At 69.3% G+C, this 110,967-nt stretch carries 105 protein-coding genes and 1 tRNA gene (2 of these 106 cut by a window edge); 57 read left to right on the top strand and 49 right to left on the bottom strand.

The window, feature by feature from the left end; genetic code table 11:
• Nucleotides 1-347 carry the start of a prolyl aminopeptidase gene (gene pip, locus BrevBR_RS02505; RefSeq protein ID WP_339999827.1) on the bottom strand. Its footprint begins 628 nt before the window's first position, so 347 of the gene's 975 nt are visible here — the first part of the coding sequence; it begins with the start codon at nt 345-347; its stop codon lies off the left edge, out of view.
• 29 nt (nt 348-376) lie between these two features.
• Nucleotides 377-748 carry a DUF423 domain-containing protein gene (locus BrevBR_RS02500; protein WP_332640896.1) on the bottom strand — a complete coding sequence of 124 codons (372 nt, stop codon included), beginning with the start codon at nt 746-748 and terminating at the stop codon, nt 377-379.
• A 37-nt stretch (nt 749-785) separates the two neighbouring features.
• On the opposite strand from BrevBR_RS02500, the gene BrevBR_RS02495 reads away from it, so the two are divergent.
• Complete coding sequence (locus tag BrevBR_RS02495; protein ID WP_332640894.1) at nt 786-1,976, top strand: MFS transporter; 1,191 nt, start codon at nt 786-788, stop codon at nt 1,974-1,976.
• On the opposite strand, the gene BrevBR_RS02490 is transcribed toward BrevBR_RS02495, so the two are convergent.
• From BrevBR_RS02490 to BrevBR_RS02480, 3 genes are all read right to left on the bottom strand, one after another.
• Nucleotides 1,940-2,539, bottom strand: coding sequence for a hypothetical protein (locus BrevBR_RS02490; RefSeq protein ID WP_332640893.1), 600 nt, complete (start codon nt 2,537-2,539; stop codon nt 1,940-1,942). The two genes, BrevBR_RS02495 and BrevBR_RS02490, sit on opposite strands and share 37 nt — an antisense overlap.
• A gap of 112 nt (nt 2,540-2,651) precedes the next feature.
• Nucleotides 2,652-5,021, bottom strand: a complete 2,370-nt coding sequence (locus BrevBR_RS02485; protein ID WP_339999826.1) for a tipN — start codon at nt 5,019-5,021, stop codon at nt 2,652-2,654.
• Nucleotides 5,022-5,270: 249 nt separating this feature from the next.
• Nucleotides 5,271-5,459 carry a hypothetical protein gene (locus tag BrevBR_RS02480; RefSeq protein ID WP_332640890.1) on the bottom strand — a complete coding sequence of 63 codons (189 nt, stop codon included), beginning with the start codon at nt 5,457-5,459 and terminating at the stop codon, nt 5,271-5,273.
• Nucleotides 5,460-5,644: 185 nt separating this feature from the next.
• Between BrevBR_RS02480 and BrevBR_RS02475 the strand changes: the two genes are divergently transcribed.
• On the top strand, nt 5,645-7,114 hold the full coding sequence (locus tag BrevBR_RS02475) for a phospholipase D-like domain-containing protein (protein WP_332640889.1): 1,470 nt from the start codon (nt 5,645-5,647) through the stop codon (nt 7,112-7,114).
• Here BrevBR_RS02475 and BrevBR_RS02470 read toward each other — a convergent pair.
• The 5 genes from BrevBR_RS02470 to BrevBR_RS02450 form a co-directional block, all read right to left on the bottom strand.
• On the bottom strand, nt 7,095-7,838 hold the full coding sequence (locus BrevBR_RS02470; RefSeq protein ID WP_332640888.1) for an endonuclease/exonuclease/phosphatase family protein: 744 nt from the start codon (nt 7,836-7,838) through the stop codon (nt 7,095-7,097). The two genes, BrevBR_RS02475 and BrevBR_RS02470, sit on opposite strands and share 20 nt — an antisense overlap.
• 85 nt (nt 7,839-7,923) lie before the next feature.
• Nucleotides 7,924-8,616 (bottom strand): TPM domain-containing protein, encoded by a 693-nt coding sequence (locus tag BrevBR_RS02465; RefSeq protein ID WP_339999825.1) that lies wholly within the window; start codon nt 8,614-8,616, stop codon nt 7,924-7,926.
• Complete coding sequence (locus BrevBR_RS02460) at nt 8,610-9,413, bottom strand: TPM domain-containing protein (RefSeq protein ID WP_445214752.1); 804 nt, start codon at nt 9,411-9,413, stop codon at nt 8,610-8,612. Before BrevBR_RS02460 ends, BrevBR_RS02465 begins: the two co-directional genes overlap by 7 nt.
• A 5-nt stretch (nt 9,414-9,418) precedes the next feature.
• Nucleotides 9,419-10,105, bottom strand: coding sequence for a LemA family protein (locus BrevBR_RS02455; protein ID WP_332640885.1), 687 nt, complete (start codon nt 10,103-10,105; stop codon nt 9,419-9,421).
• Nucleotides 10,106-10,157: 52 nt separating this feature from the next.
• On the bottom strand, nt 10,158-11,081 hold the full coding sequence (locus tag BrevBR_RS02450) for a bifunctional methylenetetrahydrofolate dehydrogenase/methenyltetrahydrofolate cyclohydrolase (RefSeq protein ID WP_339999824.1): 924 nt from the start codon (nt 11,079-11,081) through the stop codon (nt 10,158-10,160).
• A 100-nt stretch (nt 11,082-11,181) separates the two neighbouring features.
• On the opposite strand from BrevBR_RS02450, the gene BrevBR_RS02445 reads away from it, so the two are divergent.
• Nucleotides 11,182-13,008 (top strand): PPC domain-containing protein, encoded by a 1,827-nt coding sequence (locus BrevBR_RS02445; RefSeq protein WP_339999823.1) that lies wholly within the window; start codon nt 11,182-11,184, stop codon nt 13,006-13,008.
• A gap of 57 nt (nt 13,009-13,065) precedes the next feature.
• Nucleotides 13,066-14,085 carry a type 2 isopentenyl-diphosphate Delta-isomerase gene (gene fni, locus BrevBR_RS02440; protein ID WP_332640882.1) on the top strand — a complete coding sequence of 340 codons (1,020 nt, stop codon included), beginning with the start codon at nt 13,066-13,068 and terminating at the stop codon, nt 14,083-14,085.
• 55 nt (nt 14,086-14,140) lie between these two features.
• Here fni and hutH read toward each other — a convergent pair whose 3' ends face one another.
• The 3 genes from hutH to hutU form a co-directional block, all read right to left on the bottom strand.
• Nucleotides 14,141-15,670 carry a histidine ammonia-lyase gene (gene hutH / locus BrevBR_RS02435; protein WP_339999822.1) on the bottom strand — a complete coding sequence of 510 codons (1,530 nt, stop codon included), beginning with the start codon at nt 15,668-15,670 and terminating at the stop codon, nt 14,141-14,143.
• Nucleotides 15,667-16,092, bottom strand: a complete 426-nt coding sequence (locus tag BrevBR_RS02430; RefSeq protein ID WP_339999821.1) for an endonuclease domain-containing protein — start codon at nt 16,090-16,092, stop codon at nt 15,667-15,669. The genes hutH and BrevBR_RS02430 overlap by 4 nt, the downstream gene beginning before the upstream one ends.
• Nucleotides 16,093-16,157: 65 nt before the next feature.
• Nucleotides 16,158-17,828 (bottom strand): urocanate hydratase, encoded by a 1,671-nt coding sequence (gene hutU / locus BrevBR_RS02425; RefSeq protein WP_339999820.1) that lies wholly within the window; start codon nt 17,826-17,828, stop codon nt 16,158-16,160.
• Between the two features lie 153 nt (nt 17,829-17,981).
• Here hutU and BrevBR_RS02420 point away from each other — a divergent pair, with 153 nt between their 5' ends.
• The gene (locus BrevBR_RS02420; RefSeq protein WP_339999819.1) at nt 17,982-18,869 is read left to right on the top strand and encodes an agmatinase family protein; all 888 of its coding nucleotides are present in this window, start codon (nt 17,982-17,984) and stop codon (nt 18,867-18,869) included.
• A gap of 445 nt (nt 18,870-19,314) precedes the next feature.
• Entirely contained in the window at nt 19,315-20,526 is a 1,212-nt protein-coding gene (gene hutI, locus BrevBR_RS02415) for an imidazolonepropionase (RefSeq protein ID WP_339999818.1), read from the top strand.
• 130 nt (nt 20,527-20,656) lie between these two features.
• On the opposite strand, the gene BrevBR_RS02410 is transcribed toward hutI, so the two are convergent.
• Nucleotides 20,657-21,274 (bottom strand): nitroreductase family protein, encoded by a 618-nt coding sequence (locus BrevBR_RS02410; RefSeq protein ID WP_339999817.1) that lies wholly within the window; start codon nt 21,272-21,274, stop codon nt 20,657-20,659.
• A gap of 82 nt (nt 21,275-21,356) precedes the next feature.
• Here BrevBR_RS02410 and BrevBR_RS02405 point away from each other — a divergent pair, with 82 nt between their 5' ends.
• The 3 genes from BrevBR_RS02405 (at nt 21,357) to BrevBR_RS02395 (ending at nt 23,127) form a co-directional block, all read left to right on the top strand.
• Nucleotides 21,357-22,007, top strand: a complete 651-nt coding sequence (locus BrevBR_RS02405; protein WP_339999816.1) for an NUDIX hydrolase — start codon at nt 21,357-21,359, stop codon at nt 22,005-22,007.
• Nucleotides 22,008-22,027: 20 nt separating this feature from the next.
• Nucleotides 22,028-22,849 carry a serine O-acetyltransferase gene (gene cysE / locus BrevBR_RS02400; protein WP_339999815.1) on the top strand — a complete coding sequence of 274 codons (822 nt, stop codon included), beginning with the start codon at nt 22,028-22,030 and terminating at the stop codon, nt 22,847-22,849.
• Between the two features lie 65 nt (nt 22,850-22,914).
• Nucleotides 22,915-23,127 (top strand): DUF3126 family protein, encoded by a 213-nt coding sequence (locus BrevBR_RS02395; RefSeq protein WP_325743800.1) that lies wholly within the window; start codon nt 22,915-22,917, stop codon nt 23,125-23,127.
• Nucleotides 23,128-23,205: 78 nt separating this feature from the next.
• On the opposite strand, the gene BrevBR_RS02390 is transcribed toward BrevBR_RS02395, so the two are convergent.
• Nucleotides 23,206-23,601, bottom strand: coding sequence for a hypothetical protein (locus BrevBR_RS02390; RefSeq protein WP_339999814.1), 396 nt, complete (start codon nt 23,599-23,601; stop codon nt 23,206-23,208).
• Nucleotides 23,602-23,854: 253 nt separating this feature from the next.
• Here BrevBR_RS02390 and BrevBR_RS02385 point away from each other — a divergent pair, with 253 nt between their 5' ends.
• From BrevBR_RS02385 to BrevBR_RS02370, 4 genes are all read left to right on the top strand, one after another.
• Nucleotides 23,855-24,724: a 50S ribosomal protein L11 methyltransferase gene (locus BrevBR_RS02385; RefSeq protein ID WP_339999813.1), complete on the top strand. Its 870-nt coding sequence runs from the start codon at nt 23,855-23,857 to the stop codon at nt 24,722-24,724.
• Nucleotides 24,725-24,778: 54 nt separating this feature from the next.
• Nucleotides 24,779-25,282, top strand: coding sequence for a hypothetical protein (locus BrevBR_RS02380; RefSeq protein ID WP_339999812.1), 504 nt, complete (start codon nt 24,779-24,781; stop codon nt 25,280-25,282).
• A gap of 39 nt (nt 25,283-25,321) precedes the next feature.
• Nucleotides 25,322-27,136 carry an aminopeptidase P family protein gene (locus BrevBR_RS02375; RefSeq protein WP_339999811.1) on the top strand — a complete coding sequence of 605 codons (1,815 nt, stop codon included), beginning with the start codon at nt 25,322-25,324 and terminating at the stop codon, nt 27,134-27,136.
• Nucleotides 27,137-27,208: 72 nt separating this feature from the next.
• Nucleotides 27,209-28,198 (top strand): aldo/keto reductase, encoded by a 990-nt coding sequence (locus tag BrevBR_RS02370; RefSeq protein WP_339999810.1) that lies wholly within the window; start codon nt 27,209-27,211, stop codon nt 28,196-28,198.
• A 6-nt stretch (nt 28,199-28,204) separates the two neighbouring features.
• On the opposite strand, the gene BrevBR_RS02365 is transcribed toward BrevBR_RS02370, so the two are convergent.
• Both BrevBR_RS02365 and ligA read right to left on the bottom strand, forming a co-directional pair.
• Entirely contained in the window at nt 28,205-29,428 is a 1,224-nt protein-coding gene (locus tag BrevBR_RS02365) for a hypothetical protein (protein ID WP_339999809.1), read from the bottom strand.
• A gap of 83 nt (nt 29,429-29,511) precedes the next feature.
• The gene (gene ligA / locus BrevBR_RS02360) at nt 29,512-31,851 is read right to left on the bottom strand and encodes an NAD-dependent DNA ligase LigA (protein ID WP_339999808.1); all 2,340 of its coding nucleotides are present in this window, start codon (nt 31,849-31,851) and stop codon (nt 29,512-29,514) included.
• A gap of 150 nt (nt 31,852-32,001) precedes the next feature.
• Between ligA and BrevBR_RS02355 the strand changes: the two genes are divergently transcribed.
• Together BrevBR_RS02355 and BrevBR_RS02350 are read left to right on the top strand one after the other, a co-directional pair.
• Entirely contained in the window at nt 32,002-32,967 is a 966-nt protein-coding gene (locus BrevBR_RS02355) for a M28 family peptidase (protein ID WP_339999807.1), read from the top strand.
• A gap of 49 nt (nt 32,968-33,016) precedes the next feature.
• The gene (locus BrevBR_RS02350) at nt 33,017-33,583 is read left to right on the top strand and encodes a hypothetical protein (RefSeq protein ID WP_339999806.1); all 567 of its coding nucleotides are present in this window, start codon (nt 33,017-33,019) and stop codon (nt 33,581-33,583) included.
• 4 nt (nt 33,584-33,587) lie between these two features.
• On the opposite strand, the gene BrevBR_RS02345 is transcribed toward BrevBR_RS02350, so the two are convergent.
• The 4 genes from BrevBR_RS02345 to BrevBR_RS02330 form a co-directional block, all read right to left on the bottom strand.
• Nucleotides 33,588-35,096, bottom strand: coding sequence for a Ppx/GppA family phosphatase (locus BrevBR_RS02345; RefSeq protein WP_339999805.1), 1,509 nt, complete (start codon nt 35,094-35,096; stop codon nt 33,588-33,590).
• Nucleotides 35,096-37,318: an RNA degradosome polyphosphate kinase gene (locus BrevBR_RS02340; RefSeq protein ID WP_332640851.1), complete on the bottom strand. Its 2,223-nt coding sequence runs from the start codon at nt 37,316-37,318 to the stop codon at nt 35,096-35,098. Before BrevBR_RS02340 ends, BrevBR_RS02345 begins: the two co-directional genes overlap by 1 nt.
• 105 nt (nt 37,319-37,423) lie before the next feature.
• Entirely contained in the window at nt 37,424-38,383 is a 960-nt protein-coding gene (locus BrevBR_RS02335; RefSeq protein WP_332640850.1) for an RcnB family protein, read from the bottom strand.
• 164 nt (nt 38,384-38,547) lie between these two features.
• On the bottom strand, nt 38,548-39,147 hold the full coding sequence (locus BrevBR_RS02330) for an RcnB family protein (RefSeq protein WP_339999804.1): 600 nt from the start codon (nt 39,145-39,147) through the stop codon (nt 38,548-38,550).
• Between the two features lie 159 nt (nt 39,148-39,306).
• Here BrevBR_RS02330 and BrevBR_RS02325 point away from each other — a divergent pair, with 159 nt between their 5' ends.
• Both BrevBR_RS02325 and BrevBR_RS02320 read left to right on the top strand, forming a co-directional pair.
• Nucleotides 39,307-40,026, top strand: a complete 720-nt coding sequence (locus tag BrevBR_RS02325) for a glutathione S-transferase family protein (RefSeq protein WP_339999803.1) — start codon at nt 39,307-39,309, stop codon at nt 40,024-40,026.
• A gap of 194 nt (nt 40,027-40,220) precedes the next feature.
• Entirely contained in the window at nt 40,221-40,523 is a 303-nt protein-coding gene (locus tag BrevBR_RS02320; protein ID WP_332640847.1) for a sel1 repeat family protein, read from the top strand.
• 43 nt (nt 40,524-40,566) lie between these two features.
• On the opposite strand, the gene BrevBR_RS02315 is transcribed toward BrevBR_RS02320, so the two are convergent.
• Both BrevBR_RS02315 and BrevBR_RS02310 read right to left on the bottom strand, forming a co-directional pair.
• Nucleotides 40,567-40,950, bottom strand: coding sequence for a four helix bundle protein (locus BrevBR_RS02315; protein WP_332640846.1), 384 nt, complete (start codon nt 40,948-40,950; stop codon nt 40,567-40,569).
• Nucleotides 40,951-41,043: 93 nt separating this feature from the next.
• The gene (locus BrevBR_RS02310; protein ID WP_332640845.1) at nt 41,044-41,826 is read right to left on the bottom strand and encodes a polysaccharide biosynthesis/export family protein; all 783 of its coding nucleotides are present in this window, start codon (nt 41,824-41,826) and stop codon (nt 41,044-41,046) included.
• A gap of 121 nt (nt 41,827-41,947) precedes the next feature.
• Here BrevBR_RS02310 and BrevBR_RS02305 point away from each other — a divergent pair, with 121 nt between their 5' ends.
• Nucleotides 41,948-43,393 (top strand): GumC family protein, encoded by a 1,446-nt coding sequence (locus BrevBR_RS02305; protein WP_332640844.1) that lies wholly within the window; start codon nt 41,948-41,950, stop codon nt 43,391-43,393.
• Nucleotides 43,394-43,445: 52 nt separating this feature from the next.
• On the top strand, nt 43,446-44,147 hold the full coding sequence (locus BrevBR_RS02300; RefSeq protein ID WP_332640843.1) for a hfsB: 702 nt from the start codon (nt 43,446-43,448) through the stop codon (nt 44,145-44,147).
• Here the strand turns inward: BrevBR_RS02300 and BrevBR_RS02295 are convergent.
• The 4 genes from BrevBR_RS02295 to BrevBR_RS02280 are packed head-to-tail and all read right to left on the bottom strand — an operon-like array spanning nt 44,144 to nt 49,050.
• Nucleotides 44,144-45,079, bottom strand: coding sequence for a glycosyltransferase family 2 protein (locus BrevBR_RS02295; RefSeq protein WP_339999802.1), 936 nt, complete (start codon nt 45,077-45,079; stop codon nt 44,144-44,146). The two genes, BrevBR_RS02300 and BrevBR_RS02295, sit on opposite strands and share 4 nt — an antisense overlap.
• A complete protein-coding gene (locus tag BrevBR_RS02290; protein WP_339999801.1) occupies nt 45,079-46,017 on the bottom strand; it encodes a glycosyltransferase family 2 protein in 939 nt (312 codons plus the stop codon). Before BrevBR_RS02290 ends, BrevBR_RS02295 begins: the two co-directional genes overlap by 1 nt.
• Nucleotides 46,014-47,465, bottom strand: coding sequence for a lipopolysaccharide biosynthesis protein (locus BrevBR_RS02285; RefSeq protein ID WP_339999800.1), 1,452 nt, complete (start codon nt 47,463-47,465; stop codon nt 46,014-46,016). Before BrevBR_RS02285 ends, BrevBR_RS02290 begins: the two co-directional genes overlap by 4 nt.
• Nucleotides 47,466-47,478: 13 nt before the next feature.
• Nucleotides 47,479-49,050, bottom strand: a complete 1,572-nt coding sequence (locus BrevBR_RS02280) for an exopolysaccharide biosynthesis polyprenyl glycosylphosphotransferase (protein ID WP_339999799.1) — start codon at nt 49,048-49,050, stop codon at nt 47,479-47,481.
• Between the two features lie 121 nt (nt 49,051-49,171).
• Here BrevBR_RS02280 and BrevBR_RS02275 point away from each other — a divergent pair.
• Nucleotides 49,172-49,263: transfer RNA gene (locus BrevBR_RS02275), tRNA-Ser, on the top strand.
• A 19-nt stretch (nt 49,264-49,282) separates the two neighbouring features.
• Here the strand turns inward: BrevBR_RS02275 and BrevBR_RS02270 are convergent.
• Nucleotides 49,283-50,044 carry a prepilin peptidase gene (locus tag BrevBR_RS02270; protein ID WP_339999798.1) on the bottom strand — a complete coding sequence of 254 codons (762 nt, stop codon included), beginning with the start codon at nt 50,042-50,044 and terminating at the stop codon, nt 49,283-49,285.
• A 286-nt stretch (nt 50,045-50,330) separates the two neighbouring features.
• Here BrevBR_RS02270 and BrevBR_RS02265 point away from each other — a divergent pair, with 286 nt between their 5' ends.
• The 18 genes from BrevBR_RS02265 (at nt 50,331) to BrevBR_RS02180 (ending at nt 69,942) form a co-directional block, all read left to right on the top strand.
• A complete protein-coding gene (locus tag BrevBR_RS02265) occupies nt 50,331-51,842 on the top strand; it encodes a hypothetical protein (RefSeq protein ID WP_339999797.1) in 1,512 nt (503 codons plus the stop codon).
• Nucleotides 51,843-51,921: 79 nt separating this feature from the next.
• On the top strand, nt 51,922-54,603 hold the full coding sequence (locus BrevBR_RS02260; protein WP_339999796.1) for a TonB-dependent receptor domain-containing protein: 2,682 nt from the start codon (nt 51,922-51,924) through the stop codon (nt 54,601-54,603).
• Between the two features lie 232 nt (nt 54,604-54,835).
• Nucleotides 54,836-55,666 (top strand): type II secretion system protein N, encoded by an 831-nt coding sequence (locus tag BrevBR_RS02255; RefSeq protein ID WP_339999795.1) that lies wholly within the window; start codon nt 54,836-54,838, stop codon nt 55,664-55,666.
• The gene (gene gspD / locus BrevBR_RS02250) at nt 55,663-57,753 is read left to right on the top strand and encodes a type II secretion system secretin GspD (protein WP_339999794.1); all 2,091 of its coding nucleotides are present in this window, start codon (nt 55,663-55,665) and stop codon (nt 57,751-57,753) included. The genes BrevBR_RS02255 and gspD overlap by 4 nt, the downstream gene beginning before the upstream one ends.
• A gap of 7 nt (nt 57,754-57,760) precedes the next feature.
• A complete protein-coding gene (gene gspE, locus BrevBR_RS02245) occupies nt 57,761-59,281 on the top strand; it encodes a type II secretion system ATPase GspE (protein ID WP_339999793.1) in 1,521 nt (506 codons plus the stop codon).
• Nucleotides 59,281-60,498, top strand: a complete 1,218-nt coding sequence (gspF, locus tag BrevBR_RS02240; RefSeq protein WP_339999792.1) for a type II secretion system inner membrane protein GspF — start codon at nt 59,281-59,283, stop codon at nt 60,496-60,498. The genes gspE and gspF overlap by 1 nt, the downstream gene beginning before the upstream one ends.
• 11 nt (nt 60,499-60,509) lie before the next feature.
• Complete coding sequence (gspG, locus tag BrevBR_RS02235; protein ID WP_339999791.1) at nt 60,510-60,959, top strand: type II secretion system major pseudopilin GspG; 450 nt, start codon at nt 60,510-60,512, stop codon at nt 60,957-60,959.
• Complete coding sequence (locus tag BrevBR_RS02230) at nt 60,928-61,497, top strand: GspH/FimT family pseudopilin (RefSeq protein ID WP_445214737.1); 570 nt, start codon at nt 60,928-60,930, stop codon at nt 61,495-61,497. Before gspG ends, BrevBR_RS02230 begins: the two co-directional genes overlap by 32 nt.
• Nucleotides 61,490-61,846 carry a type II secretion system minor pseudopilin GspI gene (gene gspI, locus BrevBR_RS02225; protein WP_339999789.1) on the top strand — a complete coding sequence of 119 codons (357 nt, stop codon included), beginning with the start codon at nt 61,490-61,492 and terminating at the stop codon, nt 61,844-61,846. The genes BrevBR_RS02230 and gspI overlap by 8 nt, the downstream gene beginning before the upstream one ends.
• Nucleotides 61,843-62,433, top strand: a complete 591-nt coding sequence (gene gspJ / locus BrevBR_RS02220) for a type II secretion system minor pseudopilin GspJ (RefSeq protein WP_339999788.1) — start codon at nt 61,843-61,845, stop codon at nt 62,431-62,433. Before gspI ends, gspJ begins: the two co-directional genes overlap by 4 nt.
• A complete protein-coding gene (gene gspK / locus BrevBR_RS02215) occupies nt 62,430-63,416 on the top strand; it encodes a type II secretion system minor pseudopilin GspK (RefSeq protein WP_332640825.1) in 987 nt (328 codons plus the stop codon). Before gspJ ends, gspK begins: the two co-directional genes overlap by 4 nt.
• Nucleotides 63,413-64,516 carry a type II secretion system protein GspL gene (gene gspL / locus BrevBR_RS02210; protein WP_339999787.1) on the top strand — a complete coding sequence of 368 codons (1,104 nt, stop codon included), beginning with the start codon at nt 63,413-63,415 and terminating at the stop codon, nt 64,514-64,516. The genes gspK and gspL overlap by 4 nt, the downstream gene beginning before the upstream one ends.
• A complete protein-coding gene (gspM, locus tag BrevBR_RS02205) occupies nt 64,513-65,004 on the top strand; it encodes a type II secretion system protein GspM (RefSeq protein WP_332640823.1) in 492 nt (163 codons plus the stop codon). The genes gspL and gspM overlap by 4 nt, the downstream gene beginning before the upstream one ends.
• A gap of 138 nt (nt 65,005-65,142) precedes the next feature.
• A complete protein-coding gene (locus BrevBR_RS02200) occupies nt 65,143-65,460 on the top strand; it encodes a hypothetical protein (protein WP_332640822.1) in 318 nt (105 codons plus the stop codon).
• 245 nt (nt 65,461-65,705) lie between these two features.
• Nucleotides 65,706-66,239, top strand: a complete 534-nt coding sequence (locus tag BrevBR_RS02195) for a hypothetical protein (RefSeq protein WP_339999786.1) — start codon at nt 65,706-65,708, stop codon at nt 66,237-66,239.
• A 105-nt stretch (nt 66,240-66,344) separates the two neighbouring features.
• Complete coding sequence (locus BrevBR_RS02190) at nt 66,345-66,650, top strand: SCP2 sterol-binding domain-containing protein (RefSeq protein WP_332640820.1); 306 nt, start codon at nt 66,345-66,347, stop codon at nt 66,648-66,650.
• 75 nt (nt 66,651-66,725) lie between these two features.
• Nucleotides 66,726-67,934, top strand: coding sequence for an acyl-CoA dehydrogenase family protein (locus BrevBR_RS02185; protein ID WP_339999785.1), 1,209 nt, complete (start codon nt 66,726-66,728; stop codon nt 67,932-67,934).
• Between the two features lie 124 nt (nt 67,935-68,058).
• Complete coding sequence (locus BrevBR_RS02180; protein ID WP_340000750.1) at nt 68,059-69,942, top strand: ABCB family ABC transporter ATP-binding protein/permease; 1,884 nt, start codon at nt 68,059-68,061, stop codon at nt 69,940-69,942.
• On the opposite strand, the gene BrevBR_RS02175 is transcribed toward BrevBR_RS02180, so the two are convergent.
• The 4 genes from BrevBR_RS02175 to BrevBR_RS02160 all read right to left on the bottom strand — a co-directional run bounded on the left by BrevBR_RS02175 (nt 69,943) and on the right by BrevBR_RS02160 (nt 73,008).
• Nucleotides 69,943-70,416 carry a chemotaxis protein CheE gene (locus tag BrevBR_RS02175; RefSeq protein WP_339999784.1) on the bottom strand — a complete coding sequence of 158 codons (474 nt, stop codon included), beginning with the start codon at nt 70,414-70,416 and terminating at the stop codon, nt 69,943-69,945.
• Nucleotides 70,417-70,992 (bottom strand): response regulator, encoded by a 576-nt coding sequence (locus tag BrevBR_RS02170; protein WP_339999783.1) that lies wholly within the window; start codon nt 70,990-70,992, stop codon nt 70,417-70,419.
• Nucleotides 70,993-71,074: 82 nt separating this feature from the next.
• The gene (locus BrevBR_RS02165) at nt 71,075-72,025 is read right to left on the bottom strand and encodes an acetyl-CoA carboxylase carboxyltransferase subunit alpha (RefSeq protein ID WP_332640816.1); all 951 of its coding nucleotides are present in this window, start codon (nt 72,023-72,025) and stop codon (nt 71,075-71,077) included.
• 83 nt (nt 72,026-72,108) lie between these two features.
• Nucleotides 72,109-73,008 carry a site-specific tyrosine recombinase XerD gene (locus BrevBR_RS02160; protein WP_339999782.1) on the bottom strand — a complete coding sequence of 300 codons (900 nt, stop codon included), beginning with the start codon at nt 73,006-73,008 and terminating at the stop codon, nt 72,109-72,111.
• 56 nt (nt 73,009-73,064) lie between these two features.
• Here BrevBR_RS02160 and BrevBR_RS02155 point away from each other — a divergent pair, with 56 nt between their 5' ends.
• Both BrevBR_RS02155 and aroB read left to right on the top strand, forming a co-directional pair.
• Nucleotides 73,065-73,670, top strand: a complete 606-nt coding sequence (locus BrevBR_RS02155; protein ID WP_445214736.1) for a shikimate kinase — start codon at nt 73,065-73,067, stop codon at nt 73,668-73,670.
• Nucleotides 73,667-74,773, top strand: coding sequence for a 3-dehydroquinate synthase (aroB, locus tag BrevBR_RS02150; protein WP_339999780.1), 1,107 nt, complete (start codon nt 73,667-73,669; stop codon nt 74,771-74,773). The genes BrevBR_RS02155 and aroB overlap by 4 nt, the downstream gene beginning before the upstream one ends.
• A 39-nt stretch (nt 74,774-74,812) precedes the next feature.
• Here the strand turns inward: aroB and BrevBR_RS02145 are convergent, their stop codons facing one another.
• On the bottom strand, nt 74,813-75,217 hold the full coding sequence (locus BrevBR_RS02145) for an MliC family protein (protein ID WP_332640812.1): 405 nt from the start codon (nt 75,215-75,217) through the stop codon (nt 74,813-74,815).
• 39 nt (nt 75,218-75,256) lie between these two features.
• On the bottom strand, nt 75,257-75,742 hold the full coding sequence (tadA, locus tag BrevBR_RS02140; RefSeq protein ID WP_339999779.1) for a tRNA adenosine(34) deaminase TadA: 486 nt from the start codon (nt 75,740-75,742) through the stop codon (nt 75,257-75,259).
• Here tadA and BrevBR_RS02135 point away from each other — a divergent pair.
• Entirely contained in the window at nt 75,731-77,188 is a 1,458-nt protein-coding gene (locus BrevBR_RS02135) for a pseudouridine synthase (protein ID WP_339999778.1), read from the top strand. The genes tadA and BrevBR_RS02135 overlap by 12 nt on opposite strands.
• 3 nt (nt 77,189-77,191) lie before the next feature.
• Nucleotides 77,192-77,767 (top strand): 16S rRNA (guanine(966)-N(2))-methyltransferase RsmD, encoded by a 576-nt coding sequence (rsmD, locus tag BrevBR_RS02130; RefSeq protein WP_332640809.1) that lies wholly within the window; start codon nt 77,192-77,194, stop codon nt 77,765-77,767.
• On the opposite strand, the gene BrevBR_RS02125 is transcribed toward rsmD, so the two are convergent.
• A complete protein-coding gene (locus tag BrevBR_RS02125; protein WP_332640808.1) occupies nt 77,750-78,025 on the bottom strand; it encodes a YjhX family toxin in 276 nt (91 codons plus the stop codon). The genes rsmD and BrevBR_RS02125 overlap by 18 nt on opposite strands.
• 251 nt (nt 78,026-78,276) lie before the next feature.
• Between BrevBR_RS02125 and BrevBR_RS02120 the strand changes: the two genes are divergently transcribed.
• A complete protein-coding gene (locus tag BrevBR_RS02120) occupies nt 78,277-79,305 on the top strand; it encodes a Kelch repeat-containing protein (protein WP_339999777.1) in 1,029 nt (342 codons plus the stop codon).
• A 79-nt stretch (nt 79,306-79,384) separates the two neighbouring features.
• On the opposite strand, the gene BrevBR_RS02115 is transcribed toward BrevBR_RS02120, so the two are convergent.
• From BrevBR_RS02115 to BrevBR_RS02105, 3 genes are all read right to left on the bottom strand, one after another.
• Nucleotides 79,385-79,906 carry a cytochrome P460 family protein gene (locus tag BrevBR_RS02115; protein ID WP_332640806.1) on the bottom strand — a complete coding sequence of 174 codons (522 nt, stop codon included), beginning with the start codon at nt 79,904-79,906 and terminating at the stop codon, nt 79,385-79,387.
• A 134-nt stretch (nt 79,907-80,040) separates the two neighbouring features.
• Nucleotides 80,041-81,900 (bottom strand): DNA mismatch repair endonuclease MutL, encoded by a 1,860-nt coding sequence (mutL, locus tag BrevBR_RS02110; protein ID WP_332640805.1) that lies wholly within the window; start codon nt 81,898-81,900, stop codon nt 80,041-80,043.
• A gap of 743 nt (nt 81,901-82,643) precedes the next feature.
• Nucleotides 82,644-84,548, bottom strand: a complete 1,905-nt coding sequence (locus tag BrevBR_RS02105; RefSeq protein ID WP_339999776.1) for an ABC-F family ATP-binding cassette domain-containing protein — start codon at nt 84,546-84,548, stop codon at nt 82,644-82,646.
• A 157-nt stretch (nt 84,549-84,705) separates the two neighbouring features.
• Between BrevBR_RS02105 and ndk the strand changes: the two genes are divergently transcribed.
• Entirely contained in the window at nt 84,706-85,125 is a 420-nt protein-coding gene (gene ndk, locus BrevBR_RS02100; protein ID WP_332640783.1) for a nucleoside-diphosphate kinase, read from the top strand.
• A gap of 7 nt (nt 85,126-85,132) precedes the next feature.
• On the opposite strand, the gene BrevBR_RS02095 is transcribed toward ndk, so the two are convergent.
• Nucleotides 85,133-86,878: a SulP family inorganic anion transporter gene (locus BrevBR_RS02095; RefSeq protein WP_339999775.1), complete on the bottom strand. Its 1,746-nt coding sequence runs from the start codon at nt 86,876-86,878 to the stop codon at nt 85,133-85,135.
• 6 nt (nt 86,879-86,884) lie between these two features.
• Nucleotides 86,885-87,136 (bottom strand): helix-turn-helix domain-containing protein, encoded by a 252-nt coding sequence (locus BrevBR_RS02090; protein WP_332640781.1) that lies wholly within the window; start codon nt 87,134-87,136, stop codon nt 86,885-86,887.
• A gap of 150 nt (nt 87,137-87,286) precedes the next feature.
• On the opposite strand from BrevBR_RS02090, the gene BrevBR_RS02085 reads away from it, so the two are divergent.
• The gene (locus BrevBR_RS02085; RefSeq protein WP_332640780.1) at nt 87,287-87,499 is read left to right on the top strand and encodes a glycine zipper 2TM domain-containing protein; all 213 of its coding nucleotides are present in this window, start codon (nt 87,287-87,289) and stop codon (nt 87,497-87,499) included.
• A 70-nt stretch (nt 87,500-87,569) separates the two neighbouring features.
• Here the strand turns inward: BrevBR_RS02085 and BrevBR_RS02080 are convergent, their stop codons facing one another.
• From BrevBR_RS02080 to BrevBR_RS02070, 3 genes are all read right to left on the bottom strand, one after another.
• Nucleotides 87,570-89,633: a M13 family metallopeptidase gene (locus BrevBR_RS02080; RefSeq protein ID WP_339999774.1), complete on the bottom strand. Its 2,064-nt coding sequence runs from the start codon at nt 89,631-89,633 to the stop codon at nt 87,570-87,572.
• 71 nt (nt 89,634-89,704) lie between these two features.
• A complete protein-coding gene (purN, locus tag BrevBR_RS02075; protein WP_339999773.1) occupies nt 89,705-90,301 on the bottom strand; it encodes a phosphoribosylglycinamide formyltransferase in 597 nt (198 codons plus the stop codon).
• The gene (locus BrevBR_RS02070; RefSeq protein ID WP_339999772.1) at nt 90,301-91,680 is read right to left on the bottom strand and encodes a M28 family metallopeptidase; all 1,380 of its coding nucleotides are present in this window, start codon (nt 91,678-91,680) and stop codon (nt 90,301-90,303) included. Before BrevBR_RS02070 ends, purN begins: the two co-directional genes overlap by 1 nt.
• Nucleotides 91,681-91,804: 124 nt before the next feature.
• Between BrevBR_RS02070 and BrevBR_RS02065 the strand changes: the two genes are divergently transcribed.
• Entirely contained in the window at nt 91,805-92,266 is a 462-nt protein-coding gene (locus BrevBR_RS02065; protein WP_339999771.1) for a hypothetical protein, read from the top strand.
• Here the strand turns inward: BrevBR_RS02065 and purM are convergent.
• Nucleotides 92,263-93,312 (bottom strand): phosphoribosylformylglycinamidine cyclo-ligase, encoded by a 1,050-nt coding sequence (gene purM, locus BrevBR_RS02060; protein ID WP_332640775.1) that lies wholly within the window; start codon nt 93,310-93,312, stop codon nt 92,263-92,265. The genes BrevBR_RS02065 and purM overlap by 4 nt on opposite strands.
• A gap of 80 nt (nt 93,313-93,392) precedes the next feature.
• Between purM and rnd the strand changes: the two genes are divergently transcribed.
• Entirely contained in the window at nt 93,393-94,541 is a 1,149-nt protein-coding gene (gene rnd, locus BrevBR_RS02055; RefSeq protein WP_332640774.1) for a ribonuclease D, read from the top strand.
• A 198-nt stretch (nt 94,542-94,739) separates the two neighbouring features.
• Here rnd and BrevBR_RS02050 read toward each other — a convergent pair whose 3' ends face one another.
• A complete protein-coding gene (locus tag BrevBR_RS02050) occupies nt 94,740-95,204 on the bottom strand; it encodes a peptidylprolyl isomerase (RefSeq protein WP_339999770.1) in 465 nt (154 codons plus the stop codon).
• Nucleotides 95,205-95,307: 103 nt separating this feature from the next.
• Nucleotides 95,308-96,384 carry an alpha/beta hydrolase family protein gene (locus BrevBR_RS02045; protein ID WP_339999769.1) on the bottom strand — a complete coding sequence of 359 codons (1,077 nt, stop codon included), beginning with the start codon at nt 96,382-96,384 and terminating at the stop codon, nt 95,308-95,310.
• A gap of 73 nt (nt 96,385-96,457) precedes the next feature.
• Between BrevBR_RS02045 and BrevBR_RS02040 the strand changes: the two genes are divergently transcribed.
• On the top strand, nt 96,458-97,168 hold the full coding sequence (locus BrevBR_RS02040) for an RlmE family RNA methyltransferase (protein WP_339999768.1): 711 nt from the start codon (nt 96,458-96,460) through the stop codon (nt 97,166-97,168).
• A complete protein-coding gene (locus BrevBR_RS02035; protein WP_339999767.1) occupies nt 97,165-98,160 on the top strand; it encodes a hypothetical protein in 996 nt (331 codons plus the stop codon). The genes BrevBR_RS02040 and BrevBR_RS02035 overlap by 4 nt, the downstream gene beginning before the upstream one ends.
• On the opposite strand, the gene BrevBR_RS02030 is transcribed toward BrevBR_RS02035, so the two are convergent.
• The gene (locus BrevBR_RS02030; RefSeq protein ID WP_332640767.1) at nt 98,161-98,709 is read right to left on the bottom strand and encodes a DUF2061 domain-containing protein; all 549 of its coding nucleotides are present in this window, start codon (nt 98,707-98,709) and stop codon (nt 98,161-98,163) included.
• Nucleotides 98,710-98,839: 130 nt separating this feature from the next.
• Here BrevBR_RS02030 and guaB point away from each other — a divergent pair, with 130 nt between their 5' ends.
• The 5 genes from guaB to guaA are packed head-to-tail and all read left to right on the top strand — an operon-like array spanning nt 98,840 to nt 104,344.
• Nucleotides 98,840-100,300, top strand: a complete 1,461-nt coding sequence (guaB, locus tag BrevBR_RS02025; protein ID WP_332640766.1) for an IMP dehydrogenase — start codon at nt 98,840-98,842, stop codon at nt 100,298-100,300.
• A gap of 20 nt (nt 100,301-100,320) precedes the next feature.
• The gene (locus BrevBR_RS02020; protein WP_332640765.1) at nt 100,321-100,722 is read left to right on the top strand and encodes an MAPEG family protein; all 402 of its coding nucleotides are present in this window, start codon (nt 100,321-100,323) and stop codon (nt 100,720-100,722) included.
• Nucleotides 100,723-100,731: 9 nt separating this feature from the next.
• Complete coding sequence (locus BrevBR_RS02015) at nt 100,732-102,141, top strand: RsmB/NOP family class I SAM-dependent RNA methyltransferase (RefSeq protein ID WP_339999766.1); 1,410 nt, start codon at nt 100,732-100,734, stop codon at nt 102,139-102,141.
• A complete protein-coding gene (locus BrevBR_RS02010) occupies nt 102,138-102,785 on the top strand; it encodes a 5'-methylthioadenosine/S-adenosylhomocysteine nucleosidase (protein WP_339999765.1) in 648 nt (215 codons plus the stop codon). The genes BrevBR_RS02015 and BrevBR_RS02010 overlap by 4 nt, the downstream gene beginning before the upstream one ends.
• Nucleotides 102,782-104,344 (top strand): glutamine-hydrolyzing GMP synthase, encoded by a 1,563-nt coding sequence (gene guaA, locus BrevBR_RS02005; RefSeq protein ID WP_339999764.1) that lies wholly within the window; start codon nt 102,782-102,784, stop codon nt 104,342-104,344. The genes BrevBR_RS02010 and guaA overlap by 4 nt, the downstream gene beginning before the upstream one ends.
• Nucleotides 104,345-104,492: 148 nt before the next feature.
• Here the strand turns inward: guaA and BrevBR_RS02000 are convergent, their stop codons facing one another.
• On the bottom strand, nt 104,493-105,389 hold the full coding sequence (locus tag BrevBR_RS02000) for an NAD(P)/FAD-dependent oxidoreductase (RefSeq protein WP_339999763.1): 897 nt from the start codon (nt 105,387-105,389) through the stop codon (nt 104,493-104,495).
• 129 nt (nt 105,390-105,518) lie between these two features.
• Nucleotides 105,519-107,009: a TolC family protein gene (locus BrevBR_RS01995; RefSeq protein WP_339999762.1), complete on the bottom strand. Its 1,491-nt coding sequence runs from the start codon at nt 107,007-107,009 to the stop codon at nt 105,519-105,521.
• A gap of 47 nt (nt 107,010-107,056) precedes the next feature.
• On the opposite strand from BrevBR_RS01995, the gene BrevBR_RS01990 reads away from it, so the two are divergent.
• From BrevBR_RS01990 to BrevBR_RS01980, 3 genes are all read left to right on the top strand, one after another.
• Nucleotides 107,057-107,686, top strand: coding sequence for a TetR/AcrR family transcriptional regulator (locus tag BrevBR_RS01990; RefSeq protein ID WP_339999761.1), 630 nt, complete (start codon nt 107,057-107,059; stop codon nt 107,684-107,686).
• 135 nt (nt 107,687-107,821) lie between these two features.
• On the top strand, nt 107,822-108,862 hold the full coding sequence (locus BrevBR_RS01985; RefSeq protein WP_339999760.1) for an efflux RND transporter periplasmic adaptor subunit: 1,041 nt from the start codon (nt 107,822-107,824) through the stop codon (nt 108,860-108,862).
• Nucleotides 108,859-110,967, top strand: the 5' portion of a protein-coding gene (locus tag BrevBR_RS01980; protein WP_339999759.1) for an efflux RND transporter permease subunit. The gene runs 984 nt beyond the window's last position; only the first 2,109 of its 3,093 coding nucleotides appear in the window; it begins with the start codon at nt 108,859-108,861; the stop codon falls past the right edge of the window. Before BrevBR_RS01985 ends, BrevBR_RS01980 begins: the two co-directional genes overlap by 4 nt.

Raw genomic sequence — 110,967 nt, 5'->3', positions numbered from 1 at the left:
AACACCACCCATTTGTCGATGCCGAGTAGCTCACGCAGGCGCTCGATGTCCTCGATCAGGGTCCAGGTCGTGTTCTCTTCCAGCGACGCATTGGGCCGGCTGCGGCCGCAGCCGCGCTGGTCGAACAGGACGATGCGGTATTTGGCCGGGTCGAAATAGCGCCGCATGCCGGGATTGACCGCACCGCCCGGGCCGCCGTGCAGGACGACGACGGGCAGGCCCTGCGGATTGCCGCATTCCTCATAATAGATCTCGTGCACCCCGCCGGTCGGCATGAAGCCGGTGGCGTAGGGCTCGATTTCCGGGAAAAGCTCGCGGCGGGTCGTTTCGGGCGCGGGGAAGGCCATACTGTAATCGGGTCTCTTGTTCGCGCCGGTCAGGCGGTGACGGTTTGTGACCGCAATGCGGTAACGGCGAGTAAAAGCCAAGCCGAGATCATCAGAACGCCGCCTATGGGGGCGACCGCTCCCATGACCGGCAGGCTGAGCAGGGCGATGGCCGAGAGGGCGAGGCAGAACACCAGCCCGCCCGCCGCCGCCAGCCATCCGGCTATCGTGACGAGGCGCGAAGGGGTCGGCCAGACGGCGCAGACGAGGGCCAGAACCGCATGGACCATCTGATAATGGCCTCCGGTCGTCAGCAGGGACTTGACCTGCGGACCCGCGCCATGGGCGGCGAAGGCGCCGATGGCGACGGCCAGGGCGCCGTTCAGGGCGGCGAAGATCGCCAGACTACGCGTCACTCTCATGCCGGAACGCTAGCCGACAGAATCCCGCCCGTCTGCTATGGCCCGACATATGAACGCCCCCCAGCGCCTGGCTTTGCAGTATGTGTTGCTCTTCGGCGCCACCGGGGTCAGCCTTCCGTTTGCAGGCTTATGGCTAAGCTCGCGAGGGTTGAGCGGCGCCCAGATCGGAACCCTCCTGGCCATCCCCATGCTGGCCCGAATCATCACCGGTCCGCTGCTGGCGGTCTGGGCCGACGGATTCGGACTGAGGCGGACCCCCATCGCCCTGCTGGGCGTGGTGATGACGCTGGGATACGGGGCGGCCGGCCTGGTCGACGGCTATCTGGCCTGGGCCGTCTGCTGGTTCGTGGGGGCGACCGCCATGGGCGTACTGGTGCCCCTGACGGATGTGCTGAACCTGCGTCTGGCCGGACGGCTCGGCTACACCTTCGCCCTGCCGCGCGCGTTCGGCTCGGCGGCCTTCGTCGCGGCGAATATGATCATGGGCGCCCTGCTGCTGACCGCGCCGGCGGATGCGATCATCGTCTGGCTGGTCGTCGCCTCGCTCGGCCTGGCCGTGGTCGCCGTCCTCGCCCTGCCGCCCGAGCCGGTGGCCGAGGGGGAGCCGCTGCGGGGGCGGGAGCGGTTCCGCGGTATCGGCCGGCTGGTCAGGGATCCGACCTTCGTGACCGCCATCTTCGCCATCGGCGCGGTCCAGGCGGCCCATGCCTATCAGTACGGCTTCTCCGCCATCCTGTGGAAGGCCGAGGGGATCAGCGAGGCGGTCACGGGGCAGCTTTGGGCCTTCGGCGTGGTGGCCGAGATCGCCTTGATGTGGCTGTTCGAACCCTGGCGTCGCCGGGTCGGCATCGGTCCGTGGATCATGCTGGTGGTCGGGGCGGCGGCCGCCGTCCTGCGCTGGAGCGTCATGGCCCTGGCGCCGCCCCTGTGGCTGTTGTGGCCGCTGCAGGGGCTGCATGCCCTGACTTTCGCCGCCACGTTTCTGGCCGGCATCCAGATCGTCGAACGGCTGGCGCCGCGCGACAGCCAGACGGCCGGACAGATGCTCAGCTCCGTGCTGTCGGCCGGAGTGCTGATCGGACTGGCCACGGCGGCCTCGGGCACGCTGTACGATCTGTACGGGGCGGGCGGCTACTGGGCGATGGCGGCGATGGCGGCGGCGGGGCTGCTCGCGGCGCTTCCGCTCAGACGTCAGCTGGCGCGGGACCGCGGCAACGGCGACAGGTGACGGGCCATGGCTTCGGCCGCGACCTTCACCGCGCGCTGGATGTCGGCGTCGGATCCGTTTTCCGGCGCGCGCAACAGGCCCACGGCGGGCGTGTCCAGTCCTTCCGGGAGGCCGGACAGCACCCGGTACAGCAGATAACTGCCGGCATCGTCCTCGGCGTCCGAACTGGCGTCGACCTCCAGACCGGCCTCGTTCAGCGCACGGACGATGTCCGCCACCGGCGCGGTGGCCCGGGCAACGGCGGGTCCGACGCTGGTCAGACGATGCACGCCGTCCAGCGAACGGTTCTCGGCCCGGATCTGCAGTCTGAAGTTCGCGCTGCGGCGGGTGCGTCCGACCAGTAGCAGAGCCCGGCAGTGTTGATCCCCGAGGTGGGCGGCCAAGACCTCGGCCAGCTCATCCGGCTCACCCCCGGGGACGGCGATCGTCCGGGCGCCGGCGGGGCTCCAAGGCCGGCCTGACAAGTCTTCGACCGGATCCCAGGCGGCTTCATCGGAATCCCAGGCGCAGATCACGATCGCGGGGCGATGATCCGGCGACGTCTCGGCGGCTGTGTCGAGCATGAACCCTGCTTACGCGTGACGGATGCGTGACGGGGCGGACCGTGGTGTCATCCCGTGATCAAGGTCAAGTCGAAATCGATTCCAAAGTCCGTTCGGTCCGCTGAATCTCGCGTCAGGAGAGATCGCCGATCGCGGCGTCCAGCAGCATATAGGCCCGCCCCCCGTCCGACGTCAGCCGGCCCTGGATTCCCTGTGCGTCACCGGCGCCGGCGCGCGCCGTCAGGTCGCGGGCGACGGCCCGGACATAGGATTCGGCGTCCGCCCGCAGATCCGGATCTGTCAGGACGCGGCGGGACACGCTGCGCACGGCGGCCGGGGCCACGCGGCGGACGATCTGGCGCGCCCGATCCGGATCGCGACCGGCGACCGCCTGGGCGGCCTCCTCGATGCGGGATCGGGGCAGCAGGGCGTTGGGATCCACGCCCATGCGCCGGATCGCGGCGGTGACGCGCTGCTCCAGTCCCTCGATGTCGGCGCCGGGCATGACCGGCGTGTCCAGATCCAGCGGCGCCTCGCCCGGACCGTCGTCGACCAGATCGCTCCAGCCCAGACGGTCGGCGGGCGGTGCGGCGGGTGGCGTCGATCCCGGCATGGGTTCCAGCTTCAGCCGCCCGCGCAGGCCGAAACCGCGGGTTTCCTCCACCTTGGCGGGACGCTCGCGCGGCGCATCCGGCTCGGGCGTCGGCGTAGGTTCGCGGCGGCGTATGGCGGGCGTATCGCCGGACACCACCCCCATGAGCCGGACCGCCTCGGTCAGCATGTCGTAGTTGCGGCGCACCCGTTCCTGGAAGCCGGAGTCCAGAGCCTCGGTATCGGCTGCGGCCTTCTGCGAGGCGGCTGACAGGGCCGCCAATCCTTCCTCGACGGAGGTTCTGACCGCATCGACGCGTTTTTGCGCCTCTTCGGGCAGGCGGGCGGCGCGTTCGTCCAGATCGCCGATCGTCTCGTCGATCTGGGTGAGGGCGATGTTCATGCGTTCCAGGGTGGATTCCAGACGCTCCAGCGCGCGCTCGCCGGCCTCGTCGATCAGTCCGCCGGTCTCGATCACGATCTTGCGGGCGCTGTCGACGCGGGCGTCGGCGGCCTGATCGGCCTTCTGGGCCGCCTCGAACAGGGCCTCGCCCAGTCGGTCCGCCCGCATTCGGGCCTGTTCCGCGGCATCGGCTGCGGCGGCGCGGGATTCCTCGGCGGTGGCCTGCAGCGCCGACAACGCCAGCCGGGTTTCCTCGACCAGGGCGTCGCGAGCTTCGGCCGCGAGGGCCTCGAACCGGTCGAGCGCAAGTTTGGTGGCCGAGTCGAAGCCGTCCGCCTCGCGCTGGGACATCTCGACCAGGGCGCGGAACTGATCGGTCGCGGCCTCGACGAGGTCCCGGATCGTCTCGGCTGTGCGGGTCGAGGTGTCGCCCAGTTCACCGGCGGCCGAACGGCTGGCTGACAGCTGTTCCGTCAGCTGGGCCCGCTGGCTTTCCACCTGGGCGGAGAAGTCTTCCTGATCGGTCCGCAGGGCGTAGGCGGCCGTGACCAGGGCGGCCCGTTGCTGGCCCAGGCCTTCCTCGACCGACTGGATCTGTTCGGCGACGCCCGAGCCGGCGTTTTCCAGCCGCAGGGTCTGGCGGGCCAGATCGTCGGCGGCGACGCGGGCGGCGTCCTGGGCCTCGCCTGCGGCGGCGGCGAGATCGGCAGCGCGGGCGGCCAGGGCGGCCTCGGCCTCGCGAAGCTGGGTCTGGGCGAGGTCGGAGGCGTCGACCACCATCCGCGACTGACGTTCGACGGCGTCGAGCACGCCCGACGCCTGGGCGTCCAGCTGGGTCCCCAGGGCCGCCATCTGGGTGCGTTCGCCGCCCAGTTCCTCGACCAGCCTGCGCGCGGTGCGGCTGGCGATCTCCGCAGCCTCGTTCAGGCGGGTGGTTTCCTGCGACAAGGCCTCGCGCAGCAGCGCCATGTCGGTGCGGGCCCGTTCGGCGGCCAGCGAGGCCTGGTCGATGTCGTGACGCAGGGACTGCAGGACCTCTCCGGTCTGCTGGGCCGCCAAGGCGGTGGGCGCGATCAGCGCCTCGGACAGTTCCCGGGCGCGGCGCGTCTCGGCGGCCAGACCGGCGCCTTGACGGACGGCGTGGGCCAGCATGATCGCCATGCCGGCGGGGGCCAGGGCGATCAGGGCGTAAACCGCCAGACGCAGGGGCTCCAGCTCCACGGCGCCCGCGCCGAACTCGTACATGAACCAGGCCGCGACGCCGCCAATCCACAGGGCCGAGGCGACGCCGGCGACCAGATAGGCGTGGCGGCCGGACGGTGCGGCAACCCCGGACCGGCGCACCGGCGCGGGCACGGGCGGCGGGTCCCAGGCTACGGGAGGCGCATCCGCCGAGACGCCCGGTTCGGCGGCGGCGAGGGCGGACACGGCGCGCGCAGCTTCCGCGGCGGCGCGCTCCTCGGCGCGGCGCTGATCCTCGGCCATCCGCCGCCTGCGGCGTTCGGACATCGGGCGCTCCGCCGCGGGCTCGGCCGTTGGCTGAACCGTCTCGGGCGCGGAGTCGGCTGTTCCGACCTCCGGCTCCGGATCGGTCAGGTTCAGCGGGGGCCGTTGGCGGGGTGGTTTCATGGTGCGGCGATCTCGTCACGGAGCGGCGTCGGCGACCGACGCGCGAGAGGACGCTGCGACCCTAACGAGTCAATCGCGGCGCGCAAAGGCGGGGGCTGAGGATTCCGGCGGCAGCCTGTACGCGGCGGATCAGCAGTCCTGCTTACGCTCGGATGCAGTGGAGAACATTGCGGCCGAGCGACCGTTGTCGCAATCGCGCACCCGATGGATTTCGCGCTCGGATTTCTGCGGCGGGTCGAGGTCGAGCCCGAACTGCGACAGGGCCGCAGCGGCCAGAATGGCCACGAACCCCGCGATAAATTCGATCAGCGCCTGCATCGCCGATCTCCCTGTCCCGACTGCGACCGAACTTATGCGCCCAAAACCGCGTTCGGACAATCCAGGGCGGATGAACAAAGCGTCACCATTGACCAACTGCACGCAGGGTGGAACGGAAAGGGCCGGCGCGCCCTGTAAAGCTTGAGGCGTCCGGCGCCCGCCACGCGAATGGGCCAAACAACGCCATGACTGATCCCGCCGATCTTCATACCGACAGCCTCCTGAAACCGGGCGTCAACTGCTGGCGGGTGCAGACGGCTGATCGTTTCGCCGTGCTGATGGAGAACGCCGCCTATTTCGAGGCCTTGCGCTCGGCCCTGGCCAAGGCCCGGAGATCGATCGTCATCCTCGGCTGGCAGTTCGACCCGCGAACCCGGCTGGATCCCGAGAGCGCGCACAATGACCATCAGGCCCAGATCGGGCACCAGCTGAGAATGCTGGTGAAGTCGAACCCGGAGCTGGATGTCCGGCTGCTGATCTGGAAATCGCCCCTGCTGATCGCTGCGTCCCAAGGCTTCTACCCTCACAGGGCGCAGGGCTGGTTCCGCAAGCGGATGGTCGAATTCCGCCTTGATAAGCCGGGCCCCATCGGCGCCTGCCATCACCAGAAGGCGGTCATCATCGACGACGCCGTGGCTTTCTGCGGCGGCGGGGACATCTCGACCGACCGCTGGGACTCGGAAGAGCATCTGGACGGCGACCCGCGGCGCTGCCAGCCGTCGGGGGAAATCCCGTCGCCGCGCCATGAGGTCATGACGGTCATGGACGGCGCCGCCGCCCGGGCTCTCGGGGACCTGGCCCGCGAGCGCTGGTTCCGCTCGACCTGGGAACGGACGGTGCCGGACGAGGTGGACAGCGACCCATGGCCCGACGGCGTCGAGCCCGACATGCGCGATGTGCCAGTCGCCATCGCGCGCACCGAGCCGGCGACAGGCGGGCGGGCCGAGGTGCGCGAGAACGAGGCGCTGCATCTCGACGCCATCCGCCGCGCGAAGAAGCTGATCTATTTTGAGAACCAGTATTTCACCTCGCCGGTCATCGCGACGGCGCTGGCCGAGCGGCTGGCCGAGGAGGACGGACCCGAGATTGTCCTGGTCTCGACCGGCAGCAGCCCCAGCTGGTTCGACCGGATCACCATGGACACCGCCCGGTCGGAAATCCTGTTCCGGCTCGAGCAGGCGGACCGGCACAACCGCTTCTTCGCCTTCACGCCCTACACGAAGGGCGGCGAGCGGATCATCGTCCACGCCAAGGTCTCGATCTATGACGACGCGGTGTTGCGGGTCGGTTCGACCAATCTGAACAACCGCTCCTTCGGCTTCGACACGGAATGCGACGTGGCGGCGGAGCCTCACGATCAGATCGGGCGTGACGCGATCCGGGCCGTCCGTCACCGGACCATCGGCCACTGGATCGGCATTGCAGGGTCGGAGTTCGCGGCGGCCGAGGCGACGGCCGGATCGGTCGGCGAGGCCATCCAGCGGTTTGACACGGGCCGGATGCACGCTCTCGGGGCGGAGCCGCCGTCGCGCGCCGAGCGGATCATCGCGGAGTTCCAGCTTGGCGACCCGACCTCGACGAGGGACGCTTTCCGCCCGTGGAAGCGGCGCACCCGATCGCATCGGACCCTGCCGGCTATCCCCGGGCCGGCCTGATTTCGAAATCTATGATCAGGGGCAGGTGGTCGGAGGCCATCCGGGCCAAGGGCGAAAACGGCGCTTTCACCTGGGTCACCACCACCTCGGGGCTGGTGAAACAGTGGTCGATGCGGATGGCCGGGAAACTGGAGGGGAAGGTCTTGACCGACGGCCGCAGGCCCAGGCTGCGCTGACAGTCCGCCAGCTTGGCGGCGAGGGCCTGGTAGGGGCGGGAGACCGAGGTCGCGTTGAAATCTCCTGTCAGCAGGGTCGGGCCGGTGCAGTCGGGATGGCCCAGCCACTCGGGGCCGATCAGAGCCGCCGCCTGGAGTCTCTGCTCGCGCGGGACCAGTCCCAGATGGGTGTTGATGACGTTCAGGCTGACACCGTCGAAGTCGATCGCAGCCCACAGCGCGCCGCGCGGCTCCAGCCCGGGCACGCCGCGGATCGTGGGCAAGGGCCCGGACTTCACCAGCCGCTCGGGATGCAAGGTCAGGATGGCGTCGCCATACTGTTCGGCCTCCACGCGCATGGCGGCGTGGAAATGGAAGGTCATCGCCAGCTGATCGGCGATGGACTGGGCCTGATCGACGAAGCCGGTCCGCCTTCTGCCGACGTCCAGTTCCTGCAGGCAGACGACATCAGGCTCATGCTCGGCGATGACGCCCGCGATCCGGGCGACATCGAGCCTGCGGTCGACGCCGACGCAACGGTGGACATTGTAGGTCAGCAGGCGGGGCATGGAGTCTGAAGCGGGTCCAGTGGGTGGCCGGGGTGAGCCAATACCACATTGAGTGCGGCGCCAACGCGGCGGCGCGGGGTTTGGGTCAGATCACGACCAGCTTGTCCTCGACCTCATTCCGGTTGCGCGGAGCGGGTGGGAAATGTTCCGCCAGCACCGCGCCGCACAGGGCGACGGCGTCGACGAAGCCTCCGGCCGGATCGCCGCGCCGCATGCCTCTGGCCAGAACCTCGACGGCGTCCGCCCAGACGGTCTGGTCGACCTTGCTGTGGATGCCTTCGTCCGCCACCACCTCGACCTGATGGTCGCCCAGGGCGGCGAAGATCAGCACGCCGGTTCGCGCCTCGGTCACGTGCAGACCGTGGGCGAGGAACTGCTGCATGGCCGCCTTGCGCACCCGCGCCTGCCGGATCCTGCGCGGCGTGACCATCCGCGATACGGCGGGAATTGAGGTCAGCAGGAAGACAATCAGGAAGACCGTCGCCTGGATCAGGGCGTAGGCTCCCAGAGCCTGACCCACTGTCACGTCGCGGGCGGCCAGATGCGCGGCCTCCCAGCTCGCTCCCAGACCCGGGATCCATGCCGCCTCGAAGCCGAACGGGATCAGGCCCAGCGGCAGGATCAGGGCGGCCGCCGCCGCCCAGCCCAGCGAGATGTCGCGATAGGCCGAGACCCGCCGCGCCATGACGCAGAAGATTTCGCCCGAGGTGCGGGTTTCCGCGACGCGGATCGCCTCGGCCACGCGGTAGTGCACGTCGGCAGTCAGTTTGATCACCATCCGCCTGAAGCGCCCCCGCCGCCGAAACTGCCTCCGCCGCCGCCGAAACCGCCGCCGCCGCCGAAACCGCCTCCTCCGCCCCGACCGCTGTCGCGCATGGCTTCCGACGCGGCCCAGATCAGCACGGGGCCCAGGCCGCTGGGTCGTCTGCGTCCTCGCCCAGCGCCGCCGATCATCCGCAGCATCAGCATGATGAAAATAATGGCGATGACGGCGGCGACGCCGACAGGCGGCGAGGACTTCGGCCGTTCGGCCGCCGCGGCGCGCGCCTGTGCCTCTGCGGGATCAAGCCGCAACTGCCGGTCGATGGCGTCCACGCCCTGTTCGATGCCGCGTTCGTAGAAGCCCTGTTTGAACGAGGGCAGGATATCGTTCTGGATGATCAGGGCTGACAGGGCGTCGGTCAGGACCCCTTCAAGGCCATAGCCGACCTCGATCCGCACCTTGCGTTCGTTCGGCGCGATGATCAGCAGCACGCCATTGTTCTTGCCGGCCTGGCCGATGCCCCAGGCGCGGCCCAGCTGGTAGCCGTAGTCCTCGATCTCGTACCCCTGAAGGTCCGGCACGGTCACCACGACCACCTGATCGGTGGTGTCCCGCTCCAGCGCCGCCAGCTTGTCGGCCAGCGCCTGCTCCTTCGCGTCGGAGATCAGATCGCCGTTGTCTATGACCCGACCGGTGAGCGTGGGGAACGTCGGGCCCGTCTGGGCGAGCGCAGGGGCGGCTATCAGCCAGACCGCGGCCAGCAGGACCGTCAGGAAGGCAGCGGCCCGGCTGATCGCGGTCGCCGGAAGGATGCGGCTCACCGGGTCGTCGGCGCTGCGGGCGGGGCGGCGCCGGGAGCGACGGAGGGCGCGCCGCCGCCGGGCTGGGCGGCCGGGTTCAGGGCGTCGAAATTGACGCTGGGCGCGGTCTGGGCGGCCTCGGTCGCCGTGAACAGTTGCATCGGCTCGGAACCGCCGTGGATGGTCTTGGCCCAGATGACCGTGGGGAAGGTCCGCAGGCTTGTATTGTAGTCGCGAACGGCCTCGTTGTAGTCGCGGCGTGAGACGGCGATGCGGTTCTCGGTGCCTTCAAGCTGCGACTGCAGGGCGATGAAATTCTGGTTCGACTTGATGTCGGGATAGCGCTCGACGACCAGCAGCAGCCGGGACAGCGCCTGCGACAGCTGGCCCTGCGCGGCCTGATAACGCTGGAAGGCGGCGGGGTCGGTGAGGGTGTCGGGGGTGACGGTGACCCCGGTGGCGGCGGCGCGGGCCTGGATGACCTGGGTCAGGGTCGTGCGCTCGGCGATCGCGGCGCCCTGGACGGTGGCGACCAGGTTGGGCACCAGGTCGGCGCGGCGCTGATACTGCGACTGGACGTCCGCCCAACGGGCCTTGGCGGCCTCTTCCTTGGTGGGAATGGCGTTGATGCCGCACCCGGCGACGGCGGGTGTCAGGACCACGACGGCGGCGAGGGCCGAAACACGGGGCGAAAACCGGATCATGGATATCTCCTGACAGACCAGATCCCGACTATCGGGGTTGAGCGTCGGCGGTTCAAGCGTCCAGCGATTCCGGCGTCACGCCGGCCGACCGGCAGGCGGCCGTATAGGTGTTGGCCAGCAGGCAGGCGATGGTCATGGGGCCGACGCCGCCGGGCACCGGCGTGATCCGCCCGGCCACGGCGCGGGCCTCGTCGAAGGCGACGTCGCCGACGACCCGGGTCTTGCCCTCGGCTGCCTTGACCGGATCGCGCGACGGCACGCGGTTGATGCCCACGTCGATGACCGTTGCGCCGGGCCTGATCCAGTCGCCGCGCACCATCTCGGCCCGGCCGACGGCCGCCACCAGGATGTCGGCGGTCCGGCACAGGGCCGGCAGGTCCCGGGTCCGGGAATGGGCGATCGTGACCGTGCAGCTCTCGCCCAGCAGCAACTGCGCCATCGGCTTGCCGACGATGTTGGAGCGGCCGACGATGACGGCGTTCAGCCCTGACAGGTCGCCCAGCTCGGCCTTCAGCAGCATCAGGCAGCCAAGCGGCGTGCAGGGGACCAGGCCCGGCAGACCGACGGCCAGTCGCCCGGCGTTGACGACATGGAACCCGTCCACGTCCTTGTCCGGGTCGATGGCCCCCAGGACCGCGCTGGAGTCGATGTGGGCGGGCAGGGGCAACTGCACCAGAATGCCGTGGATGCCCGTATCGGCGTTCAGTTGGGAGATCAGGGCCAGCAGCTCGGCCTGGGTCGTCGCGTCGGACAGGCGGTGGGTGTCCGACCGCATGCCCGCGCGCAGGGTCGTTTCGCCCTTGTTACGGACGTAAATCTGGCTGGCCGGGTCTTCGCCGACGATGACGACGCCCAGCCCCGGAACGACGCCGTGCGACTGTCCCAGCCGCGCGGAGGCGGCCGCCACGCGTTCGACCAGCCCGGCGGCGAAGGCCTTGCCGTCGATGAGGGTCGCGGGTGCGGTATCGACCGTCATGAATATCGGCTCCGGTTGTCGGGAAAGAGTTGTGCTCGCGGCGATTTACAGAGGGCGCGGTTCGGCGTCTATGATCGCGGGCCGCAACCGGGGGATTTCCATGCGCCGTCACATCATCCTGACCGCTGTCAGCGCGCTGGCGCTGTCGATCGCGGCTCCGGCCCTGGCCCAGGAGCCGGTTCCGCTGGCGCCCGGCCGCACCGTCGACGGCCAGATCGCCGAGGGCGATGCGACCGGCCCCGACGACGAATACCGCTATGACAGCTATGCGATCAGCGCCCGCGCCGGGCAGCGGTTCGAGGCGGTGATGCGCTCGGCCGCGTTCGATGCCTATCTGGAGGTCTACGGCCCCGGCGAAGCCGCGGAATCGCTCAACACCGACGACGACGGGCTGGGCGAAGGCACCGATTCGCGACTCCGTTTCAATGCGGATCAGAACGGCGTCTATGTGCTGCGGGCCAGGACGCTGTCGGGGCTGGAAGGCGGGGCCTACACCCTGGCTCTGACGGAACGACCGCAGGCCCGGCCCGCGCCGCGCCCCGCGCGAATCCGGTCGGGGCAGAGCCAGCGGGGGCAACTGGCCTCGAGCGATCCCGAAACCGATCAGGGGGGGAACTATGACGCCTTCGTCCTGCGCGCGCGGGCCAGCGAACGCTTCGCCATCGACCTGACCTCCGAGGACTTCGATCCGGTGGTGCGTGTCGGCCGGATGGAGAACGGCGCCTTCACCGAATTGGCCATGAACGACGACGGCCCGGACACCGGCCTGAACTCCAGACTGGTCTTCACCGCGCCCGAGGCCGGCGAATACGTGATCCGGGCGACGGCGCTGAACGCCGCCGGCCAGGGCGCCTATACGCTCGCCGTGGCCGAGGGCCCGGCGCCGGCGCCGAGTCAGCCGATCGAGATCGGGGCCACCGTCTCGGGAGAACTGACCGCCAGCGACGGCAAGAGCGAGTCCGGACGGGCCGCTGACGCCTACCGCTTCTCGGGCCGTGAGGGACAGCGCATCCGGATCGACATGAGCTCCCCGGACTTCGACACCTATCTGCAGCTGTTTGACGACAATCGCCTGAGCCTCGCCGAGGATGACGATGGGGCGGCCGAGGGGACGGACTCCCGCCTGACCTTCACCCTTCCGCGTACCGGGGCCTATGTCGTCGAGGCGCGGGCCTTCTCGGAAGAGACCGGCGGCTATCAGCTGACCATCAGCGAGGTCGAACCCGAGAAGCCGCCCCAGACCCTGGCCTTCGGCGAAACCCTTCAGGGCGAGATCGGCGAAAGCGACTCGACCGACAGCGAGGACCGGGGCTTCGACGCCTATGCCCTGACCGGTGTTGCCGGCCAGCGCATTCAGGCGATCATGCGCTCGGGCGACTTCGACACCTTCGTGCAGATCGGCCGGGCGGGGACCGAGTTCACGGTTCTGGCGTCGGACGACGACGGTCTGGGCCAGGGCACCGATTCCCGCCTCAGCTACAGCCTGCCCGAGGACGGCGACTATGTGATCCGGGCCCTGCCATTGGGCAAGGAGGGCAAGGGCCTGTACTCGCTGGAACTGGTCGACAGGGGCCCGCAGCCGCAGCCAGGCAGTTTGCTGGTCGGCTCGACCGCGCGTGGAACCCTGACCGAGGCGGACGCGACAGCCGAGGACAACAGCTTCTACGACGCCTATCGGGTCACCCTGAAGGAGGACGAGAAACTGCTGATCACCATGGTCTCGAACGAGGTCGACAGCTTCGTCGTCGTCGGCGCCGACAAGGACGGGGCGTTTGAGGTGATGGGGTCGGACGACGACAGCCTGTCGGACACCCACTCCAGGCTGGAGTGGACCGCGCCGGCGGACGGAACCTATGAAATCCGCGCCGGCGCCTTCCAGCAGGGGCAGACCGGCGCCTATGCCCTGAACGTCGAGAAAAAGCCCTGAGGCTTGATCGAGCGGGACGACTGTGGCGAGGGTCGCGGGCAGAGTGGAGTTCGCCGCGTGACCGACATCACCGCCCGCAAGGACGAGCATCTGGACGTGATCCTGTCGGGCCGGGCGCGCCACGGGCTGGACGGCGGCTTCGGCGACATCCGCTTTGTGCATGAGGCGCTGCCCGATCTGGACCACGGCAAGATCGATCTCGGCGCGGACTTCCTGGGGCGCAGACTCAAGGCGCCGCTGCTGATCAGTTCGATGACCGGCGGGCCCGAGCGGGCCGAGGCGATCAACGCCCGGCTGGCCGAGGCGGCGCAGCATCTCGGGATCGGTCTGGCCGTCGGTTCACAGCGGGCGGCGCTGGAGAGCGACGGGGCGCCGGGACTGGACATGGCCCTGAGGCTCAAGGCCCCCGATACGCCCATCCTGGCCAATATCGGCGCGGCCCAGCTGACGCGGGGCTTCGGCATCGACGAGGCGCGGCGGGTGCTGGACATGATCGCCGCTGACGCCCTCATCGTTCACCTCAATCCGCTGCAGGAGGCCTGCCAGCCCGAGGGCGACCGCGACTGGTGGGGCGTGGGCGCGGCGCTGGAGGCCCTGGTCAAGGCGCTGGACGCGCCGGTGGTGGTCAAGGAGACGGGGGCCGGCATGTCGGCCGCGACGGCGAAACGGCTGCTGGCCATGGGTGCAGCGGCGGTGGACGTCGCCGGGGCCGGCGGATCCAACTGGGCTACGGTCGAGGGCGAGCGGGCGCAGGGGGAGGCGGACAAGGCCCATGCCGCCGCCTTCGCCGACTGGGGCATCCCCACGGCCCGGTCCATCGCCGAGGTCCGTGCGGCCTGTCCCAAGGCGATAATTATCGGCTCGGGCGGGATCCGCGACGGCGTGGAGGCCGCCAAGGCGATCCGGCTGGGGGCCGACATGGTCGGTCAGGCGGCGGGGGTGCTGACGGCGGCCACGATCTCGACCGAGGCGGTGGTCGAGCATTTCCAGACCTTGATCCGGCAGATGCGGACGGTCTGTTTCTGCACCGGCTCGGCCAATCTGACGGCCCTGCGCAAGGCGCCGCTGCAGGGCTGAGCTTTGGCCGATCCGTCTGCTCTGGCGAGTGCGGAACAGGGGCGAGAGTCTCCATTCACGCCGAGGGCAGCAGGTCCCCCGCGAACGCCCGGTAGCGGCCCGCGCGGACGCCGTCGGTGGCCCGCGCGATGTCCGGGGCGAAATAGTGATCCGAGCCGTAGGCGGCGGCGGCCTCGCGGACGATGGCCCAGACCTTTTCAAGTTCGGGCGACGACTTCAGCGGACGGTGGAACTCGAGACCCTGGGCCGCCGCCAGCAGTTCGATGCCGACGACGGCGGCCGTGTTCTCGGCCATGTCCAGCAGGCGGCGGGCGCCGTGGGTGGCCATGGAAACATGGTCCTCCTGATTGGCGCTGGTCGGCACGGTGTCGATGCTGCACGGGTGGGCGACCATACGGTTTTCGGCGACGAGGGCGGCGGCGGTGACCTGGGCGATCATGAAGCCGGAGTTCAGGCCGGATTCCCTGACTAGGAAGGCCGGCAGTTCGCTCATCTTCGGGTCGACGAGGATGGAGGTGCGGCGCTCGGAGATATTGCCGATCTCGCACAGGGCCATGGCGATCATGTCAGCGGCGAAGGCCACCGGCTCGGCGTGGAAATTGCCGCCCGAGATCACGTCGCCGTCGTCGATGAAGACCAGCGGATTGTCGGTGACGGCGTTGGCCTCGCGCTCCAGCGTGGCGGCGGCGTTCCTGAGCACGTCCAGCACGGCGCCCATGACCTGGGGCTGGCAGCGCAGGGAGTAAGGGTCCTGCACCTTGTTGCAGCCCTCGCGATGGCTGTCGCGGATGGCGGACCCGGCCATCAGGCCGCGCAGGGCGGCGGCGACGGCGATCTGGCCGGGCTGGCCGCGCAGGGTGTGGATGCGCGGGTCGAACGGAGCGTCGGAGCCCTTGAGCGCGTCGACCGACAGGGCGCCGGCGGCGATGCCGGCGGCGAAGACCGCCTCGGCCGCGAACAGGCCGGCGAGGGCGAGGGCGGTCGAGCACTGGGTGCCGTTGAGAAGGGCGAGACCTTCCTTGGGACCCAGCACGATGGGATTGAGACCGGCGCGGGCGAGGGCGTCCTCGGCGGACAGGGTCTCGCCCTTGTGGCGCGCCTCGCCGACGCCGATCAGGACGCAGCTCATATGGGCCAGGGGCGCGAGGTCGCCGGAGGCGCCGACCGAGCCCTTGGACGGGATGCAGGGCAGGACGTCGGCGTTGACCATGGCGATCAGGGCTTCGAGCGTCGCGCGGCGGACGCCCGAAGCACCCTTCGACAGGCTGGCGATCTTCAGCACCATCAGCAGGCGAACGACGCGATCGTCCAGCAGAGCGCCGACGCCGCAGGCGTGACTGAGGACGAGGTTCTTCTGCAGCGTCTCCAGATCGTCCGTGGCGATGGAGGTGTTGGCCAGCAGGCCGAAGCCGGTGTTGATCCCGTATACGGTGCGGCCCTCGGCGAGGATGGCGGCGACCACGGCCGCGCCCTTGTCGACGGCGGTCCAGGCTGAATCGGTCAGGGAGACGGTCGTCGGGCTGTCGAGAGTCTGGCGCAGCTGATTAAGAGTCAGTGGGTCGGAGCCGATTGTGATCTGGGTCATGCTTTTTCTCCCTTCTCCCCTTGGGGGAGAAGGTGGGCGGCGGAGCCGCTCGGATGAGGGGGATGTTGACGCGGGCCGGCATGCTGCCGGATCGCGTCGAGGACAATGTTGGGATTGGTCGTGAAGGCGTTGTTGCGGAAGCGCAGAACCGTGTAGCCGGCGAGGCGCAGGCGTCCGTCTCTCGCCGCATCCTCGGCTTCTCGCAAGTCGTGGATGCCGCCGTCCAATTCGATCACAAGCCGGAGTTCAGGACACAGGAAGTCGACGATGAGGCCCGCGACAGGCGCCTGTCTGCGAAACTTGAGATCCTGAAACTGACGCCCACGGACCATCGCCCAGAAAATCGACTCGGCGCTTGTCATCTCTGAACGGAGACGGCGCGCTCGGCGCGTCCTGTCAGGCGATTGATGCATGTCGGGCATCCCCCTCATCCGACCCGCTCCGCGGGCCACCTTCTCCCCCGAGGGGAGAAGGATAGCACTGGCGGTCATTTGAGCGACGGCAGGTTGAGGCCGTGTTCGCGGGCCGCTTCTTTCGCGATCCCATAACCCGCGTCGGCGTGGCGCATGACGCCGGTGGCGGGGTCGTTCCAGAGGACGCGTTCGAGGCGTTTCGCGGCCTCGGGCGTGCCGTCCGCGACGATCACCACGCCCGAGTGCTGGGAATAGCCCATGCCCACGCCGCCGCCGTGGTGCAGCGATACCCAGCTGGCGCCCGAGGCGGTGTTCAGCAGGGCGTTCAGCAGCGGCCAGTCGGACACGGCGTCTGAACCGTCGATCATTGATTCCGTCTCGCGGTTCGGGCTGGCGACCGAGCCGGAGTCGAGATGGTCGCGGCCAATGACGATCGGGCCGCTGAGCTCGCCCGAGGCGACCATGTCGTTGAACATCAGCCCGGCGCGATGGCGGTCACCGAGGCCGATCCAGCAGATGCGGGCCGGCAGGCCCTGGAAGGCGATGCGCTCGCCGGCCATGTCCAGCCAGCGGTGCAGGCCGGCGTTTTCGGGGAAGAGCTTCTTCATCGCCGCGTCGGTCTTGCGGATGTCGTCGGGATCGCCGGTCAGGGCGGCCCAGCGGAAGGGCCCGATGCCGCGACAGAACAGCGGGCGGATATAGGCCGGGACGAAGCCGGGGAAGTCGAAGGCGTTCTTCACGCCCGCGTCGAAGGCGACCTGACGGATGTTGTTGCCGTAATCGGTCGTGGGGACGCCGGCGGACTGGAAGTCCAGCATGGCCTGGACGTGGACGGCGCAGGAGGCGGCGGCCGCAGCCTTCACGGCCTCGGGGGCGGAGACGCGTTTGTCCTCCCATTCGGAGACGGTCCAGCCCTGCGGCAGGTAGCCGTTGACCAGATCGTGGGCGCTGGTCTGGTCGGTGACCAGATCGGGACGGACGCCGCGGCGGACCAGTTCAGGCAAGACATCCGCCGCATTGCCCAACAGTCCGACAGATATGGCTTTTCCATCCGCCTTCGCCTTGTCCAGCAGGGCCAGGGCCTCGTCCAGCGTCTCGGCCATCACATCGAGGTAGCGCGTCTTCAGCCGCATCTCGATCCGGCTGCGCTGGCATTCCACCGCGAGGCAGGAGGCGCCGGCCATGGTCGCCGCCAGCGGCTGGGCCCCGCCCATGCCGCCGAGGCCGGCGGTCAGGATCCAGCGGCCCGACCAGTCGCCGCCATAGTGCTGGCGCCCGGCCTCCATGAAGGTCTCGTAGGTGCCCTGCACGATGCCCTGGGTGCCGATGTAGATCCACGAGCCGGCCGTCATCTGGCCGTACATCATGAGGCCCTTGCGATCGAGCTCGTTGAAATGCTCCCAGGTCGCCCATTTGGGCACCAGGTTGGAGTTGGCGATCAGCACGCGCGGGGCGTCGGCGTGGGTGCGGAAGACGCCGACCGGCTTGCCGGACTGGACCAGCAGGGTCTGGTCGGCCTCGAGATTGCGCAGCTCGGTGACGATGCGGTCGAACGACGGCCAGTCGCGCGCGGCCTTGCCGATGCCGCCATAGACCACGAGGTCCTCGGGACGTTCGGCCACCTCGGGATCGAGGTTGTTCATCAGCATGCGCAGGGCGGCCTCGGCGGCCCAGGTCTTCGCGGTCATCTCGGGGCCGCGGGGCGCGCGAATGAGGCGCGTGTTCGGGGTCTGTTGAGTCGTCATGGCCCCTCTTAGCCCCTTCTCCCCTTGCGGGAGAAGGTGGCAGCCGCAGGCTGACGGATGAGGAGTCGCGCTGACCCGCCGGGCAACCCCTCATCCGACCCCGCTTCGCTCGGCCACCTTCTCCCGCAAGGGGAGAAGGGGTTATGTGGACGGATGACAGATTCAGAAGCCCTTCGCTGGACGAGCATCGCGGACCTCGTGGGAAACCACCCCGACGCATCGGTCGCCCTGATCGGGGCCGGACTGAACGAACGCTCGCTGACGCCGGGGCGGTGCGATCTCGGGCCGAAGGCCTTCCGGGCCGTACTGCCGCGGTTCTCGACCTATGACGTCGAGACGGGCGGGGAGCTGTCGACGCGGGTGCACGACGCGGGCGATGTGGCGCTGAAGGGTATGTCGCCCGCCGACGCCTTCGCGCCGGTGCGGAATGCTGCGGCGGCGCAAGGAGGGCGCGGGCTGACGGTTCTGATCGGGGGCAACAACGCCATCACCCGGCCAGGGGTGCATGCGCTGGGCCTTGACCGGGTGGGGGTGTTGACGCTCGACGCCCATTTCGACCTGCGCGACACCGATCAGGGCCTGACCAACGGCAATCCGATCCAGGCGCTGCTGGAGGACGGGCTGGACGGGCGGCGGATCAGCCAGGTGGGCCTCGCGCCCTTCGCCAATACGAAGCGGGCGCATGAGAAGGCGAAACGGGCCGGGATTTCGGTGCGGACGGCGCGGGAGTGCCGCGACGAGGGTCTGGCAACCGTGGTCGGGCAGGAGCTGTGGCGGCTGACGGCGCTGTGCGAGGTGATCTATGTCGATTTCGACATCGACGTGATCGACCGCAGCCAGTGGCCGGCCTCTCCGGGCGCGCGGCCCGGCGGGGTGTCGGTGCAGGACTTCCTCGACGCGACGCGGGTCATAGGGGCGCATCCGAAGGTGAAGGCGGTGGATTTGACGGAATATGATCCGTCGCTGGAGATCGGCGACCTCGGCTCGCTGACGGCGGGGCGCTGGTTCTGCGAACTGCTGGCGGGGTTTGAAGCGCGATGAGGTATCGCCTGGCCGCAGCCATCGTCGGTCTGGCGAGCCTGATCGCCGCGGATGCGCTGTCCTGCACGATCATCGAGCTGGGTCCGGCGGGGCGTCGATATTATCAGCGGGAGGCGTGGGAGGACGCGGATACGATTTTTCTGGCGAGGGCGACGCCCCAGCCTTTGCGTGCGCGAACCGATTTCGAGCCCATCGCGACGATCCGGGGGGATCGTCCGCCGTCCCGGTCGCAGGTGCCGATCGACCAGTCCGGCGACTGCGGTTGGCTTCCGCCTCCGCGAGGCGTGGTGATCGCCTTCGCGAGACGTGTCCGTCCCGGGGATGCGCCATGGCGGCCATGGCTTTGGGGCCGATGGCAGGTTTTTTCGCACCTGTATCCGTCCGAGGTTGCCGACGAGAAATTGGCTTCGGCCCTGCGAGACACAGCCCGTCGCCTGAGGCAGAATTGATGGCCGACCGCCTGATCACCGACTGCCGCCTCGCCACCATGGCGGAGCGCGGCGAGGCCTATGGCGCGATCGAGGATGGGGCGATCCTGATCCGCGAGGGGCGGATCGCCTGGGTCGGGGCGCGGGCCGACCTGCCGGCGCATCAGGCCGCGGAGACCGACCGGCTGGACGGGCGCTGGGTCACCCCGGGGCTGATCGACTGCCATACCCATCTGGTGTTCGGCGGCGACCGGTCGGGGGAGTTCGAGCAGCGGCTGAACGGCGCGACCTATGAGGAGATCGCGCGGGCGGGGGGCGGCATCGTCTCGACCATGGCGGCGACGCGGGCGGCGTCCGAGGACGACCTCTACGCCAGCGCGCGGGCGCGGCTGGCGGGGCTGAAGGCGACAGGCGTCACCACGGTCGAGATCAAGTCGGGATACGGCCTGGACCGCGACAGCGAACTGAAGATGCTGCGCGTGGCGCGGCGGATCGGGCGCGAGGCGGGGGTGCGGGTGCGCACCAGTTATCTGGGTCTGCACGCCGTGCCGCCGGAACATCGGGCGGACCGTGCCGCCTATGTCGATCTGGCCATAGACGGCATCCTGCCGGCGGCGCACGCCGAGGGGCTGGTCGATGCGGTGGATGCCTATTGCGAGCCCATCGCCTTCACCGTCGAGGAGACGGCGCGGTTGTTCGACAGGGCGCGGGCGCTGGGGCTTCCGGTCAAGCTGCATGCGGACCAGCTGTCTGACGGGGGCGGGGCGGCGCTGGCGGGACGGTACGGGGCGTTGTCGGCGGACCATGTCGAGCACACGGCCGAGGCGGGCGTGCGGGCCATGGCCGAGGGCGGCGTGGTCGCGGTCCTGCTGCCCGGGGCCTATCTGATGCTGCGCGAGACCACCCCGCCGCCGATCGACCTGTTCCGGACGCACGGGGTGGCGATGGCGGTGGCGACGGACTGCAATCCCGGCACCTCGCCGGTGGCCTCGATGACGGCGGCGATCACCCTGGCCTGCGTGCAGTTCCGGCTGACTCCCGAGGAGGCGCTGGCGGGGGCGACGCGGCATGCGGCGCGGGCGCTGGGGCTGTCGGACGATATCGGCACGCTGGAGGCCGGCAAGGAGGCCGATCTGGCGGTGTGGGACATCACGCGGCCGGCGGAACTGGCTTACTGGCTGGGCAAGCCGCTGCTGAACCGGGTCTATGTCGCGGGGGAGCGGCGGTAGCCGAATCTCTCTATCATGCGGGCATGAGCAGACGCCCGGACGCCATCGAATGCCTGCTGATCGCCGCCCTCGCAGCGACGACGCTGTTGATGGGCGTGGCGGTGGTGCTGCTGACGTCCAGCCTGCTGGGCTAGGGCCGGTAGGTCACCTTGTCCGCCAGTTCGGGGCGTGGCCGCTCCAGCGGCGCCTCGGACAAGGTCCCGATGTGGATGAAGCCAGCCACCTGTTCTCCGCCTTCCACGTCGAGGATGTCCAGCGCCTGCGGATCGTAGCTGTACCAGTCCGTTATCCAGCTGGAGGCGTAGCCGAGGGCGTGGGCGGCATGCTCGAGATTCATGCAGACGGCGCCCGCTGACAGCTGCTGCTCCCACTCGGGGACCTTGTGGCTGGGGACCGGGGCCGAGACGACCAGGATGGTGACGGGGGCGGCGGTCAGCTTGCCGAGGACGGCCTTCGCCTTGTCCGGCTGGGGCTGGAGGGCGGCGAGGGGTGTCAGCAACCCGGCCAGTTCAGTGCGGGTCTGATGGCCCAGGACCACGAGGCGCCAAGGGAACAGTTTGCCATGGTCCGGGCTGCGGACGCCGAGGGTGAGGATGTCCTCGAGCTCTTCGGCGGACGGGCCGGGCGGGGTCAGGGCCTGGGCCGGGGCCGAACGGCGGGTCGCCAGTCTGAGGCGCAGTTCGTCTGACGCTGTCGGAGGGGGCAGGGGGTCGCCGAGGGCGAAGCGCGGCAGGGCGGGGCGTGTCATGCGGCTCACATGGCGTCGTCCGCGCGCGCCGTCAAACGCGGACGCCGTTGCGGGCGCGACGCTCCGTCGCCATACGCACGCCATGACCGATTCCCGCACCGCCTTCGACGCCGACCGCCCTCTGCCCATGTGGGACGACGGGCGCGACCGGCCGCCGCCGTGGAGCGACCATGGCTCGAGCGACCTGTTCGAAAGCCCGTGGATGCGGCTGACACGGCACGACGCGACGGCGCCGACCGGCTTCAAGGCGGACTATGTCGTGATGCGGCCGCGGAACATGTCGGTGGGCGTGCTGCCCGTGCACGACGACGGCGCGGTCACCCTGGTGGGGCAGCAGCGCTTCGCCCTGATGAACTGGTCGTGGGAAATGCCCGAGGGCGGGGCGCCGTTCGAGGAGGATCCGATCGAGGGCGCACGGCGCGAATTGGCGGAGGAAGCGGGACTGGAGGCGGCGAACTGGCTGCCCGCCTACAAGGCCGAGATGAGCAACTCCATCACCGACGAGCGGGCCATGGCGTGGATCGCCTGGGGGCTGACGCCGGTTCCGGTCGCGCCCGATCCGACCGAGATCATCCGCGTCGTCCGCGTGCCGTTCGGCGACCTGCTGCGCGAGATCGGCACGGGCGCGATCCGGGACATGTTCACCCTGGCGACGGCGCTGAGGGCCTACCATATGGCGCGGGAAGGCGAACTGCCGCCCGAACTGGCGAAGGCCATGCTGGCGAGCGTATGATGGCGGCCATGGAGACTCCGATGCCCAAGCTGGAAGTCGTCGCCGCGCGCAACGAACCGTGGTCGCAGCTGCGCGCCGCCGCCGAGGAGACGGTGCGTGCCGAGCCGCATCTGGCGTCACAGCTGAACGCCGTAATCCTCTCTCACGGCGATCTGGCCGCCGCCCTGAGCTTCCAGATCGCGCGCAAGCTGGGCGACAGCGAACTGGGGCCGATGTCGGTGCGCGAGATCTGCCGCGACGCCTTCGACGCCGATCCGAAGATCGTGGCCTCGGCCGAGGCCGATCTGCAGGCGGTGGCCGAGCGGGACCCGGCGATCAAGACGCTGCTGCAGCCGTTCCTCTACTTCAAGGGCTTCCAGGCGCTGCAGGCGCACCGCGTGGCGCACTGGCTGTGGGGGCAGGGACGCGAGGCGCTGGCCTTCCATTTCCAGAGCCGGATTTCGGAACTGTTCCAGGTCGACATCCACCCGGCTGCGCAGCTGGGCTCGGGGCTGTTCCTGGACCACGGCACGGGCATCGTCATCGGCGAGACGGCGGTGGTCGGCGACGAGGTGTCGATGCTTCACGCCGTGACCCTGGGCGGAACGGGCGCCGAGCGCGGCGACCGCCATCCGAAGATCGGCAGGGGCGTGCTGCTGGGCGCGGGGGCGAAGGTGCTGGGCAACATCACCGTCGGCGACTACGCCAAGGTGGCCTCCGGCTCGGTGGTGCTGAAGGACGTGCCGGCCGGCTGCACGGTCGCGGGCGTGCCCGCGCGGCTGGTCAACTGTCCGACCGAGGCGACCCCGGCGCGGACGATGGACCATACGCTGGCCGACATCGTCTACGACTTCGTCATCTGAGGGTTTCCCTGTACGGCGGGTTTCTCTAGGGTCCGCGGCTTCACGAGTGACCACCGAGGCCGACCATGAACACCGCCGACATGAAGCGCGTCGAGACGCACCTGAAGCGCACCTTCAACACGGGCGGCATCATCCTGAAGCCGCGCGGCAAGCCCAGCGACTCGGCCGAGGTCTATGTCGGCGACGAATTCATCGGCGTCGTCTTCGAGGACGAGGACGAGGCCGGCAGCTTCATGTTCGAGATGGCTATCCTGGCTGAAGACCTGCCGCAGGACTGAGTTTTCCGGCGCAGGCCGGGCACGAAAAAGCGCCGGTGGAGCGATCCGCCGGCGCTTCGTCGTTTCAGGAGCTGGCGCTTACTTCTTGCCGAAGATCGCGTCGAGCAGGCCGGACAGGAAGCCCTTGCTCTCGGCGGGCTTCGCGGCCGGCTTCGGAGCAGGGGCCGCGGCCGGAGCAGCGGCGGCCGGCTTCGGAGCGGGCGCGGCCGCGGCGGGCTTGGGAGCCGCGGCCGGAGCGACGGCCGGCTTGACGGCGGCGGGTTTCGGCGCAGCAGCCGGTTTGGCGGCGGCCTTCTTCGCGACCGGCTTCTTGGCGGCGGGCTTGGCGGCCGCCTTCGGAGCAGCCTTCGCAGCCGGCTTGGCGGCGGCTTTCTTCACCGCGGGCTTCGCGGCCGCCTTGGGCGCAGCGGCCTTGGCCGGGGCGACGGTTTTGGTCGCCGGTTTGGCGGCGGCTTTCGGGGCAGTCGTCTTCACGGCCGGCTTCGCAGCAGCCTTCGGCGCGGCGGCCTTGGCGGCGGGTTTCGCAGCGGCTTTCGGCGCAGCGCTCGACTTTGTCGCCGGTTTCGGCTTGGAAGCGGCGGCGGCTGCCTTCGGTTTGGCGGCCGTACTCGTCTTGGATGGTGCTTTAGCCATGAATTCCCCGACCCCTCGGTTCAGTTGGTTGATGCTGGCGCAGGAGAGCGCACCAGCGTGCGTCTCGATTCGATATGATAGCGGTGTTTGAGAAATGTCCGAGTCCGCAGTTCAAATAATCGCACGCGGTCCCCGCGCCATCGCCGAAGCCGCCGCCGCATCGCTGGATTCCGATCCGCTGCTGGAAGGCGCAACCTATTCGATTCTCGAGGAGGACGAGGACAAGGGCATCTGGCGCATCGACGCGTTTCCCAACGACGCGAATGACGCGCGGGGCATCGAGACGCGCCTGAAGGGGCACGACGGCCTGACCGTCGTGGTCGAGAAACTGGCCGACGCCGACTGGCTGGCCATGTCGCTGTCGGGCCTGCCGCCGGTGCGCGCCGGCCGCTTCTTCGTCTATGGCGCCCACGATCAGGGCATCGTTCCGAAGAACACGGTGAACCTGAAGATCGACGCGGGCGCCGCCTTCGGCACGGGCCACCACGGCACGACGGTCGGCTGTCTGATGGCCTTCGACGAGTTGCTGAAGAAGGAACGGTTCGAGCGGGTTCTGGACGTCGGCTGCGGCACGGGCGTGTTGGCCATCGCGGCGGCGAAGACCGGATCGAAGGTCGCGGTCGGCACCGACATCGACCAGCCCTCGGTGCGCATCGCCAACGAAAATGCGAAACTGAATCAAGCCAACGCCCGCTTCGTCCACGCCTTTGGTCTGAATGACCGCAAGGTGCGGGGGCAGGGGCCCTATGATCTGGTGTTCGCCAACATCCTGGCCCCGCCGCTGGTCAGCCTGTCGCAGGACATCAAGGAGGCGCTGAGCCTCGGCGGGGTGGCCATCCTGTCCGGCCTGCTGCGGACGCAGGAGCGGCGCGTTTCGGCGGCCTATCTGTCGCGCGGCTTCATCCTCGAACGGCGCATCCACCGCGACGCCTGGAGCGCGCTGGTTCTGAGGCGAGTGGGTTAACGGCGGAACGGAGGCGAAGCGCAGCCGTTGCGGCAGTTCATTGGAGGACTGCTCGTGACTCATTACGACCCGAACGACCCGAACCGCGTACCGCCCGTCGAAACGGTCTACACCGAGACGGTGACCACGGCCGCCCCGCTGCACACCGAGACGGTCGAGACCACGGTAGTCCGTGAAACCAACAACACCGGCTGGTGGATCGCCGGCATTCTCGGTGGCCTGGTGGTCATCGCGGTGCTGTGGATCCTGTTCTCGCGCGGCGCCGCGCCCCAGACCGACGAGGCCTTGCTGCAGGCCCAGGCGGACGCCGCCGCCGCCCAGGCCGCCGCCGACTCGGCCCTGATCCAGGGACAGGTCGCGGGCGCCCAGGCCAGCGTCGACATCGCCCGCGCCGACGCCGCCCGATCGCAGGCCGAGGCCGTCCGCGCCGCCAGCGACGCCCGCGCCGCCGAAGCCCGCGCCTCCGCCCCGGTGATCATCGAACGCAAGGTCCCGGCGCCCGCTCCGGCGCCCTCGGGCGGTGTCGCCGTCGTGACCCCGACCGCGCCGCAGAACTGACGGCTTGCGACATGGCGGCGGGACGCTAGTTTCGCCGCCATGCGCCAGTCCTTCGACGAAACCACCGACCCGTCCTTCGGGGCGAAACACCTTCCCCGCGTCCGCGCCAGGATGGCCGAGCAGGGCCTCGACGGCCTGCTGGTCCCGCACGAGGACGAGCACCAGAACGAATATCTGCCCGCCGCCAACGACCGGCTCGCCTGGGTGAGCGGCTTCACCGGCTCGGCCGGGGCGGGCGTGGTCATGAAGGACCGCGCCGCCGTCTTCGCCGATGGCCGCTACACCGTGCAGGTCCGGGCCCAGGTCGACGCAAGCCAGTTCGAAATCCTCGAACTCGAGAACGGCGGCGTGGCCAACTATCTGGAGCGCGCCCCCAAGGGGGCGGTGATCGGCTACGATCCGCGCCTGCACAGTCCCGATGCGCTGGCGACCCTGAAGCGGGCGGCGGCCATGGCCGGGGCCGAGCTGAAGCCTGTCGAACCCAATCCGCTGGACCTGGCGTGGGCCGAGGAACGTCCGGCCCAGCCCGCGGCGCCCGTCGTGCCGCATGAGGAGCGCTATACCGGCGAAAGCAGCGCCTCAAAACGGAGCCGGATCGGTCAGGCGGTGGCGAAAGCCGGCGCCGACGCGGCGGTGCTGACGGCGCCCGCATCCCTGGCCTGGCTGTTCAACATCCGCGGCGGCGACGTGATCCGCACGCCCCTGCCGCTGGGACAGGCGGTGGTGAACGCGGATGGTACGGCGAAACTGTTCCTCGATCCGCGCAAGGTCACCAACGAACTGCCCGGCTGGCTGGGCGACGCAGTGACCATCGAGGCGCCCGAGGCGCTGGAGGGCGCGCTTGACGCCCTGTCGGGGCGGAAGGTGCTGGTCGATCCGGGCCAGTCCTCGGCCTGGTATTTCGACCGGCTGACGGCCGGCGGCGCCACGGTGGTGCGCGGCATGGACCCGTGCACCCTGCCACGGGCCTGCAAGAACCCGGTCGAGATCGAGGGCGCGCGTCAGGCCCACATCCGCGACGGCGCGGCCCTGACCCGCTTCCTGCACTGGGTCGACACGGTCGGCCAGGAGATCCTGCCGGACGAGCGTCAGGTGGCCGAAGCGCTGGAAGGTTTCCGCGAGGCGACGGGCGCCCTGAAGGACCTGTCCTTCGACACCATCGCCGGCGCCGGGCCGAACGGCGCCCTGCCGCACTACAAGCCGGTGGCGCGGACCATCCGCCGGATGGAGAAGGGCTCGCTGCTGCTGGTGGACGGCGGCGGCCAGTATCTGGACGGAACCACCGACGTCACCCGCACCATGGCGGTGGGCGAGCCGACCGCCGACCAGCGCCGCATGTTCACCCTGGTGCTCAAGGGCCATATCGCCATGGCCGTGGTGCGCTTCCCTGCGGGCACGACCGGGCATCAGCTGGATGCGATGGCGCGCCTGCCGCTGTGGATGCAGGGCTTCGACTACGACCACGGCACCGGCCACGGCGTGGGCAGCTATCTGGGCGTCCACGAGGGGCCGCAGCGGATCGCCAAGGCGGTGAACAGCCAGCCGCTGCTGACCGGCATGATCCTGTCCAACGAGCCCGGCTATTACCGCGAGGGGCACTGGGGCATCCGCATCGAGACCCTGCAGGTGGTCACGCCGCCCGAGCCCATTCCCGGCGGCGAGCGGCCGATGCACGGATTCGAACAGCTGACCCTGGCGCCGCTGGACCGCAAGCTGATCGACGTCGACCTGCTGACCCCGGAAGAGCGCGCCTATGTCGACGGCTATCACGCCGAGGTGCTGGCCAAGGTCGGGCCGCTGCTCGAAGGGGCCGTGCTGGACTGGCTGAAGGCGCAGACCGCCCCCTTGAAATAAGGCCGAACGGCGCCCATCTCCGAGAGGTCGGCGGTTGCGTCGCCGGCCCCCCACATTTCAAGGAGAGCGCTCATGAAGACGCGCACGCTGGGCCGTTCGGGTCCTGAAGTTTCGGCTATCGGCCTGGGCTGTATGGGCATGGCCGCCTTCTACGGCCGGCCCTCTGACGAGGGGCAGGCGACGGCGGTGATCCACCGTGCGCTCGATCTGGGCGTGACCTTCCTCGACACGGCCGAAATGTACGGCCCCCACACCAACGAGATCCAGGTCGGCAAGGCGCTGGCCGACCGGCGGGACAAGGCCTTCGTCGCCACCAAATTCGGCATCGGCTACAACGCCGACCGCACGGCCCTGACCGTCGACGGATCGCCGGCCAATGTGCGCCGCGCCATCGAGGGCAGCCTGAAGCGGCTGGGGATGGACCACGTCGATCTCTACTACCTGCACCGCGTCGATCCGAACGTGCCGATCGAGGAGACGGTCGGGGCGATGGGCGAGCTGGTGAAGGAGGGCAAGGTGCGCTTCCTGGGCCTGTCGGAGGCCGCGCCCGCCACCCTGCGCAGGGGTCATGCGGCGCACCCGATCACCGCTCTGCAGACCGAGTATTCGCTGTGGAGCCGGGAGCCAGAAGACGAGCTGCTGGCGACCTGCGAGGAGCTGGGCATCGGCTTCGTGCCTTACAGTCCGCTGGGCCGGGGCTTCCTGTCGGGCGAGATCAAGTCGGTCGATGACCTGGCCGAGGACGACTTCCGCCGCTCGAACCCGCGCTTCCAGGGCGAGAATTTCCAGAAGAACATCGACCTGGTGAACGCTGTCGCCGAGATCGCCAGGGACAAGGGGGTGACGGCGGCGCAGCTGGCCCTGGCCTGGGTGCTGGCGCAAGGGTCGCATCTGGTTCCGATCCCCGGCACGCGCCGCATCCGGACGCTTGAAGAGAATGCGGCGGCGGTCGACATCATGCTGACGCCTGAGGATATGGCGCGGATCGAGGCGGTCTTCCCCAAGGGCGCGGCCTCGGGCCATCGCTACGCCGAGGCGGCGCGGGCGGCCCTGAACCGCTGACCCCCCTCAGCCAGCCTCGGCGCGTTTCGAGCCGAGGCTGGCGTGGGAGGCGCCGGCCAGACCGGCCAGAGCCAGATATTCGGGCCGCGACAGGCCGTGAATGATCACGGACCGGGTGACCTTTCTGGCGTTGGCGACGGCCCGTTCGGCCCAGGCCATGAACTCCTGATGGTCCAGCGGGTGGCCGCCGGCCTCGAAGGCGACGCCCTGAAGCCGGACGTCGCGCAGATGCTCGGGTGCGCGCACGGGCGCCTCGCGCAGCTTGCCGACGACGACGAGGCAGAACGGCTTGATCAGCACGGTGACGGCGGCGAGGGCGCTGCCCGGCACGCCCTCGATGTCGCAGATCTCGCAGACCAGGCCCTTCTCGACGCCGGCGGTCGCTTCCTTGAACCGGGCGATCAGGGGCCCGCGCCCGCGCTGGCTCGCCAGGGTCGTATAGGAGACTGGCAGGAGGAGGGTCGGCTGTTTGGCGTTGCCCTGTTCCGAACGCAGTCGGCTGACGCCGCGCGCGATGGTGGCGAGATCGACGCGTTCGACATCCGCCGTGGTCAGATTGCGCAGGTCCTGGACGTTCAGTTCCATTCCGTCCGGCATGCTCAGGACCCGGCGGGCGATCCGGAAGCCGATCTGGGCGAAGGTCTTCAGCTCAAAGACCGGTTCCAGGGTGCAGGACACTCTCAGGGTGCGGCCGTCGGCGGCGACGAAGGGGTTCCAGGCGTCGGGCAGGGGCGACGCCTCCAGCGGGAGGACGCGAGGTTCGGTGCGGGCGGCGTCAAGCGCGAAGGCGCCGTCGATCTCGGCGGCGAAAATCCGGCCGCCGTTGAGGCTGGTCACCTCCAGCACATCGAGCGCTTCGGGCACGGCGCCGCCCAGAAAATGAGCCAGCAGGTCCCGCATGTAGAGCATGCATGAGGCCTGGCCGCCGAACTTGCCCAGTTCGGGCTGGACCACGAGATAGTCGGTCGGCGAGACGCGCTGGAAGAAGCCGCCGCTTTCGAGGTGTTTGCCCAGGGTCCGCTCGACGTGCTGGTAGACCTGCTCGCGTCGGCCTTCCCAACGGTCGCCGAGGCGGTCGGCGATCGCGTCGAGGCCGATCAGGTTGATCCGCCCCTCTTCGAGCATGCCCGAGGCCTGGAAACGTTCGAGCAGGGAACCGAGATCTTCGCTGGAGAAGCGCTCGACGGGCGGACGCGCGTCCGGCCCGCGATCGGGGCGGGTGTCAGGCATGATTCCCTATGAACGCGTTCGGCGTATTTATCGATCCGGTTTCTGATCCGGAACACGTTCCTGTTGCATAGCCTGGATGCAAGTCAGCCGATCAGGCTCAGCCACTCGTCCTCGGTCAGGACCCTGACCCCGTGCTTGAGCGCTTCGGCCATCTTGGAGCCCGCGCCGGGGCCGGCGACCAGATAGTCGGTCTTCTTCGAGACCGAGCCGGACACCTTGGCCCCCAGGCTTTCGGCGCGGGCCTTGGCCTCGTCGCGGGTGAAGCGTTCCAGGGCCCCGGTAAAGACGACGGTCTTGCCCGCAACGGCGGTGTCCGACTTCGGCTTTTCGGCGTCCTCGATGCGGTCCAGCTCGGCGACCAGGGCGTCGACCATGGCGCGGTTGTGGGTCTCGCGGAAGAACAGGGCCAGGGCGCGGGCGGCGACCGGGCCCACGCCCGATACGCCGGCGATCTGACCGAGGCCCTCGGACGGGCCCTCGTCACGGGCCACGGCCGCCAGTCGCACCAGACCGGCCCAGTCGTCGGCGAGCGTCGCCAGACCACGGCGGGCGGGGGCGGCGAGGCCGGGGAAGGCGAGGGCGATCTTCTGGTCGATAGGAGCCTCGGGCCAGGGATCGACGGCGGGCGGCGAAGCTTCGGCCAAGGCCGCCACCACGCGGGGGGAGACGGCGTGGGCCTCGTTCAGCCGGACCCAGTCTTCGCTCGGAATGCCCTCGGCGGCGGCGAGGCAGGCGGTCTCCAGGGCCGGCCAGGTCTCGAAGGCGCGGGCCAGGACGATGGAGGTCTGTTCGCCGATGTCCCTGACGCCGAGGCCGTAGATGAAACGGTCGAGTGCAATGGTGCGCCGGGCGTCAATGCCGGCGACCAGATTGCGCACGCTGGTCTCGCCATAGCCGTCCTCGGCGCGCAGGGCGTCCAGCTTTTCTGCGTCGCGGGCCAGGCGGAAGATGTCGGCGGGCTGGTTGATCCAGCCGCGCTCGTGAAAGGCGGTCAGCTGTTTCTCGCCCAGCCCCTCGATGTCAAACGCGCGGCGGCTGCAAAAATGCTTGAGGTGTTCGATGCGCTGGAACGGGCAGGCCAGTTCGCCGGTGCAGCGGCGGACCACGCTCTCGACGCCTGAGGCGTTGGTCTCCTTCACCAGCGCCGTCTTCAGCGGGCAGATGCAGATGTGCGGGAACTCCCACGGCTCGCCGCGACCGGGGCGATCGGCGTCGACCACGCCCAGGATCTGCGGGATGACGTCGCCCGCTCTCTGCAAGGTCACGGTATCGCCGAGGCGGACGTCCAGCCGGGCGATCTCGTCGGCATTGTGCAGGGTGGCGTTGCGCACGACCACGCCGCCGACGGTGACGGGGTGGAGGCGGGCCACCGGTGTGTGCGAGCCCGTGCGGCCGACCTGGATGTCGATGCCCTCCAGCACGGTGGTCGCCTGCTGGGCCGGGAATTTGTGGGCGATGGCCCAGCGCGGAGTGCGGGCGACAAAGCCGAGGCGCGCCTGCCAGTCCAGTCGGTCGACCTTGTAGACCACGCCGTCGATGTCATAGCCGAGCCCCGCCCGGTCAGTCTGGAGGCCGTCGTAGAGGGCCAGCAGGCCGTCCCTGTCCTCAACCCGTTGCGACCGCGCGTTCACCTTGAACCCCCAGCGTTCCAGCGCCTTCAGGGCGTCAGCCTGGGTCTCGGCGAACGGTTCGGAGGTCTCGCCCCAGGCGTAGGCGAAAAAGCGCAACGGGCGGGCGGCGGTGACCGCAGGGTCCTTCTGGCGCAGCGAACCGGCGGCAAAATTGCGGGGGTTGGCGTAGGTCCGCGTTCCGGCCGTCTCCGCCGCCGCGTTGAAGGCGTCGAAGGCGTCGTTTGGAGCGTAGACCTCGCCCCGGACCTCGACCACGGCAGGCCAGTTTTCGCCGGGTTTCAGTGTCTGCGGAATGTCGTCGAGGGTGCGCAGATTGGCGGTGACGTCCTCGCCCGTGCGTCCGTCGCCGCGCGTGGCGCCGGTGACCAGCACGCCGTTCTCATAGCGGAGATTGGCCGACAGGCCGTCGATCTTGGGCTCGGCGACGAAGACCACGTGCTCGTCGGCGGGCAGTTTGAGGAACCGCCGGATCCGGGCCACGAAATCGGAGACCTCGGCCGCGTCGAACGCGTTGTCCAGCGACAGCATGGGCACGCCATGGCGCACGGGCGCGAACTGGCTGGAGCCGGCGGCGCCGACGACCTGCGAGGGGGACGCGGGCGTGGTCAGGTCGGGAAACCGTTCCTCGATCTCGAGGGCGCGGCGCTTCAGGGCGTCGTACTCGGCGTCGGAAATTTCGGGCGCGTCCTGCCGATGGTACAGGGCGTCGTGCCGGGCCAGTTCGGCGGCCAGCCGGTCGAGTTCCTCGCGCGCGGCGGACTCGGTCAGCTGATCGACGGGGGTCTCGGACATGCGCGGCTCGCGGAAGGAATCCAGCCGCCGTTCTAGCATCGCCCTCACCCGCCTTTCGAGGGGGGCCGGTCGATTGCAGGCATGACGGCGAGTTAATCTGACAGCGCCGCCGCGCCCCGCTAGCGTCGCGGCGATTCCCAGGAGCCTCCCATGCAGCAACCCCGCCTCGCCGCCCTGTCGCCCATCATGGCGGCCCTGTTCCTGTCGGCCTGCGCGAGCGCGGCGAGCCAGCCGGTCGTCGTCGCGCCGCCGGCCCCCTCCGCCACGCACGCCCGGCTGCTGGAGGATGTCCGCATCCTCGCCGCCGACGACATGCAGGGCCGCGACACGGGCGCGCCCGGCGGCGAGATGGCCCGTAACTACATCGTCGGACGGCTGGACGGCCTCGGCGTCGTCGCCCCGCCCATGGGCCGCCTCCAGCCTTGGGAAATGCAGGGCCGCACCCGCACGGGCCCCAGGACATTCAACGGCGTCAACGTCATCGGTCTGATTCCGGGCACACGGGTCGCCGACCGCTACATCGTCGTCACCGCCCACTATGACCACGTCGGGGTCAACGCCGAGGGCCAGGTGTTCAACGGCGCCGACGACAACGCATCGGGTGTGGCCACCATGCTGGCTCTGGCCGCCGAGCTGAAGCGTCAGGCGCCCGAGCACAGCGTGCTGATCGTAGCCCTGGACGGCGAGGAGCACGGTTTGCTGGGCGCGAAGCATTTCGTCGAGGCGCCGCCCGTGCCGCTCGAATCCATCGCCATGAACCTGAATTTCGACATGACGGCGCGCGCCGAGACCGACGGCAAGCTGTGGGTCACCGGCACCTATCAGAACCCCAATCTCCGGCCGATCCTGGAAGGCATCCGGCCCAACGGCGCTGTCGCGCTGGCGTTCGGCAAGGATACGCCACAGGACACCGGCGAGGACAACTGGGTCGAGTCCTCGGACCACGCCGCCTTCTACAGGGCGCAGTTGCCGTTCCTGTATCTGGGCGTGAACTACCATCCCGACTACCATCGTCCGTCAGATGATTTCGAGCGCATCACGCCGTCGGTCTTCATCAGCGCCACCGAACTGTCGATCACATCGTTCCGGGCCCTGGACGCCGCCCTGGACCGCTAAAGCTCGACAGCAGACGCCGCGCGTGCTCCGGTTGGGGCCGGAGGAACCCATGCGCATCACGACTCTCGCCGCCGTCTTCGCCGTTCTCGGCGCCGCAGCCTGCGACCGCCCCGCCCAACCGGCCGACGCCCCGGCGGATGCGCCCGCGGCGCCCGCCGCCTCGGCCTTCAGCTACGCCTCGACAGCGGATCTGTCGGGTTTCTACATGCCGACCAGCCGGGTCCGCGCCGGCAAATGGGACCTGGACCACGTCTTCGTCGGTCAGGCGGCCGAGTTCCAGGCATGGACGGGCGTGGAGACCGAAACGACTTTCGCTCCAGTCATGATCGAGTTCAGCGACCCTGCCAGCCCGATGGCTGAAACCGAGCTGGGAGAAACCCGCAGCGTCAAGGCCCGGGTCCTGCCGACCCGCTACGCCGTGTCCGACGACCGGATCGAATTCGAGGGGACCTCGCCCGAAACGGGCCTGGTCCGCTTCGACGGCCGCATCGATCAGGGCGCGTTGGCGTCCTCGCGGCGCAACCTGGGCGACGAGGGGGTGGTGGTGACCGGAACCCTGACCGCCGGCGGCCAGACGGTGAACGACGTGAAACTGCGCTGGTGGATGGGCGACTGACGGCTCAGCCGCCGTTGCGGATATCGAGCTTCAGGCCCATGGCCTCGGCCAGGGCCTTGCCCCGCCGTCTGGTCTGTTCGCCCAGCAGGACGTCGGCATAGCCGTCGGATGCGGTCAGCACGAGCGTCTCGTCCCTCACCGCGGCGCGGGCGTTGACCAGCAGCTGAGGGGCGCGGCCGGACAGGTCGCAGGCCAGCCGGATCGCCAGTCCCAGCGTCCGCGCGGCCAGCAGCTGTTCCTCGGTGAGAAGCCGCGCCATCGTCTTCGGCTCCGGGGTCGCCGCGGGGCCGCCGTAGCGGGCGTTGACCGCCGTCGCCAGCCAGGCGCGCTCGGCGTGGCTCTGGCCCGGGACCGGGGCGCGCAAGACCTGATCAAAGGCCAGTTCAACGCGGTGGTCGGGGTGCAGCCGGGCGCCGAGATCGGCCAGACGGCAGGCGGCGTCGGCCAGCACGTCGTCGCGAACCTTGTCGAACGTCACCGGCATGGCTGCGAGCAGGGGGGCGATCCAGCCCTTCAGCGCGCCGGGCAGGGTGGGGGAGATGCCCTGTCTGGCGCCCAGGGCCGATGAACCCGCCAGCAGGGGATCGGCGGCGGCGATATCGGGCTCCAGCGCCTCGTAAAGCAGACCCTCGCGTACGCCCCAGGCCGAGACGACGATGCGTTTCAGGCCCAGCTTCCGGACCAGTCCCTCCATCACCAGGGCGGCGTGGGGCAGGGTCTCGGAGCGCTTCTTCGACACGCCCGGCCATTTCTCGAGGGAGGCCCTGGAGGCCCGCGCCACCAGACCACAGGTGGCCAGCACCTCATCCGCGCTCATGGAATACTGATGCACGATGCGCAGCGGGTAGCCGTTCATCTCCATATGGACCTGGGCCAACGTCCGCCAGGCCCCGCCGACGGCGTAGAGGGTGTCGGTCTTGAAATCGGTCGCGGGCTTCAACCGTTTGGCGATGGCCTCGCGGAGCCGGTCGGCGTCGAACAGTCCCTCGTCGGCGAAGGAGAACGGACCCAGAGGCAGGGTCACGCCGCGCTCGACCTTGCCCCCCGCCAGACGCACCAGTTCGAGGCTGGAGCCGCCCAGATCGCCGGCCACGCCATCGGCGTCCGGAATGCCCGCCAGCACGCCGAGGGCGGCGTAGCGGGCCTCCTCCTCGCCCGAAAGGATGCGGATCCGAAGTCCTGTCTCGGCGGCGACCTTTTCACAGAAGGCCTGTCCGTCCGCGGCCTCGCGCACCGCCGCGGTGGCCGCGACGAAGACCATCGCCGGACGCACGCCTTCGATCACCGCCGCAAACCGCTTCAGCGCCGTGAGCGCCTGGGCCGCGCCCTCGACCGAGAGGTGGCCGGTGGCGGCCAGATCGCGGCCCAGACCGGCCAGGACCTTCTCGTTGAACACGGTCCAGATCGCGCGGCCTTCCAGCCGGTAAAGGACCAGACGGACGGAGTTGGAGCCGATGTCGATGGCAGCGACGTCGCGCGGCGCGCCGATGGCCGACATAAGGGCCTCGGGCATCAACGCTTCTTCCGCGAGGGCTCGTAACTGAGCTGGCCGGGCAGGGTTTTTACCTTGCGGCCGCGTCCCGACAGGCTGGGGTTGGTCATGAAGTATTTGTGGGCCGAGAAGGGCCGTTCCGGATCGGCCGGCTGAACGCGCTGATAGGCCCCGTCGGCGGACAGCACCCAGCTCTGGGCGTCGTCCTTCAGATTGGCGACCATGATCTGGTCCAGCACCTGGTCATGGACGGTGGCGTTCAGCACGGGAGTCATAAGCTCGACCCGGCGGTCCAGGTTCCGGTTCATCCAGTCGGCCGAGGAGATGAAGACCTTCGCCTTGTTGTGCGGCAGGTCGCGGCCATTGGCGAAGGCGACGATGCGGGCGTGCTCAAGAAAGCGGCCGACGATCGACTTGACCCGGATGTTCTCCGAAAGGCCCTCGACGCCGGGGCGCAGGCAGCAGATGCCGCGCACGATCAGCTCAATGCGAACGCCCCATTGGCTGGCCCGGTACAGGGCGTCGATGACCTCGGGGTCGACCAGGGAGTTCATCTTGGCCCAGATGGCGGCGGGTTTGCCTTGAGCCGCCGCGGTCATCTCCTTGCCGATCAGGTCGATCAGCGTGGTCTTCATATTGAGCGGTGACACGACCAGCGCTTCCAGCTCGTCGGGCTGGGCGTAGCCGGTGATGTAGTTGAACACCCGCGAGGCGTCCCGGCCCAGCATGGGGTCGCATGAGAACAGGGACAGGTCAGTGTAAACCCGCGCCGTCACCGGGTGATAGTTGCCCGTGCCGAAATGGCAGTAGGTGCGCAGGGCCTCGCCCTCGCGGCGCACCACGACGCTCAGCTTGGCGTGCGTCTTCCATTCGACGAAGCCGAAGACGACGTGGACGCCGGCCCGCTCCATGGCCCGGGCCCAGCGCAGATTGGCCTCCTCGTCGAAGCGCGCCTTGATCTCGACCAAGGCGGTGACGTTCTTGCCGTTCTCGGCCGCCTCGATCAGGGCGGCGACGATGGGACTGTCCTTGGAGGTGCGGTACAGCGTCTGTTTGATGGCGATGACGTTGGGGTCGCGCGCGGCCTGCCGCAGGAACTGGACCACCACGTCGAAGCTCTCGAACGGGTGGTGGATCAGCATGTCCTTCTCGCGCACGGCCGCGAAGATGTCGCCGCCGTTGTCGCGCACCCGCTCCGGATAGCGCGGCTCATAGCCCTTGAACTTCAGGTCGGGGTGGCCGGACGGGATCAGGTCGGCGACCTGGGCGAGGCCCAGCATGCCGGCGACCAGGACGATGTCCTGGGGCGCGGCGTCCAGCTGGTCTGTGATGAAGGTGCGCAGATCGTCGGGCATGGACGCCTCGATCTTGATGCGCACGACCGAGCCGAGGCGGCGCTGCTTCAACGCCTCCTCAAACTCCATGACCAGATCCTCGGCCTCTTCCTCGATCTCGATGTCCGAGTCGCGGATCAGGCGGAAGACGCCGCGCTCCTGCACGTCGCAGCCGGGGAACAGGTGGTCGATGAACAGGGTCAGCAGGCTTTCCAGGCTGACGTATCGCTTCTTGCCGGGGCTGGAGCGGCCGTCGGTCGCCAGCGGCCAGAACCGCTTCACCTGGGTCGGCACGGGCACCAGGGCGTAGAGCGTGCGGTTGTCCGAACGGCGCCTGAGTTTCAGCGCCAGCGAGAAGCCGAGGTTGGGCAGGAAGGGGAAGGGGTGGGCCGGGTCGATCGCCATGGGCGTCAGCACGGCGAACAGTTGGTTCAGGAATTCCGGTTCCAGCCGATCGCGTTCGGTCTTGGTGATCCGGTCGGCGTCGACCACCTCGATGCCGGCCGCGGTCAGTTCCTTGCGCAGCTTGCGCCAGCGCCGTTGCTGCTCGGCCATCAGCCCGCCGGCGGCGATATTGACCTTGTCCAGCTGTTCGGCCGGCGTCAGACCGTCGGACGACAGCACCCGCACCCGCTCGCGGACCTGGCCTTTCAGCCCGGCCACGCGGGTCATGAAGAACTCGTCCAGGTTATTGGCCGAGATCGACAGGAAACGCAGCCGCTCGAGAAGGGGGTGGGCCGGATTGGCGGCCTCTTCCAGCACCCGGCTGTTGAAGGCCAGCCACGAGATCTCGCGGTTGAAGAAACGGGCGGGGGACGCCATCAGCTCTTCGGACAGGTGCAACTGAGGGGCGCGGGAAGAAGGGACTTCCTCGCCCCGTGTCTTGTCGCTGATCGCCGCGTCGGTCATGCACCGGTTCTGGCGTGTCCCGAGCGCCGCTGCAACCTTCCTTCCAAACGCGAAAACGCCGCCCGATCCTGCGATCGGACGGCGCTTCCTCCGCAGGCTGACGAACTACCAGCGCCAGGCGTCGTAGATGACCTCGATGATGTAGCCGTCATAGGCGTCGATCAGATAGATGTGGTTGTCCACCAGCACCCAGCGCGTGCCTTCGGGCGGATAGCCCAGGCCGTAGGTGCGCCAGTCGTTCAGCTGGTAGCGCCAGAAGATCGAGGGCAGGTACTGGCCCTCGTAGTATCGCTGGCCCCAGTAGTTGCGGGGCACCTGGTAGTAGCCGTAGCCCGGCGCGAAATAGAAGCCGATGCGCAGGCCGTTGTAGCCCCGGAACCGCCGGTCGTGGCGCCACCAGTCGGACCGGTGGCTGCGGTTCCAGTCGCGCCGCCAGGCGTTGCTGTTGAAGCGCTGGCGGAACTCGCGGTACTCGCGCCGGTCCTGACGGTTTTCGCGGCGATCCTCGCGGCGATCCTGCCGGTCGTCGCGACGGTCTTCCCGGCGCTCCTGGCGGTTTTCCTGCCGGTTCTCGCGCCGTTCCTGCCGCTGTTCCGGAGTCCAGGGCGTGTCGGGGCGGTTTTCCCGCCGGTCCCCGCGCCGATCCTGCCGGTTCTCCTGACGGTCCTCGCGGCGCTCCTGACGGTTCTGCTGCCGCGCTTCACGGGCGCGGGCGTCCAGGATGTCCTGACGGTTGCGGAACAACGGCTGGTTCGGATCACGCGGCGGCTGGGGCGTACCGGAGTCCGACCGGTTTTCGCGGCGTTCCTGCCGGTCCTCCCGGCGCTGTTCGCGATTCCCGGGCGGTTGAGGGCGTTCCTCCCGGCGCTCCTGCCGTTCCTCGCGGTTGGGGCGCGGAGCCTCGGCTCGGGCGGTTCCGTCGCCACGTTCCTCGCCGCCGTTCTGGCGGGCGGCGGCGCGGCGGCCGCCGCCCCGCTCCCCGTCCTGGGCAAGAGCTGTGAGCGGCGCAGCTGCGGGCACGGCGAAGGCCGCCACGGCCGCGGCCATCATGAGTGAGCGTTTCATTCTCGTATTCTTCCCCGCACGTCCCTGTCAGACGGCTTGATGCAAAGGTCGCGCCCGGTCGATGAACCGTGACTGAACGGTCAGGGTCGGCGCATTAAACTTCGGACAGAAAAACGCCCCGCAGACGGATACCTGCGGGGCGTTTCTCAAACAGGTCCCATCGCCTAGAAGGCGCCGGACAGCACGCTGGCGATCAGGCCGGTGGCGACGGCGATCATGACGATGTCATTGCCGGCGTGGACGTAGCGATAGCCGCGCGGCGCCGGCCCCAGGCCGTACACATACGGATCGCGCACGTAGTAGCTGCGATACGCCGGCGGCAGGTAGCTCCCGCGCGACCAACGCTGGTTGTAGTAGCGCGGCTCGACCCGATAGTAGCCATAGCTGGGGGCGTACCAGTAGCCGCTGCGGGTGCCGCGATAATCGCGGAAGTCGTCCCGCCCGCGCCACCAGTCGCGATTGTTCCGATCCCAGCGCTGGTCGCGGCGGAAGTCCCGACGATCGTCGCGCCGTTCCTCGCGGAAGTCCCGCCGGTCGTCGCGCCGGTCCTCACGGTATTCGCGGCGGTTGTCATACTGACCGTTGCGCCAGTCGCGGCGGTCGTCACGGCGCTCCCGGCGATAGTCCTGACGATCGTCGCGGCGGTCCTCGCGATAGTCGCGGCGGTTCTCGCGGCGATCGCCGCGGTCCTGGGCTTCAGCGGCCAGCGGGGCGGCAGTGGCAAGCACCAACCCCAGCACGGCGGCTCTTGTGAAGCGGTTCATGGTCGTCTCTCCAGCCTGGCGGAAAGGGTTTACCGCCGTTAATCATGGGCTGACGCTCTGCCCAGGCCGATGAACCGACCCTGAACACGCTTGTCAGGTTCGCTGTTGTGCGCGCGGACGGCAGCGCCCACCTGATGCTATGCCGCTTCAGGAGCCTGCATGACCCGTCCGATCGAACTCTGGTACTGGCCCACGCCGAACGGCTGGAAGGTCTCCATAGCCCTGGAGGAGATGGGCCTGCCCTATGAGATGAAGCCGGTGAATATCGGCGCCGGCGAGCAGTTCGCTCCGGCTTTCCAGGCCATCAGCCCCAACGGCCGCATGCCGGCCATTGTCGATCCGGACGGACCGGACGGCATGCCCCTGTCGATCTTCGAGTCCGGCGCCATCCTGCAGTACCTCGGCGCCAAGACCGGGAAATTCTATCCGCATGACCTGCGCGGCAAGGCAGAGGTCGACCAGTGGCTGTTCTGGCAGGTGGGGGGCCTCGGGCCGATGGCCGGCCAGACCCATCATTTCCGCCAGTACGCCCCCGCGATCATCAAGGATCAGCGCCAGATCGCCTATGGAGTCCGCCGTTACACCGACGAAACGCACCGGCTTTACGGCGTTCTGGACCGAAGACTGGCCGACCGTGACTTTTTGGCCGGCGAATATTCCATCGCCGACATGGCCAACTGGCCATGGATCCTGCCGCAGCTCCAGGGGCAGAATCTGGATGAGTTTCCGCACCTCTCCGCCTGGGTGAAACGGGTGGGCGAACGCCCCGGCGTCGTCGCCGGACGGGCGCTGGGCGAGGCCCTGCGGGGAAATCTGGCCTCTTCAGACAAGGCCGCCGAGGCGGCGCGCAAGGTCCTGTTCGGCCAGCGGGCGCGGTGATCTTTCGTTAGGCGGTATGACCGGGAGATTTACGAGAGATTTCAGAGATCTGAATCGTTGGTGAAGTATTCGTTTCCGCTCTTGAGAAACGCCGCGCGAGCCGTTTCGCTGTTAACTTTAACTTCAAACCACGGGTATTTGATCGTTGTCAGAGGGCAGGGCCAGAATGGCTCCGAACCCGGGAGATAACGGTGATGAACGCGCAAGAAATGGCGCCGGAAGTCGATCAGGAGCAGGGCCTTCCCCTGCCCACCGCCGACATGAGCGGCGATGATCTGTTCCGGCTCGGCATGATGTATTCGAGCGGCCAGGGCGGTTGCCCGATGGACCGCGTCTCGGCCCATATGATCTTCAATCTCGCCGCCATGAAGGGCAGCATCGAAGCGCGCGTCTACCGCCGCGAGATGAGCCAGGAGATGGAGCAGGACGAGATCGCCGAGGCCCAGAAGGCGGCCCGACGCTGGATCGACGCGGGGGTGGTGTCGCTGGCGGCTTGAGCGGCAACTTAGTGGCTAGTGGCTAGTGGCTAGTGGCTAGTGGCTAGAGAGCCGCCGCTTTGCGACGGCTCAGTGAGGCGGACAGCGCCATCAACATTCGACTGATGTCGTCCGCCGCCTGAAGCAAGGCGTGGGAGTCCGCATCGGGGAGGAAACCCAGGCGGTTGGCGATGATGAGCTGTGTCTCCGCTTCCGCCAGCGACCCTTGAGCCATCCCAACAAACTGGATGAATTCCCCGGTGCTTCGTCTCGCGGCGCCCTCGGCGATGTTGGAGGCGACGGACACAGCCGAACGTCTGACCTGGGCGATCAGTCCGAACCTTTCATCCGTGGGCCAATGCGCCGTCGCTTCGTAGATCGCCTCCGCCAAATCCAGCGACCGACGCCATACCTGCAGATCGCGATAGCTGTTGACCCTTCCGGTCACCTGTCCCTCGACGGCGTCAGACCTTGCGCGAAACTAGCCACTAGCCACTTCGAGCGCACAATGTTCTCTCATTGTTCCGCCGTCAACCGTGCGTCAGAAGCTCTGATATTGCCCGCCGATGGCGTAGCTGAAGCCGACCGGCAGGGCGTTGCGGAACAGGGTGACGAAATTGGCCACCTCGCCCAGCGTCGAGCGCGGCACGAAGATGATGTCGCCGCGCCGCAGGGCCACGACCTCGCCCCGCCGCGGCCGCAGGTCGATCGCCCGCATCATCCGGACCCCGCCCCGTCCGCGCCGGATCAGCGCAGCTTCGCCCTGTTTCGCGGTCGGCAGGAAGCCGCCCGCCTGGATGACCGCCTGATAGGCGTCGATGTCGCCGGTCATGTCATAGACGCCCGGCGTGCGGACCTCGCCGTCCACCCAGACCCGGATCGGCCCCGCCGTCTTCAGCGTCACCTCGACCAGCGGCCGGCGCAGCTGGCTGGCGTAGGCGGCCGAGGCGTCGGCCTCGAGCTCGGCGATGGTGCGGTCCGCGGCCATGATCTGGCCGACCAGCGGCAGCGAGATGCGTCCGTCCGGTCCGACCTTCTGCGTTCGCGTCAGCTCCACGGCGGTCGGCGTGGCGATCTCGATCTCGTCCCCGGGGTAGAGGACATATTCCGGCTCGGCATCGCTCCAGTCGGCGAAGCTGACGCCCGGGAAGCCGGTCCGGCCCACGTCCCGCACGCGGTCGCCGCCGCGGCCGTCCTGGGGCAGGGGCATGCGAGAGGCGTAGTCGCCGCCGCCGGTCAGCCCGTTCGCCACGCCGCCGCAACCGCCGACCATCGCGCCGACTCCGGCAAGGCCCAGCAGCATAAGGCGGCGGTCGATGGACATGGAGACTCATTCCCGAAAGCGATGTTGAGGTCAGGGTCGTCGCTTATGGGTAACCATGGGTTAACGCCGGTGGCCCAAGGCTTGGTCCGTCAGTTCTGTCCAATGGAATCAGTCCGCCCGCATGCGTACGACGGCCTACACCACAGTCCGCCCGCGCTACGGCTTCCTGGATGTCGTGGGCCTGCTGTTCCGCGAGTTGCTGCTGATGGTCGTGGTCTTTCTGGCCGTGTTCGCCATCGGGGCGGCCGCGGTCCTGACGCTCAAGAAATCCTACACCGCCACCGCCAGCGTCTATGCGGGCGCGGGTTCGGAATATGTCTATCAGCCGCGCGTCGGCGCCACCGAGCGCAGCCAGCCGCTGGAGGCCGATGCCGTGGCGCGGTCGGAAGCCGCCATCCTGAACAGCCTCGAGGTCAAGCGCCGCGCCGTCCGGGCCGTGGGCCCCGACATCGTTCTGGGTTCGGACGCCTCGGGCACGGCGGCGGAAAAGGAAGCCTCGGCCCTGAAGGTTCTGGACTCCAGTCTGGGCGTCGGAACCACGGCCGGCAGCGCCATCATCTCGGTGTCCTACAAGTCGGATGACCCGGTGCGCGCGGCCCAGGTGCTGAACGCCGTCGTCGACCAGTATCTCGTCCAGCGTCGCGTGGTGTTCCGCGACCGGACCACGCCCGCCATCGCCCAGCAGCGCGAGGCGTTCGAGAACGATCTGGCTCGGGCCGACGAGGCGTACACAGCCTTCATGCAGTCCAACGACATCGGCGACTTCGCCACCGCCAAGGCGACGCTGGCCGCGACTTACCAGACGACCTACGCCGAGGCCCTGTCGCTGCGGGCGCAACTGAACCAGGCCAGCCAGCGGGTCGCCACGCTGGAGGCCCAGCTGGCGCAGCAGCCCGCCGAAGTGGTGCTGCAGCAGGACCTGAACATCTCGGCCCAGGACCAGATCCTGCAGCTGCGCACCCAGCGCGAGGCCCTGCTGTCGCGCTATACGCCCGACGCCCAGCCGGTGAAGGACATCGAGCAGCAGATCGCCGACCTTCAGGCCTATGTCGCCACGGGCACGACCGTGGGCGCCAAGGAGGTCCGGACCGGGCCCAGCGTGATCTTCACCGAGATCGAGACCGCCCGCATCACCGCCGCCGCCGACCGCGACGGTCTGGCCGCCCGCCTCGCCGTCGCCAACGGCCAGCTGGACCAGATCCGCTCGCGTCAGGCCGAGCTGACCCGGCTGGAATCGACCAACGCCAACTTGGCCGGCAACCGCGAGGTGCTGACCGCCAACATTCGCGATTTCCAGCAGCGCGAAAGCGCCGCCCGCGCCGACAGCGCCCTGATCGCCGCCGGGGCCGACAATGTCACGGTCATCGAACGCGCCGAGGCGCCGACCCGGGGCAGCAGCCTGAAGGCGCCCCTGCTGGCCGTCATCTTCCTGTTCGCCGCCTTCACCGCCCTTTGCGTGGGCTTGCTGCGGATCTTCACCCGCAAGGGCTATGTCACCCCCGCCTCGACCGGCCGGACGCTGGAAATGCCGGTGCTGGCCGTCGCGCCGATGAAGGCCGCCCGATGATTTCGCAAGCCATGGTAGCGTAGGGGCCTGTAGCCGGGCGCGTAGCGATTCGATGGTCGATCTGACATCCGAAATGGCGGCTCTCTGGGCCGCGCTGGGGCCGGCGCCCGGCCATCGCGGCCGCGTGGTGCAGATCGCCGCCGCCAACTCGGGCGAGGGCGTCTCTACCGTGGCCCGGGAGTACGCGCGGCTCGCCGCCGTCCGCGCGCGCCGTCCCGTCTGGCTGATTGACGCCGACCTGTCGCAGCAGGGGCAGATGGAGGCCGTGGCCGGCCAGCCGGACCGGTTCGGCGCCCTGGGCAAGGCCGCGATCGCCACGCCGGACGGCTCGATCTTCTTCGCCGTGACGCCGCGCCTGATGGACCGCGCCGGCAAGCCTGTTCATCCGGCGCGCCTGCTGGTCGCCCGCCCCTGCCTCGGCGGACGGCTGTGGGTCACGAAATTCGCCGCCGAGCATCTGCGGTCCGGCCAACGCGCCGAGGCCGTCAGCGACGCCCGATACTGGGACGCCCTGCGCAAACACGCCGACACCGTGGTGATCGACGCCCCGGCGGCCGATCGCAGCGACATGTCCATAACCCTGGCGCCGTTCGTCGACGCGACGGTGCTGGTGGTCGCGGCCGAAAGCACGGCGGCCAATGAGCCGTTGATGCTGCGCGACGAGATCGAGGCGGTAGGCGGCAATATCGCGGGCGTGGTGGTCAATCGCTCGACCTACCGGCCGCCGGCCTTCCTGAAGCGTCTGACGGGCTAGGCGGCGTTCAGCCGGGCCAGCTCCCGCGCGCCGTAGAAATGGGGTTCGAACCCTCGCGTCCACAGCACCTTGCCGAGGCCGCGCGCCGCCCGATCGTACATCTCGGCGCGTCCGGGCCGGGCCGCGAGGGTCATGACCGCGGCGACGGCGCCCCAGACGACGGTCTGGGCCGCGCCGATCAGCATCCAGCGAGCGACACCGGACCAGTTCTTCGCCGCCGCAGCGGTCTGGCTGGGTCCCTGACCATAGGCGAAGGCCCGGGCGAGGGCGTATTTCAGCGTCGCCCGGTGCGCCGGCGCGAACTCCTCGACCCGGGCGTCCGCGGCCCAGCCGAACCGGCCGCCGCGCGCCGCCAGCGCCGCGAACAGGGCGTCGTCCTCGCCGCCGGCCTGATCCGCGGCGAGGTTGAACGGCGCGTCACCGGGCAGGGCGGTCGAACGCAGCATCAGCGAGTTGCCGCAGCCGTAGGGTTGGTCGATCAGGCCGGTCCGCTCGGGCCCATCGCGGCCGAAGAACCGTTCCAGATAGGGCTGCAGCCAGGCCTCCGCGCCCGGCGCCCGGCCGGTGATCGGACCGAAGACGGCGTCCGCCCCTGTCTCCTCACGGGCCTTCAGCAGGGCTGACAGCCATCCGGGCGAGGCCGCCTCGTCGTCGTCGAGGAAGGCGATCAGGGGGGCGGCGGTCGCCGACAGGCCCGCGTTGCGCGCCGTGGCCACGCCCGGCGTCGGCGCGTGGCGATAGATGATGGGCCAGGGTGAGAAGAGGCGCAGGTCGTCGGTCAGATCCGCGGCCGATCCCTGCGGGTCGTTGTCGACGACCACGATCTCGGCGACGCGGTCGGCCACGCCGGTCTGCCGGAACAGCGATCGCAGGGCGCGTTCCAGGCTCTCGAGCCGCCGCAGGGTCGGGACGATGATCGCGACGTCGGCCATCACACCGCGTCCGCATAGAGGGCGGCCCGGTACAGGCGCAGGGAAAAGGCCCGCGCCGCGACCGGCAGCCAGTTCGTCTCGGCTCCCCGGCGCAGACCACGGCGCAGCAACCGCAGTCCCGGCAGCCGCTTCAGCAGCTTCGCGGCCCTGTAGCTCGGGTAGGCGGCGACCACGTCGGGATGCCGCTGGACCATCCGTCCGAAATTGGGAGCCGACTGCTCATATTTGCCCGCCAGCGCCGGGACGGTGTCCAGACCCATGTGCGTGGCGGGATTGTCGATGTGGACGACCGCGAACCGCCGCGACACGCGCATGGCCCACTCCACATCCTCCCAGCCCCAGCCGGTGAAGCCGGGATCGAAGGCCTCGGCCTCGAACACGTCGCGGCGGACCAGAAGGTTGGAGGTGTAGACGTATTTCTCGGGCTGTTTCGCCCGCTCGGCGCAGGGCACGCACTCGGATTTCGCCGCCAAGGCGCGATGGACCTGGAAGCGGGCGTCGGTCGGGGCCTGCAGCAGCGAGAAGCCGCCGAAGGCGACGGCCGGATCGCTGTCCCTGACCAGCGCCGCCCAGTCGCGCAGGAAGTCCGGGTGATCGGGCCGCATGTCGCTGTCCAGGAACAGCAGCGAACCCGCGCGAGCCGCGCCCGCCAGACGATTGCGCCCGATCGCCCGGCCTTCGTTGGCGGGCAGGGTGATCAACCGCACGGGCAGGGCCATGGCGTCGATCCGGGCTTTCAGTCGCCGCGTCAGGGCCGGCTCCGCCGTGCCGTCGTCCAGCACGACGAGCTCGATCGCGCCCGCCAGCGCCCCGGCTTCCGTCTCAAGCGCCGCCAGCAGGTCCGTCGGATCGTCCCGCAGGAAGGGCATGAGCACGGACACCGCCGGCCGGGCGGCGGCCCAGCGCGCGTTGTCGTGGACGTCGGCCCGGGCGCTCACGCCGCCGCTCCTCGCGCGCGGAACTGCGTCAGCAGCCGTTTGGCGACATCGCGCACGCCCGCCGCGTTCAGCGTCAGGGCGGCGGCCGCATAGACGATCCCCCCGACCGAGGCGTCCAGCACGAGCTCTGGGAAACCGCCCAAGGGGGGCAGGCGCGACACGACCAGCGCCATGATCGCGGTCGCCACGCTACAGCGGATCAGGCTCTCCCACGGGATCGGCAGGGCCACGACCTTGCGGCCGATCATCATGGTGGCGATCAGGCCGAGGCCGAAGCTGGCGGCCGTCGCCCAGGCCGCGCCCATGAGGCCGAAGCGGGGAACGAGGATCAGGTTGAGGATCACATTGGCGCCGGCCGGAATGACCATGGCGACCAGCAGCTGTTTCGTCTTCTTGCCGAGGGTGAAGGCCTGGCCGAAATAATAGGCGGTCAGTCCGAACAGCAGGGCCGACAGGGCGATCCACGGCGTCACACCGGTCGCCGCGGCGCGCAGTTCCTCGCCGATCAGCAGTTCGGCCAGCGGCCGCGCCACCAGCGCCACGCCGGCCGCCGCCGGCAGGCCGATCAGCAGGAAGGTCGACAGCTGCTCCCGCGCGGCGTCCTTCAACCGCTCCAGCCCGCCGCGTTCCAGCGCCATGACCAGCGCGGGCTGCCCGGCCGAGCCCAGCCACAGGAACAGGACGTCGAGGGTGCGGTTCGCGATCGAATAGCTGGCGTGATAGGCGCCGACCGCCGCCTCATCCATGAACAGGGCCAGCAGGAACCGGTCGGTCGAGGACAGCACCACCGTCAGCGCCAGCGAGGCGGCGATGGGATAGCCGTAAAGTGCGTAGGCGCGCACCCGCTGGGGCTCGAAGGCGCCGCCGCGCGCCTGTTTCATCTCGCCGGGCAGGACGAAGGGCAGGGCGGCCAGGGGCGCGAGGCCCAGACCCAGCAGGGGCGCGGCGCCGCCGGCGCCGATCAGGGCGAAGCCGACGCCGATGACGAGGCCCCCGATGGCCACGGCCATGTCCAGACCGGCCGCCTTGCCGACTTCTCCGGCGGCGCGGAACCGCTCCTGCCCCAGTTTGACCAGACAGCGCGCGGGCGCGCCCGCCAGACCCGCCGCCAGCGCCAGCTTGAACAGGGGATCGACCGGGAACAGCCAGACGGCTACGCCCGCGATCACGAGGAATACCGCGCTGAGTACAAAGGCCGTGCGGTACAGGCTGGCGAAATGGCCCCAGGTCTCGGCGCCGGGCGACTGGGCCGCCCAGAACCGGGCCATGGCCGCCTCCAGCCAGCTGAACACCGCCACATGGGCCAAGGTCATGACCGAGAAGGCCAGGGCGTAGCGGCCGAATTCCTCGGCGCTCAGCAGGCGGGTGAACAGTACGATGGCCAGAAAGCCGACCACGCCCTGCACGATATTGGCCGGCAGATAGCCCCAGACCCCGCGCCAGAACATCAGCGGCCCCCGATCAACGGACAGCCGCGCGGTCGCCCAGCAGCACCGGCAGGGTCACCGCCATGATCCACAGGTCCAGCCAGAACGACTGGTTCTCGACGTAGTCGATGTCCAGCTGCACCCGGCGGCGCACGTCCTGGGCCGTATGCAGCGGTCCGCGCGAGCCGTGGATGGCGGCCCAGCCGGTCATGCCCGGCTTGATGCGGTGGCGGTGGGCGTATTCGGCGACCAGACGGGCGCTTTCGACATGGCCCGTCTTCATGCCGATGGCGTGCGGGCGCGGCCCGACCAGCGACATCTCGCCGGTGATGACGTTCAGCAGCTGCGGCAGTTCGTCGAGGCTGGTCTTGCGGATGAATTTGCCGACGCGGGTGATGCGATCGTCGTCATGGGTGACCTGCCGGCTGGCGGTGGCGTCGGCGGCCTCCTGCTTCATCGAGCGGAATTTCCACACCACGATTTCCTCGTGGTTGAAGCCGTGCCGGCGCTGGCGGAAGAAGATCGGTCCCGGACTGTCCATGCGGATCGCCAGCGCGACCCCGGCCATGACGGGGAACAGGAGCACCAGCGCCGTAAGGCCGAAAATCAGGTCCTGCACACGTTTGTTGAAAGCCCGGCGGTCGTCATCGACCGGGCCCTGCACATCCGCCAGCGGCGCCGCCGCCAGCCGGTTCAGGGCGGTCCGGGTCTCGACCTCGTCCCTGGGCTCTATGACGAGGCTGACTTCATTGGGCAGGGTCCGCAGGCGGGCGGTGAGGTCCCGCACCCGGGCCTCGGCCTTCGGGTCGATGGCCAGCACGATACGGTCGACATAGGGCGTCATCCTGTGGGTCAGCAGATCGTCGGCGGTGCCGAGCACCGGCACGCCCTCGATCGCCCGCGGACTGCGCGCCAGCCGGTCGTCGAAGATGCCCAGCACGTTCAGATCCCGCCGCTTCAGCGCCTCGCGGATCAGGGCCTCGGCATGGCGGGTAGCCCCGACCAGGACGATATTGGGCGTCAGCGCTCCGGACGCGCGCCACCGGGCGACGATGTCGCTCCATCTTATGTGCAGGGCGGTCAGGGTGACCAGAACCAGACCGGCCCAGGCCAGATACGCGGCCCACGGGGCCGCCGGGCCCAGCATCGCCCAGCCGGAGCCCAGGGCGACCGCCGAGCCGGTGAGCACGATGGCGGTCACCGAGGCGAGGTGCAGCAGGGTCTTCTGGCCCCGCGCGAACCGGTATCGGCCCAGTGACCGCAGCAGGCCGAGAACAGTCACGGCCCCGAGCCCGAACGGCAGGACGTGCGACAGAGGCGCGTGCAGCAGAGGCCCGGACGCGGCGGCCCAGGCGCTCAGCAGGGTGACGGCGGTCACCGCCAGCACGTCCAGCGACCGGAAATAGTGCGCCGCCAGCCGGGAGGCGTGCCTCTGGCGGGCGTTGCGCCACACATCCGGACGGAACGGGCCGCGGCGCGCGGCGCCCTCGGCCCCGGGCGCTCCAGCGACGGACGAAGCCAGCGTATGAAGAGCGGACGCGTCGCGGCCATCCGGCGCGGACAGGTCGGCGTCCAACATGGGGCGGCGGGTTGCGGCTTCGGTCATGGGGCTCGTGCGAGGAGTTCCCCGCCACCATGCACGCCCGCTCTCACTGTCCCGTTAACGCACGAGGGCGTCGGTCCCCCGTTGCGTCCGCCCGCGGGCTCGGCTAATCACGCCGCCTGCCGGAGACGTGGCCGAGTGGCTGAAGGCAACGGTTTGCTAAATCGTCGTACCGGGTAACCGGTACCCAGGGTTCGAATCCCTGCGTCTCCGCCAGACCCTTTCCCGACAAGCCTCAGAGCCCGATCGGTCCCAGAAGCCAGGTCAGCCAGGCGCCGATCGCCAGGAAGACCCCGAAAGGCAGACGATCGGACGCCGACACGGCCCGCCCGGTCAAACGCCGCGCCACGACAAGGCTCAGCCCGGCCGTCGACGCCCACACCAGCACGCCGGGCAGGCCGATCCAGCCCGTCCACGCGCCGATCGCCGCCAGCAGATAGGGATCCCCGCCGCCCAGGCCTTCCCGCCCGCGCAGCCGACGATAGGCCCGGGACAGGACCCAAAGGCTGGCGAAACCCGCGGCGGCGCCGATCAGGCTGTCCCGCAGGGTCGGTATCGGCAGCCAGGCCGCGGCGGCCAGCCCGGTGGCGAGAAGGGGCAGGGTCAGGCGATCCGGCAGCCACTGATGTTCAGCGTCGACGACGGCGATCAGCAGCAATTGCCAGCCCAGCACGGCGGTGAAGGCGGCAGCGATCCATGTCGGCTGCGAGACCGCGGCCCAGGCGCCAATGGCGGCGCAAGCGAGCTCGATCAGGGGATAGCGAATCGGAACCTGTTCCCCGCAGCCGGAGCATCGGCCCCGGGCCGCGACATAACTCACGACCGGGACGAGGTTCCAGGGCGCCAACGCCCGCCCGCACCCCCGGCAGCGCGAGCGTCCGCCGACGATCCCTTCGCCAAGCGGAAGCCGCACGCTGACCAGGCCCATGAAGCTGCCGACGATCAGGCCCAGACCCGCCAAGGCAATGATCAGGAGCGCGTCGGAGCCGTTGATCAAGACCTGTCCCTCCCTGCGTCCATCGTCCGTTATGGGCTGCCGCACGCCCGGACAAGCGCGCCATACCGGCGCTCTGTGACAGTTGAGCCGTATCGGGACTGGTTTTCACGGAACCGCGAAGACAACTTCACACAAGCGCACCGGAACCGTCACCGTACGGCGTCGGCCCCGTCATATCTGACCCCTAACCACAGCGGTGGGCAGGGGGCGGTGCAGTCATCGCGTCGGGGAGAAATCCCTGACGACCCCTGTCGTGAAATTCTTTTGCACAGACACGGTGAAAACGATGACCGGCTTTCGACTGAAGACCCTGCTCGCGGTTTCCGCCAGCGCCCTGCTCGTGGCCGCCTGCGGCTCGGCCGAAGTCGCGTCGCCAGGAGAAGGCGATTTCGGCGACGGCGGCGGCGGTGGCGGCGGCACGACGCCCCCGCCGGCTCCGGGCACCCCGGCGGCGGACTGCCCGGCCGGCTTCTCCAATGTCGGCCTGATCGCCAACAACACCCTGCGCGTCTGCCAACTGCCGCAACAGATCAACGGCGCTCTGACGGTTCCGCTCCGCGCCGGCACCATCTATTCGATCAGCGGCCGCACCGCCGTAGGCACCGACATGGGGGTCGATCCGGCTTCTCCGATCGCCGGCAGCACGCAAGGCATCCTGACCGTCGAGGCCGGTGTCCGCATCTTCGCCTCGGGCGGATCCGACTATCTGCTGGTCAACCGCGGCTCGCAGCTGTTCGCCGAAGGCACGGCGACAACCCCCATCGTCTTCACCAGCCGCCAGAACGTCGAAGGCACGACCACCGAGAACTCGCAAGGTCAGTGGGGCGGCATCGTCCTGGCCGGCCGGGCTCCGCAGGCCAACTGCCAGCTGACGGCTCCGGTGACCTGCACCGGCACGGTCGAGGGCACCAGCGCCTTCTACGGCGGCAATACGCCGGCCGACAACTCGGGCCGTCTGCGCTACGTCCAGATCAAGTTCTCGGGCTTCGAAATCTCGACCGGCAACGAACTGCAGGGGCTGACCATGGCCGGCGTCGGCTCGGGCACGACCGTCGATCACATCCAGGTTTACAACAGCTCGGATGACGGCATCGAGATCTTCGGCGGCAACGTCAACCTGCGCCACATCGTCATCAACGGCGCCGACGACGATGGCATGGACACCGACACGGGCTGGCGCGGCGGCGCCCAGTTCGGCATCGTGACGCAACGGGCCCCCGGTTCGACCAGCCGCAGCGCCGGCTTCGAGTTCTCGTCCGCCCCGACCTCCGTGCCGCTGGCTACCCGCTATGTGTCGCAGCCCAAGATGGCCAACTGGACCCTCGTCGGCCGCAACTCGCCGACCAACGCCCACACCGTCGCCCACTTCGACACGGGCACCGACGCCACGATCATCAACTCGGTCTTCACCAGCGTGGCGGGTTCGCAGGCCGGTTGTATGGCCATCAACGACGCCGACACCGCTACCAGCGGCGTGACCTTCAACTCGGTCTTCATGTCCTGCGGCCTGTCGTATCGTCCGGCCAACGCCGTCCTGTCGGCGGCGGCCTTCACCGCCGGCACGAACAACACGGCGGCCGGGACCTCGACCCTGACCGCTCCGGCCTCGGGGACCAGCCTGAGCAATCAGGTTCTGACGTTCATCAACGGCGCCAACGAAAACGCCGTGACCCCGGCCAACGCTCCTGCGGTCCATTCCTTCTTCCAGGCCACGACCTACATCGGCGCCGTCCAGAACGCGGCCGACACCTGGTACCAGGGCTGGACCTGCGGTCTGACCGCCGGCGCGACCTGCTGATGACGGATGCGCGGAGGCGGCCCGCCCGGGTCGCCTCCGGCTTTCGCGTATTCCGTTGAACCCCTTCAAGGCGCAGATCATGAAGACAATTACCCTGACCCTGAGCGGGGTCCTTCTGGCCACCAGCGCGCTGATCGCGCCGGGGCTGGCCTATGCTCAAACGCCGACGGTCCAGACCGCGCCGCAAGCCGCCGCTGCACAACCGCCGGCGGCACAGGCTGAAGCCGAGCCGGAAGACGCCTCCCAACTGGACGAAGTCGTGGTCCTGGGCCGCTACATCCCCGAGCCGAACCGTGAAAGCGCCGAGGTCGCCGCCTTCCTGACGGCCGAAGACCTTCAGCGCACCGGCGACAGCAGCGCCGCCGGCGCCCTGGCCCGCGTTACCGGCCTGACCGTGGTCGAAGGTCGGTTCGTCTATGTGCGCGGTCTCGGCGAGCGTTATTCGTCGGCCTTGCTGAACGGGTCGCCCCTGCCCAGCCCCGAGCCGCTGCAGCGGGTCGTTCCACTGGACCTGTTCCCGTCCAGCATTCTCGAAAGCGTCACCGTCCAGAAATCCTATTCCGTCGACTTCCCCGGCGAATTCGGCGGCGGCGTGATCGACCTGCGCACCGTGGATGCGCCGAACGAGCCCTTCTTCTCGATGTCGGCGTCGGTCGGCGGCAATACCGAGACGACCAACAAGGAAAGCCTGATCTATTACGGGTCGCGCACTGATTTCACCGGCTTCGACGACGGCACGCGCGATGTACCCGACGCGTTGGCGCTCGCGTTCGAACAGGGCGTTCCGGTCAACAGCGCCAATTTCGAGGCGCAGCAACTGCAGCGGATCGGTCAATCCCTGATCAACTCGCCCCTGCGCCTGCTGCAGCGTGAAACCACGCCGGTGAATTTCGGGTTCGACTTCGCGGGCGGTCTGTCCAGCGAAAGCAGCATGGGCACCCTCGGCCTGATCGCCGTGGCGGGCTACAGCAACAACTGGTCGACCCGCAACGGCGTCCAGGAGGAGGGCCAGTTCTCCGGCGCCGTCCTGGTCCCGGTCACCAGCAAGGCCTTTGAATCGAACCAGAATGACATCCAGCTGAACTTCCTGGGCGGCCTGTCGCTGACCAACGAGAACAGCGAGATCAAATGGACGAACTTCTTCGTCCGCAACGTGACCAAGGAAGCCCGGATCAGCGCCGGTCCTGATTTCGACGCCGGCGGCGAAGTCCAGCGGTCGGACTTCACGGAATGGTTCGAACGCCAGCTGTTCTCCAGCCAGCTGGCTGGTGAGCATGAGTTCATGGACGGCGCCTTCGAGTTCGCCTGGCGCGCCGCCTATGCGAAGACCGAGCGGGACGCGCCCTACGAGACGCGCTTCGAATACGGCCTCGATACCAACGGTAATTTCGTCCACGAGATCGGTGGCAACCGCATCTCGTTCAGCGAGCTGGACGACGACATCGTCTCGGGCGGCGCGGACCTCAGCTACACCCTGCCGCTGTCGGACTATCGCGAGGCCGTCTTCAGCGTCGGCCTGGCTTATTCGGACAACAACCGGGACGCCCAGCGCCGCGACCTTCAGTTCGTGCCGGCCAGCACCCTGACCGATGAACAGCGTCAGTCGCGGGTCGACTACCTCTACTCGGACTTCAACATCCGTCCGGACGGTCTCATCCTGACCGAAATCACCGGCGCCGCCGGTAGTGGCGCGGCGGCCTATTCGGCCCAGCTCGAAGTCGCGGCCGCCTACGCCCAGGTTGACGCCGAGATCATCCCGCTGGTGCGCACCACCTTCGGCGTCCGCTATGAGGACGCCCAGCAGTCGGTCGTCACCCGTGACCTGTTCGGCGGCGCGGCCCCGTTCGCGCCGACCGAGATCGAGGAACAGTATTTCCTGCCGTCGTTTACGGCGACCTGGAACTTCGCCGAAGACCAGCAACTGCGTGTGGGCGCCTCCCAGACCATCGGGCGGCCGCAGTTCCGCGAACTGGCTCCGCAGTCCTATACGGACCCGGAAACCGATCGCGAGTTCACCGGCAACCCGTTCCTGGTCGATACCGAGATCCTGAACCTGGACGCCCGCTACGAGTGGTTCTTCGCCCGGCAGCAATATCTGACGGCCGGCGTCTTCTACAAGGATCTGGACAAGCCGGTTGAATCTACGATCGTGACGTCTGGCAACGCGCGTCAGCAGTCCTTCATCAACTCGCCGCAGGCCACCATCTACGGCGCGGAAATCGAAGCCAAGAAATTCTTCGAATTCCCCGACGCCGGCATGTCCTTCATCGCCAACAAGCGTTGGCTCGTCCAGGCCAACTACACCTGGTCGGACTCCGAAGTGAACGTCGAGGCGGGCGACGTCGTCCGCACGCCCGGCGGCGGCGGGGCCGACGAGGATGCGACCTTCTTCATCGAGGACGGAAGCCGCCTCCAGGGCCAGTCCGAGCACGTCGCCAACCTGCAACTGGGCTGGGAAGACGATACGGCCCGGTCGCAGGCGACGATCATCGTCAACTACGTCAGCGAGCGCATCAGCGCCCGCGGCGCGGGCGGCGCCGGCAACCGCGAGCCTGACTACATCCAGGACCCCGGCGTCTTCCTCGACTTCGTGTACCGCAAGGACTTCGAGTACGGGGGCCGCGATCTCGGCTTCGCCCTCGAACTGCGCAACCTGCTCAACACGGACTTCGACGAGTATCAGGAGCTGGGCAACAAGATCCTGATCAACAACTACGAACTGGGATCCAGCGCCTCGGTCAGCCTGACCGCGCGCTTCTAGAGTACGGACGGGGAGGTCGCCCCGCGGCCTCCCCGCGCCGTTGCACGACTGTTCTGCGGCGGTTCGTCCGTGGACGCACCAACCGTCACGGACAGTTCTCCGGCCCGTCATGTGGCGGTGAAGCCGGACCAGGACGATTGGTCTACGGAGTCGGCCGGGCCGTCGGGGACCCGTGGGGCACGCCATAGTGATCGGCGCAGTGCGCAGCTTCAGCAGCGGAGTCCGGGACGCCATGTCGGCCCGCCCCGATCGCGTGCGCGCCGGTGTCGAGATCGCGCTCGCCCTGGCCCTGACCGTACAGCTGGGCCAGCTGGTCTGGATCGTCGTCAAACCGGGAGCCGGAGCCGCCACGGCGGCGTCGGCGCGTCCTGAGGTCGCGCCGGCCGACTACACGGTCTTCCAGCGTTTCGACGCCTTCTTCCGCACCGGCGATCTCAGCAGTCTGGCCGAGGCCACCGCGGCGGGCAGCAGCCAGATGCGCCTGTTCGGCGTGCGCGCCGGCGGCGCCGGCGGCGGGTCCGCCATCATCGGCCTGGCCGACGGACGTCAGGTGTCGGTTGGCGTGGGCGAGGAAGTCGAGCCCGGCCTGATCCTCCGGTCGGTCGGTCCGGACCATGTGACCCTCGCGCGCGGCGGCTCGGTCACCCGCCTGATCTTCAGCGACGTTCCGGTGGGCGCCGCCCCGCCGCCCCCGCCGCCGCCCGGTCCGCAGACGGTGGGTCCGGACGCCGATCCGGTCGTCGCAGCGCCTCCGGTCAGCCCCGCCGCGGCCAGCGCGCCCCGCGTCGACCCGGCCCGGCTGATGGCGCAGGCCTCGCTGCGGCCACGGATGCAGGGCCTGCGGGTCAACGGATTCACCGTCTCGGCCGCGGGCGACGGCGCCGCCCTGAAGGCGGCCGGTCTCCAATCGGGAGACGTCATCCTCGCCGTCAACGGAACCGCGCTGGATAGTCCGGCCCGCATCGCCGGTCTGCGCAGCCAGCTCTCGAACAGCACGAGCGCCGAGATCCGCTTCGAACGCGGCGGCGCGGTTCAGACCACCACCATAAGGACAGGCCGTTGAAGCGATCGAACCGCAATGTGATCGGCGCCGTCGTGGCCGCTGTGCTGGCCGTGCAGGGTCCGCTGGCGGCGACGCCCGTCCTGGCCCAGTCCGGCGAGCGCCAGACCCTGAACGTCCAGGGCGCCGACATCCGCGCCTTCATCCAGGACGTGGCCCGTTCGACCGGACGCACCTTCATCGTCGATCCGGCGGTGACCGGCACGGTGACGGTGACCAGCGAACGCGCCCTGACCCGGGCCCAGCTGTTCGAGGTCTTCCTGTCGACCCTGCGCGCCAACGGTCTGGTGGTAACCCCGACCTCGTCGGGCGCTTATCGCATCAGCCCGGCCCAGGGCGCGGCGCAGGGGCCGTCCACCGTCGGCGCGGAGCGGTTCTCGACGGAGGTCTTCCAGCTGCGCAACATCGACGCCGCCTCTGCCGCCGAGACCATCCGTCCGCTGGTCGGACCGCAGGGGCAGGTGCTGGCCAATCCCGGCGCCAACAGCGTCGTCGTGGCCGATTTCGCCGACAACCTCTCCCGCATCCGGGCCCTGATCGGCCGCATCGACGTAGATCGCACCGGTTTTGAGGTCGTGACGCTGCAGAACTCCTCGGCGCGCGAGATCGCGGCGGTGCTGCAGTCGGTGCTCGCCCCTCCGGGCGGCCAGCCGGGGCAGGGGATGGTGTCGGTGACGCCGGTCGAAAGCTCCAACTCCATCGTCCTGCGCGGCGATCCGTCCGCCATGGCGCGCATTCGCCCCCTGATCGAGGATCTGGACCGGCGCGCCGAGTCCGCGGACGACGTCAAGGTCGTCTTCCTGCAGCACGCCAACGCCGAGGCCCTGCTGCCGGTGCTGCAGCAGATCGTCGGTCAGCAGGTCACGGCCGCCAGCGCCACCGCCACGCCGGCCGCCACGCGCGGCGGCTCGGGAGACGCCTCCGCCGTCGTCGTCCCTGCCAGCAGCACGGCCGCCGCCCCGATCCCGGGCCAGCGCGCCACCATCGCCCGCTTCCCCGGCGCCAACGCCCTGGTCATCTCGGCCTCGGCCGACACCCAGCGCATGTTGTCCGAGGTCATCCGCCAGCTGGACCAGCGCCGCCAGCAGGTGCTGATCGAGGCCATCGTGGTCGAGCTGTCCGACAACGCCGTCAAGGAACTGGGCGTGCAGTGGCTGCTGGCCGGCGAGGACGGCAACCCCATCGGCCTGACCAACTATTCCGACAGCGCCGCCCCTCTGGTTCCGATCGCCGGCGGGGCTGCGGCCGGCCAGCTGGATGACGATGACCCCCTGCGCGAGCAGCTCCAGAACCTGGCCCTGAACACCCTGCTGGGCGCCAATGGCTTTGTCGGCGGCGGCGGGGGACGGATCGGCGACGGCCTGTTCGGCTTCATCATCAATGCGGCCAAGACCGACGAGGGCTCCAACCTGCTGCAGACGCCGTCGCTGATGACCCTCGACAACGAGGAAGCGACCATTCTCGTCGGCCAGGAGGTGCCGATCACGACCGGCGAGACCCTGCTGGACGGCAACTCCAACCCCTTCCGCACGACCGAGCGCCAGGACATCGGCGTCAAGCTGATCGTGCGGCCCCAGATCAACGCCGGGGGCTCCATCACCCTGTTCCTGCGCCAGGAGGTGTCCAGCATCAACGGCGTCCTGACCAATTCGGCCAGCGATCTGGTGCTGAACAAGCGCGAGCTGGAAACCACCCTGGTGGTGGACGACGGCGACATCGCCGTGGCCGGCGGCCTGCTGGACCAGAACGACCGGCTGTCGATCGACAAGGTGCCGGGTCTCGGCGACATCCCCTATGTCGGGGCCCTGTTCCGGTCGACCAGCCATCAGCGCGGGCGGACCAATCTGATGGTCTTCATCCGCCCGACCATCATCCGCAGCCCCGCCGACGCCCGGACTCTGGCCGCCGACCGCTGGGGCTATATGCGTCAGCAACAGTCGAACACCAATCCCGGGGTGGAGCCGAGCCTGGACGAGATGCTGCGCGACTATATGCGCGCCCAGCCGCCGGTCGCGCCCGGCCCGACCGCACCGGTCGGCGAGGTCGTCATCTCCCCGCTGCCGCCTGTCCAGACGAGCCCCGGAGGCTGAGGCCGCGATGATCACCCTGATCAATCCGACGCTGCCCTACGGTTTCGCCAAACGGCACGGCGTGATCCTGCTCGAGGCCGGGGACATCGCCGTGGTGGGCCTGCGGGAGGGCGCCGACCCCTCGGCCCTGATCGAGACCCGGCGCGCCCTGGGCCGGCCCCTGCGCGTCGAGCCGCTGACCCAGGCCGCCTTCGACCGCCAGCTGTCCGAGGTCTATGCGGGGGATCATCTGAACGCCGCCGACGGCGACGATCTGGACATGCCGTCGGGGCTGGAAAGCCTGATCGACGACATCCCGGCCGCCGCCGATCTGCTGGACACGGCCGACGACGCTCCAGTGATCCGGCTGATCAACGGCGTCATCGCCGAGGCCGTCCGCACCGGCGCCTCGGACATCCATCTGGAGCCGTTCGAGACGGCCCTGACCGTGCGCATGCGCGTCGACGGCGTGCTGCGCGAGGCGCTGTCGCTGAACCCGCGGATCACGCCCCTGCTGGTCTCGCGCATCAAGGTCATGGCGCGGCTGGACATCGCCGAGAAGCGGGTGCCCCAGGACGGGCGGATCCCCCTGACCCTGGGCGGCAAGACGCTGGACGTGCGCGTCTCGACCCTGCCGTCGCGCGCCGGCGAGCGGGTGGTGCTGCGCATCCTCGACAAGGATCAGGCCGGGCTGACGCTGGATCGGCTGGGCATGTCGTCGGAGGCGCTGGACGCCTTCCGCGGCGCGCTGAAAGAGCCGAACGGCATTATCCTCGTCACCGGTCCGACCGGCTCGGGCAAGACCACCTCTCTGTACGCCGGCCTGTCGCTGCTGAACGACGCCACGCGCAATATCCTGACCGTCGAGGACCCGGTCGAATACGCCATGGACGGCGTCGGCCAGACCCAGGTCAACCCCAAGGTCGGCATGACCTTCGCCGCCGGCCTGCGCGCCATCCTGCGTCAGGACCCGGACGTGGTCATGGTCGGCGAAATCCGCGACGTCGAGACGGCCCGCATCGCGGTTCAGGCCTCCCTGACCGGACACCTCGTCCTGTCGACCGTGCACACCAATGATGCGGCGGGCGCCATCACCCGCCTGCGCGACATGGGCGTCGAGCCCTTCCTTCTGGCCTCGACCCTGCGGCTGATCGTGGCCCAGCGGCTGGTCCGGCGGCTGTGCGGCGAGTGCCGGCGGCCCGAGACGGCCGACGCGGCCACGGCGCGGCTGGCCGGGATCGAGCGCGGCGCCCGCGTCTGGCGGCCGCAGGGCTGCGCCCACTGCCAGAACACCGGCTATGTCGGCCGCGTGGGCCTGTACGAAGCCATCCGCGTCGATGACCGCGTGCGCCGCCTGATCGCGGCCGAGGCCGACGAGGACGCCATCAACGCCGCCGCCTTCGGCAAGGCCGGCGCCGACACATTGACCCAGCGGGCGCGTGCGCTGGTTCTCGAAGGCGTCACCTCGGTGGAAGAGGCCGTCCGCGTCACCCGGCAGGAGACGGCGGACGTCGAGCCCGACGCGACCGACCACGGAGTCGCGGCCTGATGGCGGCCTTCGACTATGTCGCCGTCGACGCCGGCGGCCGCACCGTCACCGGCGCAGTGACCGCCGCCGACGAGCGCGCCGCGCGCGCCGCGCTGGGGCGCCGCAAGCTGATGCCGCTGGAGGTCACGACCGCCCGCGGCGCGGTCTCCCGCGCCGAACCGGCCGGTCCACGCAAGGCGGCCAAACTCAACGCCAAGACCCTGGCTTTGACGACGCGCCAGCTTTCGACCCTCGTCTCCGTCGCCCCCATCGAGGAGGCCCTGCGCACCATCGCCCTGCAGGCCGACCGACCGGCGGTCCGCCGCGTGCTGGACGGCGTCCACGGCGGCGTCATGGAAGGCCGCCGCCTGTCGGACGCCATGGCGCTTCAGGGCCAGGCCTTCCCGCCCCTGTACCGCGCCATGGTCTCGGCCGGCGAGACCTCGGGCGCGCTGGAGCCGATCCTCGAACGGCTGGCCGACGGGCTGGAGCGGGATCAGGTCGTGCGCGGCAAGGTGATTACCGCCCTGGTCTATCCGGTCGTGCTGGCGGTCGTGGCGCTGGGCGTCATCACGGCGATGATGACCTTCGTCGTGCCCAAGGTGGTCGACCAGTTCGACAGCATGAACCAGACCCTGCCGCTGCTGACGCGACTGGTCATCGGCGTATCCCATCTGATGCGGGACTGGGGCTGGCTGCTGGCGCTGGTCCTCATCGCCGGCGGCCTGATCGGCGCCGTGCTGTTGCGCAATCCGGCGATCCGGCTGCGCGCCGACACCGCCCTGCTGCGGCTGCCCCTGATCGGCCGACTGACCCGTGATCTGCACGGGGCGAAGATGGCGCGCACGTTGTCGACCATGATCGCGGCGGGCCTGCCGGTGCTGGAAGGGCTGACGATCACCGCCCGCACAGTCTCCAACCGCCGCCTGCGGCTGGCCACCGAGACCATGGCCGGCGCCGTGCGGGAGGGCGGGGGCCTGTCGGCCGCCATGCGCCGCGCCGACGTCTTCCCGCCGATCCTCGTCTACATGACCGCCTCGGGCGAGAGCAGCGGCCGGCTGGAGCCCATGCTGGAGCGCGCCGCCGACTATCTGGAACGCGAATTCTCGACCTTCACAGCCGTGATGCTCAGCCTGCTGGAGCCGGCGATCATCGTGGTCATGGGCGGCGTCGTCGCCCTGATCGTGCTGTCGATCCTTCTTCCCATCCTGCAGATCAACACCCTGGCGATGGGGTGAGGAGTAAGAGCATGAACATTGAAACTGAACGCAAAATCGCAAGACGCCGTCGGCGCGCCGGCTTCACCCTGGTCGAGCTGATGGTCGTCATCGTCATCATCGGCCTGCTGGCCACGGTGGTGGCGATCAACGTCCTGCCCAGTCAGGACCGCGCCATGGTCGGCAAGGCGAGGGCCGACATCTCGACCCTGGAACAGGCCATCGAGACCTACCGTCTCGACAACCTCGACTTCCCGGCCGACCTGCAGGCGCTGGTCTCGGCGCCGACGGGGCTGACCAACCCGGAACGCTATCGTCAGGGCGGCTATATCCGCCGCCTGCCGGAGGACCCGTGGGGCAATCCCTACGGCTATCGCCGCCCGAGCGCGCACGGCGGGCAGTTCGACGTCTTCTCGCTGGGCGCTGACGGCAAGGAGGGGGGCGAGGGCAATGACGCCGATCTGGGCAACTGGCAGGCTTGACGTCCTTTTGGGCGCTATCGTTCGCGACGCGGTCGCTCACTGCATGAGCGCCATGCGCGATCGCGCTCAAGCAGCGAGCCGCCGCGCGGCGAGCGCTAGCGCCAAAAACACCAGAGCCGGCTTCACCCTGGTGGAGCTGTTGATGGTCGTCGCCATTCTGGGCCTGGCCGCCGGCGCCGTGGTGCTGGCGGTCCCGGACCCGCGTCACGCCGTCGGCGCCGAGGCCGAGCGGTTAGCCGCCCGGCTGTCCCGCGCGCGTGAGGAGGCCGTGCTGTCCAACCGTCCGGTCGCGGTCGAGGTCACCCGGACCGGCTACGCCTTCGCCGCCTTCGACGGCCGCGCGTGGTCGACCCTGAACGACGGTCCGTTCGGGCCGGAAACCTGGCAGACCGGGACCGCCGTCGCGCCGGAGGAGGGGGCGCGTTTCGTCTTCGATCCCACCGGTGTCGCCGAGCCTGTGGTCGTGACGCTGGCTCGTGACGGCAAGCGCCGGACCGTGTCCGTCGACGGCGCCGGAGAGGTGCGGATCGATGACTGAACGCTCCGGCTTCACCCTGATCGAAATGCTGGTCGCCCTGGCCGTGTTCAGCCTCGCGGCCATGGCCCTGCTGAACCTGTCGGGCGAGAACACCCGCTCGGCCGCCCGCGTCGAGACCCGCACCCTGGGCGGCGTCGTGGCTGAAAACCTCGCGGTCGAGGCCGCGACCCTGCCGGCGATCGCGGAGGGGGTCTCCTCGGGTCAGATCGATCTGGCCGGCCGCCGCTGGCGCTGGACCCGCGCGGTCTCGGCCACCGATGTCGCCGGCATGCTGCGCATCGATGTGCGCGTCAGCGACGCGGACGGCCAGGCCGCCGAACGCACCCTGTTCAGGGCGCGAAACGGATGATGCGGCGCGCCGGCTTCACCCTGGTCGAGGTTCTGATCTCGCTGATGATCTTCGCCATGCTCGCGGCGGCGGGGGCGGCCGTGCTGGGGGTGACCATCGACAACCGTTTCGCGGTCAAGGCCGCCAGCGACCGCGTCGGCGACCTGCAGCGCATGCGCAGTCTGATGCGCGCCGACCTGGGTCAGGCCACCGCCCGCCGCTCGCGCGGGACGACCGGCCGGCCCGTGCCCCAGCCCATCGTCGGGGCCGCGGCGTCGGGCGATCCGATCCTGACCCTGACCCGGGCGGGCTGGAGCAACCCCGGCGAGCAGGCGCGACCGTCGCTGCAGCGGGTCGAATACCGGCTGGTCGAGGACCGGCTGGAACGGCGCGTCTCCAGCCATCTGGACGGCGCCCGGCCGGGCCCGCCGCAGGTGCTGTACCGCGGCGTCAGCGAGGCCACCGTCGCCTTCGTCCGCGACGGACAGGAGGCCCCCGCCTTCATCTCCAGCACCGACCGCCCGCTGCCCGACGCAGTGCGCATCGGCATGACCGTTCAGGGGTATGGCCGTATCGACCAGCTGTTCCTCGTCGGGAGCGGCCGATGAACCGGTCGCGGCGGGAGCGCGAGGGCATGGCCCTGCTGACGGTGCTGCTGCTGGTGGCCGTCATGTCGGTGGTCGCCGTCGCCATCCTCGACGACGTGCGCTTCTCCGTCCGCCGCGCGACCAATGTCGAAACCCGGAGCCAGGCCCAGTGGTACGCCGCCGGCGCCGAGACCCTCGCGCGCCGCCGGATCGCCCGGCTGCTGGACGCCGGCCCGGCGCGCACGCCGCTGGAACCGGAGTGGAACGGCCGGACGCTGAGCTTCCCCGTCGACGGGGGAAGCATCACCGCCGTGCTCACCGACGGCCAGGCCTGTTTCAATCTGAACAGCCTGGCGCTCGGCTTCGGCGAGGACCTGACCGCCCGTCCGCTGGGCGCAGCGCAGTTCCGCGCCCTCGGCCGCGCGGTCGGCGTCCCCGACAGCCGGACGCAGGCCATCGCCGACGCCCTGACCGACTGGCTGGACGCCGACGCGACCGCCCTGCCTCTCGGCGCCGAGGACGGCGCCTATGCGGGCCTCGCCACGCCCTATCGCACCGGCGGCGTCATGCTGGCCGAGGTCAGCGAACTGCGCGCCGTCAAGGGCGTCGACGCCGGGACCTACCGCCGCCTGCGGCCGTATCTCTGCGCCCTGCCCACCACCCGCCTGTCGCCGCTGAACGTCAACACCCTGACGCCGGAGCAGGCGCCGCTGCTGAGCATGCTGACCGGCGGCGCCCTCGCGCCGCAGCGGGCGAAGGCGGTCATCGCCGCCCGTCCGCGCGACGGCTGGCCCGACGCCGCCGCCTTCTGGGCCCAGCCGGCCCTGGCCGCGGTTCAGGTCCCGCAGGAGGCGCGTGAGCAGATCACCGTCCTGACCCGCTTCTTCGACCTGAGGGTCGATGTCGAACTGGGCGGCTCCCACGCCGTCCGCACCGCCCTGCTGGAGGCCGGCGCCGACGGCCGCGTGCGCACCGTGATCCAACGCTGGACCCCCGAAGAATGAAACCTGTCCGCCTGATTCTGATTCCGGGTTTCGGAAGCGAACCCGCGCCCTGTCTGGTGATCGCGGACGGCAGGGTGCGCGAGCGCGGCATGCTGGAACTGCACGCCGTCGAACGCCCCGAGCCGATGCGCACCGTCGCGGTCGCGCCCGGAGCCGACGTGACCATCCGCTGGCTGGATCTGCCGCCCGGCGGCCCCGCCCAGCAGCGCGCCGCCGCCCTGTGGATGCTGAAGGATTCGCTGGCGGCCCCGGCCGACCGGCTGGCCGTGGCGCTGGGGCCTGCGCCCGCGACAGGCCAGCCCCGGCTCGTCGCGGTGGTCAGCCTGTCCCTGCTTCAGGCCTGGACCGATTATCTGGACGCCCTCGGCGTACAGGCGGACGCCATCGTGCCCGACGCCCTGACCGTGCCGGAACCGGACGAGGACGAGCGGCTCAACGCCGTCGCCTTCGGCCCCGTCATGGCATTGCGGGGCAGGGGCTTCGCCGCCAGCGTCCAGCCCGATCTGGTCGACCTGCTGGCCGGTCCGCGCCGCGTCTCGCCGATCGAGGACGCCGACGCGGTCGAACGGTCGCTCATCAACGCGGCGCTCTCGCCGCCCATCAATCTTCTGTCGACCCAGGATCGCACACGGGGCGCCTCGCGACGGGGCTGGGCGCTGGCCTCGGCGCTCGCCGGACTGCTGATCGTATCGCCGCTTGTTCTGGTCGCCGCTGCGGCCGCCCGGGACGAGATGAGCGCCCGCGCCGACGTCGGGCGCGCCCGGGCCGAGATCGCGCGGGCGGCGCCGGACCTCGCCGCCGGGCCCGATCCGGTCGAGGCCCTGCGCCGGCGCGTCCGCGCCGCACCCCCGCCCGGCGGCGTCATCGGCGCGACCGCCGCCCTGTTCGTCGCCGTCGAAGGCGTCGAGGGCGCCGAGCTGGACCTGCTGATCGTCGATCCCGCCGCGGGGATGAAGGCCAGCGTCACCCACGCTGAGTATGAGGACATGCAGACGATTTCGCGGGCCATGCGCGCCAATGGCCTGCAGGTCACCGAAACCGGCACTCTCGATGACCGGGGCCGGATCGTCAGCGACATCACGATCGGGAGCGTCCGATGAACATGCTTCCGGGCCCGCTCGAACTCTGGTGGAGCGGCCGCACCCTGCGCGAACAGCGCATGCTGATGATCATGGCGGCGCTGCTGCTGGCCGTCGTCGTCTGGCTGGGGGTTGTGCGGCCCGTCATGGCCTGGAGAGCCGCAGCCGCCGACCGCGCGCTGGCCGCCGCCGGCACACTCGCCGAGGTCCGCGCCTCGATCGCCTCCATGGGGCCGGGGCGGCCGTCTGCGCGTCCGCCGGCCGAAGGTCTGGAGCCCTTGATCCGCCGCACCGCGGAGACCGCCGGCCTGGAGGTGGTCATCGCCATGAGCCCCTCCGGGCGCCTGGGCTTCCAGCTGTCGCGCGTCCGCTCGGGGCCGCTGTTCGCCTGGCTGGCGGCGCTCGAGACGGATCACCGGCTGACGGTCTGCAGCCTGGGCGTCATCGAGAACGCCGACGCCACCCTGAACGTGGAGGGGACGCTCGCCGCGGGCTCCTGCGTCGCCTGACACAGGGCGGAAAACGTCCGTCAGCGGGTGAAATGTCAAACTTCATACTTCTAATCGTCGCATAATCTTTACAATCTGGGAAAAGCGCGCATTATTGCTCCGGGTCCTGACCTTTTCAGGCCCTCCGGAGAGATCGAAATGCGCGCTTTCACCCCTGTTGTCGGCCTGGCGGCTCTGGCTGCGGCGGCGATTCTTCCCGCAGGGCTGGTGAGCGCCGGCGACGCTGGACAGCCGGCCGCACGGTCGAACGCACGCCCGGTCCTGATCTGCGCCACGGACGCCGCGACCCGCCGCGCCTTCACCCGCGAACACGGGGCCGCTCCGATCTTCGTCACCGCCCGCGAGGCCCTGTCGGTGCGAAGCTCCGACCCGGCCTGGACCACGCCCCGCTGCATGACCGCCCGTGAGCATGCCCGCTATCGCGACGCCGCAACTGCCTACGCGGCCGTTCGCTAGGCGTCAGTTGGTCTCGCCGTCCCGGGCCGGGAGACCGGCCGGGATGAAGGCGAAGCTCTGGACGGCCTGACAACCAGAGCCGTTTTGAACTCCAACCCGTCTGGAGGGTTGCAGGAGCGCCGCTTCAGCTCTGGTGCTTCCCTATGGTTCGCGATCCCGTTCCGCCCCGATCCCCGTTCGATCTCGCGCCGCGCCCCCCACGCCGGGTTCGGCCCGCGCATCTGACGGCGATAGGCGCCGTCAGCGTGGCGGCTCTGGGCCTGATGGGATTGAAATTCGTCACCTTGCCCGATGCGGCCGCCGTGGCCCCGGGTGACGCCCTGAAGATCGAGGTCGTGGCCCCCGTCGAGCCGAAGCCGGTTCCGGGGTCGGTGATGGAGGTGGGCGAACTGGTTGACGGTTTCCGCTATGTCCCGCCCCGCCCGGCGGAGCCGCCTCTCCATGACGTGGCGTGGAGCGAGGACGAGGATTTCGCGCCCTGGGCGCCCCCCGTGCAGCATGCCGAAGTGCGGCGCTACAACTCAGCCGAGGCGCCCGCGCCGTCAGAGCCCGAACCCCCTCGCCGCGAACGGGATCGCCGCTGGTTCGGTTTCGACAATCCCCTGCCGGACTTCGGGGCCGAACGCCGCGCGCGGCAGGCGCGTCTTGATGCTCTGGAAGACCAGCGCCGGGCGGAGCGCGACGCCCGCGGCGACAGTCGGCGATACTATTCCGCGCCCGCGCCCGACCGACCCGCCGACGAGAGTGACGAGGGCCCGTATGGCCCCGAGGTCGGTTGAAGCGCCAGGACCGCATCCCGTCGCGCCAACTTGACCCGACGTGATCTTGGCGCCGCTCCCTGAGCGGTCTAGGTCGATGGCTCAACGTCCTTCAGGGAGAGACCCATGGCCGACCTGGCTCAAGTCACCGAACACATTCGCGGCGCCGTGGGCGACAACTCCGGTCTGGGCAAGACCGTGAAGATCGATCTGGGCGACGTCGGCAAGATCTTCATCGACGGCGCCTCGGTTCCGAACACCGTCACCAACGAAGACAAGCCCGCCGACGCCACGGTCTCGATCAGCTGGGACGACTTCATGGCCCTGTCGGCCGGCCAGCTGGATCCGATGATGGCCTTCATGCAGGGCAAGCTGAAGATCGCCGGCGACATGATGATCGCCCAGAAGCTGGCCCCGCTGCTGAAGCGCTGATTGTGATCTGAAGCAAGGCTTTCCGCGGCGCGGTCCCCTATGGGATCGCGCCGTTTTCTTTTCCGGAGCGAGACCATGGAATTCCGCCACAGCGACAGGGCCCTGCACTGGCAGGAGCGGGTAGGGCGGTTCCTCGAGGACCATGTCCTGCCGCGCGAGGAAGAGTATCGCGCCCAGGTGCGCGAAAATCCCCGGCGCCAGCCCCCCGCCATGGAGGAGATGAAGGCCCGGGCCCGCGAGGCCGGCCTGTGGAACATGTTCCTGCCCGGCGATCACGGCGCGGGCCTGACCAACCTCGAATACGCTCCGCTGGCCGAGTTGATGGGCCGCCACCTGTGGTCGGCCGAGGTGTTCAACTGCAACGCCCCCGACACCGGCAATATGGAAGTGCTCCATATGTACGGGAACGAGGCCCAGCAGGCGCAATGGCTCAAGCCCCTGATGGCCGGCGAGATCCGGTCGGCCTTCCTGATGACCGAGCCCGAGGTCGCCTCCTCGGACGCCACCAACATCCAGACCCGCATCGTCCGCGACGGCGACCACTATGTCATCAACGGCCGCAAATGGTGGTCGACCAACATGGCCCACCCCAACGTTGCGGTGACCATCGTGATGGGCAAGACCGACCCCGACGCCTCGGTCCACACCCAGCAGTCGCAGATCATCGTTCCCGTCGACACGCCCGGCTTCCGCGTCGAACGGATGCTGTCGGTGTTCGGCTATGACGAACTGCCGATCGGCCACGCCGAGGTGGTGCTGGAGAATGTCCGCGTCCCGGTCGAAAACCTGATCGCGGGGGAGGGACGCGGCTTCGAGATCGCCCAGGGCCGCCTCGGGCCCGGCCGCATCCACCACTGCATGCGCGTCATCGGCATGACGGAACGCGCGCTTGAGCTGATGGTCCAGCGCCTGCTGTCGCGCACCGCCTTCCGCAAGTCCCTGGCCGAACACTCGGTCTGGGAACAGCGGGTCGGCGAGGCCCGCACCAATATCGAGATGTGCCGCCTGCTGGTGCTCAAGGCCGCCTGGATGATGGACGAGGCCGGGGCGAAAAACGCCAAGTCCGAGATCGCCCAGATCAAGGTCGCGGCCCCGCGCATGGCGCTTCAGGTCATCGACGACGCCATCCAGGCCTATGGCGGCGCCGGCGTCTCGGCCGATACGCCGCTGGCCGAGATGTACGCGATGGTCCGCACCCTGCGTATCGCCGACGGCCCCGACGAGGTCCACAACCGCACCGTGGCGCGGCTGGAATACGCCAAACACGGCGGTCGGCAGGGATAGCCGCAACGGCGCATTCCTCTGTCCACCGTATGCAGTTCATGCGGTCCGGTCGGACCCGTTTTCGCCTGCGGTCACTGCGCCCTTTGCGCTGCGGCCCTCACGGTCCATATCTCCGCCCATGGCGATGCACGGTGAACGGTCGGGACGACGGGGTGATTCAGTAGCGAAGGCGGGGCAGGCCGGAGTCGTTCCCCCGGCGGACGGACCGCCGACCTGGCAGGCGCTCGGCGATCTGATCAGACTGGTCGGCCGCTCCAACGCCCCGCAACTGCGTCTGCGCCTGGTCGCGGCCGTCGCCATGACCCTGGGCGGCAAGGCGCTGGGCGTGCTGGCGCCGCTGGTGCTGGGCGCGGCGGTCAACCATCTGGCGGCGGGGCAGGGGGCGGGCGTCGCCTTCGGCATGGGCTTCGCGGCCTTCGCCCTCGGTTGGGCCCTTGTGCGCCTGCTGTCGGCTATCGCGCCCAACGCGTCCGACGTGGTCTTCGCGCCCGTCCGCTCGGCGGCCCAGCGCACGGCCGCCGCCGAAACCTTCGCCCATGCGCTGAGCCTGTCGCTGGACTTCCACCAGACCAAACGCTCGGGCTCCCTCTCGCGAACGATGGATCGCGGCGCCCGTTCGGTCGACTTCCTGCTGCGTATCCTCGCCTTCAACCTCGTGCCCACCGGCGTCGAGCTTGTGCTGGCGGCGGGCGTCCTGGCGGGCAAGTACGACTGGCGTTTCGGCGCCGTGGCCGTCGGCGTGGTCGCCGTCTACGCCGCCTCGACCTTCGCCCTGTCCAACTGGCGGCTCGAGCATCGCCGGGAGATGAACGCCGCCGACACCGAGGCCGCCGGGGTCTCGGTCGACGCCCTGTTGAACTACGAGACCGTCAAATCCTTCGGGGCCGAGGCCCGCGCCGCGCGAACCTATGACAATGCGCTGGGCGACTACACCCGCGCCGCCCTGAAGGCGAACAGCTCCCTGGCCCTGCTGAACGTCATGCAGGCGGTGATCATGAACGTCGGCCTCGGGATCATGGCCGTCATGGCGGGCTTCGAGGCCGCCGCCGGCCGCATGGGCCCCGGCGACGTGACCGCCGCCGTCCTGATCATGATCTCCCTGTATGCGCCGCTGAACATCCTCGGCTTCGCCTATCGCGAAATCCGCCAGTCCTTCATCGACATGGAGGAGATGCTGAAGGTCACGCGCCAGACGCCCCAGGTCGCCGACGCCGCCGACGCCATCCCCCTGCCGCGCCCCGTGGATGCAAAGGGCGCGTCCCTGGCCTTCGAACAGGTCGGTTTCCGTCACGACTCCCGCGCCAACGGACTGGAAGACGTCAGCTTCTTCGCCCCGCCGGGCACCACCACGGCGCTGGTCGGTCCCTCCGGTTCGGGCAAGTCCACCATCGTCAAACTGGCCCTGCGCCTGCTCGATCCCCAGGAGGGCCGGGTGCTGATCGACGGTTTCGACGCCCGTCAGGTGACACAGGAATCCCTGCGCGCCGCCGTCGCCCTGGTGCCGCAGGACGTGGCCCTGTTCAACGACACGATCCGCGCCAACATCGGCTTCGCCCGTCCCGATGCGGACGAGACCGCCATCTGGGCCGCAGCCGAGGCGGCCGAGCTGTCGAATTTCATCCGCGAACTGCCCGACGGCATGGATACGAAGGTCGGCGAGCGCGGCTTGAAACTGTCGGGCGGCGAGCGTCAGCGGGTCGGCATCGCCCGCGCCCTGCTGGCCGACCCCTGCGTCCTGATCCTCGACGAGGCGACCAGCGCGCTGGACAGCCGCACCGAGGCCGCCATCCAGAAGACCCTGCGCCGGGCGCGCACCGGCCGCACCACCCTGGTCGTCGCCCATCGCCTGTCGACCATCGCCGACGCCGATCAGATTCTGGTGCTGAAGGCCGGCCGCATCGTCGAACGGGGCGCGCACCATGAACTGGTGGCGCGTCAGGGCGGGGAATATGCGGCGCTGTGGCGCAAACAGACCCGCGGCGCCCGGACGGACCGCCAGCCGGCCTGATCAGACCTGGGGCGGCAGCTTGCGGTCGGCGACCATCTTCAGACTCTCCAGCACCGTGGCCCGCGCGGCGGCGTCCTCCAGCGGCAAATTCTGCAGCAGGCGCAGCGAGCGGGCGTGAACGGTGACGATGCGCCAGTCGAAGGTCCGGTCGGCCGTCGCGCCGTCGATCAGGTCGCACAGGCCGCTGGCGGCGCTGCAAAGGTCCAGCAGCTCGAACGGGCTGGCGGCGTCGATGACGGCGTTGGCCGCGCGATACGCCTCGTTCAGCCGAAAGGCCTGTTCCTCTGGATTGGCGGGCGGAGCCACGGATTCCAGGGCGGCGATCTGGACGTCCACAACCGTCATCGCCTCGGCGCGCCTGGCCTCGATATTGGCGCGCGCCTGCTCCAGCGCGGCGCCGACGCTGACGCCGCCGGGCGCGTCGATCATCTTCGAGAGATTCGACCGCTGCCGGGCGTGGGTAATCACTGCCATTTACTGATCGTCTTCCACGGCCGCCCGCCCGGCCTGTTCTGCCTCAAAAGCCGCCTTGCGAATGACAGCCGCGCGCCGTTCGTCCGAGGGCGGGCCCCGATCGCGGATGCGACGGTCCGGGCCAAAATAGTCGCCGACCTCCAGAAACGGACGCACGTCACGGGCCACCCAGACGATTCTTTCAAGCAGGGTCGCGGCGCTGAACGGCTTTGTGACCACGAAATTCGCGCCGCAGTCGCGGGCCTCGGTGAGCTTGGATCGGCGCATGTGGGCGGCGGTCATGATGACCGGCGCCAAGGCGTTCGCCTGGGCCGACCGGCGCATCCAGCGCACCAGTTCATAGCCGTCGACGCTGGGCATCTCGCAGTCCACGACCAGGAGGTCGATGGGCTGGTCAGCCAGAATTTCCATGGCCTCGGCCGCGCTCTGGCAGGTGTAGCTGGTCCGGATGCCGAACCCTCTCAGGGCCTGACAGGTCAGGTCGAGTCCGAACGAGGAATCATCGACCACCATCGTCGTCGCGGAAGTCAGATTGATGACCGCGCTTTCTCGGAGGGCCTCGCCGACACCGCTCATACTGGACCTGCTACACGGCGATTCTGTAACCGCCTACACGACCGTGCCAGATGACATGCCAGAGTAGAAGGAGTGGTTAACGCTAACTTGCGCGACCGATGGCGTAGAAGCGGTCCGCCCGCGCCTTGCGCAGTTGGTCCGGGGTCATTCCGGACAGGTCCTTCAGCTCTTCGGCCAGTACGTCGCCGACCGTCGCGATGGCCGCCTCCGGGTCCGCATGAGCCCCGCCGATCGGCTCGGGAATGATCCGGTCGATGATCTTGAGTTCAAGCAGGTCGGGGGCCGTGATCTTCATGGCCATGGCGGCGTCCCGGGCCCGGGCCCCGTCGCGCCACAGGATGCCGGCCGCCCCTTCCGGCGAGATCACCGAATAGATCGAATGTTCCAGCATCAGCACCCGGCCCGCCGCGGCGATGGCGATGGCGCCGCCCGATCCGCCCTCGCCGGTGATGGTCGCGATCGAGGGCACGCCCAGCGTCAGACAACGTTCGGTCGAACGGGCGATGGCCTCGGCCTGACCGCGCTCCTCGGCCCCGAGGCCGGGATAGGCGCCGGCGGTGTCGACGAAGGTCAGGACGGGCAGGCCATACTGTTCGGCCAGATCCATCAGCCGGACGGCCTTGCGATAACCCTCGGGCCGCGCCATGCCGAAATTATGGACCACCCGCGTCTGGGTGTCATAGCCCTTCTCGTGTCCCATCAGGACCACCGGCTCGCCCCGGAACCGGGCCAGACCGCCCAGAATCGCCTGGTCGTCGCCAAACTGCCGGTCGCCCTTCAGCTCGACGAAGTCGGTGAACAGGCCGTCGACATAGTCGACGAAATGCGGCCGCTGGGGATGCCGCGCGACCTGGGTCTTCATCCACGGGTCGAGACCGGCGTAGGTCTTCTTGCGAAGGTGTTCGGCCTTCTGGCGCAGTCCCTCGACCTCGGCGTCGAACGAGCCGGAGGTCGAGGAGAGCAGGTTCAGCTCCTCGATCTTCGCCTCCAGATCGGCGATCGGTTTTTCGAACTCGAGGTAGTGCACGGCCATAAGGCGTCCGGAACAGGCGCGCCCTTGGCGCATCGGAAGGCGGCGGAACCTAGTCAGGTCAACGCCGGTGAGCAAGCTACGGTTCAGTCGTCCTGCGCAAGAGGGTGTTTGCTTTTCACCACCTGCGCCAGCCGGTCGGTGGCGACGTGAGTGTAGATCTGGGTCGTGGCGATGTCCGCATGGCCCAGCAGGGTCTGGACAACGCGCAAATCGGCCCCGCCGTCCAGCAGATGGGTGGCGAAGGCGTGGCGCAGGACGTGGGGGCTGACCCGGGCAGGGTCGATCCCGGCGTCGAGCGCGGCCTGATCCAGCAACTGAGCGAAACGGCGCGGGGTCAGATGCCCTGTGGCCGACGACGAGGGGAACAGCCACGGACTGTCCGGGGCCTTTTCCGGCCGGGCGGCGTCCCGAGCGACCAGCCAGACCTTGACCGCCTCGCGCGCCGAGGCGTTCAGCGGGGCCAGCCGTTCCTTGCCGCCCTTGCCGCGGACGATCAGCCATGCCGGGTCGCGGCGCACCGCCTCCAGCCGCAAGCCCAGCAGTTCGGACACGCGCAGGCCTGACGCATAGGCCAGTTCCACCAGCGCCACCATCCGCAGGCCCGCCGCGCCGTCATGGGCGGAGGCGGCGGCCAGCAGCCGCCCGATTTCGTCACCCGACAGGGTGCGGGGCAGGCTGCGGCCCTGTTTCGGTGCGTCCAGCCGCCGCGAAGGGTCATCAGCGCGCCATCCTTCGCCGAGAGCGAACCGATAGAACTGCCGCACCGCCGACCGCCGCCGCGCCTGTGTCGCCGGCGACAGGCCTTGCCGCGCCAGACCGGCATACCAAGCCTCCAGCTCCGCCTCGTCGCCCTTCATCAGTCCGCCCTCGACTCCCGTCTCGGCGTCGGCCAGATCGCGGCCATAGGCGGACAGGGTGTGGGGCGAGGCGTCGCGTTCGACGGCCATCATTTCCAGAAAGGCTTCGATCTGCGGCGTGCTCATGCGTCGTGGCGCTTCCCGACGGCGATGCTTGGTGTAGAGGATGGGGCTGTCATGCCGTGCCTGTCCGCACCCCGTCCGTCGTCGAGCCGCCGCCCGCGAGGCCGTGCGTGAGCCATGCCGTGACGATTCCCGTCCATGAACGCACCATAGCCCTGGTCGGGCTTATGGGCGTGGGCAAATCGACCGTCGGGCGCCGCCTGGCCAAACGTCTGGGCCTGCCCTTCGCCGACGGCGACGTGGAGATCGAGGCCGCCGCGGGCATGACCGTCTCCGATATCTTCGCGCAACTGGGCGAGGCCGAGTTTCGCGCCGGAGAAGCCCGCGTGATGAAAAGGCTCCTGGAGGGCCCGCGTATGGTGCTGGCCACCGGCGGGGGGGCGATCCTGAATCAGGACACCCGCGCCGCGCTCAAGGATCGGGCCGTCACCGTCTGGATGCGCGCCGACCTGAAGACCGTGGCCGAACGGGTGCAGCGGCGCGACACCCGCCCGCTGTTGCGCGGCCGCGACCCGCTGCAGGCCCTCACCGCCATGGCCGAGGTCCGATATCCCTTCTATGGCCTGGCCGACGTGACGGTCGACGTCGCCACGGGCGCCCATGCCGAAGCCGTCGAGGCGATCGTACGGGCGCTGGAGGCCCATGCGGCGGAGCAGACCGCATGACCGCTATCCTTCCGGTCAGCGGAACCCGTTTCGAGCCCTATGACGTCGTCGTCGGCCGCGGACTCACGGCGGAGCTGGGAGCGCGGGTCGCGCCTTTCGCAAAGGGCCGCACGGTCATCATCACCGACGAGACGGTCGCGGCCCTGCACGGCCCCGCCGTTCTCGCGTCTCTGCAGGCAGCGGGCATCCGCGCCCGGCTGCTGACCATTCCGCCCGGCGAGGGCTCAAAATCTTTCACCGAACTGGAGCGGGTGATCGACCGGCTGCTGGCCTTCGGTCTCGACCGTCGGGGTCTGATCATCGCCCTGGGCGGCGGCGTGGTCGGCGACCTGGCCGGACTGGCGGCCGCCCTCTACATGCGCGGCATCGACGTCGTCCAGGCGCCCACGACGCTTCTGGCCCAGGTCGATTCCTCGGTCGGCGGCAAGACCGCCATCGATACTCCGCGCGGCAAGAATCTGGTCGGCGTCTTCCATCAGCCCCGTCTGGTTGTGGCCGACATCGACCTGCTGGCCACCCTGCCGGAGCGCCAGCTGCGCTCGGGCTGGGCTGAGGTTCTGAAGCACGGTCTGATCTGCGACGCGGAATTCTTCGACTGGCTGGCGGGCGAGGGGGCTGTCGGGGCCGGGGGCGATCCCGCCGCCCTGACCCGCGCCGTGGTCCGCTCGATCGAGATCAAGAGCGCCGTCGTCGGCGAGGACGAGAAGGAGGCGGGGCGGCGCGCCTTGCTGAACCTGGGCCATACCTTCGGCCACGCCATAGAGGCCGAACTGGGCTTTGACGAGGACGCCCTGACCCACGGCGAGGCGGTGGCGCTGGGCTGCGCCCTGGCCTTCCGCTTCTCCGTCAGCCGGGGCCTTTGCCGGCCCGCCGACGCCGACCGGGTCGAGGCCGTCATCGCGGCCGCCGGCCTGCCCACGCGGCTTGAGCACGCCGGCGCCTTCAGCGCCGACCGTCTGCTGGGGCGCATGGCCGGTGACAAGAAGGCAGAGGGCGGTCGGCTGACCCTGATCCTCGCCCGCGCCATCGGTGACGCCTTTGTCGACAAGACGGTCGATGGCGTCGCTGCGAAGGCGTTCCTGAGGGCCGAGGGCGCGGCCTGAGCCGTTTCCGAGGGCCGGTCTGTCGAACTATCCGTTCGTCTAGTCGACGGCGCGGCAATCCGTCGGCGGCCGCCCGTCCGACGTCCAGGTCGCCATCACGCCCTTGCCGCGCAGCTCATAGCCCGAGGCGCGGTACCAGATGCCGTCCGGAGCTTGCTCCTGGTGGAGGTCGACAGCCTCGCCGCTGGAATTGCGGACGGTCGCCATCTGGCGCGGATTGTCGAAATCGACGGACAGGCGCTCGCTGTCATTGCACAGATAGACGGTGCGAATGACGCGATTGAGGGCGCGGTCCTGGGCCTCGGCCCCCGTACGCCGACGCGCGGTCTGGGCTTCCTGGGCCCGAGCCCGCACGGAATCGCCGTCTGTCGGCGCATCCTTCGGCTTCTGGCCGCAGGCGGTCAGTGCGACGGAGGCGACAGCGAGGGCGACGAGGAGCTTCATACGGACTCTCGAACAAGCGGAGCAATAAGGCCCCTCGGACTAACGTGCGTCAGGCGCCGCCGTTCCTTTGCGCCGCGCCCGGAAGAAACCCCGCAGCAGATCCCCGCCCTCCGCGGCCAGAACGCCGCCCTCGACGGCGGGCTTCCAGTGGCAGGTCGGCTGCTCGAAAAAGCGGGGTCCGTGCAGGACTGCGCCGCCCTTGGGATCGTCTGCGCCCCAGACCACCCGGCCGATCCGCGCGTGGCTGATGGCCCCGGCGCACATCGCGCACGGCTCCAGCGTCACATAGAGGGTCAGGCCCGTGAGACGATAATTTTCCAGCTTCTCCCCGGCCGCCCGCATCGCCGCGATCTCTGCGTGGGCGGTCGGATCATGCGCGCCGATGGGACCGTTTCGACCCTCGGCGATCACTTCTCCGGTGGTTTCATCGACGATGACGCAGCCCACGGGAGTCTCTCCCGCGTCCGCCGCCGCTTGCGCACATGCCAAGGCCATGTGCATGAACCGCTCATCATGGCCAGCCATCCCCGAGACAACGACAAGAAGCCGCGCCCGCGTCAAGACGACAGCCGCGACGGTCCCCGCAAACCTTTCGTCAAGCGCGCCGAAGGCGGCGACGATCGCGGCCCGCCCAAGGGCGGCAAATCCTTCGGTAAAGCGGGCGGCAAACCCTTCTCCAAGGATGGCAAGTCCGCGCCCAAGGCAGACGAGGGCCCCAAGCGCAGCGAACGCATCGCCAAGGCCATGGCCCGCGCCGGCATCGCCTCGCGCCGGGAGGTCGAACGGCTGATCGGCCTCGGCAAGGTGGCTGTGAACGGAAAGATCCTCGACACGCCCGCCGTGCTGGTCACGCGCGACGACGTCATCACCGTCGACGGCAAACCGATCGGCTCGGCCCAGGCGACCCGCGTCTGGCGCTACAACAAGCCCGCCGGCCTGGTGACCTCGCACAATGATCCGGGGGGCCGGCCCACGGTGTTCGACGCCCTGCCCAGCGGCCTGCCGCGCGTGATCTCGGTCGGCCGTCTCGACCTCAACACCGAGGGCCTGCTGCTGCTGACCAATGACGGCGAGCTGAGCCGGGCGCTGGAGCTGCCCCAGACCGAACTGGTGCGCCAGTACCGGGCCCGCGCCCGGGGCCGCGTCAGCCAGCTGCAGCTGGATTCTCTGAAGGACGGCGTCACCGTCGACGGCATCCGTTACGGCCCCATCGAGGCGACGCTGGACAAGGCCAAGGAGTCGGAAGGCAACAGCCCCGCCAATCTGTGGATCAGCGTCTCGATCACCGAGGGCAAGAATCGCGAGGTCCGCAAGGTTCTGGAACACCTCGGCCTGACCGTGAACCGGCTGATCCGTCTGGCCTATGGACCGTTCCAGCTGGGCACCCTGCCGACCGGTTCGGTCGAGGAGGTCGGCCCCCGCGTGATCCGCGAGATGCTGGCCCAGCATATCCGCCCCGAGAACCTGCCCCAGGGCAATACGGTCTCTACCCCGGCGCCGATCCCCGGCCGCCGCACCTCGGCGCCGATCGTCAAGGGCGCCTCGGGGTCGGCCATCTCGGACCCGTCGCGCAAGCCCAGCCGCGTCCGCGCCGCCGGCGCCGCTGCTGACGCCGCCGCGGAACGCGCCGCCCGTCCGCCGAAGAAGGCCGGCTGGGCCAAGGCCGGACCGAAGTTCGAACATCCGAAGAAGAATTTCACGCCCCGCGCCCGGCCCGAGGGCGCGGAAGCTGGCGAGCGTCCGAAACGCGTCTTCAAGCCCCGCGAGGATCAGTTCATCGACCGCCCGCGCGGCGATGCCCGCACCGGCGCCCGTCCCGCGGCCCGCAGCGACGAGCGGTCAGGCGACAAGCGGCCCTTCGAACGGAAGCCCGGAGGCTCGCCCTTCAAGGGGAAACCCGGCGGGTCGCGTCCCGGCGCCGGCCCGGCCGGCGGGCGCGGCAGTCCGCGCGGTCCGCGTTCCAAGGGCTGATCCGTGAGGATCGTCGCAGGCAGTCTGAAAGGCCGGTCCATCGTCACGCCGGAGGGGGAAGGCACGCGCCCGACCTCGGACCGCGCGCGGCAGGCCATCTTCAACGTCCTTGAGCACGCCGCCTGGGCCGAGCCGCTGGAGGGCCTGCGGGTCATGGACCTGTATGCCGGCTCGGGCGCGCTGGGCTTCGAGGCCATCAGTCGAGGCGCCGCCTTCGCCCTGTTCGTCGAGACCGACGAGGACGCCCGCGGCGCCATCCGCGAGAACGCCGACGCCTGGCATCTGATGGGTCGCACCCGCGTGCACCGGCGCAATGCGACGGATCTGGGCGTCCGTCCCGGTTCGGACGGCGAGGCTTTTGATCTCGCCTTCCTCGATCCGCCCTATCGCAAGGGGATGGGCGAGCAGACGCTGGTCCGGCTGCTGGAAGGCAACTGGCTCAAGCCCGGGGCGGTGGTCGTTTTCGAGCGCGGCTCGGACGAGCCCGAGATCGATACGCCGGGATATGAAAGGCTGGACGCGCGCGACTACGGCGCCGCGCGCGTCCTTTTCCTCCGGGTTCTACCAGCGGCGGGCTGAGACCCGGTTGTCGAGCTGGCTGCGCATGCGCGCCAGTCCGTCGCGGTTGACCCGGTAGGGACCGCCGCCGATCGAGGCGATCAGCCCCTTGGTCTTGAGCTTCTTCCAGACCGACAGGGTGCAGTCGGTCAGCAGGAAGCCGTCGCGGGTGAAGCAGTCGGCGCGCAGGATGCGGCCGTGAGTATCGCGTTCGAGCACGATCGCTCCGCCCTGCGCCAGGGCGTGCAGCGTGCGTTGCTCCGCACGGGAGATGTTCATTTCGTGGTGTCCGGAAAGGCGTGAAAGCTCTCGCCGGCGGCATTGTTCGAAGCGAAATCTGAGCCGGCCGCGGACGGCCGACCGATTTCGCTCCACACGCCGGCGTGCGGTTCAGAGGCTCTTCACAGTCGGCGCCGTGGAGGCCTCAGGCCTTTCGCGCAATCTCGGACATAGGCTTCCTGTCGGGGTGATCCCGAGGGTTTGACCCTGGCCGTATAGCGCAGGTCGGGATTCTGCGCCAGGCTGAGCCCATGACCCGGATGGACCGCCGCACCTTCCTCGCCGCCGCCGGAGCTACGGCCGCGGTTCCGTACGCCGTCTGCGCGGAGGCGTCCGCGTCGGCCTGGGTCGCCAGGACTTCGCTGCCATGGGCAGTGCAGGAGATTTACTGCGCCGTCTCGGGCGGCAGGATCGTCATCGCGGGCGGCTTGCGGCGAGGCGAAGGCAGCACCCTGATCATCGAGGATCGAACCGGCGTCTACGATCCAGCGGCCGACGCCTGGAGCGAGGGGCCGCGGCTGCCGGCGCCGCGCCACCATCCGATGCTGATCGCGGGGGACGACGGCCGGGTGTTCGTGTTCGGCGGCTACGGGCGGTCTGCCGAGGGCGACTGGACCGCCATGACCGACGTCTGGGCGCTGGACGCAAACGGCTGGATCCCGGTCGGCCGGATGCCCGGGCGGCTGTGCGAAACCGTGGGCGTCGGCATCGGGGGGCGAATGCATCTGGTCACGGGCCGTTCGCCGGCCGGCGCCGCCAACGCCCAGTGGAACGATCAGGCCGATACGGCCGCCCATCTGGTCTATGACCCGGCGGGCGACCGCTGGGAGACGGCGCGGCCCTGTCCGATGGCGAAGAACAGCGCGGCGGGCGCGGTTCTGGATGGAGCCATCTGGGTGGCCGGGGGGCGCACCGTAGGCGGCGGAGGCACGGGGCGGCTGGACCGCTATGATCCGGCCGCCGACCGCTGGGATACCTTGGCGCCCATTCCGCATTCCGGGGCCGCCGGTAATCAGGTCGGCGGCGGGCTGGCGATGGCGGCGGCGAGGGGCAGGCTGGTCGCCTTCGGCGGCGAATGGTTCGCCCGGGGCGGCGGCGGGGTGTTCGCCGAGACCTGGATCTACGACCCGGCGGCGGATCGCTGGGAGGCGGGGCCCGCGATGCGCACGCCGCGTCATGGATTGGCGGCCGCGGCGGTGGACGGCGTCGTCTACGCCCTCGCCGGAGGGGAAGTCGTGTCCGGCGGTCGCGCCGGCGGGGTGGTGGAAGCGCTGGTGTGAAGCCGTCGGACGCACGCGGCCCGGGAGCAGCCGCGCGCGTCCTTCCCAAGGCCGAACCGGGGGTGAGGGGCCCTGGGCGCTACTCCTCGTAGGAGGAGAAGACGAAGTCGTTCGCGCTGCGGCGGGTGTGGCAGGCGTGGCAGCGGACAGCGGCCTCGGCCTGGGCGAAGCGTCGGACGGTCCTGTTTCCGGGGCCCATGAAGCTGGCGTAGCCCCAGCCGTCGGTGGCGGGGAAGGCGGCGTGATCCCGGACCATGACGTCGAGCCGTTTCTGCGCGCCGGCGTCAACGCCCCTGTCGGTGATCGGCCCTTCCCGCAGATCGACGACGAGGATCGACCCGTCCGGGAAGACGCCGGTCTCATAGCCCTGCATGGCGATGTCGTTGGCGTAGACCGTATGGAAGCCGCCGAAGGTGGCGAAGAAGGGGCTGGCCGGGCCGACCACGGTGCTCCTCACCTGGGTCCAGCGGCGATAGCCCTCAGGATAGTCGACCTCCGCCTCGGCGGACGGCGCGGCGCGCGAAGGCCCCATCGCGATGATGCCCAGGGCCATGAAGATCAGCGAACTGGCGATCACGATGACCGTCAGGAGTTGGGTCATGGATCCGGCTTTTCTCATGGTCCGTCGCCCTCGCGCTGCAGGTTCGCAGCGGGGTTAGCCTGCATGGCGGGGCAGGGGCCGGGCAACGGATGGGGAACGAGGTGAGCCGATGAATGCCGATGGACCGGAGACGGTCAGCGCCGGCCGAACAGCTTTTCCAGATCGGCCAGCTTCAGTTCGACATAGGTCGGACGGCCGTGGTTGCACTGGCCCGAATGGGGGGTGACCTCCATCTCGCGCAGCAGGGCGTTCATCTCGGGGGCGGATAGCACGCGCCCCGCCCGCACCGAGCCGTGGCAGGCCATGGTGCCGCAAACCTCGCCGAGCCGTTCCGACAGGGCCAGGGCGGCGCCGTGTTCGGCGAGGTCGTCGGCGATGTCGCGGATCAGACCCTGGACGTCGGTGTCGCCCAGCAGGGCGGGGGTCTCACGCACCAGCACGGCGCCGACGCCGAACGGCTCGACGATCAGGCCCAGTTCCGCGAGTTCGTCGACACGGGCCGAGACGCGCTCGGCCTCGGCCGGATCCAGCTCGACCACCTCGGGCGTCAGCAGGGCCTGACGGGTGACCGCGCCGCGCGCCATCTGGACCTTCATCCGCTCATAGACGAGGCGTTCGTGGGCGGCGTGCTGGTCGACAACGACAAGGCCGTCGCGCGTCTGGGCGACGATGTAGGTGCCGTGCAGTTGGGCCCGGGCCGCCCCCAGCGGGAAGTCCAGCGGGTCGACGGCGCCGGTGGATTCATGATGAATCAATGATTGATCATGATCGCCGGAAGCGGCTTCGACGCGGGCGGAGCGCTCGTTCAGCCCGGGAATGATCTGTGCGGTCGCAGTGGCGGGTGCGGCCCAGCCCTGCCAGCCGCTCCAGCCTCGGGCCGAGGGCGTCGACGGGCTGAAGGCGGCGCCGGCCCCGACGCCGGCATGGGGGCGGAAGCCGGCCAGGGCGTCGGCGGCGACGGTGGTCGAGGCGCGGTGTCCGGCGCCGGCGAGCGCGTGGCGCAGGGCGCCGACGATCAGGCCACGCACGAGGGCGGGATCACGGAAGCGGACCTCGGCCTTGGCCGGGTGGACGTTGACGTCGACGTAGAGCGGGTCGATCTCAAGGAAGAGCACCGCCGCCGGATGGCGGTCGCGGGCGAGGAAGTCGGCGTAGGCGCCGCGCAAGGCCCCTTGAAGGAGGCGATCCTTCACCGGGCGGCCGTTGACGAACAGATACTGGTGGCCAGCGTTGCCGCGACTGTAGGTCGGCAGACCCGCGTAGCCGGTGAGGCGGACGTTGTCGCGCGACTGGTCGATCAGCAGGGCGTTGGCCTCGAAGTCGCGGCCGAGCAGGGCGGCGAGCCGCTTGAGCCGGCCGGCGTCGCCCGGGTGTTCGGCGGGCAGCCGCAAGGTGGTCTTGCCGTCGAGGTCGAGGGTGAAGGCGACGCCTTCATGGGCCATGGCCTGGCGTTTGATCTCTTCCGAGATGGCCATGGCCTCCGACCGTTCGGACTTCATGAATTTGAGGCGGGCGGGGGTGGCGTAGAACAGGTCGCGGACCTCGACGCGGGCGCCATGGGGACCCGGGAAGCCGGCGGGCGAGACGGGGCGCTGGTCGCCGCCCTCGACGGTGATGCTGTGGGCGTCGCCGCCATCCTTGGGCCGGCTGGTGATGGTCAGGCGGGCGACGGAGCCGATCGAGGGCAGGGCCTCGCCGCGGAAGCCGAGGGTGTGGATGCGCAGGAGGTCGACGTCGCCGGCGTCGTCGGGCTCCAGCTTGGAGGTGGCGTGGCGTTCGACGGCGAGGGCCAGCTGGTCGGCCGCCATGCCATGCCCGTCGTCGGCGATGAGGATGCGGCTGAGGCCGCCGCCGTCGGCCTGGATCTCGATCCGGGCGGCGCCGGCGTCCAGCGCGTTCTCGACCAGCTCCTTGATGGCGCTGGCCGGGCGTTCGACCACCTCGCCGGCGGCGATGCGGTTGACGGTTTCAGGGGGGAGGCGGCGGATGAGCATGGGATTCGCGAGTATGACCCTTTCCGGGGCCGGCAAGAAGGGCGCTCGGGGCGCGGTTGAACACCCCGAGCCGGACGGCGTGAGGGCGGGAGGCGTGCGGAGCGCCGGGCTGCGCCCGGAGTTCGTTGGGGTTACCGTTTCGACGCAGACAGACGCTCCGCGCGGAGATTGGGCGGAAGCTTGCGTCCGGTGGCGGTCTTATCGCCTTACCGCAGCGCCTCCGGCGGGCGGGCCGTGCTTGCGACACGGGCCCCGGACCGGACGAGTATCCCCCTCGTCCCTGACACCTGACCGGCGACTGTGCGACCGGCCGGGCCCCGGGCGTTGGCTGTCTTGCTTGAACAGCCGGGAACCGGGCCCCGCTTCTCCACATCCCGCCGCCAGATCACGCAAGGCCTCTGCGCCTCCCCCGCGACGGGACGGGAAGAGTGTCGCACGGGTCCCGACCAAGGCTGGGAAATGACGCTGCTGCGTCCCGAACCCCGCCCGGGATCAAGGGGTTGGCGTTTGCAACTCGTCTGGCTGGCGGCGGATCTCCAGCACTTGTCCTGTCGTCATCCCGGCGAAGGCCGGGACCCAGCCGCGCCGGAGCGTCAGGGAAGGCGATGCCCGACGCAGCCGCGCTCCCGACAGCTTCGCGCTGTCGCGCGCCGCTGGGTCCCGGGGTTCGCTTCGCGCCCCCGGGATGACGACAGGAAGGAGGTGCGAGCCACGGATTCCGTCCCCCCCAGGGGGACGCCGGATCAGCTCACCTCGGCCAACGCCTCTTCCGCCGCGACCCAGGCCTGTTCGGCGGCGTCGAGGTCGGACTGGGTCTTGGCGCGGGCGCGGGTCAGGCCCTCGAGGGCCTTGGGATTGCTGACCGAGGCGTTGGCCATGTCGTCGTCGATGCGGGCGATCTCGGCGGTCAGTTGGGTCATCCGCTCCTCGGCCTTCTTCACTGCGTGACGCAGGGTGGAGGGCGAAGGGCCTGATTTCTTTTTGTTTCCCCTATCGCTCGCGCCGCGGGCGCTCGCTGCTTGAGGGCCGTTTGCCGATGCAGCCGCCTCGTCCTTGATCTGGCTGGGCCGGACCGCCGCCGCCTTCGCGCGGTCGAGGACGAATTTCGCATAGTCGTCCATGTCGCCCTCGAAGGGCTTCACCGTCCCGTCAGCGGCCAGCCACAGGCGGTCGGCGACCATCTCCATCAGCGAGCGGTCGTGGGTGATCAGGATGACGGCGCCCGAGTATTCGTTCAGGGCGTCGAGCAGGGCCCGGCGGCTGTCGATGTCGAGGTGGTTGGTCGGTTCGTCGAGGATCAGGATGTGCGGCGCATCCATGGCCACCTGGTTGAGCAGCAGGCGGGCGCGCTCGCCGCCGGACAGGGACGCGACGGTGGTCTCCTGCTTCTCATAGCCCAGACCCCATTGCGCCAGCTTTGAGCGGCGGGCGCTCTCCGGGGCGTCGGGCATGGCGCGGCGGACGATCTCCAGCGGGGTGTCGGTCGGGTCCATGGCCTCGATCTGGTGCTGATGGAACCAGCCCACGCGCATCTTGCGGTCGCGGTGCAGTTCGCCTTCCGAGACGTCCAGCGCCCCGGCGATCATCTTGGCGAAGGTCGACTTGCCGGCGCCGTTGACGCCCAGCAGGCCGATACGGTCGTCCAGGTCCATGCGCAGGTTGAGATTGCGCAGGATGGGCTTGCCGGTCTCATAGCCGACGTTGGCGCGTTCCAGCCGGATCAGGGGCGGGGCGAGGGGGCGCGGCGGGGAGGGCAGGATGAAGGGGGCGACGCGTTCCTCGATGGTGGTCGAGACAGGCTGCATCTTCGCCAGACGCTTCATGCGCGACTGGGCCTGGGCGGCCTTGGAGGCCTTGGCCTTGAAGCGGTCGACGAAGGCCTGGAGGTGGGCGCGCTCGGCGTCCTGCTTGGCCTTGGCCGACATCTGAAGCCGGGCCTTCTCGGCGCGGGCCTTTTCGAAGGCGTCGTAGTTGCCGGTGTAGAGCGTCAGATTGTGGTTCGCGAGGTGCAGGATGTGGGTGCAGACCTCGTTCAGCATCTCGCGGTCGTGGGAGATGATCAGGGCGGTGTGCGGGTATTTCTTGAGCCGCGCCTCGAGCCACAGGGCGCCTTCGAGGTCGAGGTAGTTGGTCGGTTCGTCGAGCAGCAGCATGTCCGGCTCGGCGAACAGGGCGGCGGCCAGGGCGACGCGCATGCGCCAGCCGCCGGAATATTCCGACATCGGCCGCTGCTGGTTCTCCTGGCTGAAGCCGAGGCCGACGAGGATTTCGGCGGCGCGGGCGGGGGCGGCGTCGGCGTCGATCTCGATCAGCCGGGTCCAGATCTCGCCCATCTCTTCGGGCTCGGCGGTCTCGAGACGGCCCAGCAGGCTGTGGCGCTCCTCGTCGGCCTCGAGGATGGTCTCCAGCACGCTGACGGGGGTGGCGGGGTGTTCCTGATCGACGGAGCCGATGCGGGCCGTCTTCGGCAGGCTGATCTCGTCGCCGCCGGCCGCCAGTTCGCCGAGGATCAGCTTGAACAGGGTCGACTTGCCGATGCCGTTGCGCCCGACCAGCCCGACCTTGGAGCCGGGCGGCAGGGAGACGGAGGCGTCCTCGAGGAATTTGCGGCCCCAGGCGTTGAAGGTCAGGTCGGTGATCTGGAGCATGGTCGGTCGAAGTCTCGGGCGGCCCCTGACGCATCGAACCGCCCTGCGGCGGCCGAAAGAGGCAAAATTGTGTGGCGGTTGGAAACCGGGGAGGGCGCCGCTATAAGCCCCCACCTCGCAAGATTCACCCTCAATCTCCCAACAAGAAGTCACCTCCATGACCGAACGCACCTTCTCGATCATCAAGCCCGACGCCACGCGCCGCAATCTGACGGGCGCCATCAACGCCGTGATCGAGGGCGCCGGGCTGCGCATCGTGGCCCAGCGCCGCGTCAAGCTGACCGAAGCGCAGGCGAAGAAATTCTATGAAGTCCACGCCGAGCGCCCGTTCTACGGCGAGCTGGTCGGCCAGATGACCGCCGAACCGGTCGTGGTCCAGGTGCTGGAAGGCGAGAACGCCGTGGCCCGCTATCGCGAAGTCATGGGCGCCACGAACCCGAAGGACGCCGCGGAGGGCACGATCCGCAAGTCGTTCGCCCTGTCGATCGGCGAGAACTCGGTCCACGGTTCGGACTCCATCGAGAACGCCGGCATCGAGATCGCCCAGTTCTTCACGGACGACCAGATCGTCGGCTGAGCCGCGTTCATCCCGTGATCTGACCGGCGGCCGGTCCTCCTGAGGGGGGGGCGGCCGTTTCGTATTCCGGGCCGTTGGCCCGGTCGAGGACCCGTTTGCGCGCCGCCTCGAAGGTGCGCACGAAGCGGACGCGTTTCAGCACCGGCCTGGGCACGGTCTGCAGCAGGGCCCGAAGGACGCCGTGTCCGGCGCCGACGATCAACACCTCGTCGCCCTCGTCCAGCAGCCGCTTCAGCAGATCCCCGAAGGCGAAGGCTCCCGTGGGATCGAGCAGCGGCACCGCTTCGAGGCGGAGGATGTAGATGCGCCTGCGCGCACCGATGCGGTCGAGCGCGTCCTTGACCACAGCCGCGCTGCCGAAGAACAGCGGACCCCGGAAGGTCAGGACGCCGACGTCGGCCGGAAGTCCCTGGTTGGGCGTGTAGCGGCCGCCCCGCCCGGGCGCGAGGTCGTCCTCGTCGCCCTCGATGATGGGGGCGCCGCCCTCGATCGAGGCGAGGCCGGCCATGCGGTGCATGAAGACGAAGGCCGCCAGCACCATGCCGACCTCGATGGCGACGGTGAGGTCGACCAGCACGGTCAGGCCGAAGGTGGCCAGCAGAACGGCGCGGTCGCCGTGGGAGGTGCGCAGGATCAGGCGGAAGCGGTGCGCCTCGGCCATGTTCAGCGCCACCACCACGAGGATGGCCGCCAGGGCCGCCATGGGGACCAGTTTCATCACCGGCGACAGCAGCAGCATGAACAGCAGCAGGAAGACCGCGTGCAGCATGCCGGCGACGGGCGAGCGGGCGCCCGAGCGGATGTTGGTGGCTGTGCGGGCGATGGCGCCCGTGGCCGGCAGGCCGCCGACCGCGGCCGAGGCGACATTGGCCACGCCCTGGGCTGCCAGTTCGACGTTCGAGCGGTGACGCCGGCCGGTCATCTGGTCGCCGACGACGGCCGAGAGCAGGGACTCCACCCCGGCCAGCAGGGCGATGGTCAGGGCGCTGGGCAACAGCTCCATGGCGTTGTCCCAGCGCCAGAAGGCGAGGCTGGGCGCCGGGAGGCGGGCGCTCATCTCGCCGAAGCGCGAGCCGATGGTCTCGACGGGCCACTGGGTCAGGGCGACGGCGCCGGCGGCCAGGACGGTGACGATGAGGAAGCCCGGCAGGCGCGGGGCGTGCCGGCGCAGCAGCAGGATGCCGGCGACGCAGGCGGCCGAGAGTCCCAGGGCCGGCAGGCTGACGGTGTCGCGGACGGCCCACAGGGCCTGAAGCTTGGGGATCAGTTCGGCCGGGACGGCGGCGGCCTCGAGGCCGAGGATGTCCTTGATCTGGCTCGCCATGATGATGACGGCGATGCCGCTGGTGAAGCCGGTGGTGACGGGATCGGGGATGTATTTGATCAGGGTCCCGACGCGGGCCAGTCCCGCGACGATGAGGATCCCCCCGGCCATCAGGGTGGCCATCAGCAGTCCGTCGTAGCCGAATTTCGAGATCACGCCGTAGACGATGACCACGAAGGCGCCGGTCGGGCCGCCGATCTGGAACCGGCTGCCGCCGAGGGCCGAGATCAGGAAGCCGGCGACGATGGCCGTGATCAGCCCGACCTCGGGCGTGGCGCCCGAGGCGATGGCGAGGGCCATGGCCAGGGGCAGGGCGACCACGGCGACGGTCAGGCCGGCGAACGTGTCGGCGCGGAAGTCGGCCGGGCCGTAGCCCTGGCGCAGGACGGTGACCGTCTTGGGCAGGAACAGCTTCCAGTCGTTTCCCATGACGATCTATTTCCCGCCGATCAGCCGGACCCCGCGGCCGACCCCCTGGCTGGGCGCGCCCTCGACGATCAGTTCGACGCCGGCGGCCGAGATCGCCGTCATCACCTTCTCCAGGCTGTCGACCACGGCCCGGACCGAGCCCTCGCAGGCCTCCATCCGCTGGATCGTCTGGGTCGACAGGCCCGAGAGGCGGGCGAGCTCACGCTGGTCGATGCCGAGGAGCGCCCGGGCGGCGCGAATCTGGGGGCCGGTGATCATCAAAACCTCTGGAGTGATAGATTGTATATCACATCAGGTGGATGAAATTACCAGTGGCGGATCGAGGCGGGGCCGCAGGAGGCGCAGCCGCAGGAACCGCCACTGCTCTCCGGACGTTTCGACATCGCCCTCTCCCCAAGGAGCATTGATATGAAACCGATTCTGAAACTCGCCCCCGCGGCCGCCGTGCTGACCCTGCTGTCGGCGTGCGGCACGACCATGGAGCAACGCGCCGCGACAGGGGCCATCGGCGGCGCCGTCGTCGGTCAGGCGATCGGCGGCAACACCGGCTCGACCGTGGCCGGCGCCGCCGCGGGCGCCGTGGCCGGGGCGGTCACCACGCCGCGCCGCCGCCCGAACTAGGCATCCACGGTCCAATGAAAACGGCCCCGGCGATCGCTCGCCGGGGCCGTCGTCGTTCCTGCGGGCCGCCTTACCAGATGCGGGCGCGGGCCTCGGGGGCCAGGTATTGCTCGTCGCCCGGCTGGACGCCGAAGGCGGCATACCAGGCGTCGATGTTCCGCGGCGACACCGCCGCCCGGTACTGGGCCGGCGAATGCGGGTCGACCGTGACCTGCTGGCGCAGGGCCTCGTCGCGGGTATTGTTGCGCCAGACCTGGGCCCAGCCGAGGAAGACGCGCTGGTCGCCGGTCAGGCCGTTGATGACCGGCGCTTCAGCCCCGTTCAGCGACATGTGGTAGGCGTCGAGCGCCAGCAGCAGGCCGCCCAGGTCGGCGATGTTCTCGCCCATGGTCAGGTCGCCGTTGACACTGGCCCCCTCCAGCGGGGTCAGGGCCGAGTATTGCGCGCCCAGAACGGCGGCGCGGGCTTCGAACTTCGTGGCGTCTTCGGCGGTCCACCAGTCGCGCAGCACGCCGTCGCCATCGGTCTTGCGGCCCTGGTCGTCGAAGCCGTGGGTGATCTCGTGGCCGATGACGGCGCCGATGCCGCCGTAGTTGACCGCCGGATCGGCGTTGGGATCGAAGAAGGGCGCCTGCAGGATGGCCGCCGGGAAGACGATCTCGTTGCGGACGGGGTTGTAGTAGGCGTTCACCGTCTGCGGGGTCATGCCCCACTCCAGCGGGTTCACCGGCTTGCCCAGCTTGGCGACATTGAAGGCCCATTCGAAGGCCGCTGAGCGCTCGACGTTGCCGTACAGATCGCCGGGCTCGAGACGCAGGCCGTCGTATTCGCGCCATTCGTCGGGATAGCCGATCTTCACCCCGAAGCGGCTCATCTTGTAGAGCGCCTGCTGTTTGGTCTCGGGGCTCATCCAGTCCAGACTCTCGATGCGGGCCGTCATGGCGCGGCGCAGATTGGCGACCAGGGTCTCCATCTGGGCCTTGGACTCGGCGGGGAAGTGACGCGCCACGAACTCGCGGCCCAGCACCTCGCCCAGCGATGCGTCCACCTGGGCGACGCCGCGCTTCCAGCGGGGCCGGTTCTCGGGCTGGCCGCCCAAGGTCTTGCCGTAGAAGTTGAAATTGTTGTCGACGAAGGCGCTCGACAGCCAGGGCGAGGCCTGGTCCACGACGTGGAAGGCCTGCCACGACTGCAGGGTCCCGATCGGGGTCTCGGCGAAGACCTGCGCCATGCCGGGGAAGGCGGTGTTGTTGGCGGCGATCAGCGTGGGAATGTGGGCGATGCCGGCGCCCTCGGCCCAGGCCGCCCAGTCGAAGCCGGGGGCCGAGGCGGCCAGTTCGGCGAGGGTGGCCGGATTGTAGATCTTGTCGATCTGGCGGTTCTGGACCTGGGTCCAGTGCTGTTCGGCGATGCGGGTCTCGAAGGCGACGACGTCGGCGGCGGCCTGCTCATGATCAGGCCAGCCGGCCAGCTCGAGGGCCCTGGCGACATAGGCCTGATAGGCGGTCTTCTGGGTCGCGAAGCTTTCTTCGAGATAATAGTCGCGGTCGGGCATGCCGAGGCCGCCCTGGCCGATGTAGACGCTGATCGTCTTCGGGTCCTTCAGGTCCTCGAAGATCTGGGCCCCGAACAGGCTGGAGCCGAAGCCGCCCTGGGTGCGGCCCATCAGGGCGGCGATTTCTTCGCGGGTGTCGGCGGCGCGGACCTCGGCCAGATCGGCCTGCAGCGGCGAGGCGCCGAGGCGCTCGACCGTCGCCTCGTCCATGAAGCTGCCGTAGAAGGCGCCGATGCGGGCCGCGTCCGGGCTGGTCGTGGGGTTGGCGGCGCTTTCCTCGATCAGGGTGCGCAGGTTCTCCTGCGACCGGTCGTGCAGCATATGGAAGGCGCCGTACGAGGTGCGGTCGGCCGGGATCGGCGTAGTCTTCAGCCAGGTCCCGTTGGCGTAACGGTTGAAGTCGGCGCCGGGGCGGATGGTGGTGTCCATACCGCCGATGTCGAAGCCGAACTCGCCGATCTGGGCCTGGGTCGCCGAGGGAATCTCCACGATCGGCGGCGCGGTCTGGGCCTGTGCGATGCCGGCCGCGAGCGTAAGGGCGGCGCCGGCGGCGCAGGCCATGAGACGAAGTTTGAGCATGAAAGCCCCCGTTGAAATTGGGCGGCAAGCTGCCTCAGGTCATCGCCGCTGTCGCCGGGAAAGACGGGTTATTACAAACTTCTAATCTGGCGGCAGAAGTCGGCCAGCGTCCGGGGATAGAGGGCGTGCTCGGCCGCCAGCACCCGCTGGGACAGGGAGGCGGGCGTATCGTCGGCCTGCACGGGCACGGCGCTCTGGCCCAGCACCGGGCCCTCGTCGACGCCCTCGGTGACGAGGTGGACCGAACAGCCGGCCTCGGCGTCGCCGGCGGCGATGGCGCGGGCGTGAGTGTCGAGGCCGGGATATTTCGGCAGCAGGCTGGGGTGGATGTTCAGCATCCGGTCGGACCAGCGGCCCACCAGCCAGGGCGTCAGCAGCCGCATATAGCCCGCCAGCGCCACGACTTCGACGTCATGGGCGGTCAGGGCGGCGTCGAGGGCCTGCTCATGCGCCTGACGGTCCGTTCCGAAGGCGCGGTGGTCGACGGTGGCCGTGGCGACGCCCTTGGCCTGCGCCACCGCCAGTCCGCCGGCGTCCGGCTTGTTGGACAGGACCAGCACGACCTCGAAAGGCGCGCCGTCCTGCTGCCCGGCGTCGATCAGCGCCGCCATGTTGGAGCCCGCGCCCGAGATCAGTACGGCGACGCGAACGGGTCGAGGGTCGGGCATCAGTTCGCTGGACGGGGGGCCGGATCGCCGACCGAAACGAAGGAACCGGCCGGGCCGGGGAAGACGACGGGGCTTTCGTAGCCGTCGTCCGACACGGCCGAGACGCCGAAGAAATAGTCGTCGATGACGATGTTCCGCAGGACCAGTTCGGTCGCCGATCCGGCCCAGCGGCTGTGGGTCCATTGCGGGGCGGTGGTCGACCGCCACCAGACGCGATAGCCGGCGGCGCCGGGCACGGCCTGCCATGTCACCGTGGTGTCGGGCCTGACCGCGCCCTGGATGGCGACGCCCAGCGGACTGGCCGGGGCGTTGGCCAAGGCGGCCATGGAGACGATGTTCAGCCGCGCGACCTGACCCAGATAGCCGAAGTCGACGCCGTGGATGGTGTCGCCGTAGTCGATGCCGTCGTCGGTGCGCAGGTCCTGGTGCTGGCGGTCGTAGTTCTCGGCGCCCTCGGAGATCCGGACGGCGGGGAAACCGTGGCGCAGCATCTCGACCTGATCGCCGCCGCGACCGTAGCGATCGGTGCGATAGATCATCTCGACGTCGAAATTGACCAGATAGCGGTCGGCCACGCCGTCGACGAAGCGGGCGAGGTTGCGCGAGGAGGAATCGACCTCGCCGCCGTTGTAGCGCCGGCGCTCTTCCTGGGCCTCGGTCTCGACCGTCTTGGTGCCCTCGGAGAAGACGCGAACCCGGGTGGTGTCGCGCACGCCGGACTGGCCTTCGGAATTGCCGACGATGTCGTTGTTCAGATTGGCCTCGACGCGCCAGCCCTGGGCCTGGGCGTAGTCGGCCAGGATCTTGCCGCCCAGCAACCCCTGTTCCTCGCCGGACAGGGCGGCGAACACCAGGGTGGCGTCGAACCTGTGCTTCGAGAGCACCCGCGCCGCCTCCAGCACCGCCGCGACGCCCGAGGCGTCGTCATTGGCCCCCGGCGCGTCGGACGTGAAGTTCATCACGTCGGTGACGCGCGAATCGATATGGCCCGAGATGATGATGACGCGGTTGGGGTCACCCGTGCCGCGCTGGATGGCGACGATGTCGACGACCTCGGTCGGCGTCGGCACGCGGGGCCCGGTGACGGTGTCCGAGGGCGTGACGACGGTCAGGCAGCCGTTGCAGTCGCGGCTGATCGCCTCGAACTGCGCCTGCGCCCAGCGGCGCGCAGCGCCGATGCCGCGCGTGTCCGACCGGGTTTCGGACAGGGTGTGCCGGGTGCCGAAGCCGACCAGGGCCTGGATGTCCCCGCGCATCCGCTCCGGCTGGACGTCGCCGGCCAGTTGATGCAGCAGGGCCTGTTCCTCAACCGGGGCCTGGGCCGACGCGGCCGATGCGGAAAGCACCAGTCCGGCCAGGGCGACAGAAAGCATACGCATCGGCGACCTCGTTTGCAGGGCAGGCGCGGACCTTGCCGGGCGTGCCCTGCCGGGTCAACGGCGGCGGCGCTTGCGCGGCGCGCAGGGGTGGGAAACAGTGACGGACCGCCCGGAGGTTTCCCCGATGCTCGCTCTCGTTTTCGCCGCCGTCCTGACGGCTTCAGCGCCGCCTCCGACCGATATGACGTTGACCATCCTGAGCGAAGTGTGCCTGCCCTATGTCGCCGGCGAGCCGCGCGATGCGGCCTCGCTGGGTCCCCTCGGTTTCGTCGTCACCGCGGCTGATGAGGACACGCTCAACTTCCAGAGCGAGGATCAGGCGTACATCCTGCGGCTGACCACGACGGGCGCCGCCGCGGACGACAACCTCAACCGCGTCTGCGTCATCCAGGCGCGCCGCGGCGGCTTCGACGGCGTGAAGCGGTCGATCCAGCCCCTGTTGCGTGAGCAGGGATTCTCTCCCGAGGCGGATCTGCCCCCGGGTCGCGCGATCTGGACCAGGGACGGGGTGACAGTGTCGCTGCGCCAGAATCCCGGCGCCGCGGCGATCGTCCGGGTCACTTACAGCACGCTGGACGCGGGCTAGGCCGCTTCCAGCTGGCCGCAGACGAAGGCGACCTCGCCGGCGTTCAGCAGGGATTCCAGAACCGGCTCGGCGTTTTCGGGCGCGACGATCAGGATGAAGCCGACGCCGCAGTTGAAGGTGCGGCGCAGCTCGTGGTCCGAAACGCCGCCGACCTCGCCCAGCCACTGGAACACCTGCGGCACGGGCCAGGCGTCCCAGTCGAAGCTGGCCTGCAGGCCGTCGGCGATGCAGCGGGGCGGGTTCTCGATCAGGCCGCCCCCGGTGATGTGGGCCGCGCCCTTGACCAGTCCGTCCTTCATCAGCGGCAGCACCGGCTTCACATAGATGCGGGTCGGCTCCATCAGCGCCTGGGCCAGGGTGCGGTCGCGGGCGAAGGGGGCGTCGTCGCCCCACGACAGGCCGGACTTCTCCACAACCTTGCGGATCAGGGAATAGCCGTTGGAGTGCGGGCCCGAGGAGGCCAGGCCGATGATGATGTCGCCCGCCGCCTGACGGTCCAGATATGGCAGGGCGTGACCGCGCTCGACCGCGCCCAGCGAGAAGCCGGCCAGATCGTAGTCGCCGCCCTGGTACATGCCGGGCATTTCGGCCGTTTCACCGCCCACGAGGGCGCAGCCGGCCTGACGGCAGCCCTCGGCGATGCCGGCGACGACCCGTTTGGCGGCGTCGATCTCGAGCTTGCCGGTGGCGTAATAGTCGAGGAACAGCAGGGGCTCGGCGCCCTGGGCCAGCAGGTCGTTGACGCACATGGCGACCAGATCGATCCCGACGCCGTCATGGCGGCCCGTCTCGATGGCGATCTTCAGCTTGGTGCCCACGCCGTCGGTGGTGGCGACGATCAGCGGATCCTCGAAACCGGCGGCCTTGAGGTCGAACAGGGCGCCGAATCCGCCCAGCGAGGCCTCGGCGCCGGGGCGGCGGGTCGACTTCGCCAGAGGCTTGATGGCGTCCACCAGCATTTCGCCGGCGTCGATGTCCACGCCCGCATCGGCGTAGGTCAAACCGTTCCTGAGGCCGTCATTCCGGGAATCGGAGGTGTCGCTCATGGGTCACGGGCCTGAATCAGTGGGAGGTTTTCTGCGGCGGCTCTTGCCACAACCCTGTCGCGCGGGGCTATAGCATCCGAATGACGCCGATCACCACCACCGAGGCGCTTCGCGATTTCTGCAAGCTCCTGGCCGACCAGCCCTTCATCACCGTCGACACCGAGTTCATGCGGGAGACGACCTACTGGCCGCGCCTGTGCCTGATCCAGGCGGCGTCGGCCACGGATGCGGCCATCATCGATCCGATGGCCGAAGGTCTGGATCTGGAGCCCTTCCTCGACCTGCTGCGCGACCCGAAGATCATCAAGGTCTTCCACGCCGCGCGTCAGGACACGGAAATCTTCGTCAAACTGGGCGCCATGCCCAAACCCATGTTCGACACACAGGTGGCCGCCATGGCCGCGGGCTTCGGCGATCAGGTCTCCTATGAGGCGCTGGTGCGTCAGATGCTGCGTCAGGAGGTCGACAAGGGCAGCCGGTTCACCGACTGGGCCCGTCGCCCGCTGTCCGACGCCCAGCTGATCTACGCCCTGGGCGACGTGACCCATCTGGCGGCCCTGTATCCCAAGCTGCGCGACCGCCTTCAGAAGGAAGGCCGTCTGGAGTGGGTCATGGCCGAGATGGAGGATCTGACCGATCCGGCCCTGTACGACACCGACCCGGAAAAGGCGTGGAAGCGCCTCAAGCCCAAGAAATTCTCGGCCAGATACCTGTCGGCGTTCGTCGCCACCGCTGTCTGGCGCGAACGCACGGCGCAGGAGCGCGACCAGCCGCGCGGCCGCATCCTCAAGGACGAGGCCATCGACGAGATCGCGGCCCAGGGCCCGACCGACCCCGACGCCTTCAACCGCCTGCGTTCCGTGCCCAAGGGGTTCGGCGCCTCACGGCTGGGCATCGAACTGTCGGCCGAGCTGAAGCGGGTGCTGGCCGATCCGGAGGCGCATGCGCCGAAGCTGGAACGCCCGTCCCACAACCAGCCGGCCCCGCCGTCGGTGGTGGAGCTGCTGAAGGTGCTGCTGAAGGCCAAGAGCGACAACGCCGGGGTGGCGACCAAGCTGCTGGCCAATGTCGCCGATCTCGAGAAGATCGCGCTCGACGACGAGGCCGACGTCGACGCCCTGAAGGGCTGGCGCCGCCAGCTGTTCGGCGAGGACGCGCTCAAGCTCAAGCGGGGGGAAATCGCGCTGGTGCTGAACGGGGCGCGGGTCGAGGTGGTGGAGATCGAATAGCGACACCCCTCCAGCCGTCATCCTCGGGCTTGACCCGAGGATCAGAGGTTGAGGCAGGCCGTGCGTTCAGGATGGCCCACCGGTCGCGGGTTTCCATCTGCCGCTGAGCGCCGGATGGTCTGGCCCTCGGGTCAAGCCCGAGGGTGACGGCGGGTGGTAATGCAAAAAGGGCCGCCCCTTCCGGAGCGGCCCTTTTGTTTAGCTGACCGTGGCCTTGACGATCTTGCCCGGCGAGCGCGGCGGCTCGCCCTTCGGCAGGGCGTCGACGTTTTCCATGCCTTCGATCACCTCGCCCCAGACGGTGTACTGGCCGTCGAGGAAGGAGGCGTCGTCCAGGCAGATGAAGAACTGGCTGTTGGCGCTGTTGGGATCCGAGGTGCGGGCCATGGAGCAGACGCCGCGGGCGTGGCGCTCTTTCGAGAACTCGGCCTTCAGGTTCGGCTTGTTCGAGCCCGACGTGCCGGTGCCGGTCGGGTCGCCGCCCTGGGCCATGAAGCCCGCGATGACGCGGTGGAAGACGACGCCGTCGTAGAAGCCTTCCTTCGCCAGCTCGGTGATGCGGGCGACGTGGCCGGGGGCCAGGTCGGGGCGCAGCTTGATGACCACATCGCGGTCGACGCCGTCGCCGGTGTCGAGGGTGAAGGTCAGGGTTTCGTCGGCCATCGGCGCGCTCCTTTTGAACAGTGGCGGGCGTCATAGCGCGCCGCTCCGGGCGGCGAAAGCGGCTGCTTGCTCCTGTCGGTGCGCGGCGGCCGCGTCAGCGCCGTCATCGGCCGTTCGCGACGAGACCCTGTCTGGTGAGCCAGCTTGCAAGGACCGCCAGATATTCCGGTGAGTCAGGGGTCTCCCTGCCGTCGCTTCGGGGATCCAGCGAAACCCCCGTATCGACCGCCATCTCCATCGCATGATCCGCGCCGGCGACGACATGAACGTCCATCTTCGGCATCCGCGATGCGATGGTCTGCAGGCGCTCAACCGAGATGGCGACCGGGACGACCGCGTCGTGGGCTCCGAAGAGGACGAGGACGGGAGCGGCGACCGTAGCAAGGTTCGCCAGGGGATCGTTCTCGATTTCCCTGCGCCAACCCGAGACCGCGCGATCGCGGATCGTTTCGCCCATATAGGTATATCTGAACCACGGCTCGGTTTTGGCGGCGTCGATCATGGCCTGGGCGGCCTCTCTGGTTCCCGTGCCGCGCATGTAGTCGTCGACGGCTTTCCGGGTCGCGGCCATCTGGTCGATATCGGCCTGGGAATAGCCGTTGGCGCGCAGATGGTTGGTCGAGGAGAACATCATCTGGACGTCCGCGGTGACCACCGGAGCCGAGACCGAGATCGCGAAGGCGATTTCGGAGCTTCTCGCCGCCGCGAGGGCCGAAATCCAGCCGCCCTGGCTCAGTCCCCAGCTGCCGACACGGTCCGGGTCGATACGGGGGTCCGATTTCAGGCTCATTGCAGCGGCGATCGCATCATCGGCCAGAATGGTGAAATCGCCCCCGGCGGTCGCCGTGCCGGATTCTCCGGATCCCCGCCGATCATAGACGAAGACGGCGATCCCGAGCGCGGGGAGAGCCATCTTCAGATGTTCGTAGAGTGGCGCGGTCCGCAGCGGCGCCGAGGCGCTATGCGTCACGACGACCGCCGCGACCGGTTTGTTGCTGCGCGGCAGGAAGAGCGTTCCCGCCAGCTCGGCCCCGCCGCTTGTGAAGCGCCGATCCTCCACAATGATCTCGGTTGTGGCGGGCGCGCTCCAGGGCACGTCGGGCGAGGTCTGCGCCGCCGCAGTGAGCGGCATGGAATTCAGGATCGTCACAAGTCCGCAAAGGGCGATGATTTTCTGCATTACTGCGGCTCCCGAGGCTGGTGCTGTTCGCCGCGTCGTAGCTTGCGAGCGCTGACGCGGCTATTGAGATCCGATGACCGACGATGAAAAGCCCGCAGAACGACGCCGCATGGTGCGCCCGCCCTCGGGCGGGACCGCCGCCGGGCGCGGCATGGGCACGAAGATGAAGACGGCGGACACCAAGTCGATGTCCAGCCAGCAATGGATCAAGCGGCAGCTGTCGGACAAATGGTCCGAGCGGGCCCGGGCCGAGGGCTGGCGCAGCCGCGCGGCCTTCAAACTGCTGGAGATCGACGACCGGTTTCATCTGATCCGGCAAGGCAGCCGGGTCATCGACCTGGGCGCCGCGCCGGGCGGTTGGGCCCAGGTGGCGGTCAAGCGCGGGGCGACCTCGGTGGTCGGCGTCGACCTGCTGCCGGTCGAGCCGGTGCCGGGCGCCATCATGATCCAGGCCGACTTCACCCATCCGGGGGTGGATCAGCAGATGATCGACCTGCTGGGAGGACCGCCCGATCTGGTCCTGTCCGACATGGCCCACAATACGGTCGGCCACCGCCAGACCGACCACCTGAAGATCATTGCCCTGATCGAGATCGCCGCCGACTTCGCCCTGCGCACCCTGCGGCCGGGCGGGCATTTCGTGTCGAAGAATTTCCAGGGCGGCGACGCCGGCGGCGTGCTGGCGCGGCTGCGGGCCGGGTTCGAGACCGTGAAATACGTCAAGCCGGCCTCGAGCCGGAAGGACAGCGCCGAGGTGTTTCTGGTGGCGCTGAACAAGCGATGAGTCTGCTGGCGGCCGCCCTGTCCGTCGCCCTTCAGGCCGCGCCTGAAAGGGAGACGCGCGTGGCCGTCGCCGACCTGCTGGGCCAGACGCCGAGCCAGGTCGCGACCGCCTTGGGCGCCGCGCCTGATCCGGTCGCGGCGGACGCCTTCCGCATCGCCGAAGCCGAACGCTCCATCGAAATCTATCCGGCGATGCGCTTCTGGCGGGTCGCGCCGGCGGGCGACAGCTGCGTGACAGGCTTCCCCGAGGTTCCCGATCCCGACAACGTCGAGGGCCGGCCGCGGACCCGACTGGCCCGGCGGAACAGGGGTTATCTGGTCTTTGAGAACGGCCGTCTCGCGGCCATCCACCCTGAGCCACTGCGGCCGGGCGGGACCGGCCCGGCGACCCGCGAGGGCGTGGAGGCGTTCGGCCGGGCGCGGTCGCTGGAGTCGCCATGGCTGGCCGCGCCGGGAGGCCTGCCGGCCCCGGACGGCCTCGGCGTCCTGGATCGTCTGCCTCCGATACCGGATGATCTGTCGGTGGCCAGCATCTGCGGACCGCTTCCGAACGGGCCGCCGGTTCGCAGCGGCGATATCGGCACCGACATCATCTGGGCCATGATCGGCCTGCCGTTCCTCGTCGCCGTGCCCTTCCAGCGCTCGGAAGCGGCCCGTGCCGACCGCGAGGGCGGCGCCCTGCTGGCCTCGGTCGAGCCCGGTTCTGTGCTGCCGCAGGGCGTGGACGCCTTTGCGGCGGGGACAAGGGGCGTGCGGGTTTATGGCGATCCCGCCGATCCCGGTTTCGCGGTCGTCGCCGTCAAACTGGGTCCGGGACACAGCAACGGCTCGGACATCGGCCTGCTGGGCGTCCGCGACGGGCGCGTGGTCTGGGAGACCGAACGGTTTCCGGCGCAGGTCCTCGGCCTGCGAGGGCTCATGTGCCGGGACGGCGAGGGGCGGCCAGGCCGGATCCGGCCTGGCTGTTCGACGACCGGCTACCTGGAGCCCTGATCAGGCCGAGGCCATCTCCGCCGCCCGCCGGGCCTTGCGCGCCTCGATCCGCGTCCAGATGCGGTCGTGGGCGGTGAAGAAGACCGTCTGCACCAGCGGCTCGATGATGCCGATGGCCAGGGCCACCCGCCAGTCTCGGGTCAGGGCGAAGGCCACCGCCACCGCGACCACGAAATGCATCACGCCATAGGTGACGGATTTCAGCGCGATCTGTTTGAACGAGCGGGGCAGGGCGTGACTGTGGCCGTGATGGCCGTGGGCGCGGGTCTGTTCCTCGGGCGCCATGATCTGGAGGCGGGCGGTGAAGGCTTCGGACGCCTCTTCCAGCCCCGACAGCATCTTGCGGTGCTCGATCCGGTGCCAGACGCGGTCGTGGATCGAATAGGCGATGGTCTGGAAGAAGGGCTCGACCACGCCGACGGCCAGGGCCAGACGCCAGTCGCGCGTGATGGCGAAGGCCACCAGGATGGCGACCACCAGGTGCATCACGCCATAGCTCGCGATCTTGAGCGCGAGGCGGCGGGCGGTGCTGATGAGCGTGCGGACCATAGGTCTTCCAGATGTGGGGTGGGCGCCGCATCGGCAAGCCAATTGTTCTTATCGTGGCGATAAGCGCGGCCGGGCCTTGCGGTTCCCCGCCGGTCACCGCTATACGCGGCCCGCAAAACGGAGACTCCTCATGGAGATACGCGAAGGGCTCACCTTCGACGATGTTTTGCTGGAACCCGGCCCGTCAGAGATCATGCCCGCCGACGCGGACGTCTCGACGCAGCTGACCCGCGACATCAGGCTGAACATCCCGCTGACCTCGTCCGCCATGGACACGGTCACCGAAAGCCGGCTGGCCATCGCCATGGCCCAGGCCGGCGGTCTGGGCATCCTTCACCGCAATATGACGGTCGAGGAACAGGCCGATCAGGTGCGCGAGGTGAAGCGCTACGAAAGCGGCATGGTCATCAATCCGGTGACCATCACGCCGCAGACGACGCTGGGCGAGATCCGCGCCATCGTGGCCAAGAAGAAGATCTCGGGCTTCCCGGTCGTCGACCCGGTCAGCGGCAAGCTGGTCGGCATCCTGACCAACCGCGACATGCGTTTCGACACCGATCCGACCCGCAAGGCCATCGAGCTGATGACCACCGGCGATCTGGTCACGGTGCGCGAGGGCGCGGGACGCGACGAGGCGCGGGCCCTGCTGCGCGACCGCAAGATCGAACGCGTCATCGTCGTCGACGAGGACTATCGCGCCACCGGCCTGATCACGATGAAGGACATCGAGAAGGCCCAGGCCCACCCCCACGCCGCCAAGGACGATCAGGGCCGGCTGCTGGTCGGCGCCGCCTCGACCGTCGGGGACGCGGGCTATGAGCGGGCCATGGCGCTGGCCGAGGCGGGCGTGGACGTGGTCGTCATCGACACCGCCCACGGCCACTCCATCCAGGTTTCGCGCGTGGTCGAGCGCATCAAGCGGGAATCCAACCGCATCCAGATCATCGCCGGCAATGTCGCCACCTATGACGCCGCCCGCGCCCTGATCGACGCGGGCGCCGACGCCGTGAAGGTCGGCATCGGCCCGGGCAGCATCTGCACCACCCGCATCGTCGCCGGCGTCGGCGTGCCCCAGCTGACCGCCATCATGGAGGCCGTGCGCGCGGCGAAGGACTCCGGCGCGCCGGTCATCGCCGACGGCGGCATCAAATATTCGGGCGATCTGGCCAAGGCCATCGCCGCTGGAGCCAGCGTCGCCATGATGGGCTCGATGTTCGCGGGCACGGATGAAAGCCCGGGCGAGGTCTTCCTGTACCAGGGCCGGTCCTACAAGTCGTACCGCGGCATGGGCTCGGTCGGGGCCATGGGGGCCGGTTCGGCCGACCGCTATTTCCAGAAGGAAGTCGAGGACACCCAGAAGCTGGTGCCCGAGGGCATCGAGGGCCAGACGCCCTACAAGGGGCCGATCGCCCCGGTGCTGCACCAGATGGTCGGGGGGCTGCGCGCCGCCATGGGCTATGTCGGGGCGTCCAGCATTCCCGAACTGCAGAAGCGGGCCCGTTTCGTTCGCATCACCGGCGCCGGCCTGCGCGAGAGCCACGTCCATGACGTGATGATTACCCGCGAAGCGCCAAACTATCGGCAGGGCTGACCGGGGAGGGGATGGAAGCCATGGATATGACGCCCGAATTCATCATGCTGGCCTTCACCCTGATCCTGGCCCTGGTCCAGATCGGGGCGGCCGCGACGGCCCGGACGGCCGAGCTGGGCCTGAAGTGGAACGCGGGCCCGCGCGATGCCGAATGCCCGCCGCCCGGCGTGATGGCGGGCCGGCTCATACGGGCCCAGGCCAATCTGTTCGAAACCCTGCCGATCTTCGCCGCCGCCGTGATCATGGCGCATATCGCCGGTAAGGACGGCCAGACGCTGACCTTCGTCGGGACGCATCTCTATTTCTTCGGGCGGCTGATCTACCTGCCGCTGTACGCCTTCGGCGTTCCCTATTTCCGCTCGCTGGTCTGGCTGATCGCCGCCGCCGGGCTGGTGATGGTGATCGCCGCCCTCTTTGTCTGAAAGCCCGCATTGACCCCAGCTGCCCGCCTGGCCTCCGCCGCCTCCGTCCTCGACAGCATCGCCCAGGGCCGCGCGCCCGCCGATGTGGTCCTCAAGGCCTGGGGCGCCGCCAACCGCTACGCGGGGTCCAAGGACCGCCGCGCCGTCGCCGAGCGGGTCTATGAGGTGTTGCGCGCGCGCGGCCGTCTGGTCCGCGCCATGGGCGGCCGCGAGGACGGGCGGGCGTTGGTGATCGGCTCGCTGGCCTTCATCGACGGCCTGTCGCTGGAAGAGATCGAGGCCCTGCATTCGGGCGACGGTTATGGTCCGCGCCCGCTGTCGAAACAGGAGCGCGCCCGCATCGAGGCCGGGGAGGGCGACCTGCCCGATTGGGCCGCCGCCGGCCTGCCCGAGTTCGTGGCCGAGGACCTGAAGACCACCTTCGGCGACCGCTGGAGCGAGGAGGCCGCCGCCCTGATGGCGCGCGCCCCCGTCGATCTGCGGGTCAATACGGCGAAGACCACGGTCGAGGCCGCCCGCGCAGACCTGAAGGCCGGCGGCCTGACGCCTGAGCCGACGCCGTGGTCGGCGGTCGGCCTGCGCCTGCCGTCCGAGCCCGCGCCCAACGTCCAGGGCCTGCAGGCCTTCAATGTCGGCGAGATCGAGATCCAGGACGAGGGCAGCCAGATCGTGACCTGGCTGGCCGGATCGGGCCTGAATTTCACGCCCGACAGCATCGTCGTCGACTATTGCGCCGGCGGCGGCGGCAAGACCCTGGCCCTCGCGGTTCAAGGCCTGCCGGAAGCCGATCCGTCGAAAGTCGCCGCGCCGCGCCCCGCCGGCTGGTCTCCGGTCGGCGCCGACGAGGAAGCGGCCGCGAAGAAGGCCCCACGCGTCGCGGGCATGCGGCTGATCGCCTGCGACGTGGTGCAGAAGCGGCTCGACAACATCCGTCCGCGTCTCGAGCGCGCCGGGGTCGAGGCCGACCTGCGCATGCTGGGCCCGAACGGCGGCGGCGTCGAGGAATTCAACGGCAGGGCCGATCTGGTCTTCGTCGACGCGCCATGCAGCGGTTCGGGCGCCTGGCGCCGCCGTCCCGAGGACGCCTGGCGGCTGAAGGCCGACGAGGTCGAACGCCTGCACGCCCTGCAGCTGCGCATCCTCGGACAGGCCGCCCAGCTGGTGAAGCCCGGCGGCCGTCTGGCCTATGTCACCTGCTCGATCCTCACGCGTGAGAACGAGGCCGTGGCCAACGCCTTCGAGGCGGCGAATCCGGGCTTCAAACCCGTGCCCGCAGCCGATCTGCTGGCGGCGAAGACCCTGACCGACGCCGCCCGCACGGGTCTGGCCGGAGCGGCGTCCGGCGGCCGCATCCGCCTGTCGCCCGCCTCGACGGGCACCGACGGCTTCTTCGCGGCCCTCTATGAGCGGCGGGCGTGAGCCGGGACTGGACCCTTTCCAGCTTCGGTCCGAAGACCGCCCTCTGCGTCATGGCCGCCGAGCCCGAATACGGCCCGGCCCTGCGCGCCCGCATCCGGCCGCTGATCACCGGGGTCGGCCCGATCGAGGCGGCGGCGGCCGTCGCCCACGCCCTGACCGGGCTGCAGGCTGAAGGCGGCCTGCCGGACCTGATCGTCTCGCTGGGCTCGGCGGGGTCGCGCAGCCTCGATCACGCCCGCGTCTATCGCATCGTCTCGGTCAGCTACCGCGACATGGACGCCAGCGTCCTCGGCTTTGCGAAGGGCGAGACGCCGTATCCGCGAGTCCCGGCCGTGCTGACGCTGGCCGACGGCCCCGCGGGCCTGCCGACGGCGCATCTGGCGACCGGGGCCAGCGTCGTCTCGGGCGCCGCCTATGACGCCGTCGACGCCGACATGGTCGATATGGAGACCTTCGCCGTCGTCCGCGCCGCCGACCGTTTCGGCGTGCCGGTGATGGGCCTGCGGGGCGTCTCGGACGGCCGTTCGGACCTGTCCGCGCTCGAACACTGGACCGACGCCCTTGCCGAGGTCGATCAGGCTCTGGCCGCCGCGCTCGACCTGTTGCATGACCATTTCACGCCTGCCGTAACGGAGCCCGCATGACCGCCCCCGCTGATCACCAGAAGGTCCTGATCGTCGACTTCGGCAGCCAGGTCACCCAACTGATCGCCCGGCGCCTGCGCGAGGCGCGGGTCTATTGCGAGATCCATCCCTATGCGAAGGCGGAGGCCGCCCTCGCCGCCATGAAGCCGCAGGCCATCATCCTGTCGGGCGGGCCCGAGAGCGTCCACGAGGAGGGCAGCCCGCGCGCGCCGCAGGGCGTGTTCGAGGCCGGCGTGCCGGTGCTGGGCATCTGCTACGGCGAGATGACCATGTGCGAACAGTTGGGCGGCAAGGTCGAGGGCGGCCATCATCGCGAGTTCGGCCGCGCCGAAATCACCGTCGAAAAGGCCTCGCCCCTGCTGGCCGACCTCGCCGCGGTCGGCGAGGACGAGACCGTGTGGATGAGCCACGGCGACAAGATCGTCGCCATTCCTGAAGGGTTCGACGTCGTCGCCACCTCGGAGGGTTCTCCGTATGCAGTGATCGCGGACGAGACCCGCCGCTTCTACGGCGTCCAGTTTCACCCGGAGGTGATGCACACCCCGCGCGGCGCCACGATGCTGAAGAATTTCACCCACGGGATCGCCGGCCTGTCGGGCGACTGGACCATGGCCGCCTATCGCGACGAGAAGATCGCGCAGATCCGGGAGCAGGTCGGTTCGGCCAGGGTCGTCTGCGGCCTGTCGGGCGGCGTGGACAGTTCGGTGGCCGCGGTCCTGATTCACGAGGCGATCGGCGACCAGCTGACCTGCGTCTTCGTCGACACCGGACTGCTGCGCAAGGACGAGGCCAAACAGGTCACGACCCTGTTCAGGGAACACTACAATATCCCCCTGATCCACGTTGATGCGTCGAAGGAATTTCTCGGCGCGCTGGCCGGTCAGTCGGACCCGGAGACCAAGCGAAAGACCATCGGCCGCGTCTTCATCGAGGTCTTCGACCGCGAGGCCCACAAGATCGAGGGCGCCGAGTTTCTCGCCCAGGGCACCCTCTATCCCGACGTGATCGAGAGCGTCTCGTCCTCGAGCGGCAAGGCCCACGTCATCAAGAGCCACCACAATGTCGGCGGCCTGCCGGACTTCATGAAGCTGAAGCTGGTCGAACCCCTGCGCGAACTGTTCAAGGACGAGGTCCGGGCCCTGGGCCGCGAACTGGGGCTGACCGACGCCTTCGTCGGACGCCACCCGTTCCCGGGACCCGGGCTGGCCATCCGCATCCCCGGCGAAATCACCCCCGAGGCGGTCGCCACCCTTCAGGAGGCCGACGCCATCTATCTGGAGGAAATCCGCAAGGCGGGTCTCTACGACAGCATCTGGCAGGCCTTCGCCGTCCTGCTGCCGGTCAGGACCGTGGGCGTCATGGGCGACGCCCGCACCTATGAGAAGGTGCTGGCCCTGCGCGCGGTGACCTCGACCGACGGCATGACCGCCGACTTCTTCGAATTCCCGTGGGACGTCCTGGGCCGCTGCGCGACGCGCATCGTCAACGAGGTGCGGGGCGTGAACCGCGTCGTCTATGACGTGACGTCCAAGCCCCCCGGCACGATCGAGTGGGAGTGAGGGGCGGCGGGCTTGCGGGAGCGGCCTCTGGCGAGGGGATTTCGTAGCCTTACGGTGATAGATCCAGGGGCGCGCATTGGTCGCGGTTGCTCAACGCGCGGGTCACGGCGGCGACAACCGAGCAGTGGCCGATCGGTCGTCCGGGCTCTCAAACCAGCATCGACTGCTGGGCGAAGATGCCCGCCATCGCGCCGTGCGATGATGCCAGGGTGACCGATGGCGGCGTGATGGGGTTGGCGAGGTCGCCGGCGGCGTAGATGCCGGGCATGCTGGTTTCGCGGCGCTCGTCGACCTTGAGGATGATGCCGAGGGGCGTATCGACCGTGGCGAGGCCCAACGCTTCATGCAGGCTCGCGGACGGCCTGTTGCGCGGATGGGCGAACAGGATGTCGACCGCGACATTGGCGCCGGTGTCGAAATTGAGGGTGGCGTTATGGTCCCCGTGACGGGCGATCTCGATGATCCGGCCATCGATGACAGGCGTATTGCGGCGCGCCAGATCGGCCCGGACATGGGGCGGAATGTCGTGGCCATCGGCGAAGACCGTCAACCTGTCGGTCCAGTCGTGGAACAGCCGGACCTGATTCATCGACTGCGGGCCGGACCAGACGAGGCCCCAATGCTGGCCGGCGACTTCAAAGCCGTCGCAATAGGGGCAGGGCACGATGGACGTGCCCCAGCCTTCGGCAAAACCCGGAACATCAGGCATCTGGTCGACGACGCCATAGCTCAGGATCAAGCGGCGCGCGCCAAGACTTTCGCCATCGCCGGTAAGGACGGAGAAATCGTCGATGGCGCCGGAGATGCTGTCGGCCCGGGCATTGACCAGCCTGATCGTGGGATAGCGCGCCAGCTGCCGCCGCGCCTCGGCCAGGATGTCCAGCGGCGGCTTGTGATCGTGGCCGAGCAGGCCATGCGAGTGGCCGGCGAAGCGGTTGCGCTGCAGGCCGGTATCGAGAACGGTGACCTTGCGGCGGGCGCGGCCGAGCTGCAGGGCGGCGGCGAGACCGGCAAAGCTGCCGCCGATGATGATGACGTCATCCATGGTGATGGGCTCCGTGTCGTAAGGGGAGGGGGTCAGGCTGGGCCTCGCGCGTAATAACGTCCAGCGACACGCGCTGGGACGGGCAGCGAGCCCGGCTTCGGACTCGGCGAGACGGTCGCCCCGTGACGACTACGCGTCGCATGACGCCGCTCCCGTGCTGACGGATTGCGGGCAGGCCTGGGTCGAGGCGCGGGCTGGCGCTTCGGACGACCATCCACCGCCCAGAACGCGGAACAGGCCGACCGAGGCCCGCGAGGCGTCGGCGCGCGCAGTGGCGGCTGCGTCCTCGACATCGAGCAGGCGTCGTTGAACGTCCAGCGCATCCTTCAGACTCAAACCACCAAGATCGTAGGCCGTCCGCGCGGTCGCGCTCGCCCGCGTCAGCGCGGCCTGACTCTCCGCCAGTTCGAGCGCGTGACGATTGCCGCGCGCCAGACGCGAGAAGCCGTCCTCGGCTTCCGATGCGGCTTGCAGGACGGTCAGGCGATAGGCCGCGGCGGCCTCGCGCGTCCGGCCGCGCGCGGCCTCGACCCCGCCCCGGGCGGCGCCGAAGTCGAACAGCCGTCCTGACAGTCCGGCCAACCCCGCCGCCTGCATCGTGTCGTCGGACAGGAGCCCTGACAGGCCCGACGACAGGAAGCCGACCAGGCCCTGGATGGTGAGGCGGGGGTAGTAGGCCGTCACGGCTTCGGCGACCCGGGCGTCCGCAGCCGCCAGCCGGCTTTCGGCCGCGACGATGTCGGGCCTCCGCACCAGGAGGGCGGCGGGACCGTCGTCGGTCGTCACCGCCAGCGCAGCGGGGATGACGCCCTCGCCGAGAATGGCGGCAGCATGGCCCGGCGTCCGTCCGGACAGCAGGTCGATGCGATTGAACGCCTCGTCGCGGCCCGCCTCCACCAGGGGAAGCATGGCCCTGGACGCCGAGGCGTCGGCGCGGGCCTGGTCCATCTCGAACCGGGAGGCTGCGCCTTCCTCGTAGCGAAGCGCGACCAGATCGAGCACTTCGTCGGTGGTGCGCGCCCGCGCCCGGGCGATTGCAACCCGGGTCTGCAGTTCCCGGGCTGTGATATAGGCGCTGGCGATCTCGGCGGCGACACTCAGCCGGGCGCCTTCGACGTCGATCGCCGCCGCCCTCTGGTCCGAGACCGCGGCGCGGCGCGCGGCGGCCAGTCGGCCGAAGAGATCCAGCTCCCAGGACGCCGCGGCGCTCAGCCCAAAGAGATCGCCGTTCCTGTCGTAGTCGGGAGACGCCGACGCCATCCGCGCCGAAGGATCTTCGAGGGATTGCCGCTGGGTCGAGCTGGAGCCGTTGAATGTCGCGGAGGGCAGACGGTTGGAGGTCGCGACCCGCGACGCCCCGGCGGCCTGCTGCAGCCGGGCGGCGGCCGCTTCGATGTCCAGATTGCCGAGCAGGGCGTCCTCGACCACACGATCGAGCACCGGGTCGCCGAAAGCACGCCACCAGTTCGGTTCAAGGCGAGCCGTCGGCAATCCTTCGGCTTCGAGCGCCGAGGCGGCGAAGGCTGCAGGCAGGGCCACAGGCGGCGTCGTTGACGGCTGGCTCGCGCAGGCGGACAGCGATAACGTGGCCAGCAGGATGGCAGGTAGAGGCGCCCTCATGGGGAAGTCCCTTGCTCAATGTAGAATGACGAAATATATTATCTTTCATGAAAAGCAAGCCACAAATCCCGACGGCCGAAGCCAAGCGCCCCGGCCGGCCCAGCGTCGATCGCCGTGAGGAAATTCTGGCGGTCGCCGAGCGGCTTTACGAAACCATCGGGTTCGACAAGACGACCATCGGCGACGTGGCCCGCGAGTTGGGAATGTCGCCCGCCAACCTCTACCGCAGCTTCCCGAACCGCCGGGCGATCGATGAAGCCATCGCCGCGCGCGCATTGGCAGTCATCCAGGATCGAGCCTGGGCCGAGGCCCGGCCGACCCGCGATCCCGGCGCCGCGCTGGAGGCGCTGAGCCGGGCTGTGCTGGAGGAAACGCTTCACCTGTCGTTCAGCGAACAGCGGATCAATCAGTTGTGCGCCGTCGCGGCGCGGGAAAAGTGGCCAGTCGTCGACGACTACCTGGACGGCTTGCGTGGCGCGGTTCGCCACGTCCTCATGGAAGGACAGCGAAGGGGCGTCTTCGCGAAGGGCGACCCTGAAATCCTGGCCGACACCGTTTGCGCCGCCCTGACCCGGATCTGGCACCCGCACATGATCGAGGTTTTCCGCGCGGAGGATCTGGCGGCCACGAGCGACCGCATCTGTCGTCTGCTCGTCCAGGGGCTACGCACCAACTAGCGCGGGTCAAATTCATAAAATGATGGATGAGAGAAGTTTTCATCTTTCATTTCTTTGATGACAGCGTTAGGTGTCGGGGAAAGCGAACCCTTTCGAGGCTTTCCGATGCCCGTCCCGTCCCCGCGTCCTCTTGCGATGCTCCTTGTCCTTGCCCTTGCCGCCTGCGGATCGGGCGCACCCCATGAAGCGGCGGAGGGTCCGCTGGTCCGCACGGCCGTCGTTGGGGGCGCCGAGGCAGCGCCCCTCCGCTATACCGGCGTGGTTCGATCCCGGACCGAGAGCGACCTGGGCTTCCGCGTCGGCGGCAAGGTCGTCCAACGGCTCGTCGATCCCGGCCAGCGGGTTCGGCGCGGACAGGTCTTGATGCGCATCGACGCGACCGACCTGCAGCTTCAGGCCAGTGCATCGCGCGATCAGGTCCGCTCCGCCGAGGCACAGGCGGCGCAAGCCACAGCGGAAGAAGTCCGCCAGCGCCGGCTGCTCGAAGCCGGCGCGGTGTCTCGCTCCGCCTATGACGCCGCACTCGCGGCATCGGAGTCGGCCCAGGCGGCCGTCGCCGCCGCCCGGTCGGGCGCGCGCCAGGCCGGCAACCAGGCGGGCTATGGCACGCTGGTCGCGGATGCCGACGGCGTCGTCACCGAGGTTCTGGCCCAGCCGGGGCAGGTGGTCGCGCCCGGCGCCGTGGTCGTGAGGCTGGCGCGCGCCGGGAATCGCGAGGCGGTGATCGCCGTGCCGGAAACCCAGCTCGCCACCCTCCCGCGAACCGGTCAGGCCTATCTGTACGGCTCGACAACGCCGATCCCCGCCCGGCTGCGTGAGGTGGCCGGCGTCGCCGATCCCCTGACACGCACGTTCGACGCCCGGTTCGTGCTCAGCCAGTCCGAAATCCCGCTCGGATCGACCGTGACGGTGGAGCTGTCCCGTGCGACGGCGGCCGAAATCCAGGTGCCTCTCACGGCGCTTCACGATCCCGGATCGGGATCCGGCGTCTGGGTGGTGCGGGACAACAAGGTGCGCTTCCGGCCGGTCCGGGTCGCCCGGCTGGGCGAGGAGGCGGCGTCGATCGTCCCCGGCTCGCTGTCCGCGGGAGACCGGATCGTCACTCTGGGGGCCAACCAGCTTCGTGAAGGCGAAGCGGTCCGGCTGGCGGCTGCGGCCACGGCGGTGCGCCCGTGAAGATTCCCAACCTCTCCGCTGTCGGCGTTCGTTTTCCGTCCGTCACCCTCTTTCTGATCCTGGCGGTCCTGGCCGCCGGCACGCTCGCCTTCCTCAAGCTCGGGCGTGCGGAGGATCCGGGTTTCACGATCAAGGTCCTGACCGTCACGGCTGTCTGGCCCGGCGCCACGGCCGAGGAGATGCAGAACCAGGTCGCCGACCGGCTTGAGAAACGGCTGCAGGAACTGCGCTACTATGATCGGGTCGAGACGCAGGCGCGGCCCGGTATCGTGACCATGACATTGACTCTTCTCGACGCCACGCCCCCCGGTTCGGTCCAGGACGAGTTCTACCAGGCCCGCAAGAAGCTCGAGGATGAAGCCGTCAATCTGCCCCGGGGCGTGATTGGGCCGATCGTCAACGACGAATACTCCGACGTCTATTTCGGCCTCTTCGCGCTCCAGGCCGTCGGCATGCCGCATCGCGAGCTGGTCTCCGAGGCTGAGGCGATGCGCGACCGCCTGCTTTCGGTCGAAGGGGTCAAGAAGGTCAACATTATCGGGGAACAACCCCAGCGCATCTTCGTCGAACTCTCCAACCGCAGACTTGCGACGCTCGGCATCGCGCCGGACCGTCTGATCGCCGCCCTGGCTCAGCAGAACCTGCTGACGGGTGACGCGACGGTCCAGACCGGAGCCCAGGCCGTCAACATCCGGGTCAGCGGCGCGTTCGACGGCGTCCAGGCGGTCAGCGATACGCCGATCGCCATTGATGGCCGCAGCTTCCGCCTCGGCGACGTGGCGGAGGTGCGACGCGGGTATGCGGACCCCGCGACCTATCTGGTCCGGCACAATGGCGCGCAGGCGATCATGCTCGGCGTCGTCATGCGGGAACGCTGGAACGGCACGGTGCTGGGTGAAGACCTCAAACACCAGGTCAAGGACATCCGCGATCAGCTTCCGGCCGGAATCACCCTGACCCAGGTCGCGGACCAGTCCCACAACATCGAGGAGGCGTACGGCGAGTTCATGCTGAAGTTCGTGGTCGCCCTGTCGGTCGTCATGATCGTCAGTCTGATCGCATTGGGCTTCCGCGTCGGCCTCGTTGTGGCCGCAGCAGTCCCACTGACCCTTTCGGCCGTCTTCGTCATCATGCTCGTCACGGGACGCGACTTCGACCGCATCACCCTTGGGGCTCTGATCCTGTCGCTCGGCCTGCTGGTCGACGACGCCATCATCGCCATCGAAATGATGGTGGTGAAAATGCAGGAAGGGATGGAGCGGACAGCGGCGGCGACCTTCGCCTGGGGCGCGACCGCGGCCCCGATGTTGACCGGCACCCTGGTCACGGTGATCGGCTTCCTGCCGGTCGGCTTCGCCCAGTCCACGGCCGGCGAGTACGCGGGCAACATCTTCTGGATCGTGGCCTTCGCCCTGCTCACGTCCTGGGTGGTCGCCGTCTATTTCACGCCCTACCTCGGCGTGAAGCTCCTGCCGAAGATCGCTCCCCAGCCCGGCGGCCACGACGCCATATACGCCACCAAGCGCTACGAGCGGTTCCGGGGCTGGGTCCGCCGCGCGGTGACCAGCCGCGGCAAGGTCTCCCTCGCCGTGCTGGCGGCGCTCTTCGTCGCCGGCGGCCTCCTGGCCATCGTCGTCCCCAAACAGTTCTTCCCCACCTCCGACCGCCCGGAACTGCTGGTCGAGGTCTATATGCCCAAGGGCTCCAGCATCCGCGCGACCGAAGCGGTCGTGTCCAGGATCGAACGGGACATTCGCCGCCACGAAGAAGCGGTGTTCGTGGATTCCTACGTCGGAGCCGGGGCGCCGCGCTTCTTCATGTCGCTCAATCCCGAACTCCCGGATCCGTCCTTCGCCAAGCTGATCGTCCTGACGGACGGTCACAAGGATCGCGACGCGCTGCGGCTCCTGATCCGCGACCGCATCGCGGCCGGGGCCTATCCCGAGGCGCGGGTCCGTGTGAACACCCTGTTGTTCGGCCCACCGGTGCCGTTCCCCGTCGCCTTCCGCGTATCGGGTCCCGATCCCGACCGCGTACGGGAGATAGCCGCCCGGACGGCCGACATCGTTCGCGCCGAGCCGCGCGCCGTGGAGGTCAATGTCGAC

The organism is Brevundimonas sp. BR2-1 (assembly GCF_037626195.1).
Taxonomy (GTDB): Bacteria; Pseudomonadota; Alphaproteobacteria; order Caulobacterales; family Caulobacteraceae; genus Brevundimonas.
The sequence above is the reverse complement of the archived record's forward strand: the minus strand, read 5'-3'. Positions and strand labels throughout refer to the sequence as shown.

Bases quoted from the DNA above. Each gene is read 5' to 3' on its own strand.
- BrevBR_RS02500 (WP_332640896.1), bottom strand. From the start codon at position 748: ATGAGAGTGACGCGTAGTCTGGCGATCTTCGCCGCCCTGAACGGCGCC.
- BrevBR_RS02495 (WP_332640894.1), top strand. From the start codon at position 786: ATGGCCCGACATATGAACGCCCCCCAGCGCCTGGCTTTGCAGTATGTG.
- BrevBR_RS02490 (WP_332640893.1), bottom strand. From the start codon at position 2,539: ATGCTCGACACAGCCGCCGAGACGTCGCCGGATCATCGCCCCGCGATC.
- BrevBR_RS02485 (WP_339999826.1), bottom strand. From the start codon at position 5,021: ATGTCCGAACGCCGCAGGCGGCGGATGGCCGAGGATCAGCGCCGCGCC.
- BrevBR_RS02480 (WP_332640890.1), bottom strand. From the start codon at position 5,459: ATGCAGGCGCTGATCGAATTTATCGCGGGGTTCGTGGCCATTCTGGCC.
- BrevBR_RS02475 (WP_332640889.1), top strand. From the start codon at position 5,645: ATGACTGATCCCGCCGATCTTCATACCGACAGCCTCCTGAAACCGGGC.
- BrevBR_RS02470 (WP_332640888.1), bottom strand. From the start codon at position 7,838: ATGCCCCGCCTGCTGACCTACAATGTCCACCGTTGCGTCGGCGTCGAC.
- BrevBR_RS02465 (WP_339999825.1), bottom strand. From the start codon at position 8,616: ATGGTGATCAAACTGACTGCCGACGTGCACTACCGCGTGGCCGAGGCG.
- BrevBR_RS02455 (WP_332640885.1), bottom strand. From the start codon at position 10,105: ATGATCCGGTTTTCGCCCCGTGTTTCGGCCCTCGCCGCCGTCGTGGTC.
- BrevBR_RS02450 (WP_339999824.1), bottom strand. From the start codon at position 11,081: ATGACGGTCGATACCGCACCCGCGACCCTCATCGACGGCAAGGCCTTC.
- BrevBR_RS02445 (WP_339999823.1), top strand. From the start codon at position 11,182: ATGCGCCGTCACATCATCCTGACCGCTGTCAGCGCGCTGGCGCTGTCG.
- hutH (WP_339999822.1), bottom strand. From the start codon at position 15,670: ATGACCCAGATCACAATCGGCTCCGACCCACTGACTCTTAATCAGCTG.
- BrevBR_RS02430 (WP_339999821.1), bottom strand. From the start codon at position 16,092: ATGCCCGACATGCATCAATCGCCTGACAGGACGCGCCGAGCGCGCCGT.
- hutU (WP_339999820.1), bottom strand. From the start codon at position 17,828: ATGACGACTCAACAGACCCCGAACACGCGCCTCATTCGCGCGCCCCGC.
- BrevBR_RS02420 (WP_339999819.1), top strand. From the start codon at position 17,982: ATGACAGATTCAGAAGCCCTTCGCTGGACGAGCATCGCGGACCTCGTG.
- BrevBR_RS02410 (WP_339999817.1), bottom strand. From the start codon at position 21,274: ATGACACGCCCCGCCCTGCCGCGCTTCGCCCTCGGCGACCCCCTGCCC.
- BrevBR_RS02405 (WP_339999816.1), top strand. From the start codon at position 21,357: ATGACCGATTCCCGCACCGCCTTCGACGCCGACCGCCCTCTGCCCATG.
- cysE (WP_339999815.1), top strand. From the start codon at position 22,028: ATGCCCAAGCTGGAAGTCGTCGCCGCGCGCAACGAACCGTGGTCGCAG.
- BrevBR_RS02395 (WP_325743800.1), top strand. From the start codon at position 22,915: ATGAACACCGCCGACATGAAGCGCGTCGAGACGCACCTGAAGCGCACC.
- BrevBR_RS02385 (WP_339999813.1), top strand. From the start codon at position 23,855: ATGTCCGAGTCCGCAGTTCAAATAATCGCACGCGGTCCCCGCGCCATC.
- BrevBR_RS02375 (WP_339999811.1), top strand. From the start codon at position 25,322: ATGCGCCAGTCCTTCGACGAAACCACCGACCCGTCCTTCGGGGCGAAA.
- BrevBR_RS02370 (WP_339999810.1), top strand. From the start codon at position 27,209: ATGAAGACGCGCACGCTGGGCCGTTCGGGTCCTGAAGTTTCGGCTATC.
- BrevBR_RS02365 (WP_339999809.1), bottom strand. From the start codon at position 29,428: ATGCCTGACACCCGCCCCGATCGCGGGCCGGACGCGCGTCCGCCCGTC.
- ligA (WP_339999808.1), bottom strand. From the start codon at position 31,851: ATGTCCGAGACCCCCGTCGATCAGCTGACCGAGTCCGCCGCGCGCGAG.
- BrevBR_RS02355 (WP_339999807.1), top strand. From the start codon at position 32,002: ATGCAGCAACCCCGCCTCGCCGCCCTGTCGCCCATCATGGCGGCCCTG.
- BrevBR_RS02350 (WP_339999806.1), top strand. From the start codon at position 33,017: ATGCGCATCACGACTCTCGCCGCCGTCTTCGCCGTTCTCGGCGCCGCA.
- BrevBR_RS02345 (WP_339999805.1), bottom strand. From the start codon at position 35,096: ATGCCCGAGGCCCTTATGTCGGCCATCGGCGCGCCGCGCGACGTCGCT.
- BrevBR_RS02340 (WP_332640851.1), bottom strand. From the start codon at position 37,318: ATGACCGACGCGGCGATCAGCGACAAGACACGGGGCGAGGAAGTCCCT.
- BrevBR_RS02335 (WP_332640850.1), bottom strand. From the start codon at position 38,383: ATGAAACGCTCACTCATGATGGCCGCGGCCGTGGCGGCCTTCGCCGTG.
- BrevBR_RS02330 (WP_339999804.1), bottom strand. From the start codon at position 39,147: ATGAACCGCTTCACAAGAGCCGCCGTGCTGGGGTTGGTGCTTGCCACT.
- BrevBR_RS02325 (WP_339999803.1), top strand. From the start codon at position 39,307: ATGACCCGTCCGATCGAACTCTGGTACTGGCCCACGCCGAACGGCTGG.
- BrevBR_RS02320 (WP_332640847.1), top strand. From the start codon at position 40,221: ATGAACGCGCAAGAAATGGCGCCGGAAGTCGATCAGGAGCAGGGCCTT.
- BrevBR_RS02310 (WP_332640845.1), bottom strand. From the start codon at position 41,826: ATGTCCATCGACCGCCGCCTTATGCTGCTGGGCCTTGCCGGAGTCGGC.
- BrevBR_RS02305 (WP_332640844.1), top strand. From the start codon at position 41,948: ATGCGTACGACGGCCTACACCACAGTCCGCCCGCGCTACGGCTTCCTG.
- BrevBR_RS02300 (WP_332640843.1), top strand. From the start codon at position 43,446: ATGGTCGATCTGACATCCGAAATGGCGGCTCTCTGGGCCGCGCTGGGG.
- BrevBR_RS02295 (WP_339999802.1), bottom strand. From the start codon at position 45,079: ATGGCCGACGTCGCGATCATCGTCCCGACCCTGCGGCGGCTCGAGAGC.
- BrevBR_RS02285 (WP_339999800.1), bottom strand. From the start codon at position 47,465: ATGTTCTGGCGCGGGGTCTGGGGCTATCTGCCGGCCAATATCGTGCAG.
- BrevBR_RS02280 (WP_339999799.1), bottom strand. From the start codon at position 49,050: ATGACCGAAGCCGCAACCCGCCGCCCCATGTTGGACGCCGACCTGTCC.
- BrevBR_RS02265 (WP_339999797.1), top strand. From the start codon at position 50,331: ATGACCGGCTTTCGACTGAAGACCCTGCTCGCGGTTTCCGCCAGCGCC.
- BrevBR_RS02260 (WP_339999796.1), top strand. From the start codon at position 51,922: ATGAAGACAATTACCCTGACCCTGAGCGGGGTCCTTCTGGCCACCAGC.
- BrevBR_RS02255 (WP_339999795.1), top strand. From the start codon at position 54,836: ATGTCGGCCCGCCCCGATCGCGTGCGCGCCGGTGTCGAGATCGCGCTC.
- gspE (WP_339999793.1), top strand. From the start codon at position 57,761: ATGATCACCCTGATCAATCCGACGCTGCCCTACGGTTTCGCCAAACGG.
- gspF (WP_339999792.1), top strand. From the start codon at position 59,281: ATGGCGGCCTTCGACTATGTCGCCGTCGACGCCGGCGGCCGCACCGTC.
- gspG (WP_339999791.1), top strand. From the start codon at position 60,510: ATGAACATTGAAACTGAACGCAAAATCGCAAGACGCCGTCGGCGCGCC.
- BrevBR_RS02230 (WP_445214737.1), top strand. From the start codon at position 60,928: ATGACGCCGATCTGGGCAACTGGCAGGCTTGACGTCCTTTTGGGCGCT.
- gspI (WP_339999789.1), top strand. From the start codon at position 61,490: ATGACTGAACGCTCCGGCTTCACCCTGATCGAAATGCTGGTCGCCCTG.
- gspJ (WP_339999788.1), top strand. From the start codon at position 61,843: ATGATGCGGCGCGCCGGCTTCACCCTGGTCGAGGTTCTGATCTCGCTG.
- gspK (WP_332640825.1), top strand. From the start codon at position 62,430: ATGAACCGGTCGCGGCGGGAGCGCGAGGGCATGGCCCTGCTGACGGTG.
- gspL (WP_339999787.1), top strand. From the start codon at position 63,413: ATGAAACCTGTCCGCCTGATTCTGATTCCGGGTTTCGGAAGCGAACCC.
- gspM (WP_332640823.1), top strand. From the start codon at position 64,513: ATGAACATGCTTCCGGGCCCGCTCGAACTCTGGTGGAGCGGCCGCACC.
- BrevBR_RS02200 (WP_332640822.1), top strand. From the start codon at position 65,143: ATGCGCGCTTTCACCCCTGTTGTCGGCCTGGCGGCTCTGGCTGCGGCG.
- BrevBR_RS02190 (WP_332640820.1), top strand. From the start codon at position 66,345: ATGGCCGACCTGGCTCAAGTCACCGAACACATTCGCGGCGCCGTGGGC.
- BrevBR_RS02185 (WP_339999785.1), top strand. From the start codon at position 66,726: ATGGAATTCCGCCACAGCGACAGGGCCCTGCACTGGCAGGAGCGGGTA.
- BrevBR_RS02180 (WP_340000750.1), top strand. From the start codon at position 68,059: ATGCACGGTGAACGGTCGGGACGACGGGGTGATTCAGTAGCGAAGGCG.
- BrevBR_RS02175 (WP_339999784.1), bottom strand. From the start codon at position 70,416: ATGGCAGTGATTACCCACGCCCGGCAGCGGTCGAATCTCTCGAAGATG.
- BrevBR_RS02170 (WP_339999783.1), bottom strand. From the start codon at position 70,992: ATGAGCGGTGTCGGCGAGGCCCTCCGAGAAAGCGCGGTCATCAATCTG.
- BrevBR_RS02165 (WP_332640816.1), bottom strand. From the start codon at position 72,025: ATGGCCGTGCACTACCTCGAGTTCGAAAAACCGATCGCCGATCTGGAG.
- BrevBR_RS02160 (WP_339999782.1), bottom strand. From the start codon at position 73,008: ATGAGCACGCCGCAGATCGAAGCCTTTCTGGAAATGATGGCCGTCGAA.
- aroB (WP_339999780.1), top strand. From the start codon at position 73,667: ATGACCGCTATCCTTCCGGTCAGCGGAACCCGTTTCGAGCCCTATGAC.
- BrevBR_RS02145 (WP_332640812.1), bottom strand. From the start codon at position 75,217: ATGAAGCTCCTCGTCGCCCTCGCTGTCGCCTCCGTCGCACTGACCGCC.
- BrevBR_RS02135 (WP_339999778.1), top strand. From the start codon at position 75,731: ATGGCCAGCCATCCCCGAGACAACGACAAGAAGCCGCGCCCGCGTCAA.
- tadA (WP_339999779.1), bottom strand. From the start codon at position 75,742: ATGGCTGGCCATGATGAGCGGTTCATGCACATGGCCTTGGCATGTGCG.
- BrevBR_RS02125 (WP_332640808.1), bottom strand. From the start codon at position 78,025: ATGAACATCTCCCGTGCGGAGCAACGCACGCTGCACGCCCTGGCGCAG.
- BrevBR_RS02120 (WP_339999777.1), top strand. From the start codon at position 78,277: ATGACCCGGATGGACCGCCGCACCTTCCTCGCCGCCGCCGGAGCTACG.
- BrevBR_RS02115 (WP_332640806.1), bottom strand. From the start codon at position 79,906: ATGACCCAACTCCTGACGGTCATCGTGATCGCCAGTTCGCTGATCTTC.
- mutL (WP_332640805.1), bottom strand. From the start codon at position 81,900: ATGCTCATCCGCCGCCTCCCCCCTGAAACCGTCAACCGCATCGCCGCC.
- BrevBR_RS02105 (WP_339999776.1), bottom strand. From the start codon at position 84,548: ATGCTCCAGATCACCGACCTGACCTTCAACGCCTGGGGCCGCAAATTC.
- ndk (WP_332640783.1), top strand. From the start codon at position 84,706: ATGACCGAACGCACCTTCTCGATCATCAAGCCCGACGCCACGCGCCGC.
- BrevBR_RS02095 (WP_339999775.1), bottom strand. From the start codon at position 86,878: ATGGGAAACGACTGGAAGCTGTTCCTGCCCAAGACGGTCACCGTCCTG.
- BrevBR_RS02090 (WP_332640781.1), bottom strand. From the start codon at position 87,136: ATGATCACCGGCCCCCAGATTCGCGCCGCCCGGGCGCTCCTCGGCATC.
- BrevBR_RS02085 (WP_332640780.1), top strand. From the start codon at position 87,287: ATGAAACCGATTCTGAAACTCGCCCCCGCGGCCGCCGTGCTGACCCTG.
- BrevBR_RS02080 (WP_339999774.1), bottom strand. From the start codon at position 89,633: ATGCTCAAACTTCGTCTCATGGCCTGCGCCGCCGGCGCCGCCCTTACG.
- purN (WP_339999773.1), bottom strand. From the start codon at position 90,301: ATGCCCGACCCTCGACCCGTTCGCGTCGCCGTACTGATCTCGGGCGCG.
- BrevBR_RS02070 (WP_339999772.1), bottom strand. From the start codon at position 91,680: ATGCGTATGCTTTCTGTCGCCCTGGCCGGACTGGTGCTTTCCGCATCG.
- BrevBR_RS02065 (WP_339999771.1), top strand. From the start codon at position 91,805: ATGCTCGCTCTCGTTTTCGCCGCCGTCCTGACGGCTTCAGCGCCGCCT.
- purM (WP_332640775.1), bottom strand. From the start codon at position 93,312: ATGAGCGACACCTCCGATTCCCGGAATGACGGCCTCAGGAACGGTTTG.
- rnd (WP_332640774.1), top strand. From the start codon at position 93,393: ATGACGCCGATCACCACCACCGAGGCGCTTCGCGATTTCTGCAAGCTC.
- BrevBR_RS02050 (WP_339999770.1), bottom strand. From the start codon at position 95,204: ATGGCCGACGAAACCCTGACCTTCACCCTCGACACCGGCGACGGCGTC.
- BrevBR_RS02045 (WP_339999769.1), bottom strand. From the start codon at position 96,384: ATGCAGAAAATCATCGCCCTTTGCGGACTTGTGACGATCCTGAATTCC.
- BrevBR_RS02040 (WP_339999768.1), top strand. From the start codon at position 96,458: ATGACCGACGATGAAAAGCCCGCAGAACGACGCCGCATGGTGCGCCCG.
- BrevBR_RS02035 (WP_339999767.1), top strand. From the start codon at position 97,165: ATGAGTCTGCTGGCGGCCGCCCTGTCCGTCGCCCTTCAGGCCGCGCCT.
- BrevBR_RS02030 (WP_332640767.1), bottom strand. From the start codon at position 98,709: ATGGTCCGCACGCTCATCAGCACCGCCCGCCGCCTCGCGCTCAAGATC.
- guaB (WP_332640766.1), top strand. From the start codon at position 98,840: ATGGAGATACGCGAAGGGCTCACCTTCGACGATGTTTTGCTGGAACCC.
- BrevBR_RS02020 (WP_332640765.1), top strand. From the start codon at position 100,321: ATGGATATGACGCCCGAATTCATCATGCTGGCCTTCACCCTGATCCTG.
- guaA (WP_339999764.1), top strand. From the start codon at position 102,782: ATGACCGCCCCCGCTGATCACCAGAAGGTCCTGATCGTCGACTTCGGC.
- BrevBR_RS02000 (WP_339999763.1), bottom strand. From the start codon at position 105,389: ATGGATGACGTCATCATCATCGGCGGCAGCTTTGCCGGTCTCGCCGCC.
- BrevBR_RS01995 (WP_339999762.1), bottom strand. From the start codon at position 107,009: ATGAGGGCGCCTCTACCTGCCATCCTGCTGGCCACGTTATCGCTGTCC.
- BrevBR_RS01990 (WP_339999761.1), top strand. From the start codon at position 107,057: ATGAAAAGCAAGCCACAAATCCCGACGGCCGAAGCCAAGCGCCCCGGC.
- BrevBR_RS01985 (WP_339999760.1), top strand. From the start codon at position 107,822: ATGCTCCTTGTCCTTGCCCTTGCCGCCTGCGGATCGGGCGCACCCCAT.